Origin of the sequence: Streptomyces sp. SudanB182_2057, assembly GCF_964272715.1 — a bacterium.
GTDB lineage: Bacteria > Actinomycetota > Actinomycetes > Streptomycetales > Streptomycetaceae > Streptomyces > Streptomyces rubradiris.
This window is the reverse complement of record NZ_OZ186798.1, coordinates 5,819,659-5,931,258: the sequence shown is the minus strand read 5'-3', so window position 1 is coordinate 5,931,258 and position 111,600 is coordinate 5,819,659. Positions and strand designations below refer to the sequence as shown.

Here is a 111,600-nt window from a genome sequence, read left to right as displayed (position 1 = left end):
TCCGCGGTGACGTGGTGCACGGCGGGCAGTGCCGCCCGGGTGAAGAACACCCGCGCGGACTCCTGGTCGTTCAGGTCCCGCTCCTGCTCCAGATAGGGGTTGATGGCCTCCTCCACGGCCCGCACCTCGGGCTGCCGGGCGACGTGGCGCAGCGCCGCGAGGAGGTCGCCGCGCACCTCGATGGCCCGCACCACCCGGTTGCCGTGCATGAACAGGGAGGTCCGGCACAGCCGGGTGGTCTCGTCGACCCGGGCCCGGGGCGAGGCGTAGTCCGCCAGGATCCGCCGCACCTCCGCCTCGCTGCCGGGCCGCACCGTGAAGGTGAGCGCGTGCCGGATCACCCCGTCACCGATCCGGGGGGACGCCTGGAGCCGGCGGCGCTCGGCGGAGTCGGCGGCCGGTCCGCCGGTCTCGCGGACGACGTGGAAGCGCAGCGACCGGGTGTCCCGCACGCAGCTGTGCAGCGGCTCCACCATCCGCACGTGCTCCTCGCTGTTCACCCAGGTGAGGAATGGCGGGGCGCTCTCCCACTCGCTGGTGATGAGCCATTGGGAGGGGTTCTCGATGGACTGGCACAGCTGGTCGCTGACGTGACCGGGGACCTGCGCCACCTGGTTGCACAGCTGTTCGTAGGCCTCCAGGAACTGCTGCTGGGCGCCGTCGTGGACGTCCACGAGGAGGACGACCCGCAGGCGGGAGCCGTCGAACACCGACTGGGAGACCCGCTTCGACACCTGGTGCGTCGAGGGGGCCGAGGGCTTTTCCGACAAGGTGGTCATGCTGCGCACATCTCCTTCACGGGGGCAGAGGCAACGCCGGCCGCCGAATGACGCGACGTCAGCGCTTCTTGATCCTGTGCCGCTCGTGCCGGGTCGCGCGACTCGCGTGAACCACGCGGGTGATTGAGCACGCGAAAGCCGTCCCAGAGGGCACACAAACACCCATGCGCCCCGCATCCCGAACCTTCGCCCCTGGAGCCCTGATGCAGCAGAAAGCCGATCACCGGGTGCCCGTCCTCATCGTGGGCGGCTCCCTGGTGGGCCTGTCCCTCTCCCTGTTCCTGGGCCGTCTCGGCGTACCGCACATGCTCGTCGAGCGGCACTCCGGGACCTCGATCCACCCGCGTGGCCGCGGCAACAACCTGCGCACGATGGAGCTGTTCCGGGTGGCCGGCATCGAGCCGGACATCAAGGCGGCGGCCTCGCTGCTCGCGGACAACCACGGCATCCTCCAGACGCCCACCCTCGTGGGTGACGCCGGGGAATGGCTGTTCCGGCACATCGACCCGGGCGGCGGGCTCGCGAAGTTCAGCCCCACCACCTGGTGCCTGTGCAGCCAGAACGATCTGGAGCCGGTGCTGCTGAAGGGGGCCCGGGCGCTCGGCGGCGACCTGCGCTACTACCACGAGCTGGAGTCCTTCTCCCAGGACCCCGAAGGAGTGACGGCGTACGTCCGGGACCGCGACAGCGACGAGCTGTACACGGTCCGTGCCGACTACCTGGCGGCCTGCGACGGCCCGCGCAGCCCCGTGCGGCGCCGGCTCGGCATCGGGCAGAGCGGCCCCGGCGACCTGTTCGCCAACGTCAGCGTCACCTTCCGGTCCAAGCTGCTCGCCGAGACCGTCGGCGACCGGCACTTCATCTGCTGCTACCTCACCAACCCGGAGGCCGACGGCGCGCTGCTGCCGGTCGACAACAAGGAGCACTGGGTCTTCCACGCGCCCTGGCACCCGGAGCACGGCGAGCGGCTGGAGGAGTTCACCGAGGAGCGGCTCCAGCGGCACATCCGGCTGGCCGTCGGGGTGCCGGACCTCGACATCGAGGTCACCGGGAAGGCGTCCTGGCGCGCGGCGGAACGGGTCGCCGAGCGGTACACGGCCGGCCGGGTGCTGCTCGCCGGGGACTCGGCCCACGAGATGTCACCGACCGGCGCGTTCGGCTCCAACACCGGCATCCAGGACGCGCACAACCTGGCCTGGAAGCTGGCCGCCGTGCTCGACGGCTGGGCCGGGCCCGAGCTGCTGGAGACCTACGACACCGAGCGCCGGCCGGTCGCCCTGGCCACCAGCGCCCGCGCCTCGGCGCGCTCCGTGGAGCACAGCCACCCCGGCTTCGCCCCGACCCCGGGCGTCGGCGGCGGCCCGCGCAGCGGCATCCTGCCGGTGGTGCTCGCCTACCGCTATCTGGAGGGCGCCGTCCTGGACGCCGACCCGGCCCAGCCGGTCGTGCCCGACGGGGTGCGGCTGACCGCGGACCCCGGCAGCCGGGCCCCGCACCTGTGGCTGCGCCGGGCGGGCGAACGGCTCTCCACGATCGACCTCTACGAGCGCTCGCTGGTCCTCCTCAGCGACGCCGGCTCGGCGGCGGGCGCGGCCTGGCGGAGCGCGGCGCGCCGGGTCGCGGACACGGACGGGGTACGGCTTGAGGCGTACCGCGTCGGCACCGGCCCGGACGCCGACCTCGCCTACGACGGCGAGGGGCCCGGCGGCGGCACCGACTGGGCGGCCCTGCACGGCACGACGGCCGACGGCGCGGTGCTGGTCCGCCCGGACGGCTTCGTGGCCTGGCGGGCGCCCGGCGCCGTGGCGGACCCGGAGGCCGAGCTGCGGCGGGTGGTGAGGGCGGTGCTGCGCAGGGGGTAGTCGGCGGCACGGCACGCCGGAAGGATCACCCGTACCGGTGGTGCGGGTGATCCTTCCGGCGCATCCGCCGGAGCGCTGTCAGATGCGGACCTCGACGGTCTTGGCGAGGCGGTCGTGCAGGCCGCGGCCGTCGCGGTCCCAGACCAGCGCGGGGATCGCCAGGCACAGCAGCACCGTGCGCAGCAGGGCGCGGCCCGGGCTGACCGTGCCGGTGCTCAGCGCGACCACCCGGATGCCGAAGAGCCGCTTGCCGGGGGTGCAGCCGACCGTGCCGACGGTGAGCGCGCTCAGCACGAAGAACACGCCCAGTGCCCAGTTGCTCGTGAGCGCTCCATTGCCGTGCGTGATCAGGCCGTATGCGATCAGGACGCACAGCGCCCAGTCCACGGCGAGCGCGCCGAGCCGCCGTCCGGGCCGTGCGATCGAGTTCGGCCCGTGCTCCGGGAGCCCGAGCTGCTCGCCCCGGTAGCCGAAGTCGGCGCCCGCCTCTTCCATGGCCGCGCGGGGGCCGGAGAGCCACGATCCGATTGCCTGCCTGTTGTCCACGCGTCCACGGTACTGTGCCCGGTTTCGGACACTACGCGCAGGGGTGTACGGGGGCTACGGTGGACACGTGGCCGGTTAACGTCTGCGAAACAAACGGGTCACGCCCGAGAAATCACCCGTCCCTAGGGTCGAGACCACCGTGTGCCACCGCACTGGCCGCACGAACGATCTACCACCCCGGCGAGGACGGTCGGGAGTAGGAGGAGCTGGATGTTCCAGAACGCCGACGAGGCCAAGAAGTTCATCGCGGACGAGGACGTCAAGTTCGTCGACGTCCGCTTCTGCGACCTGCCGGGCGTCATGCAGCACTTCACGGTGCCCGTCGAGGCGTTCGACCCGGACGAGGAGCTGGCCTTCGACGGATCGTCGATCCGCGGTTTCCAGGCCATCCACGAGTCCGACATGGCGCTGCGTGCCGACCTGTCCACGGCCCGTGTCGACCCGTTCCGCCGGGACAAGACCCTCAACATCAACTTCTTCATCCACGACCCGATCACGGGCGAGCAGTACTCCCGTGACCCGCGCAACGTGGCGAAGAAGGCCGAGGCGTACCTGGCGTCGACGGGCATCGCCGACACCGCGTACTTCGGTCCCGAGGCCGAGTTCTACGTCTTCGACAGCGTGCGTTTCGCCACCTCGGCGAACGAGTCCTTCTACCACATCGACTCCGAGGCGGGTGCCTGGAACACCGGCGCCCTGGAGAACAACCGCGGCTACAAGGTCCGCTACAAGGGCGGCTACTTCCCGGTCCCGCCGGTCGACCACTTCGCCGACCTGCGCGCCGAGATCTCCCTGGAGCTGGACAAGCAGGGCCTGAAGGTCGAGCGCCAGCACCACGAGGTGGGCACCGCCGGCCAGGCGGAGATCAACTACAAGTTCAACACGCTGCTGGCCGCCGCCGACGACCTCCAGCTCTTCAAGTACATCGTGAAGAACGTGGCCTGGCGCAACGGCAAGACCGCGACCTTCATGCCGAAGCCGATCTTCGGTGACAACGGCTCGGGCATGCACGTGCACCAGTCGCTGTGGAGCAACGGCGACCCGCTGTTCTACGACGAGGCCGGGTACGCGGGCCTGTCGGACATGGCCCGCTACTACATCGGCGGCATCCTCAAGCACGCCCCGTCGCTGCTGGCCTTCACCAACCCGACGGTGAACTCGTACCACCGCCTGGTGCCGGGCTTCGAGGCGCCGATCAACCTGGTGTACTCGCAGCGCAACCGCTCGGCCGCGATGCGCATCCCGATCACGGGCTCCAACCCGAAGGCCAAGCGCGTCGAGTTCCGCGCGCCGGACTCCTCCGGCAACCCCTACCTCGCCTTCTCGGCGCTGCTCCTCGCGGGCCTGGACGGCATCAAGAACAAGATCGAGCCGGCCGAGCCGATCGACAAGGACCTGTACGAGCTGGCTCCCGAGGAGCACGCGAACGTCGCCCAGGTCCCGACCTCGCTGAACGCCGTCCTCGACGCGCTGGAGGCCGACCACGAGTTCCTCCTCCAGGGCGACGTGTTCACGTCCGACCTGATCGAGACGTGGATCGACTTCAAGCGCACCAACGAGATCGCCCCCCTCCAGCTCCGCCCGCACCCGCACGAGTTCGAGCTGTACTTCGACGTGTGACAGCCCCCGCACCACACCCGAGGCCCCGCCACTCCCCGCGAGTGCCGGGGCCTCGGCCTTTTTCATGACCGTGCAACCTTTCCCGGGTCTCAGGCTTCCTATTGTCGGAGGATCATGACTCCGCGGTGCCGGACGAGAGAGGTTGCACGGGGATGGCGGAACAGGACGACTGGGAGCGGGAGTTCGATCACGCGTGGGTGAACTCGGCGGAGCACAAGGAGCCGTCCGCGCGGGCCCGGATGCTCGCCGCGCGGTGGAAGGAGAACCCGCCGGAGCCGGCGCCCTTCCGTGCCGACCCGGACCGGGTGGGGCCGCGCCGGTCCTCCTGGGTGTCGACGGCCGTGGTGCTCGGCTGCGTGGCCGCGGTGATCGTGCTGCTGGGGTACGCGCAGCTGCGGTCCGGCTACTGATCCCCTCGGCCCGCGGAAGCCAAGGGGGCACACCGGACAGCGGGTCGTCCGGTGTGCCCCGCTCGATCACCGTCGCTCGTTCAGCTCGTCTTCTCCCGCTCCTGCCGACGGGCCTCGAAAGGACGCTCGCGGCGGTAGCGGCGCTCCCAGCGGGCCTGGCGGTCGCGGCGGTCGCGGTACGCCCGGTAACTGTCGGGGTGGGTGCCGGGGGCGGGCGGGGTCGTGCGGGGGGAGCCGCGGCCGTGTGTCGCGTACAGGTACAGCAGCGCCACCGCGGCGAGCCACCAGAGATGGTTTCCGATTCCGAGGATCACCAGGACCACGGTCCCGGTCGCGAGAATGCCACGCATGACGGACCTCCGTGGGGTGAGTTGGGGGGAAGCGGAGCGTGTCTGTTTCGTCTCCGTACGTACAGCGTAGGGAGGGCGCGATCACCGGCGCATCCCGTTTTCCGCACGCCCCTGAGAGGGTTTTCCGGGGTCTCCCCCGGTCGGCCAGGGCGCCGTGAGTGAATGGCCCGTATGGACCAACTCTCCACCTTCACGCACGCGTACGACGGTGAGCGGCTCAGCGTGGCCGGCGCCGGGCCGGCCGGCCGGGCCACGGCGCTGCTGCTCCACGGCGCGGGCAACGGCAGCAAGGAGCGGTCCCTGCCGTTCCTCGACGACTTCGCCGGCCACGGCTGCCGCGCCCTCGCCTTCGACTTCTCCGGGCACGGTGAAAGCACGGGCGAACTCGCGGAGTTGAGCCTGCGCCGCCGGTACGAGCAGGCGGTCTCGGTGCTCGACGCGCACGCCCCGGCGGACGATCCGCTGATCATCGTCGGCTTCAGCATGAGCGGGCAGACGGTCGCGGATCTCATGCGGCACTACGGGCGCCGGGTCGCGGCCGTGGGACTGTGCGCGCCCGCCGTCTACGGCCAGGATGCCTGGGACGTGCCGTTCGGCAACGGCGACAGCCGCTTCTCGGAGCTGATCCGCACGCCGGACAGCTGGCGGGGCTCCCCCGCCCTTGAGGTGTTCCGCGCGTACGCGGGCCGGGCGGTGCTGGCGGTGCCGGGGCACGACACGATCATCCCGGCGGCGGTCACCGAGGCCGTACAGGAGGCGCTGTCGGAGCGGGCCCGGTTCTCCCGCTTCGACCTCCCGGACGCCGAGCACATGCTGGGCCTGTGGTTCCGCGACCATGCCGAGGACCGGCGGGAGTTCGTGACGCGGCTGCTGGCGGGCCCGGACGGGCACTCGGAGGCGCCCCGCCGGTGACGGTGCCGGGTGCCCTCACCCCTGCGCGAGGGCACCCGGCACACGGCTCACCGCGAGTAACGCATCAGCGTCCGCACCATGTGACACGTGGTGTCGGAGGGCGGCCGCATGCCGATCCGCTCGGCCGTCCCGCGGATCGTCTCGTCGTGCGCCTGCTCCGGCAGGTAGACCCCGGAGTCGAGCAGGGCTATGGCGAGGCGCATGGCCTTCAGGCGCCGGTTGTGCGTGACGTACCACTGGCGCGGCCGTCCGGCCGGCAGCGGTCGCTTCACCTCGGGCTGGTAGGGCGAGTCGAACAGCACGGGGTGCTGGACGGTGGACTGGGTCGGCAACGGCTTCGGCTTGAGGGCGGCAGCGGGCACAGGCATCCTCCTGTCGCGGTCAGACCGGTCCCCGGCGGTCCGGCGCCCGGTCTCGAACACTGCTTCCAGTCTACCGGCGGCCACTGACAATCGGCCGGTCACGGAAGCGAGTGAATCCCCAGCTCACGCGGGAAATTGGCGTTCCGTCACCGGTGGTGGGGATGGGGCTGCCGGGGCGTCATGAATTCGAACAAGGCCGGTACCGCGTACCGTGTCGCGCATGGAGATCTGGATCAATCCCGCCTGCTCGAAGTGCCGTAGCGCGCTGACCCTGCTCGACGCCGAGGGGGCCGACTACACCGTGCGGCGGTACCTGGAGGACGTGCCGGGCGAGGACGAGATCAGGGCCGTACTGGACCGGCTGGGTCTGGAACCGTGGGACATCACCCGCACCCAGGAGGCGGCGGCCAAGGAGCTGGGGCTGAAGGAGTGGCCGCGCGACGCGGGCTCCCGGGACCGCTGGATCGCCGCGCTCGCCGGGCACCCCAAGCTCATCCAGCGGCCGATCATCACCGCGGACGACGGGACGGCGCTGGTGGCCCGCAGCGAGGAGGCCGTGCGGGAGGCCCTGGCCCGCAGCAGCGAGCGCTGACCCCTGCCGTCGCGCGGGGAGCCCCGGTCGTACGCGATCCGCACGGCCGGGACCGCTCCCTCTCACCGCGTGACCTCACGACGTGAGCCTCGGCACACAGCCGTCAGGTAACACGGCGTTCACATTCGGGCAATGGCCGGGAAACCGCCTGTTGACAGGCTGCCCGCAGTTCGAGCGGCGCCCCAGTGCCGCAGCGCCGCGGCAACCGCCCAGGCGGATGCGCCCGACCCACCCCGAAGGATGTGGCCCCCGTGACCTTCAAGGCCGAGTACATCTGGATCGACGGCACCTCGCCGACGGCCAAGCTCCGTTCCAAGACGAAGGTCATCACGGGTGCCCCGGCCGGTCTCGACGCGCTGCCGCTGTGGGGCTTCGACGGCTCCTCCACCAACCAGGCCGCGGGCAACTCCTCGGACTGCGTGCTCAAGCCGGTCTTCACCTGCCCGGACCCGATCCGCGGCGGCGACGACATCCTGGTGCTGTGCGAGGTGCTGGACACCGACCTGACCCCGCACCCGACCAACACCCGGGCCGCGCTGGCCGAGGTGGCCGAGCGGTTCGCCGCGCAGGAGCCGATCTTCGGCATCGAGCAGGAGTACACCTTCTTCGCCGGCTCCCGCCCGCTCGGCTTCCCCGAGGGCGGCTTCCCGGCCCCGCAGGGCGGCTACTACTGCGGTGTCGGCGCCGACGAGATCTTCGGCCGGGACGTCGTCGAGGCCCACCTCGACAACTGCCTGAAGGCGGGCCTCGGCATCTCCGGCATCAACGCCGAGGTCATGCCCGGCCAGTGGGAGTTCCAGGTCGGCCCGCTGTCCCCGCTGGTGGTCTCCGACCAGCTGTGGGTGGCCCGCTGGCTGCTGTACCGCACCGCCGAGGACTTCGGTGTCTCCGCGACCCTGGACCCCAAGCCGGTCAAGGGCGACTGGAACGGCGCGGGCGCGCACACCAACTTCTCCACCAAGGCCATGCGCGAGGGCTACGACGCCATCATCACCGCCTGCGAGTCGCTCGGCGAGGGCTCGAAGCCGCTGGACCACGTGAAGAACTACGGCGCCGGCATCGACGAGCGCCTGACCGGCCTGCACGAGACGGCCCCGTGGGACAAGTTCTCCTACGGCGTCTCCGACCGGGGCGCCTCGGTGCGCATCCCGTGGCAGGTCGAGAAGGACGGCAAGGGCTACATCGAGGACCGCCGCCCGAACGCGAACGTCGACCCGTACGTGGTGACCCGCCTGCTGGTGGACACCTGCTGCACCGCGCTGGAGAAGGCCGGCCAGGTCTGATCCGTCCCGCGCCCTCCGGGGGCGTCCGCCGTGACGGCGGGCGCCCCCGTCGCGTATCCGGAAGCCGCCCCGGGGGGCGGCCGCTGACTCCCCGCCATGTGCCCGGCCCTCCACGCTGTCCGGAATGTGAGACGGCCTCCCGGACTCCCCCGGCCCGCTCCAGGCCGCTGAACAGGGCCGGAATTCCGGGCCCGGCGCGTTTGTCACGTCAATGACACACCGGGGAAGCGTCCAAGCAGTGAGAGGAGACTCCTGCCCGCCGCACGGCTCTGCTTCAATGGGAGCATGGCCGGCATCCAGCAGAGCACCGCGACGGGTCGCTACGACCTCCAGCCGTTCTGGCCTTCCCGTCAGCACCACGACTTCGACCGTGTGTGTCGCCCCGCGATGAACGCGCGGGCCCTCTAAAGCCGTACCCCGGCCTTCGGCCAGCGCGAAACGACGTACGTCCGCCGGCGACGCCCGACCACGAATCGGGGCCGCCGCACCTCCCGTCGAACTCCTCGCGCGAAAGAGCTGACCTGTCATGGCGACCACCCGATCCCTCTCCACCGCCACCCTGCCCGCCCCCGCCCCGAACGGCTCCCGGCACCGGCTGCGCGCCGTAGACCGGGACGAGGCGGTCCACGTGGCGGACTTCCTGCCGCCGGGCGCCACCTGGCTGCCCGCGCCGCAGCACACCCTGCCCACCCTGCCGGGCCAGCCGCCGATGGTCGGCTACCTGGTGCTGGTCCCCGCCGACCAGCGGCCCCCGTTCCTTCCGGTCGCCGTCCCCGACCAGCCCGAGGCCAAGGCCGGGTACGCCGAGCCGGAGACCGGCCCCGAACCGCTGGTGCGGATCGACCCGGTGCGGCGCACCGCCAGCGTAGAGGGCCGCGAACTCGACCTGACCTACCTGGAGTTCGAGCTGCTGGCCCACCTGGTGGCGCACCCGCACCGGGTGCACACCCGCGACCAGCTGGTCACCACGGTATGGGGCTACGGACACGTGGGCGACGGCCGCACCGTGGACGTGCACATCGCCCGGCTGCGCCGCAAGCTGGGCGACCGGCACCGCCAGTCGATCCAGACCGTGCGCCGGGTCGGCTACAAGTACACCCCGCCGATCGCCCGTTGACCGTTCTGCCCTCGGCAGAGCCCCGCGCGCCCACGGCCCCGCACCGGGCAGGATCACCGGTATGAGACTTCTCGTGCTGGGCGGTACGGAGTTCGTGGGGCGCGCCGTCGTGCGGGCCGCGCTCGGGCGGGGCTGGGAGGTGACCGTCTTCCACCGGGGACGGCACGAACCCCCGCCCGGCGCGCGGTCGTTGCACGGCGACCGCACCGCGCCCGACGGCCTCGCCGCGCTCGCCGCGCAGCGGGCCGGCTGGGACGCCGTGGTGGACACCTGGTCGGCCGCCCCGCGCGCCGTGCACGAGGCGGCCCGGCTGCTGCGCGACCGGGCCGGGCGGTACGCGTACGTCTCCAGCCGGTCGGTGTACGCGTGGCCGTGGCCGCCCGGCGCCGCGGAGGACGCCCCGCTGGTGGAGGGCGCCGCCGACGCCGGGGCCACGGACTACGCGGCCGACAAGCGCGGCGGGGAACTGGCCGCCGTCGGCGCCTTCGGCGTGGCGGACGCGCTGCTGGTGCGGGCCGGGCTGATCCTCGGCCCGTACGAGAACGTGGGCCGGCTGCCCTGGTGGCTGACCCGGATCGCGCGCGGCGGCCCGGTCCTGGCGCCCGGCCCGCGCGAACTGCCCCTGCAGTACGTCGACGCCCGGGACCTCGCCGACTGGCTGCTCGGCGCCCTGGAACGCGGCCTGGGCGGGCCGTACAACCTGGTGAGCCCGCCCGGCCACACCACCATGGGCGAGCTGCTCGCCGCCTGTGTGCGGGCCACCGGCGCGGACGCGGAGCTGCGCTGGACCGCTCCGGAGACGATCCTGGCCGCCGGGATCGAGCCGTGGACCGAGCTGCCGGTGTGGATGCCGCCGGGCGGCGAGACGCACGGCGCCGTGCACGGCGCGGACGTCTCACGGGCGGTGGCGACCGGGCTGGTGTGCCGCCCGGTGACGGAGACGGTCGAGGACACCTGGCGCTGGCTGAGCGGGCTCGGCGGCACCGGCCCGCTGCGCCCGGACCGCTCCCGTCCGGGCCTGGACCCCGAGGTGGAGGCGAAGGTGCTGGCCCTGGCCCAGGGTGTACCTGGCACCACCCCCTGACGTGGGGTTCCGCCCCGTGACCGGGCCCGGCGGACCGGCCAGACTGGCGCCATGAACACCGACGTCCAGCGGGACGACTTCCGCGCCCGCGCCCGGCAGGCGGTGCTGGCCGCCGTGCGGGGCCTGGTCCTGGCCCTGGCGATGCCGCCGGTGACGGTGCTGTGCTTCGCCTTCACCGTCATGTCCCTCGAACTCCTCCCGCTCGGCCTCGGCCTGTTCCTGGTGCCCCCGGTGCTCGGCGCGGTCCGCAGGTACACGGCGGCCCGGCGGGAGCTGGCCGCCGAGTGGGGCGGGGTGGCGATACCGGTGGTGTACCGGCCGGTGCCGCCGGGGGCGGGCCCGTGGAGGCGCACGGTCACCCTGCTCCGGGACCCGCAGACCTGGCGGGACCTGCTGTGGCTGCTGACCGACCTGACCGCGGGCACGGTCACCGCGCTGCTCCCGGCTGTGCTGCTGCTCTTCCCCGTCCAGGGGTTCCTGGTGGCGGCCGGGCTGTGGCGGGCGTACGTGCGGGAGCCGGGCGACACCTACTGGTACGCGTTCGTGCCGGTCACCGGGCAGGCGACCGCGCTGCTCGCCGCCGTCCTCGCCGCCCTGGTGCTGGTGATCGCCCACCGCTTCACCTCGTCACTGCTCACCGCGCACTTCCGGCTCACCCGGGCCGTGCTCGGCGGCGGCCGGGGCGACCTCACCGAGCGGGTGCGGGTGCTGACCGAGACCCGGCGGGACGCGGTGGACACCTCGGCCGCCGAACTGCGCCGGATCGAACGGGACCTGCACGACGGCGCGCAGGCCCGGCTGGTCGCCATGGGCATGGACCTCGGCACCATCGAGATGCTGGTCGAACGGGATCCGGCCGCGGCGAAGAAGCTGATCGCGCAGGCCCGCCGGAACTCCGCCGAGGCCCTGGAGGAGCTGCGCGACCTGGTGCGCGGCATCCATCCGCCGGTCCTCGCCGAGCGCGGACTCGGCGACGCGGTACGGGCGCTGGCGCTGCGGCTGCCGCTGCCCGCCGAGGTGAGCGTGGAACTGTCCGGCCGCGCGGAGGCGCCGGTGGAGTCGGCCGCCTACTTCGCGGTCAACGAGGTGCTGACCAACGCCGTCAAGCACTCCGACGCCGACCGGGTCTGGATCGACGTGCACCACACCGACGGCCGGCTGCGGCTCACCGTCACCGACAACGGCCGGGGCGGCGCGGCGGTGGGGACCGGCTCGGGGCTCGCGGGGGTGGAGCGCCGGCTCGGTACATTCGACGGCGTCCTGGCCGTCAGCAGCCCCGCCGGCGGCCCCACCATGGTGACCATGGAGATCCCGTGCGTGTTGTCCTAGCCGAAGACCTCTTCCTGCTGCGCGACGGGCTGGTGCGGATGCTGACGGCCTACGGCTTCGAGATCGCCGCGGCCGTCGAGTCCGGTCCGGAACTGGCCAGGGCGCTGGAGGAGTCGGCACCGGACGTGGCCGTGGTGGACGTACGGCTGCCGCCCACGCACACCGACGAGGGCCTGCAGTGCGCGCTCGCCGCCCGCCGGGCGCGGCCCGGGCTGCCGGTGCTGGTGCTCTCCCAGCACGTGGAGCAGCTGTACGCGCGCGAACTGCTCGCCGACGGCGCCGGGGCGATCGGCTATCTGCTCAAGGACCGGGTGTTCGACGCGGAGCAGTTCGTGGACGCCGTACGACGGGTGGCGGCGGGCGGTACGGCCATGGACCCGCAGGTGATCCAGCAGTTGCTGTCCCGGCGGTCGGCCGACGACCGGCCGCTGGCCCGGCTGACCCCGCGGGAGCGGGAGGTGCTGGAGCTGATGGCCCAGGGCCGGTCCAACGCGGGCATCGCGGCCCAGCTCGTGGTGACGGAACGGGCGGTCGCCAAACACACCTCCAACATCTTCGCCAAGCTGGGCCTGGAGGTCTCGGACGACGACAACCGGCGCGTCCTGGCGGTGCTCGCCTATCTGGACCAGGACCGTTGACCGCCAACTCCACTGATTCACGGGGGAATTCCCGGGACCGGTGAACACCTCTGGGGCGGCGTCCGTATGGAAGGGCGCCGCTTCACTCCTGCCGGGCGCCTCGGTGCCGCCCCACAAGGACGTCAGAGGAGTTCCATGGGACGCAACACACGAAAACGCCGTACGCCGCCGGCCGCCAGGGCCCTCGCCGCGGTGGCGGCCCTGGCGCTCGGCGGGGGCGGACTGGTCTGGGCGAACTTCCACGCCTCGGCGCACGAACCGGACCGGCGGGCCTCGGGCGACAGCCGGACCAAGGCCGCCACCGCCCGGGTCGCCACCGTCTCCTGCCCGGACGTCGGCCAGCGGCTGACGAACGTGCCGGAACCGGCCCGGCAGGGCGTGGCCCGCGAACTGGCCGCTCTGGACCGGCAGATCACCGAGGCGTACGCCCGGCTCGCCGCCACCGGGGACGCGCAGGCGAGGGACCCCGGCTTCGTGCGGACCGCGATCGTCGGCCCCCTCGGCGAGAAGCGGGCGGCGACGATCGACCGGATCCGGCTCGGCGTCCAGCGGGCCGGCGGATCCTTCGACACCGCGCTGGAACGGCTCGCCCCCTGCACGACCCGGAGCGCGAACCGGACCGAAGCGGGCGGCGGGCCGCAAGACGGCGGGCAGCGGGGAGGCATCGGCGGGCAGGCCGGCAACGGCCCCGTCGCGGCGGACTTCGTGGACATCACCAAGGTCGCGCCGAACGTCCGGGGCGGGCCGCGCCGGACCGGCGACGCCTCGACCGGCACGTTCACCACCCGCTGCGGGGTGAACGCCAACAAGAACCACAACACCGACAACGTGATCGTGGCGCCCGGTGTCACCAACGGCGCGCACCACCTGCACGACTACGTCGGCAACCAGAGGGTCGACGCCTTCGCGAGCGATCGGACGCTGCTGCGGGGCGGCACCAGTTGCCGCGACCGCGGCGACCTGTCGTCGTACTACTGGCCGGTGCTCCGCGTCCAGGACGGCACCCGGGACTTCGACCAGAACGCCGACGGCGGCGGCAGGGAGGGCAACGCCGGCCGGATCCTGACCCCGGTCCAGGCGGAGATCACGTACGTCGGCAGCCCGGTGGGCAAGGTCGTCGCGATGCCGCGGTTCCTGCGCGTCATCACCGGTGACGCCAAGGCCACCACCAACGGCCCGGCCAACGCCAACGCGCACTGGAGCTGCACCGGCTTCGAGGACAGGGTGCAGCTCACCGACCGGTACCCGATCTGTCCCCGGGGCAGCGAGGTGGTGCGCTCCTTCGCCTTCCAGAGCTGCTGGGACGGGCGGAACACCGACAGCGCCAACCACCGTACACACGTGGCCTACGCCGACCCGGCCAGTGGCGCCTGCCCGGAGGGGTTCACGGCGATCCCGCGGCTGACCATGCGGCTCGTCTACGCCGTTCCCCCGCCGGTGATCGGGAACGGGCAGGTGCGGAACGCCTACGCGGTGGACGGCTTCCCCGAGCAGCTGCACAAGCCGGCCACGGACCACGACGACTTCATCAGCGTCACCAGGAACGGACTGGCCGACAGGATCGCCGACTGCCTCAACCGCGGTCTCAGCTGCGCGTGACCCCCACCACGGGCAGCTGACCGAAGGCCGGTGACGTCCCCCTCGTCACCGGCCTTCACCCTGCCCCGGCCGGTTCAGCCGCCGTGCGCGTGGTGGTCGGCGCCCGTCTCCAGCTCGCCGCCCAGCGTGCCGCGCAGCGCCCGGACCACCCCTTCGTCGCCGACGGCGACCCACTTGCGGCCGACCAGGAAGTGTCCGCCGTAGTCCTTGGCCTCCTCCGTCCACTCGCGCCGGCCCCGGTCGGTGGCGAAGGTGGCGAGGACGAACCGCCCCCGGGCCGTACGGCAGACGGCCTGGCGGATCTCGTCCGCGTCGGTCTGCACGTCCGGCTCGCACCCCACCTCGGCGGCCAGTTCCTCCAGGCCGCCGGTCGCGGCGGGCGGCACCCGGTCGGTGTCCTCGCCCGAGCCGCAGCCCGCCAGCGCCAGCAGTACGGCCGCGACGGGCGCGAGTCGCGTCACCCTCATCTGTCCCTCCGGTCCCGATGTGCCGGGCGGGCCCCGGCCCCCACGGGTACGGCTCCCGGGCCCGGCGCGCTCAAACCCGGTGACCGGACACGCACGCGTGTGCGAGGCTGGCGCGGTGAACCAAGACTGGGAAGACCGCGTGGCCGCCGCCTGGGCCACGCTCGACGACTATCCGCAGGAGCGGGCGCACGAGTTCCGCGCGCTGATCGACGCCCTCGTCGCCGAACTGCCCGCCGGCAGCCCGCTCGGCCCGTTCGAACGGGCCAGCGCCTTCGACTCAACTGGGCACTCCGACAAGGCGGTACCGCTGTACCGGGAGGCGCTGGCCCTCGGCCTCACCGGCTACAAGGGCCGCCGGGCGAAGATCCAACTGTCCAGCTCGCTGCGGAACATCGGGCAGCCGGAGGAGGGCGTCAAGCTGCTCACCCCCGAACTCGACGCTCCGTCCGACGAGTTGGACGACGCGATCCGGGCGGCCCTCGCCCTGTGCCTGTCCAGCCTCGGCCGCGACCGCGAGGGCCTTTCCCTGGTGCTCGGCGCACTCGCCCCGCATCTGCCGCGCTACCAGCGGTCGATGGCCAACTACGCGCGCGCCCTGGTCGATCCGGAGTCCTGAACCGGCCGCGCGGCGGTGACCGTCCACCGGCTCGCTCGTTCTTCCGGGCGTGCAGTCACAGGATCTCTCCCAGCGCCACGCACCCTCCGCCGGACCCGGCCCGGTCGACGCCGAGCAGGCCGAGGCCGTGCTCGCCGAGCACTACCCCCGGCTGGTCCGGCTCGCCTACCTCGTGCTGCCCCCGGGCCTCGGCCGCGGCCGCCGCGTGCTGACCGCACACGCCCTCGCCCAGCGGGCCCTGCCCCGGGGCCGCACGCAGCCGGCCCCGATCCCGGCCCAGGGCGGCGGCCGGGCGGACGACCCGGGGTACGCCTATCTGCGCGAGCGGGTGCTGCGCATGGCCCTGGCGGCGGCCCGCCCCCGCCGGGGCCTGCCCCGCCTCGCCCAGCTGCCGCCGCCGCTGCCGCGGGTGTGGGGGCTCAGGCTGTTCCCGCGCTCCGGCGGCGCCGACGAACTCGCCCTGGACCAGCGGCTGTCCACCCTCTCCGGCCCGGCCCGCGCCGCCTATGTGCTGCGCGGCCTGGAGCAGTTGCCCGACGCGGACATCCGCAAGCTGCTGAAGGCGGCCGGGGTGTCCGACCCGGGGGGCGCGCTGGCCTCGGCGAACGGTGTGCCCGCGCACCCGGGGCTGCTCTCCTCCCCCGAGTTCGACCCGTGCACGCTCCAGGCCCGGCCCACCGATCTGATGCGCCGCCGCCAGCACACCAAGGCCGCCCTCGCCGCCGCCGCGGCGCTCGCGGTCTGCGGCGCGCTGGTGGCCCTGCCGGGCGGCGGCTGGGGCCCGGACGGCGCCGCCGCGCCCGTGTACGCCGGGAACCCCGCCGCCGAGGCCGCCCTCGACCCGGGCAGGCTGACCCGGGCCGCCCCCGACGCCTGGCGGACGGCGGACCGTACCGACTTCTCCGTGTGGCCCGCGCGCGGCCCGCTCACCGATGACCAGGCCCTGCTGCGCCGCGCCCTGGCCGTGTGGGCCCGCCCCGGCAGGACCGTCCGGGTGTCGGCGACCCCCGGCACCCCGACCGGCGGCCCGGCCGGCCCGCCGCAGCTGCTGTACGCGGGCGAGGTCGACGCCGCCCGCGTGGTGCTCCTCCACGACGGCCTGCGCATCGCCCGTTACGCCGAGCCGAAGGACGGCACGCAGGGCGCGGCCCTGGACTTCGCCCGGGTCGACGGCGCGACGGGGGCCGGGGCGAGCGCGCTGGTGCTGGGCCGCTCCGACGCCAACGTCCGCTATCTGACGGCTCCTTGGGTGACGAAGGCGGCCCAGCGGGACCTGACGAAGCCGGACTCGGCCGCCGTCCCGCTCCCCCTCGCCGACGGCGTGACCGGGCCGCTGGCCGGCCCCGCCCTCCAGTCCGGCGGCTGCGCCTCGTGGACCGTGCTCCAGCTGACCGACGCCTCCGGCACCCACCTGGGCACCGACCTCGGCGAACTGGTGCCGGCCCGGCTGACGGCCGGGCGGCCCGACGCGGCCAAGGACGCCTCCGGTCCGCGGGGGCTGCGCACCTGGGCGCCGTTCGCCTGCTCGCTGGCGGCCATGCGCTCGGCGGGCGTGCGCAGCGTCAACGCCTGGGCGTTCGCCGAGCAGCCGCTGCCCGGCGCGAGCGAAGCGAGATGGGGGTCCCCCCGCCCGGAGGGTGCGGGAGGGTCCGGCACCTGGGTGTGCACCCGGGCGGAGACCTGGCGCGGGGACGGCACGACCACGCTGGCCCAGTTCCGGGCGCCGGGCGGGGCGGCAGGGGCGGTCGTCGCCAAGGGCGCGGACGTGCCGGCCTGCGGGCCGCGCGACCCCCGGGTGCTGGCCGGGGTGCTGTGGAAGTCGGCGGCCGGGAACTGGTACCTGCTGGCGGCGGGCAGCAAGGACACGGTGTCGATCGAGGCCACGGGCGGGGTCACCGCGTCCGGTCCGGGACCGCTGCTGGTGGCGCGGGCCGAGCAGGGGGCGCGGGCCGAGCTGAAGGGCGTGTCGGCGGACGGCCGGGAGATCAGCGGCCTGCGGTAGCGCTCCGGCGCCGACAAGGTGGGCGCGGGGGCTCGGCCGCGAAGGGAGGGACGCGGGGGTTCCCGGCCGCGAAGGTGGGGCGCGGGGGGTTCTCAGCCGCGCTACCCGTCAGTACATTGACGCCATGTCTAATACGCAGGCCCGGGTGCCGCTCAAGGCACGCCAGGTGTCCTTCTCCTGGGACGGCACGCCGCTGCACTGGGTGCCGGGCGATCCCCTCACCACGCACACCATCAATGTGCTGCACCTGCTGCTGCCCGCCGGGGAGCGCTGGTTCGTGCGGGTGTACCAGCAGGCGCTGCCGCTGATCCGGGACGACCGGCTCCGCGAGGACGTCATCGGCTTCATCGGGCAGGAGGCCGTGCACTCCCAGGCGCACGACGAGGTGCTGCCCCGCCTGAAGGAGCTGGGGCTCGACCCGACGCCGTACACCGCGCAGGTCGACTGGTTCTTCGAGAAGCTGCTCGGCGACCGGACCCTGCCGCCGGGCAGGCCGCGCAGGTGGTGGCTGCTGGAGCGGGTCGCGCTGATCGCGGCCATCGAGCACTACACGGCGTTCCTCGGGAACTGGGTGCTGAACGCCGGGGAGCTGGACCGGCGCGGCGCCGACCCGGTCATGCTGGACCTGCTGCGCTGGCACGGCGCGGAGGAGGTCGAGCACCGCTCGGTCGCCTTCGAGCTGTTCACGCACCTCGACGGAAGCTACCGCCGGCGGGTGCGGACCTGGGCCACCGCCTTCACGGCACTGGTGTTCCTGTGGCAGCGCGGGGTGCGGTTCTTCATGGCGAACGACCCGGCCCTCACCGACGGCAGGGCCTCGCTCAAGGACTTCCACGACCGGGGCAGGCAGGGTCTGCTGCCGGGCACCGGGGACATGCTGCGGTCCATACCCCGCTATCTGAGCCGCGCCTACCACCCCTCCCAGGAGGGCGACACCGAGCAGGCCCTCGCCTATCTGGCCGTCTCCCCCGCGGCCACGGCGGCGGAACGGAGGGCCGCGTGATGCCGAAGCCGCGCACCGCCGCGCTCGCCCTGGGCGCCACGGCCGCCGCCCTGCTCACCCGGCGGGCCCTGCGCCGCCGGGTGAGCGCCTCGCCGCTGTGGCCGCTGCCCGCCCTGGACCCGCCGGTCTCCGGCCAGGCCCGCCCCCGGCCCCTGCGGCTGCTGCTCACCGCGCACGAGACCGTCGCCGACGGGGTCGTACGGCTGCGTCTGGAGGGCCGCGGGCTGCCGCGCTGGGAGCCGGGGGCGCATGTCGACCTGGTGCTGCCCTCCGGCCTCGTGCGGCAGTACTCCCTGTGCGGGGACCCGTCGGACACCTCCGCCTACACCCTCGCCACCCGGCTGGTGCCGGACGGCCGGGGCGGCTCCCGCGAGGTGCACGAGCAACTCACCGAGGGCATGGAGCTGGAGGTGCGCGGACCACGGAATCGTTTCCCCCTGGTCGCGGCGCCCGCCTACGTCTTCGTCGCCGGCGGCATCGGCATCACCCCCGTCCTGCCGATGCTGCGGGCCCTGCCGGACGGCGCCGAGTGGCGGCTGCTGTACGGCGGGCGGACGCGGGCCTCGATGCCGTTCCTCGACGAGGTGGCACAGCTCGCGGGCGACCGGCTGACGGTCGTCGCCGAGGACGAGGACGGGCGGCCGGACCTGGCCGCGCTGTTCGCGGGGACGGCCGGGGGCACGGCGGTGTACTGCTGCGGGCCCGAGGGGCTGATGGCGGCCGTGGAGCGGGCCCTGCCGGAAGGGGCCACGCTGCACCTGGAGCGGTTCGCGCCGCGTACGGCGGCCGGCCCGGACGCCGCCTTCGAGGTGGAACTGCGCCGCAGCGGGCGCACGGTGACGGTCCCGGCCGGCTCCAGCGTGCTGGCCGCCGTACGCCGGGAGCTGCCCGGCACCGCCTACTCCTGCGAGCAGGGCTTCTGCGGCACCTGTCAGCAGCGGGTGTTGGAGGGCGAGGTCGAGCACCGGGACGAGCTGCTGACGGACGCCGAGCGGCACGACTCGATGCTGATCTGCGTGTCCCGGGCCCGCGGCGACCGGCTGGTGCTCGACATGTGATCACCGGCGGCCGAATCCGCTCGGTAAGGTGTTCGTATGAGGACCGGGGTTCGCCGCAGGATGGGCGTCGAGGAGCGTCGGCAGCAGCTGATCGGCGTCGCCCTGGAGCTGTTCAGCCAACGCTCGCCCGACGAGGTCTCGATCGACGAGATAGCCTCGGCGGCGGGCATCTCGCGCCCGCTGGTGTACCACTACTTCCCGGGCAAACTCAGCCTGTACGAGGCGGCGTTGAAGCGGGCGGCGGAGGATCTGGCGAGCCGTTTCGACGAGCCGCGCGAGGGGCCGCTCGGCGCCCGGCTGCTGCGGGTGATGGGCCGCTACTTCGACTTCGTCGACCAGCACGGCCCCGGCTTCTCGGCGCTGCTGCGCGGCGGCCCGGCGGTCGGCTCGTCGGCGACCAACGCGCTCATCGACTCCGTACGGCAGGCCGCCTACGACCAGATCCTGTCGCACCTGGGCGTGACCGAGGCGTCCCCGCGGCTGGAACTGGTGGTCCGCTCCTGGATCTCGCTCGCCGAGTCCACGGCCCTGATCTGGCTGGAGGGCCGACGGGTGCCGCGCGCCGAGCTGGAGGCGCAGCTCGTGCACGACTTCGCCGCGCTGGCCGCCGTCAGCGCCACCCACGACGAGGGCATGGCCGAGCTGGTGCGCACGCTGATGAAGGACGAGCCGGCCGACGGCCCCTTCGCGGAGCTGGCCGGCCGGCTCGTCGCCCTCGGTTCCTGAGCGGGCGCCCTACGCGTCGGACTTGCGGTACGACGGATCGAGGTCGCGGATCTCCGCGGAGGCGTGCAGGGCGAACGCCCCGCCCGTCACGTGCTCCCGCAGCAGCTCCACGGCCCGCCGCGTCAGCCGTGCCTTCGTCTCGTCGGGGCGCCCGGCGAGCAGCCCGATGGTCACGTGGGCGACGGCGTGCCCGCGCGCCCCGGGGTCCTCGTACCCGAACGCCGTGAGCGCGCTCGGCCGGAACTGCGACTTGCAGGCCTCCGGCTTCGCCGCCGCTATCTCCACGACGGCCTCGTGCAGCGCCCGCGCGAACCCCTCGCGGTCGAAGGCGTCCTCCATGAGGCCGGAGTAGTCGATGGTGATCTGCGGCATGCGCACTCCTGTTCTGGGCAACGGCCTCACCCTAGTCCCCCGCCCGGGTGAACACCGCGACGGTCCGCGCCGGGACGGTGAACGTGCCCGAACCGGCCGCGTAGGACGAGGACTTCACGGTGTCGTCCGCGCCGGTGGCCTGCACGGGGTGGAGGGTGTAGGGGGTGCCGGCGAGGGCGCCGACGCGCTGGTCCTGCCGTTCGGGGGTGGCGTTGAAGACCACGACCAGGTTGCCGAGCTTCATCGTGATCACACCCGGGGTCTCGTCGCCGCCGGACAGCGGGAAGGAGAGCCGGCCTTGGACCTCGGCGGTGGTGGCCAGGGAGAAGGCCCGCTCGGTGGTCCGGATCCGCAGCAGGTCCCGGTAGGCGGCCGAGGCCCCGGTGATCTCCGGGCAGCCGACCCGGACGGTGCGGAGCAGCGGCCTGGCGTAGTCCCACTTGGACCGGTTGTCGGCCGCCGGGGGCAGCCCGCGGCCGAAGCCGTTGCCGTCGGCGCAGTCCCAGTGGATGGCGTTGAACCAGTCGCCGCTGTCGAAGGAGTTGCGGTCCAGGGACTTCGAGCGCAGCAGGTCGCTGCCCGCCTGCGACAGCGCCGGCCCCTGGGAGAGGGCGGCCGTGGCCATGGCCAGGACCTGCATCCGGGCCCGGTCACCGGCGGACGTGCCCTGGGGCAGCTTGTAGGCCAGCGCGTCGAACAGCGACTCGTTGTCGTGCGCGTCCGCGTAGGCCAGGGCGTCCCCGGGGGCGTCGGCGTATCCGGCGGGTGAGCCGTTGTAGTCCACCTGCGCGCCGGTCACCTGCCGGCCCGCGGTGTCCGTGAAGCGGAACCCGGCGAGATTCCCGGTGAGCCCGACCTTGATCAGGTCCTGGTAGTGCAGCAGCCGGGCCCGCTGTTCCTCCTTCGTGCCGTTGGCGGCGGAGGTGTTGGGGTCGGTGTACAGCCCCGAGGCGAAGCCCTGTACGCCGGGGTCGGCGTCGAAGGGGCCGCCGCCGCGCACCGCGTCCCGGGCCCGGTCGGAGAAGGTGGCGATGCCGGTTCCGGCCATGTTCTCCTGCGTGGCCTGTACGAACCGGGCGTCGTCGGCGACCTCGCCGAAGTTCCACCCCTCCCCGTACAGGATGATCTTCTTGCCGTCCACGCCGTCCTTGGCGGGGGTCAGCGCGTCCAGGGCCTCGCGGACGGCCAGGATGTTGGCCTTGGGGTGGTGGCCCATAAGGTCGAAGCGGAACCCGTCGACCTTGTACTGCCTGGCCCAGGTGACGACCGAGTCCACCACCAGCTTGCCCATCATGGCGTTCTCCGGCGCGGTGTTGGCGCAACAGGTGCTGTTCGCCACCGACCCGTCCGCCAGCAGACGCTGGTAGTAGCCCGGCACGATCCGGTCCAGCACGGAGGTGTCCGCCTGCCCGCTCGCCGCCGTGTGGTTGTACACCACGTCCAGCACCACCCGCAGCCCGTCCTCGTTCAGTGCCCGCACCATCCGGCGGAACTCCACCGTCCGGGCCGTACCGTCGGGATCGGTGGCGTAGGAGCCCTCGGGGACGGTGTAGTGGTACGGGTCGTACCCCCAGTTGTACGCGTCCTTCGCGGCGACCTCGCCCACGCACTCCTGCTGCCGCTCGGAGTCCGCCGGGAAGGCGGTCAAGTCGCAGTCCGGGACCGCCTGATCCGTCTTCCGCTCGGGGATCGTGGCGATGTCGAAGGCGGGCAGCAGGTGCACGTACGACGTCCCCGACTCGGCCAGCTTCCTCAGGTGCCGGGAGCCGTCGCTGTCCTTGTCGGTGAACGCCAGATAGGTGCCCGGGTGCCTGGCGGTGCGGTCCTCGACGGAGAAGTCCCGGATGTGCAGCTCCTGGATCCGCGCGTCCCGCGGCGGCACGGCCTTCGGCTTGCGCAGGTCCGACCAGCCCGCCGGGGCCAGGGACTTGTCGTCCAGGTCCACGACCAGGCTGCGCTCGGAGTCCGCGGTGAGCGCGAGCGAGTACGGGTCGGTGACCTTGTTGGTGACCACCTTGCCCGCGCTGGGCGCCCAGACCTTCACCACGTACCGGTACGGCTTGCCCTTCCAGGACGCCGGCCCCGTGACGGACCACACGCCCGTGGAGTCGTCCCGGCGCATCTTCCTGACCGTGCCGTCCAGCTCCAGCGACACGCTCCGCGCTGTCGGGGCCCACACGGACAGCGTGGGTTTCCCGTCGCGGAACACCGGCCCGAGGCGCGCCTTGGTGGCGCCGGGGTGGAGGTCGTCCAGCACGCCGGCGATCTGTACACCGGTCGCGGCCAGCACGGCCCCGTTCTCCGCCCGCTGCGAGACGACCAGCTGACCCTTGACCGCTTCACGCACCCGGTCCCGGTCGCGCGGGTCGACGGACCAGGCGGTGTAGTCCCTCAGGTGCGGGAACCTCGCCTTCTGGGCGTCGGTCAGGGCCGTCTTCGCCAGCCTGATCCAGCGCTCGTCGTCGCCGCTCAGGGTCCCGTCCCGGACGGTCAGGGAGCCGTCGAGGGAGTACAGCAGCTGGGTGGAGGCGGCGCCCGCCACGCCGTTCCAGGCGACGGTGTCCCGGTCGATCCAGACGGCCTCGGCGGTGGTGAGGTCGAGCGCGGCGGCGGTGCCGGCCGGCTGCGGCAGCAGGTGCTTCTCCTGGCCGTTCACCAGCCACACCTCGTGGCCGTCGGCCTTGAGGTCCAGGCTCCGGTCGGCCGGGAGGTCCTTCTCGTCGCCCTTGTGGATGATGTAGCCGAGACTGGTGGCACCCTGGGTGAGGGGCACCTCGAAGACCGCGCCATAGGCATCAGTCTTCACCGGCTCCAGCGGCCGCGACCAGTCGGTGGGGTGCGCGGCGCCCGTCCAGACGTGCAGGCCCCAGCCGTCGTAGTCCCCGTCGGCGCGGTGGTAGTGCAGGACGGCCTTGGCCGTGTCCTGGGCGGGGTACTCCGGCCGCTCGGTGCGCACGTCGGCCCTGCCCTGCTCGATCCACACCTCGCCGGTGCGGGTGACGTCGATGGACCGGTCGGCGGACACGTCCTTGTTCCCGTCCTTGTCGACGACCAGGAACCCGACGTTCGAGGCGCCCGGCCGGAGCTTGACGTAGGCGAAGGCGCCGTAGGCGTCCCGGCCGATGAAGGGGTGGCCGGCCGGCCAGGTGGTGGCCTCGCCGTCGGCCAGGTCGCCCCAGGCGTACAGGCCCCAGCCGTCGTAGTCGCCGTCGGCGCGCTTGTAGTGGACGATCGCGTGGTCCCGGGAGGAGGCCCTGGGGACCTCGGGCGCGGGCGGGGTGCCGGTGGTGCTGCTCGCCGTGGCGCTCGCGGTGTGCCCGGTCGAGTCGATGACGACGGCCTTGTAGCGCAGCGCGGTCCCGGCGGGCACCTCGGTGGCGAGGGTCTGGGTCACCTTGTAGGGGGCGTGGTCGGCGGAGCCGAGCGTCTGCCACTTCCCGTTGCCGACCTGGGCGGCGAAGACGACCCGGTTGAGCTGTCCGCCGTCGACGTCGGCCTGGACTTCGACCGTCCCCGTGGCTCCGGCGGCCGGGGCGGTCAGGGTGATCGTCGGCTCGGCGGTGGGCCCGGCGAGCTTTCCGGCCGCCTTGAGGACGACGGCGGACCCGGCCGGGACGGTGACGGTGAGCCGCCGGTCGCCGTCGGAGCGCACCGAGCCGGTGGCGCCGTGGATCCCCCGGTACGTCATGTCCGCCGACCCGGTCGCGAAGGTCGCCGTCCGCTCCGAGCCGGCGTTGTTGAAGGCGACGACGTACTCCTGGCCTGACGCGGCGTCGGTGCGGGTGAAGGCGTAGATCCCGGGGCCGTCGGCCGCGTACCGCTCGGTCTGCACGCCGTCCGTCAGGGCCGGTTCGGCCTTGCGGAGCCGGGACAGGTCCGCGATCCGCCGGTACAGCGGGGCGCCGGTGTCGTAGGCGGCGCTCGCGTGGGTGCGGTCGGTGCCGATCTCGTCGTCGTCCAGGTAGTCGGCGACCTTGGAGGCGAACATGGTCTGGCGGGCGTCTTTGTCGCCGCCGGAGCCGGTGAAGCCCTGTTCGTCGCCGTAGTAGACGACGGGGTTGCCCCGGCTGAGGAACATCAGCTCGTTGGCGAGCCGGTCCTTGGCCAGGATCTCGGCGTCGGTCGCGTGCGGGTTGTCCTGCTTCAGGAAGGTTCCGATGCGGCCCATGTCGTGGTTGCCGAGGAAGGTGACCTGTTCGTAGGCGTTGGCCTTGTCGGTCGTGTACTTGTGGTCGGCGCCGAAGACGGCCGCCAGCTTCCGGGCGCTGCCGCCCTGGGAGGCGTAGGCGCGGGCCGCGTCCTGGAAGGGGAAGTCGAGGGTGGCGTCGAGCCGGCCCCGGGTGACGTACGGGGCGGTGACGGCGGGGTCGGCGGAGTAGACCTCGCCGAACATGAAGAAGTCCTTCCGGCCGCGCTCGGCCGCGTAGCGGTCCAGCGCGGTGGCCCACTGGGTCCAGAACTCCATGTTCACGTGCTTGACGGTGTCGATCCGGAAGCCGTCGACGGCGAAGTCCCGCACCCAGCGCTGGTAGATCCGCTCCATGCCGCGGACGACCTCGGGGCGCTCGGTCCACAGGTCGTCCAGGCCGGAGAAGTCGCCGTAGGTGGTGGACTCGCCGGTGTACGTCGAGTCGCCCCGGTTGTGGTACATCGCCGGGTCGTTGAGCCAGGCCGGGATCTTGGCCTGGCTGGTCGCCCTCGGGGTGTAGGGGAAGGAGCCGGTGCCGACGGGCGGGAACGCCTTCGTGCCGTCGGCGTGGCCGGCGTCGTCGAAGGGCCGGCCGTCCTCGGTCAGGTAGGGGAAGGCGCCCTTGGAGAGGTAGTCGTAGGACTTCTCGTCGTAGTCGACGAGGTCGGCGGTGTGGTTGGTGATGACGTCGAAGAAGACCTTCATGCCCTTGGCGTGCGCCTTGGAGATGAGGTCCTTCAGGTCCTGGTCGGTGCCGAAGTGCGGGTCGACCTGGGTGAAGTCGGTGATCCAGTACCCGTGGTAGCCCGCGGAAGCGTTGCCGCCGGTGCCCTGTACGGGGCGGTTCTTGAAGATCGGCGCCAGCCAGATGGCGGTGGTGCCGAGTCCCTTGATGTAGTCCAGCTTCCCGGTCAGGCCCTTGAGGTCGCCGCCCTGGTAGAAGCCCTTGTCGGCGGGGTCGTAGCCGGTGTTCAGCCGGGAACCGGTCAGGCCGCCCCGGTCGTTGGACGGGTCGCCGTTGGCGAAGCGGTCCGGCAGGACGAAGTAGAACTGCTCGCGGGTGGCGTCGTGCCGGGCGGGCGCGGCGGCCAGCCGGGCGTCCGAGGGTGGCGCGGGCGGGCCGGCCGCGTGGGCCGCCAGGGGCGGGAGCAGCGTGGCGGCGAGGGCCGCGGCGGTGACGGCCGCCGCTCTCGCGCGGCGCCTGGGCGGCGCCTGCCGTCTTGGTGTCACTGGGGTGGCTCCTCAGCAGTTCGGCTTGCCGGTGTACAGCGCCAGGGCGGTGTCGGGGGCCAGGGTGGCGGTGAACTGGCCGGCGGCGTTCACGGTCACCGGCCTGTTGCCCTGCACGTCGCAGTAGGTCCCGGCGGGCAGGGAGGTCTGGTAGGTGCGGGTCGTGCTGCCCGGCTCGTGGTTGATGGCCACGTACCCCTTGGTGCCCCGGCCGAAGGCGATCCAGTTGCCCCCGTTGTCCCACCAGTTGGTGACCGCCTGGCCCCGGGTCGCGTTGCGGAAGGCGACCATGGACTTGATCTCCGGCCAGGCGTGCTGGCACTTCCAGCCGTTCTGCCAGCAGGCGTCCACCCGGCCGCCGTTCGGCGGGCCGGCGTCGGCGTCCGACCACTCGTAGCCGGAGTTGACGTCGGGGGCGCCGTACGGCCAGGCCAGCATGAAGACGTTGGCCAGGGTGTAGTTCGCGCCGTTCTTGTAGCTGAGCGTGCTGCCGTTGCGCTCGGTGTCGTGGTTGTCCACGAAGACGCCCGCGGCCGAGCCGCTCAGGTAGCCCCAGCCCTCGCCGTAGTTCTTCAGGTACGCGAGCTTCTCGGCGGTGAAGACCCGCTTGAGGTCGTAGGCGTAGCGGAACTCCTGGACGTCTCCGTTGCCGGTGTACTCGGAGGGCTGGACGGCCTCGCCCGCGCCGTGGATGACCTCCTGCTTCCAGTGGACCGACGGGTTGGTCAGCCGGCTCTTGATGTTCGCCAGGTCCGCGGCCGGTATGTGCTTGGCGCCGTCGATCCGGAAGCCGTCCACGCCCAGGCTCAGCAGGTCGTTCAGATAACCGGCGATCGTCTTGCGGACGTACTCCTCGCCGGTGTCCAGGTCGGCCAGGCCGAGGAGTTCGCAGTGCTGGACGTTCCAGCGGTCGGAGTAGTTCGAGATCTGGGCGGTGCAGTCGTCGAAGTCGTAGGACGAGTACAGGCCCGGGTAGGCGTACTTGGTGTACGACGAGCCGCCGGTGCCGGTGCCGGAACCGGCCGACATGTGGTTGACGACGGTGTCGGCGACGACCTTGACCCCGGCCGCGTGGCAGGTGTCCACCATGTTCCGGAAGGCCGTGCGGTCGCCGAGCCGGCCGGCGATCTTGTACGACACCGGCTGGTACGACGTCCACCACTGGGCGCCCTGTATGTGCTCGGCGGGCGGGGAGACCTGGACGTATCCGTAGCCGGCGGGGCCGAGGGCGGTGGTGCACTCCCTGGCCACGGAGGCGTAGTTCCACTCGAAGAGGACGGCGGTGACGTCCTTGGTGCCGGGCGGGGCGGCCTCGGCGGTAGTCGGGGTCATGCCAATCAGGGCGGCGGCGGTGAGGGCGACCGCCGTGGGGAGTGCGCTGCGTGCCATGTGGGGTCCTTCGACGGTGAAGGGGGGGTGGGGGCCGCTGAAGCGGCTTGCTGAAACTTTTCAGCAAACTTGCGGTGACGCAGATGGTAAAGGCCCGCTGCCCGAAAGGCAGCGGGCCGGAGTGAAGGTGATGCGGGAAAGTTTTCCGACGGGGCGTCAGGGGGCCGCCCCAGTGCGGGCGTCAGCGCTCCGCGGACCACCAGACCGTGGTGTCGGCGGGCACCTTCGTCTCGCCGTCCGCCTCGGTGACCTCGTCGCTGGCGAGCAGCACCCGGCCGTGGGACGGCATCGTCACGGACTCGCCGGTGGTGTTGGCCACGCACACGAAGTCGCCCCGCCGGAAGGCCAGGACGCCCTCCGGCGCGCGCAGCCACTCCACCGACTCGCCCGCACCCAGGTCCGGCCGCTCCCGGCGGACCCGCAGCGCCGACCGGTACAGCTCCAGCGTGGAGCCGGGGGTCCCGGTCTGCGCCTCCACGCTCAGCTCGGCCCAGGCCGGCGGCTGGGGCAGCCAGCTGCCACCGCCGCCGAAGCCGTAGGAGGAGCCCGTACGGGTCCAGGGGATCGGCACCCGGCAGCCGTCCCGGAAGCCGTCCTGGCCCGCGCCGCGGAAGTACGCCGGGTCCTGGCGCACCTCGTCGGGCAGGTCCACGACGTCCGGCAGGCCCAGTTCCTCGCCCTGGTAGAGGTAGGCGGAGCCGGGCAGGGCGAGCATCAGCAGGGTGGCGGCGCGGGCGCGGCGCAGGCCCAGCTCGCGGTCGCCGGCCGTGCGGATCTGGGTGCCGAGGCCGGGCGGGTTGGCGAAGCGGGTGGCGTGCCGGGTGACGTCGTGGTTGGACAGCACCCAGGTGGCGGGGGCGCCGACGGGGCGCATCGCGTCCAGGGTGCGGTCGATGACCGTCCGCAGCTCCTTGGCGTCCCAGGCCGTGCCCAGGTACTGGAAGTTGAACGCCTGGTGGAGTTCGTCGGGGCGGACGTAGTTCGCGGTGCGCTCGACGGTGGGGGTCCACGCCTCGGCGACGAAGATGCGGTCTGGGGGTCCCCCCTGCACGGAGTGCTTGGGGGCATATTCTTCGAGGATGCGGCGCCACTGGCGGTAGATGTCGTGCACGCCGTCCTGGTCGAAGAACGGCATGACGTCGTTGCCCAGCAGTTTGACCTGGTCGTGGGAGCCCAGGTCGGGCAGGCCCGCGGCCTTGACCAGGCCGTGGGCGACGTCGATGCGGAAGCCGTCCACGCCCATGTCCAGCCAGAAGCGCAGGATGGAACGGAACTCGTCGCCGACGGCCGGGTGGTCCCAGTTGAAGTCGGGCTGCTCGGGGGCGAACAGATGCAGGTACCACTCGCCGGGGGTGCCGTCCGGCTCGGTCACCCGGGTCCAGGCCGGGCCGCCGAAGATGGACTCCCAGTCGTTGGGCGGCAGTTCGCCGTTCTCGCCCTTGCCGGGCCGGAAGTGGTAGCGCTCGCGCAGCGGGGAGCCGGGGCCCTCGGCGAGGGCGCGCTTGAACCACTCGTGCTGGTCGGAGGAGTGGTTGGGGACCAGGTCCACGATGACGCGCAGGCCGTGCGCGTGGGCGTCGCGGATCAGCGCGTCGGCGTCCAGCAGGGAGCCGAACATCGGGTCGACGGCGCGGTAGTCGGCGACGTCGTAGCCGGCGTCGGCCTGCGGGGAGGCGTAGAAGGGGCTGAGCCACACCGCGTCCACGCCGAGGTCGCGCAGGTAGGGCAGGCGGGAGCGTACGCCCTCCAGGTCGCCCATGCCGTCGCCGTCGCTGTCGGCGAAGCTGCGCGGGTAGACCTGGTAGATGACCGCGTCCCGCCACCAGTCGTGGCGGTCGGCGACGGTGACGGCGTCGGAGTGGCGGGCCGGTGCGGCGGAGTGCTGCTGGCTCATGGCGTCCTTGATACGTAACTGGTGCATGGTGGGCGGTCGTTGGTCGGCCGGAGTACGAGGCGGGCCGCGGTGGCAGCGGGGTCGGTCGGTCCACCGCGGCCCGCCCGGCCGGTGCGGGCGTCAGCCCTTGGTGCCGCCGGCGGTGAGGCCGGTGACCAGGTTCTTCTGCACGAGGTAGAAGAACACCGTCACCGGTATCGCGATCAGCACCGCGGTGGCGGCCATGTAGTTCCACTGGGCGTCGTGCTCGCTGACGAAGGTCTGCAGGCCGACGGCGAAGGTGTACTTGGAGTCGTCCAGCAGGAAGGTCGTCGCGAAGGCGACCTCGCCGACGGCGGTGATGAAGGTGTAGAACGCGGCGACGGCCAGGCCCGGGCGGGCCAGCGGCAGGATCAGCCGGAAGAAGGTGCCGAAGGGGGTGAGCCCGTCCACCCGCCCGGCCTCGTCGATCTCGAACGGGATGGTGTCGAAGTACCCCTTGAGCAGCCAGGCGCTGTACGGCACGGCGGTGGAGCAGTTGATGGCGATCAGCCCCCAGTAGGTGTCGATGAGGCCGAGCTCGCTGAAGATCTCGTACATCGGCACGATCAGGATGGCGATCGGGAAGGCCTGGGTGAGCAGCAGGACCCACATCAGCGGCTTGTAGCCGGGAAAACGCATCCGGGAGACGGCGTAGCCGGTGGTGGCGGCGACGAGGACACCGATCACGGTGGTGCCGAGGGCCACGATCAGCGTCGACTTGAACCAGTCGAGGAAGCCGGTGTGCTGGAGCACGAAGCCGTAGTTGGAGAAGGTCAGCTTGCCCGCGATGGCGCCCGGGTGGAGGTAGTCGTCCTTGTCCGGGCCGAGGGAGAGGTAGCACAGCCAGGCGACCGGGGCGAGGGCGATCAGGCTCGCCAGGGCGAGGCCGCCGTGCAGCAGGGCGGTGCCGAGCGGTCCGCGCTCGCCGCGCCGGCGGGTGCGGCGGACGGGTACGGCGGCGGGGGCCGGCGCGGTCTCGGTGGTGTCCAGGGTCGTGGTGCTCATGGCGGCGGCTCCTGCGGCGTCAGACGGCGAGCTGGTCATTGCGCTTCAGCCAGCGGAAGTAGAAGGAGGTGAAGACGGTGAGGATCGACAGCAGCAGCACCCCGTAGGCGGCGGACTGGGCGAAGTCGCGCGGCTGCTGGCCGAAGCCCAGCTGGTAGGCCCAGGTGACGAGGATCTGGGCGTCCGGGGCGGAGTTCTTGCCGAACAGCAGGAAGATGATGACGAACTGGTTGAAGGTCCAGATGACGCCGAGCAGGACCACGGTGGAGCTGACCGCGCGCAGCCCGGGCAGGGTGACGTGGCGGAAGCGCTGCCAGGCACTGGCGCCGTCCATCTCGGCGGCCTCGTAGAGCGTGGAGTCGATGGACTGCAGCCCGCCGAGCAGCGAGAGCATCATGAACGGCACACCGCACCAGGTGTTCACCATGATCGCGGCGAACCGCTGCCAGAAGGTGTCCTCCAGCCAGGCCGGCTGGGGCAGGTGCAGGGCGCCGAGGAGCTGGTTGAGCGCGCCGGAGTCGGCGAGCATGATCCGCCAGGAGAAGACGGTGACGAAGGTCGGCACGGCCCAGGGCAGGACGAGCAGCAGCCGGTAGACGGTGCGGCCGCGCAGCTTCTGGTGCAGCATGAGCGCGAGGCCGAGCCCGAGGGCGTAGTGCAGGGCGACGCAGGCGGCCGTCCAGAAGACGGTCCACAGGAAGTGCGACCAGAACCGGTCGTAGGCCGTCGGGCCGAACAGGATGTCCTGGTAGTTGTCCAGGCCGATGAACTCGTAGGTGGCGTCGATGTGGTTGACGCCGATCGTCCGCGCCGAGTTGAGGCTGTTGGCGTCGGTGAGGGTGAGGTAGAAGCCGCGTGCCAGCGGGTAGCCGACGAGGACGCCGAGCACGATGACCACCGGGGCGATCATCGCGTAGGCGTACCAGTACTTCTGGAGGCCGTTCTTGACGCGCTGCCCCAGCCCGGGACGAGGCGCGCGGTCACCGCGGCGCTCGCCGGTGGCGCGGTCGATGGCGACTGTCATGGTTCGACACCTTCAATGGATCAGGGGGGCGGGCTGGGCACTGGGCGGTGGCCGCCGGGTTCCTCCGCCGCCTGCGGCGGGAGCGGCCGGCGGCCACCCGGGCTCACTTGGCGAAGCCGTCCAGCAGGTCGGAGATGGCCAGCTCGGCGTTGTCCAGGCCCTTGTCCAGCGACTCCTTGCCGCCGGCGACCTTGGCCAGCTCGGTGTCGAGCGGGACCCACAGGGAGCTGTACTCGGGCAGTGCCGGGCGGGGCTGGGCGGCGGCCAGGACGCCCTGGTAGCCGGCGATGCCCGGGTCGGCCTTGACCTTCGCGGTGTAGGCGTCGGAGCGGGTGGGCAGGGTGGAGTTCTTCAGGGCGACGGCCTCCTGCGCCTGGGCGGAGGTCATGAAGTTCACGAACTTCAGGGCCGCCGCCTGGTGGGCCTTGTCCGAGCCGGCGTAGACCGACAGGTTGTGGCCGCCGGTGGGGGCGCCCGCCTTGCCGGTGGAGCCGGCCGGGACGGTGGCGATGCCCAGGTTCTTCTTGTCCTTGAAGGCGCTGCCCTTGTAGAAGTTCGTGATCTCCCAGGGGCCCTGGACGATCGCGGCGACCTTGCCGTTGACGAACGCGTCCTGGATGTGGGCGTAGGCGTCGGCGGTGGTGTCGGCCTTGTGCAGGCCCTTGCCGGAGAACAGGCTCTGCCAGGTGGCGTAGCCCTTCCGGGCGGCGGCCGAGTTCACGGTGATCTTCTTGGCGGCGGCGTCGACGGTGTCGGTGCCCTCGCCGTAGAGGAAGGGCTGGGCGTAGTAGGCCTGGGTGGAGCCCCAGTAGCCGTCGGCCCCGGTCTTGTCCTTGACCTTCGCGGCGGCGGCCTTCAGCTCGTCCCAGGTCTTGGGGGCCTCGGTGACGCCGGCCTGCTGGAACAGGGCCTTGTTGTAGACCAGCGCGAGGGTGTCGGTGACCAGCGGCACGCCGTAGGTCTTGCCCTCGTACTGGGCCTGCTTGATCAGGCTCGGCTGGAACTTCGCCTGGTCGGCGAGGGCCTCGGTGCCGTCCAGCGGCAGGAAGAAGCCCTTCTTGGCGAAGGCCGGGGTCCAGCCGACCTCGGAGCGCAGCACGTCCGGGGCGCCGGTGGCGCCGGCCGCGGTGTCGAACTTGTTCTGCGCCTGGTCGAAGGGCACGTTGACGTACTTGACCTTGATGTCCTTGTGCGCGGCCTCGAACCGCTCGACCAGGGCCCGGTAGGTCGGGGCCTCGTTGGTGGCATTGGAGGTGTCCCACCACGTGATGGTGACCGGGCCGTCCGACTTCCCGCTGTCGCTGTCGCCGCCGCACGCCGTCGCCGTCAGGGCGAGGGACGCCACCAGCGCGGAGGCCGCTATGCCACGCCGCATGAGTTCTCCTTGAGGGTTGAAGCCCGAGTGGTACAGGGGGCGGTCCCGACCGCCCCTTGCGACTTGCCGACTGCGCCGTTGCCGCGGCCGGGCGACAGGGAACGTAACAGCGATGTAAGCGCTGCGAAAGACCTTGCAGAAAAAAAGTGCAAGGGAACACGATGGTTACCCGGTCGTAACCGTGCAACGGCCGCTGGACACTTGTGCAAGACTCTGCAAGCTCTTGCCATCATGATTCGAGGGAGCCGCGATGAGGCAGCAACCCCCTGCGGGCCGCCCGGCCGTCCGCGCCCGGCGTCCGGCCGGTGTGCAAGGGCGGAGCCGACCGGTACAGTCCAGTGGCGTGACCACACGGCTTGCCGACATCGCTGCGCAGGCGGGGGTGAGCGAAGCGACCGTCAGCCGGGTCCTCAACGGAAAGCCGGGCGTCGCCGCCACCACCCGCCAGTCCGTGCTCGCCGCCCTGGACGTCCTGGGCTACGAGCGCCCGGTACGGCTGCGGCAGCGCAGCGAGGGTCTGGTCGGGCTGATCACGCCCGAGCTGGAGAACCCGATATTCCCGGCCCTGGCGCAGGTCATCGGCCAGGCGCTGACCCGCCAGGGCTACACCCCGGTGCTCGCCACGCAGACCCCCGGCGGGTCGACCGAGGACGAGCTGACCGAAATGCTGGTGGACCGCGGGGTCGCCGGGATCATCTACGTCTCCGGGCTGCACGCCGACACCACCGCCGACATGCAGCGCTACGAGCGGCTCCGGGCGCAGGGCGTGCCGTTCGTGCTGGTGGACGGGTTCTCCCCGCATGTGCAGGCGCCGTTCATCTCCCCCGACGACCGGGCGGCGATGACGCTCGCGGTGACACACCTGGTGTCCCTCGGGCACACCCGGATCGGGCTCGCCCTCGGGCCCAAGCGGTTCGTGCCGGTGCAGCGCAAGATCGAGGGCTTCGTACGGGCCGTCCAGGACCAGCTGGGGCTTGCCGCGCAGACCGTGGAGAGCGAGCTGATCCAGCACTCGCTGTACACGCTGGAGGGCGGCCAGGCCGCCGCGGCGGCGCTGATCGAGCGGGGCTGTACGGCGGTGGTCTGCGCCAGCGACATGATGGCGCTGGGCGCGATACGCACGGCCCGGCAGCGTGGCCTGGAGGTGCCCCGGGACGTGTCGGTGGTCGGCTTCGACGACTCCCCGCTGATCGCCTTCACCGATCCGCCGCTGACCACCGTCCGCAAGCCGGTCCCGGCGATGGGGCAGGCGGCGGTGCGCACGCTGCTGGAGGAGATCGGCGGCACCCCGGCACCGCACAGCGAGTTCGTGTTCATGCCGGAGCTGGTGGTGCGCGGCTCGACCGCCTCGGCTCCGCACGGCTCGCGCGCGACGTAGGCCGCGGGGCCGCCGAGCCGTACCCGGCCATGGGGCCGGCGTCCGGTCCAGAAGGTGCGCGGCGGAGCCGGGCTTGGGATGATCGGCCGGGAAACAACCTTTTCTGGCAGACTCTGTGACCATGAGTGACTCGACCGTGACAGAGCCGGACGGTCGCGAGGAGGTGGCCGCTCCGCGGGCCGTCACGGGCGAGGACAGACCGGACCGGCCGCGGCGCCCGCGCCCGCGCCGCCCCCGGCTGTGGTTCGAGATCCTTCTGGTCGCGGTGAGTTACTGGACGTACTCGCTGGTGCGCAACGCCGTGCCGGAGCAGCGAACCGCCGCGCTGCGCAACGCGGACTGGATCTGGCGGTTCGAGCACGCGATCGGCGTCGGCGTGGAGCAGACGGTCAACCACGCCGCCAACTCGGTGTCTTGGCTCATCATCGGGATGAACTACTACTACGCCACACTGCACTTCGTCATCACGCTCGGGGTGCTGGTGTGGCTGTACCGGTGGCATCCCGGCCGGTACGCGGCGACCCGGCTGGTGCTGTTCGCGACCACCGGCGCGGCCCTGCTCGGTTACTACCTGTTCCCGCTCGCGCCGCCCCGGTTGATGCGCGGCGGGCACTTCGTGGACACCGTGATGGTGCACCACACGTGGGGTTCGATGGCCTCCGGCGACCTCAAGCACGTGTCCAACCAGTACGCGGCGATGCCGTCGATGCACATCGGCTGGTCGCTGTGGTGCGGGCTGACGGTGTGCGCGCTGGCGTCGGTGCCGTGGGCGCGGGTGCTGGGGCTGCTGTATCCGGCGCTCACCCTCGTGGTGATCGTCGCCACGGCCAACCACTTCTGGCTGGACGCGGTGGGCGGGGTCGTCTGCCTCGCCTTCGGCTTCGCGGCGGCCCGCCTCTGGTACGGCAGCGTGCCGTACGCGCTGCCGCGGCTGGTCCCCCGGCCCGCGGGGCGGGCGTGGGGGTCGGCGCCGACCGTGTAGAGCGCGGGGGGGGGGGGCGCCGTCCGTGCGGAGCGCGGGGGGGCGCCGTCCGTGCGGAGCGCGGGGGGGCGCCGTCCGTGCGGAGCGCGGGGGGGCGCCGTCCGTGCGGAGCGCGGGGGGGCGCCGTCCGTGCGGAGCGCGGGGGGGCGCCGTCCGTGCGGAGCGCGGGGGGGCGCCGTCCGTGCGGAGCGCGGGGGCGCCGGTCTTCCGTCAGTCCCCGTAGAACAGGTCCTCCACCACCGTGCGGGCCCGGCGGGTGGTGCGGCGGTAGGCGTCCAGCATGTCTCCGGCGTGGCCGGCGCCGTAGCCGAGGTAGCGGCCCACCGCGGCCAGCTCGCGCGGCTCGGTGGGGAAGGTGTCCCCGGCCCGGCCGCGCACCAGCATCACCGCGTTGCGCACCCGGCTCGCCAGCACCCACGCCTCGTCCAGGATCTCCGCCTCCTCGGCGGACAGCAGCCCGGCCGCGCGGGCGGCGGCCAGCGCCTCGCGGGTGCGGGTGGTGCGCAGGCCCGGCTCGTGGTGGGCGTGGCGGAGCTGGAGCAGCTGGACCGTCCACTCCACGTCGGACAGGCCGCCGGGGCCCAGCTTGGTGTGCAGCTTCGGGTCGGCGCCGCGCGGCAGCCGCTCGGACTCCATGCGGGCCTTCAGCCGGCGGATCTCGCGCACCGCGTCCTCGGTGAGGCCCTTGGCCGGGTAGCGCAGCGGGTCGATCAGCTCGACGAAGCGCCGGCCCAGGTCGCCGTCGCCGGCCACCGGCTCGGCCCGCAGCAGCGCCTGCGACTCCCAGACCAGGGACCAACGGCGGTAGTACGCCTCGTACGACTTCAGGGTGCGCACCAGCGGCCCGGACTTGCCCTCCGGGCGCAGGTCGGCGTCGATGAGCAGCGGCGGGTCGGCGCTGGGCAGCTGGAGCAGCCGGCGCATCTCGGCGACGACCCGGTTGGCGGCGGCCGCCGCCTCCTGCTCGGCCACGCCCTCCCTCGGCTCGTGCACGAACAGCACGTCGGCGTCGGAGCCGTAGCCCAGCTCGTGCCCGCCGAAGCGGCCCATGCCGATGACCGCGAACCGGGTGGGCAGGGTGTCGCCCCAGCCCTCCCGGACCACCGCGCGCAGGGTCCCGGCCAGGGTGGCCTTGGTGAGGTCGGAGACGGCCGCGCCGACCCGGTCCACCAGGGCGCCCTGGTCCGCCTCGGCGGGGCTGGTCTCGGTGCCGTAGGAGCCGACGATGTCGGCGGCGGCGGTGCGGAACAGCTCGCGGCGGCGCACGCCGCGGGCCGCCGTGACGCCCTGTGCGGCGTTCTCGGCGCGGCCCACGGCCGCCATGATCTCCTGCTCCAGCGCGGCGCGCTGCCGGGGCGCGAGGCCGCCGCCGACGCCGTCGCCGAGCAGGGCCACCGCCTCCGGGGCGCGCATCAGCAGGTCGGGGGCGAGGCGGCCCGCCGACAGCACGCGGGCCAGGTTCTCCGCCGCGGCGCCCTCGTCGCGCAGCAGCCGCAGGTACCAGGGGGTCTTGCCGAGCGCGTCGGAGACCTTGCGGAAGTTCAGCAGGCCGGCGTCCGGGTCGGCGGAGTCGGCGAACCAGCCGAGCAGCACGGGCAGCAGGGTGCGCTGGATGGCCGCCTTGCGGGTCACGCCGGAGGCCAGGGCCTCCAGGTGGCGCAGGGCGGCGGCCGGGTCGGCGTAGCCGAGGGCGATGAGGCGTTCCCGGGCCGCCTCCGCGCTCAACCTGGCTTCGCCCGGCGCGAGTTGGGCGACCGCGTCGAGCAGCGGGCGGTAGAACAGCTTCTCGTGCAGGCGGCGTACGACCGTGCTGTGCCGCTTCCACTCGCGGGTCAGCCCGCCCACCGGGTCGGTGCGCAGGCCCAGCGAACGGCCGAGGCGGCGCAGGTCGGCCTCCGCCTCGGGGACGAGGTGGGTGCGGCGCAGGCGGTAGAGCTGGATGCGGTGCTCCATGGAGCGCAGGAAGCGGTACGCCTCGTCCAGCCGGGCCGCGTCCTCGCGGCCCACGTAGCCGCCGGCGGCCAGGGCCTTGAGGGCGTCCAGGGTGGTGCCGCTGCGCAGGGCGGGGTCGGTGCGGCCGTGCACCAGCTGGAGGAGCTGGACGGCGAACTCCACGTCGCGCAGGCCGCCCGGGCCGAGTTTGAGTTCCCGGTCGATCTCGGCCGCGGGGATGTTCTCCACCACGCGGCGGCGCATCTTCTGCACGTCCGGTACGAAGTTCTCCCGCTCGGCCGCCTTCCAGACGAGGGGGTGCAGCGCGTCCAGGTACGCCTGGCCGAGCGCCGGGTCTCCGGCCACCGGGCGGGCCTTGAGGAGGGCCTGGAACTCCCAGGTCTTGGCCCAGCGCTGGTAGTAGGCGACGTGGCTGCTGAGGGTGCGCACGAGGGGGCCGTTGCGGCCCTCGGGGCGGAGGTTGGCGTCCACCGGCCAGATGGAGCCCTCCACGGTCGTCTCGGAGCAGATCCGCATCAGGTGGGAGGCGAGTTTCGTGGCGGACCGCAGGGCCTGTTGCTCCGGGGTGCTCTCCGTCGGTTCCGCCACGAAGATCACGTCGACGTCGGAGACGTAGTTCAGTTCGTGGCCGCCGCACTTGCCCATCGCGATCACCGCGAGGCGGCAGGCGGCGGCGTCCTCGGGGGCGGCGGCGGCCGCGAGGGCCAGGGCCGTGCGGAGGGTGGCGGTGGCCAGGTCGGCGAGTTCGCCGGCGGTCTCGGCGACGTCCGTGGTGCCGCAGACGTCGCGGGCGGCGAGGGAGAGCAGGCAGCGGCGGTAGGCGACGCGGAGGGAGACCGGGTCGGTGGCCTCGGCCAGGCCGCGTTCGAACTCCGTGACGCCCGGGTGGAGGTCGTGCGGTTCGTAGGTGACCAGGGCGTGCCAGTCGGTGGGGTGGCGGGTGAGGTGGTCGGCGAGGGCGGTGGAGGCGCCGAGGACGCCGAGGAGGCGGTCGCGGAGGGGTTTGGCCGCGACGAGGGTGTCCAGCAGTTCGCGGTGGGCGGTGGGGGTGGGCTGGGCCTCCAGGAGGCGGACCAGGCCGTGCAGGGCGAGGTCGGGGTCGGCGGTGGCGCCGAGGGCCTCCAGGAGGACCGGGTCGTCGCGGACGGTGGCCAGTTCGGGGCCGTCCAGGAGGCGTTCGGCTGCGGAGGGGTCGGTGAAGCCGTGTCGGAGCAGACGGGTGAAGGTGCTGCTTCTGCGCCCCGGCGTCATGTCCGTGGTCTCCTCTGGTGTGGTGCGGCGTCCTGGCCCGAGCGTAACCGGCGGGGGGCGGGGGGCTCGGGTTGTGGGGCTGTGCTTCGTCGGGTGCGGGTGCGTGGGTCTTGTGCCTGCGGCGGCCCGTGCGGGCTCGTCGTGGTCGCGGTCGCGCCCACTGGCGTGTGGGAGTCGGGGCCGCGGCGGGCAGTGTCCGTCCTCGGTCCGGCGCCCTGTCTCTCGTGCGTCGCCGGACTTCTCGCCGGCCGCTGCGGGCGGACACAACCCGCCACGTCCCCTTCCCGCCGTGTGCGGGTGCGGGGCCGTGGTGCTTCCTCTACGGGCCCGTCGGCGTTTCCTCCGGTGCTGTCCTCTGGTGCGGGATTCCCCTGCTGCTCAGTAGGTCTCGCATCGTCTCGGCCGCCCTCGGGGCCGCGTCTCCGCAGCAGTTGTTGAAGAGGAGGTGGATCTCGGTGGCGGTCGTCGCCGCGGTGTGGATGTGGGGGAGCCACTCTTCGAGTTCTTGCTCGGTGTAGGTGTGGCGGAAGCGGTCTTCCTTGGTGCCGGTGCGCCAGTGGGGGCTGCGGCCGTGGAAGCGGACGAGGGTGAGGTGGGGGGTGGTGACGGGGACGGGGTGCCGGGGGTCGGGGGTGTCCGTGGCCACCGCCGTGGCGTCCAGGTCCTCGAGGAAGGAGGTCGTGCGGGAGGCGTTCGCCGGGTGCCACCAGGCGGGGTCGCGGAACTCCACGGCGAACGGCCAGCCGTGGGCGCGTTCGCGGGCGGTGCGGATGAAGGTCTCGGCCTCGGGGCCGGGGTGGAGGGAGGCCGGGTACTGGAAGAGGAGGGTGCCGAGGCGGCCGGAGTGGAGGAGGGGGGTCAGGGCTTCGGCGTAGCGGGTCCAGACCTCCGTGCGCAGGGCCTCGTTCCGGGGGTGGGTGCGCAGGTCCGGGGGGAGGGCCGCGGGGCGGGTGGGGTGGCCGGTGAGGAGGGAGAACGCCTTGACGTCGAAGCGGAAGCCGGGGGGTGTGCGCTCCGCCCAGTGGGTGGTGGTGCGGGGGGTGGGCAGGGCGTAGTACGGGGAGTCCGCCTCCACCAGGGGGAAGCGGGTGGCGTAGTGGCGCAGGCGTTTCTCGGGGGTGCCGGTGCCGGGTGGGTACCAGTCGCTCTTGAGCAGGTTCGGGTCGGTCCAGCCGCAGGTGCCGATGAGGATGTCCGCCATGGGGGCGGGGGTACCCGGCGTTCATCCGGTCTTCACCCGTGGGGTTGGCTCGCGTGAGGCGCGGGAATTTTGGCGTGTGCATGCTCTGTCCGCACCGCCAGCCGTCCACCCATTTCCGGAGGTTGAAGTGTCCGGCAGTTCCGTGTACCGCCGCGCCCGGGCCCTCGTGGCCGGTACGGCGGCCCTCGCCGCGGCCGCGGTCGGGCTGTGGACCGGGCTCGGCCAGGAGTCCGCGCACGCCGCGGGCACCGTGCCCCGCCCGGACCACGTGGTCGTCGTGGTCTTCGAGAACCACGCGTACAGCCAGGTCATCGGGTCGTCCAGCGCGCCGTACCTCAACTCGCTGAAGGCGGGAGGCGCCAACCTGACCCAGTCGTACGCCGAGACCCATCCGAGCCAGCCGAACTACTTCGCGATGTTCTCCGGCTCCACGCAGGGGATCACCGACGACAGCTGCTACACCCCGGGCTTCTCCTCGGCGCCCAATCTGGCGTCCGAGATGATCGCCGCCGGGCGCAGCTGGGCCAGCTACAACGAGACCCTGCCTAGCCAGGGGTCCACGACGTGCAGCAGCGGCAAGTACGCGCGCAAGCACAACCCCTGGTTCGGGTTCAGCAATGTGCCCACGTCCAGCGCCAAGACGTTCGCGCAGTTCCCCACCGACTACTCGACGCTGCCCCAGCTGTCGTTCGTGGTGCCCAACCTGTGCAGCGACATGCACGACTGCTCGGTGTCCACCGGTGACACCTGGCTGAAGAACAACCTGGGCGCCTACGCCACCTGGGCCAAGACCCACAACAGCCTGCTCGTCGTCACCTTCGACGAGGACAACCGGCTGAGCGGGAACCGCATCCCCACGGTGTTCTACGGGCAGCCCGTCCTCGCCGGGTCCTCTTCGAGCACCACCTACAACCACTACGACCTGCTGCGCACCCTGGAGGACACCCAGGGGCTGACCACGCACGCGGGCAACGCGGCCGCCGCCGAGGACATCACCGGGATCTGGGCGTCCTGACGTGTACGTAGCGGACAGTCGTGCCAGTACGTCCGCTCATGACGCCGTCCGGCCCCCGGCCGGGCGGCGCCGTGCGGCGGTCGCGCCGACCGTGCTCGCGCTGGGGACGGTGAGCCTGGTCACCGACGTCTCCTCGGAGATGGTGACGGCGGTGCTGCCGTTGTACCTGGTGAGCGGTCTGGGTCTGTCGCCGTTGGGGTTCGGGCTCCTGGACGGCGTCTACAACGGTTTCTCCGCGCTCGTCCGGCTGGTCGGCGGGCACTTCGCCGACCGGGGCGGCGGGCGGCACAAGTGGATCGCCGGGCTGGGCTACGGCATCTCGGCCGTGTGCAAGCCGCTGCTGCTGGTGGCGCACTCGCTGACGCCGATCGGGGTGGTGCTCGCCGCCGACCGGACCGGCAAGGGGCTGCGGACCGCGCCCAGGGACGCGCTGATCTCGCTGTCCAGCACGCCGGAGACGCGCGGCCGGGCCTTCGGCGTGCACCGGGCGATGGACACCGCCGGGGCGCTGCTCGGGCCGCTGGTGGCCTTCTGGATCCTGCGGGCCACCGTGGACGGCTACGACGCGGTGTTCACCGTCAGCTTCTGCGTCGCCGCGGCCGGCGTGCTGGTGCTGGTGCTGTTCGTGCCGGGCGGTCGGGGAGCGCCGGCGGCGGCGCAACAGCCCACGCTGCGGGCCGCTTTCGCCCTGCTGCGCCGCCGCGATCTGCGCCGGATCACCGTGTGCGCGCTGCTGCTGGGGCTGGCCACGGTCAGCGACTCCTTCGTGTACCTGTTGCTCCAGCGCCGGCTCGGGGTCCCGGACCGCTGGTTCGCGCTGCTGCCGCTCGGCACGGCCGCCGCGTTCCTGCTGCTGGCGGTGCCGCTCGGCCGGCTCGCGGACCGGGTGGGCCGCTGGACGGTCTTCCTCGCCGGTCACGGCGCCCTGCTCGCCGGGTACGGGCTGCTGCTCGGCTCCTGGCGCGGCACCGCGCTGCCCTGGCTGGTGCTCGCCCTGCACGGCTGCTTCTACGCGGCCACCGACGGGGTGCTGATGGCCGCCGCCTCCGACAGCGTGCCGGAGGGGCTGCGCTCCTCGGGGCTGGCCGTCGTGCAGACCGGGCAGGCGCTGACCCGGTTCGCCTGCTCGCTGCTGTTCGGCGCGGCCTGGACGGTGTGGGGCGACCGGGCGGCGCTGGCCGGGGCGGCGGTGGCGCTCGTGGGATGCGTGGCGTTCGCGCTGACGCTGCGTCCGAAGGGAGTGGTGGGCGCGTGAGCGTACGCAACCGGCTGGTGATCCTCGTGTCGGCCCTCGCCGTGCTCGCGGCGGTCGGGCTGGCCGCCGTCCTGCACGCCTCCGCACGGGCGGAGCGCCGTGACCACACGCAGGCGGGCGGGCCGCGCGTCACCTCCGGCGCGGTGTCGCTGCGCGGGTCCGGGCGGCTGGTGTTCCGGAACCTGGCGTGGGGGCCGCACCGGGACGAGCTGACGAGCGTCCCGGCGGACGACCCGGACGGGCCGCGCACCGCCGCCGGGCTGAAGTGCCTCAGGTTCTACGCCGCCGCGGGCACCGGAGTGTGTTTGCAGGCGGTGCGCGGGCCGGTGTCGGACACCTACCGCGCGCTGGTCCTGGACGCCTCCCTGCGCATCCGGGGCCGCTACGACGTGCCGGGCATCCCCTCCCGCGCCCGGGTCTCCCCCACCGGGCACTTCGCCGCCTGGACGGCGTTCGTGGGCGGCGACTCGTACGCGGGGACGAACTTCTCCACGCGGACGGCGGTCGTGGACACCCGCGGCGGGGAGCTGATCCCCTCCCTGGAGGCGTTCCGGATCGTCAAGGACGGGCGTCCCTACCGGTCGGCGGACGTCAACTTCTGGGGCGTGACGTTCACGGACGACGACCGTACGTTCTACGCGACGCTGGCCACGAAGGGCCGCACGTACCTGGTCCGCGGCGACCTGCGCGCGCGTACGGTCACCACCCTGCACGCCAACGTGGAGTGCCCGTCGCTGTCGCCGGACGGCACCCGGGTCGCGTACAAGAAGCGGGTCGCGGGGCTGCCGAAGGACGCGCCCTGGCGGCTGTACGTCCTCGACCTGCGGACGATGCGGGAGACCCCGCTCGCCGAGCCGCGCAGCGTGGACGACCAGGCGGTGTGGCGGGACGCGCGCACGATCGTCTACACGCTCCCCGGGGACTACGGCGCCGACCTGTACCAGGTCCCGGCGGACGGAACGGGCCGGGCACGGCGGATCAGCCCGGCCGCGGTGTCACCGGCGTACCTCGGTTAGCCGCCCTTTGCGTCAATGCGGTGGTCGGATGATGCGCTATCCGGGTGTTCTGCCGTCGCCGCCGCCCGCCCGCCCGGAGGGCCGCGCCGGACACTTTCCGCGGCGGCGGCCGGGCGGTCGCCGGGAGAGGGCAGGGCGGCGGATGAGCGAGAGCAGGATCCTGGTGGCGGTGCCGGAACACCCGCGTGCGGAGGGTGCCGGCGCCGAGCAGTTGCGGAAGATCCGGGAGGCGGTGGAGGCGGACGGCTTCGGGGTGCGCTGGGCCGTCACCGCCGAGGACGCCGACGCGGTGCTGCGCACCGAGGCGGGCCTGGCGGCGGCCCTGGTGGCGTGGGACCTGCCCGGCGGCGCCCGGGCCGGCGACGGTCCGGGGGCGGCGCTCGCCGGGCCGGCCGGCACCCTGGAGGCGGGCGCGGGCGGGGCCGCCGTACTGCGCCGGATCGGGCGGCGCTACCGGAATCTGCCGGTGTTCCTGGTCATGGCCGAGGAGGGCGTGCGGGAACTGCCGCTGTGGGTGTCGGAGACGGTCGTCGGGTACGTCTGGCCGCTGGAGGACACCCCCGGGTTCATCGCCGGCCGGATCACCAGCGCCGCCCGCAACTACCGGGAGGACGTGCTGCCGCCGTTCTTCCGGGCGCTGCGCCACTTCCACGACGCGCACGAGTACTCCTGGCACACCCCGGCCCACTCCGGCGGCGTCGCCTTCCTGAAGTCGCCCGCCGGGCGCGCCTTCCACGAGTACTTCGGCGAGCGGCTGCTCCGCTCGGACCTGTCGATCTCGGTGGAGGAGCTGGGCTCGCTGTTCGAGCACACCGGGCCCATCGGCGAGGCCGAGCGCAACGCGGCCCGGGTCTTCGGCGCCGACCTGACCTACTTCGTGCTGCACGGCGACTCCACCTGCAACCGCCTGGTGGGCCACTTCAGCGTCACCCGGGACGAGCTGGCACTGGTGGACCGCAACTGCCACAAGTCGGTGCTGCACGGCCTGGTGGTCTCCGGCGCCCGGCCGGTCTACCTCATCCCGACCCGCAACGGCTACGGCCTGGCCGGCCCGCTGCCCCCGGCCGAGCTGGCGGCGGAGTCGATCGCGGCCCGGATCGCCGCGCACCCGCTCGCCGAGGGCGCCGCCACCCGCGACCCCCAGTACGCGGTGTTCACCAACTCCACGTACGACGGCCTGAGTTACGACGCCGTACCGGCCGCGAAGGCGCTCGCGGCCAGCACTCCCCGGGTGCACTTCGACGAGGCGTGGTTCGCCTACGCCCGCTTCCACCCGCTGTACGCGGGCCGGTACGGCATGTCGGTGGACGAGGCGGCCTTCCCCGGCCCGGAGCGGCCGACGGTGTTCGCCACCCAGTCCACGCACAAGCTGCTGGCCGCGCTGTCGCAGTCGGCGATGGTGCACGTACGGCCGGCCCCCCGGGCCCCGGTGGAGCACGACCGGTTCAACGAGGCCCTGATGATGCACGGCACCACCTCCCCGCTGTACCCGATGATCGCCTCCCTGGACGTGGCGACGGCGATGATGGACGGGCCGCAGGGCGAGTGGCTGGTGGACGAGGCGGTCACCGAGGCCGTCCGGTTCCGGCAGGAGATGGTGCGGCTGGGGCGGCGGGTGGCGAGCGCCGGGGACCGGCCGCCGTGGTTCTTCGGCGTCTGGCAGCCGGAGGAGGTCACCGACCCGGCGACCGGCAAGCGGCTGGCCTTCGACGAGGCCCCGCCGGAGCTGCTGGGCCGGGAGCAGTCCTGCTGGCTGCTGGAGCCCGGCGCGGCCTGGCACGGCTTCCCAGGGCTGACCGAGGGCCACTGCATGCTGGACCCGGTCAAGGTCACGCTGACCTGCCCCGGGATCACGGCGACCGGTGAGATGGCCGAGGAGGGCATCCCGGCGCGGGTGCTGACGGCGTACCTGGCGACCCGGAGCATCGTGGTCGAGAAGACCGACAGCTACACCACGCTGATCCTGTTCTCGATGGGCATCACGAAGGGCAAGTGGGGCACGCTGCTGGACGCCCTGATGGACTTCAAGGCCCTCTACGACGGCGACGCCCCGCTGGACCGCGTCCTGCCCGAGGCGGTGGCCGCGCACCCGCGCCGGTACGCGGGAATGACCCTGCGGCAGCTGTGCCAGGAGATGCACGACCAGCTCCGCTCGGCCCGCCTGGTGGAGCTGCTGGACACCGCGTTCCAGGAGCTCCCGGAGCCGGTCCACCCGCCGCAGTACTGCTACCAGCGGCTGGTGCGCGGCGGCACGGAACGCGTCCGTATCGCCGACGCGGCGCACCGGGTGGCGGCGGCGATGGTCACGGTGACCCCGCCCGGCATCCCGGTCCTCATGCCCGGCGAGTCCACCGGCGCCCCCGACGGCCCCCTCCTGCGCTACCTGACCGCCCTGGAGACCTTCGACCGCCGCTTCCCCGGCTTCCGCAGCGAGACCCACGGCGTGACGATCGACGAGGACACGGGGGACTACGAGATCGAGTGCCTGCGGCAGGAGTGACCGCCGGTGACGGGGCGGGGGCGGGCGGCCTGCCGGCCGCCCGGCCCGCTCACGGTGCGAGGCGCCGCACCATGTTCCTGAAGGGCTCGTCGTCGCCGTCGGGAACCCATTGCACATGGTGCACGTCCGCCCCGCCCTCCCGCAGCGCGTGCAGGTGCTCCGCGCCCGTGCGGGACAGCGGGGAGTTGCTCACCAGCAGCACCGGGGAACCGGTGACCGTGTGGTATCCGGCCGCCATGTCGATCATCTGCGGTCCGACGGGGTTCCCGCTCCGGTAGTAACGCGTTTCGAGCACGAGCGCCGCGCCGGAGGGGGACTCGACCGCGAAGTCGACCCGCCGGCCGGGGCGGACGGGCTTCTCACGGATCGTGCGGTAGCCGGGGAAGTTGCTCGCCAGGAAGTGGGCCACCGCGTCCTCGTAGACCCGCTCGCTGAGGGCGTTCACGGTCCGGTCCGGCCTGCCGGGGGTGTTGACCGCCTCCAGGTCCCGCAGCACGCGCGGCGCCTGGTCCGGGGGCGAGTCGATGGCTTCGTTGACCACCGCCGCGCGTCTCCTGGCGAAGCGCAGGTTCGCCTCGCCGAAGCCCAGGCTGTGCAGGGGCGAGCCCCCGAACATCATGAGCAGGAAGATCGCACCGGCCAGGATCAGCGCCACGGTGCCGGCCTGGTTGTCGGCCACGAAGACCGCCACGCCACCGCCGCCGGTGAGAAGGACGCCGACCACCCCGGCCCCGATCTGCGCACGGCGCGACAAAGGGGCGGAGAAATCGTCCTCCGGACCGCCGTCCCCGGTACCGCCGGGTTCTTCCTGGACCACGCGCTCGACCTCCACCCTTTCGCGGACAGGGCGGGCCGCCATCGCTCCCTGCCCCGCGCGGTACGTGAGGGACCGGCGTTCCTCCCCGCCGGCCCCGGGACGTGCACAGCCTTACAACACCGGCAGGTTCTTGCGCAGCTCGAACGCCGTGACCTCGCTGCGGTACTCCTCCCACTCCTGGCGCTTGTTGCGCAGAAAGAAGTCGAAGACGTGCTCGCCGAGGGTCTCGGCGACCAGGTCGCTGCCCTCCATGAGGGTCAGGGCCTCGCCGAGGTTCTGCGGGAGGGGCTCGATGCCCATCGCGCGGCGCTCGGCGTTGGACAGGGCCCAGACGTCGTCCTCGGCGCCCGGCGGGAGCTCGTAGCCCTCCTCGATGCCCTTCAGGCCGGCGGCGAGGAGGACGGCGTAGGCCAGGTAGGGGTTCGCGCCGGAGTCCAGGGAGCGGACCTCCACGCGCGCCGAGCCGGTCTTGCCGGGCTTGTACATCGGGACGCGGACCAGGGCGCTGCGGTTGTTGTGGCCCCAGCAGATGTACGACGGGGCCTCGCCGCCGGCGCCCGCCGTGCGCTCGGAGCCGCCCCAGATGCGCTTGTAGGAGTTCACCCACTGGTTGGTGACGGCGGAGATCTCGGCGGCGTGCCTGAGCAGGCCCGCGATGAAGGAGCGGCCGACCTTGGAGAGCTGGTACTCGGCGCCGGACTCGTAGAACGCGTTGCGGTCGCCCTCGAAGAGCGACAGGTGGGTGTGCATGCCGGAGCCGGGGTGCTCGGAGAACGGCTTCGGCATGAACGTGGCGTGGACCCCCTGCTCCAGCGCCACCTGCTTCATGACCAGGCGGAAGGTCATGATGTTGTCGGCCGTGGACAGCGCGTCGGCGTAGCGCAGGTCGATCTCCTGCTGGCCGGGCGCGCCCTCGTGGTGGGAGAACTCCACCGAGATGCCCATCGACTCCAGCATGGTGATCGCCTGGCGGCGGAAGTCCATGCCGACGTTGGTCGGGGTGTGGTCGAAGTAGCCCGAGTTGTCGGCCGGGGTGGGGCGGGAGCCGTCCAGCGGGCGGTCCTTCAGCAGGAAGAACTCGATCTCGGGGTGGGTGTAGAAGGTGAAGCCCAGGTCGGAGGTGCGGGCGAGGGCCCGCTTGAGGACGTAGCGCGGGTCGGCGAAGGACGGGGAGCCGTCCGGCATGAGGATGTCGCAGAACATGCGGGCCGTGCCGGGGGTCTCCGCGCGCCACGGCAGGACCTGGAAGGTGGCCGGGTCCGGCTTGGCGATCATGTCGGACTCGTAGACCCGGGCGAAGCCCTCGATGGCGGAGCCGTCGAAGCCGATGCCCTCGTCGAAGGCCTGTTCCAGTTCGGCGGGGGCCACGGCGACGGACTTGAGGAAGCCCAGCACGTCCGTGAACCACAGGCGTACGAACCGGATGTCGCGCTCCTCCAAGGTCCGGAGCACGAACTCCTGCTGCTTGTCCATCTTCCGCTTCCCCATCCTTGCTGGTCAGGCCGCCTGCCCCGGTACTGCGGGAGGCGGTCGGGCACCTGAGCATCCCACCACAACAGCATTTCACGCGCGTTGCGGAGCGTGATCGCCCGAGCGTCCCCGCGCCGAAGGCCTGCTGTACGGCACGTGTACCGCGCTCCCGCCCATCTTGCCCGTTCGCACGGCCATCCGTAACGGGCGCCCGGGCGGCCCCGGCCGCCAGGGGGTGAGCGACTCCACGCCCGCTTAATTTGCATCTCAGATGCAACTTTTCATAGCGTGGTGGTGCCCCGACATCTCACGAGGAGTCGTGATGCTGACCGAGCAGTCCGCAGCCACCGTCCGCGCCACCCTGCCCGCCGTCGGCGCGGCCATCGGCGAGATCACCGAGCGGTTCTACGACCGCCTCTTCGCCGCCCACCCCGAACTGCTGCGAGACCTGTTCAACCGCGGCAACCAGGCCGCCGGCACCCAGCGGCAGGCCCTCGCCGGCTCCATCGCCGCCTTCGCCACGCACCTGCTGGACCACCCCGACCGGCGGCCGGACGCGATGCTCGCCCGCATCGCCCACAAGCACGCCTCCCTGGGCGTGGCGCCGGAGCAGTACCGGGTCGTCCACGAACACCTCTTCGCCGCCATCGCCGAGATCCTCGGCGAGGCCGTCACCCCCGAGGTGGCCGCCGCCTGGGACGAGGTCTACTGGCTGATGGCCAACGCGCTCATCGCGACCGAGAAGCGGCTCTACGAGGAGAGCGGCGGCCCCGGCCCGCGCCGCTGGGAAGTGGTCGAGCGGGTCGAGGAGACCCCCGACGTCGTCACCTTCCGGCTGCGCCCGGCGGACGGCGGCCCGGTCAGGGCCTTCCGCGCCGGTCAGTACGTCTCCGTCGGCGTGACCCTGCCCGACGGCGCCCGGCAGATACGGCAGTACAGCCTGACCGGGGCGCCGGCCGACTCGGTGCGCCAGTTCAGCGTCAAGCGGGTGCACGGCGGCGCCACGCCCGACGGCGAGGTCTCCACCCACCTGCACGCACACGTCAAGCCCGGTGACGTCCTGGAGCTGTCCGAGCCCTACGGCGACCTGGTCCTGGACGCCGGCGACGACACCCCGGTGCTGCTCGCCTCGGCGGGCATCGGCGTCACCCCGATGATCGCGATGCTGGCCGGCCTCGCCGCCGGCGGCCACCGCGGCCCGGTCACCGTGGTCCACGGCGACCGCTCCCCCGCCGACCACGCCCTGCGCGCCGACCACACCTCCTACGCCGGCAAGCTGTCCGACGCCGAGGTGCACTTCTTCTACGAGCGGGACGCCGGGCCGGGCACCCGCACCGGCCTGGTCGACCTGGCGGACATCACCGTACGGCCCGGCACGCGCGCGTACCTGTGCGGCCCGCTGCCGTTCATGCGCGCCGTCCGCGCCCAGCTGATCGACAAGGGCGTGGCCCCGGCCGACATCCACTACGAGGTGTTCGGCCCCGACCTGTGGCTGGCGCGGGCCTAGCGGCCCCTCAGTCCCGTTCCGCCGGCCCCCGCGAGATACCGAGCAGCAGGGGACCGGTGGGGTCGGTGACGATGTCGGTGACGGTGACCGGGTCCAGGGTGGCGAAGAACGCCTCCTGGGCCCGTCGCAACGCGCCCCGCAGCCGGCAGCCGGAGCGCAGCGGGCAGCCCGGGGTGCCCTCGCAGTCCACCACGTCGCCCTCGCCCTCGAAGGTGCGCACCACCGCGCCCACGGACGCCGTGCGGCCCTTCTCCGTCAGCGCCAGCCCGCCGCCCCGGCCCCGGCGGGCGTCGACCAGGCCGAGGTGCTGGAGCTCGGCGACCACCTTCGTGGCATGCGTGTACGGCACCTCCATGTCGGCGGCGACCTGGCGGGTCGTGGGGGTGGCGTCGGCGGCGACCGCGAGTCGCATCAGGACGCGCAGGGCCAGATCGGTGGAGCGCAGCAGCCGCATACCGCGAGCGTAGGTACTGCGCATCGTGGCGCCAAATCATCCGTACCGCTGCGAGATCCCTACGGAAGACGGCCCTTCCCGCATTACGATCAGCGAGCCCCACCGTCCCCACCCATTCCTCTCGCGAAGGACACGTCTCATGGGCTCCGGCAAGAACAGCAGCACCGCCGCGCGCAAGGCGCGCATAGACGAGATGCGGCGCGCCGAGCGTGCCCGGGACCGCCGCAACCGGGTCCTCGCCATCGCCGCGAGCGTGGTGGTCGTCGCCGGTCTCGTCGTCGGCGGCGTGGTGCTCGTGAACTCGCAGTCGGACGACAAGGACTCCACCGCGAGCGGTGACGCCAAGGGCTCCGGCGACTCCGGGAGCTTCACCACCGGCAAGGACGGGGTGCGGACCTGGTCGGGCAAGCTGGGCCGCAACCACGTGACGACCAAGGTGTCGTACCCGATGCACCCGCCGGTCGGCGGAGACCACAACCCGGTCTGGCTGAACTGCAACGGTGACGTGTACACCGCGCCGGTGCCGGAGGAGAACGCCGTGCACTCGCTGGAGCACGGCGCGGTCTGGGTGACGTACACCGCCAAGGCGCCCAAGGCGGACGTCGACGCGCTCGCGGCGAAGGTGAAGAGCACGCCGTACTCGATGATCAGCCCGTACGAGAAGCAGGACGCCCCGCTGCTGCTGTCGGCGTGGGGCCACCAGGTGGCGGTCAAGAGCGCGAAGGACCCGGAAGTGGGCAAGTTCTTCGAGACGTACGTGCAGGGCGACCAGACGCCCGAGCCGGGTGCCTCGTGCACCGGCGGGGTCACGAAGTGAGCGGGCGTTCCCTCGGCTGGGTCGCCGGGACCGCGGCGGCGGTACTCGTCGCGGCCGGCGCGATCACCTACGCGGTCGCCCAGGACGGCGGCGACCCTCCGGCGCGGACGCCGGACGCGAAGTCGGCCGACGCGGGCTTCGCGCGGGACATGGCCGTCCACCACCAGCAGGCCGTGGAGATGTCGTACATCGTGCGGGACCGCACCAAGGACGAGGAGGTGCGGCGGCTCGCGTACGACATCGCGCAGACGCAGGCCAACCAGCGCGGGATGCTGCTGGGCTGGCTGGACCTGTGGGGGCTGCCGAAGGTGTCGGCCGACCCGCCGATGACGTGGATGGGCATGCGCGGCATGCCTCCCGGCGAGGACGGCGCGCTGATGCCGGGGATGGCCACCAACACCGAGCTGAAGAAGCTCCAGTCGCTCGACGGGAAGCAGGCGGAGGTCCTCTACCTCCAGCTGATGACGGAACATCACAAGGGCGGCATCCACATGGCCGAGGGCTGTGCGGACAAGTGCGCGGTCGGGGCGGAGAAGCGGCTCGCACAGGGCATGGTGGACGCGCAGCAGTCGGAGATCGAGCTGATGGCGGGGATGCTCAAGGAGCGGGACGCACGCGCGCGTTCGTGACGCGCGGCACGAAGTCTCCCCACTTGATCGTCTCTTGACTCCCCCGTTCCCCCGGCAACACTGCGCTGCTTGGGGGCATGAGGTGCACTGCCTCACGCCCCCTTGCCGTCACAGCGCACGCCGAAGGCGTCGCAGTGGTCGAAGGCATCGGCCTGTGCGGGGGTGAGGGGCTGGTTGACCAGGAGGGTGAAGCTCCACTCGGACACGGTGGTGACGCTTTCCGCTGTTATTGGGGCTTGAGTGCGGTGATGTAGGGGGCCCAGGTGGCGCCGGGGGAGTGGCCGGCGGCTTCGGCGGGGTGCTTGCCGTTTCTGTAGGACTCGGCTGTCCGTTCGATGAGCCTCAGCGAGGTCTCGGTGTCCAGCGCCGTGGCTCTCAGCCGGCCGTAAGCCTTCGAGTACTGCTTCACGAGCAGGGGGTCATCGATCAACTGGCCGCTGTACATGTCCTCCGTGTACATGAGCGGCGGGGCGTCGGCGAAGGACATGAATCGTGCCGGACTCGTCATGAAGGGATGCGCGCCCGCGTTCCGCGGTACCAGTTGCGTGAAAGTCCGGCGCCTGCGCAGCACCTCTACGAGGTGGGCGAGCTGTTCCGCCATCTCATCGGGCGGAAGGATCGGTTCCCACAAGACGGACTCGTGCAGGATGACCCAGTTCTCGGGGGAGTCCTCGTCCTCGAAGAGCCAGGCGCGGCTTCGTCGGCCGGCTACCTTCGCCGCCAGCGACTCCTCGGATTCCGTGGGATAGGCGGCCAGGACGATGGCCCTGATGTACGGCTCCAGTTGAAGCGGTCCCGGGATCAGTCTCGGGTTCCACTCCTCGATCTCCAGCGCCTGCTCCTCCAGTTCGAGTACGTCGCTGAAGTACTCGGCGTGGCCGTCCTTCCTCGCTCTGCGCACATCCTCGCAATGCCGCTCGAAGAACCCGTCCGTACCCAGTACGCGGTCCACATGCCGGGCGAGGTCCAACGGCATCCGGCGCTGCCCACGTTCGATGTCGCTCAGCAGCGACTTGCCGTAGAAGCTGCCCTCGAGCAGCCCCTCCAGGGACAGCCCGGCCGCCTCCCGCTTCCACCGCAGTTCCTTGCCGTACAGGTTGAGGACGCCGGCCGAACCGTCGATTTCCTTACGCCGTGCCACTCCCACCCCACAACTCACGGTGCCGTTTCCACTCTTGGCGGTGCGTACCCAAGATGCCTTCCACGGTAGCGAGCACGTCGACATTCTGTACCGGACTCATCACAGAACGCACAGAAGGCTTCCGTCACCCATGCCCGACCGCTCCCCCACCGCCCACGACATCACCCTCGCCGTGGAAGAACTCCGCACCGCCCTCGCCCTGCACGGCATCACGCTGCCGTCGCTGCGGGTCGATCTGCCGAGTTTCGCGGGTACGTACAGCCCGCCCGCCGGACTCGTCACGCTCGGCAACTGCAACACGGCGACCGCGCGTACCCTCACCGCCGTACTGCGGAAGGCGGCGGCCGGGTGATGACGTCGCTGGAGTTCCATCTACCGGCGACGCCAAAGCCGCGCGGCGCGTCAGGGTCGTACCCGCATCGAGGTGACCGATCCCGATCCGCGCGCGTTGCCCGTGCTTCTCTCCGCGACGGAGTCGGAGGAGTCGGGGCGGGGTCTGGCGCTCGTGGATGCGTTGGCCGAGTGCTGGGGCGTGGTGCAGGGGACCGACTGCAAGACGGTGTGGTGTGAGCTGAGGAGTTGAAGAGGTTGCCGTGGGGCCGCCCGCTTCTTGGTCAGTGTCGTGCCTCCGCGAGGTGAGTCAAGGGCGCGTTCCGCGTCGCCTTCGGCGATGGGCCTGCGGCCCACCCTTGACACACCTCACTCCAGCACGGGGAAGAAGCGAGCGGGCAGCCCGGGGAAAGTGGCCGACTCAGGTCCTTTGACCCCTGCCGTCGGCTGCGTTCGCATCGTGGGTCGGGGATGCGCGCCCGCACCTCGCCAGCACGCCGGGCGGGCTCAGCGGCTTCCGGCCCGGTGGCGGGTGCGCGTCCTCGCCTCGCATGGACGTCGGGTCGGTTCGGCGTCTGACGGCCGGGCGTACGGGCCTCAGGGGCGCCTTCGGACTCCGTTGGCGGCCGAGGCAACCGGGGTGCCGCCCACTGCACCAGGTGGGTAGTTTTGGAATAGCTGTCCATAACCCACCCGCCCATCCCTCTCTCCGTCACGGCAGCAGCGGGGACGCCTCACCATGCAGGCCACCAAGCCGGGACCGCTCTACGATCGTGTCGCCCTCGCGCACTCGTCCGCGGCGGACCCGCCCCGTCCGACCGGCCCGCTGCGGTCGTACGGGTCTATCTCCCTGTCGGCCTCGTCCGCCCGGCGGTCCGCGCCGAAGGGCGGGGTGAAGTAGCCCGTGGGGGCGCCGCAGCCGCCGTTGGTCATGGTGTATTTGTACGAGACGATCGAGAACGTGCCCGGCTCGGTGATCACCTTGTCCGGGTCGTCCCAACTCATGACCAGCTCGCGCCGGATGATCGTGCGCACGATCTCGTCGTCGCCGCCCGCGTCCGCGCGGGTGACCGGGTAGACGAAGGTCACGTCGGCGGTCACCTGGAGCGCGCCGCGTTCGCCCTCCTGGAAAGTGAGCCGGCCCCGGGTCTTCACGACGCTGCCGACCAGACGGGCCTGGGAGGGCCTGAAGCGGCTGAAGAGGAGCAGCGGGTCGCTCTTCTCACCCGGGGTCCGGAAAGCGGTCTTCAGGAGGTCTTGGACGTCCCGCTGGTGCGGATTGATCAGCGCGATCGCCTTCTCCGGGCGCTCGCCCCGCAGCACCCCGCGGTCCAGGCTCGACGCGACGAGGAAGTCCCGGCTGCGGGTGAGGGCCCGCTCGACCTGTGCCGCGCTCATCCAGCCGACCGCCCTGGCCTTCGGCACGGTGATCCCCGCCGCCCCACTCGCCCAGCGCGCCGCCGGCGAACCGCGGAACGGCTCCTGCACGGTGGGGCGTTGGTCCGCTTCCGCCGGGGGAGCCTGGGTCGGGCGGGCGGTCTCGGCTGCCAACGGCGCCGAGTCACGGTCGTCGCCGGCGAACAGGCCCACCGTCCGCCCCGGCGCGAGCGCCACCACAAGCAGTGTCAGCAAGGCCAGCAGGCCGACCACGTACCAGCCCGTGCGCCGCTTGGGTCGCGCGGGCGTGTAGCCGCGCCAGCCCTCCGGGCCCCGGGCGGGGTCCGTGCGCAACCGTTTTGCCACGTCGCGGGCCCGCGCCGACGGCTCCTTGGGCGCGTCGGCGGTGCCCGCCACCGACTCGCGCAGAAACCGTTCCCACTCCCCGTCGGACCTGGACGAGCCGTCCGGCCCCGTACCCACGCCCATCCCCCAACCCCCTGACAATCAGCAGACCCGCGCCCACTCCCCTGGAACGCGTGCGCATCATGACACAGAGCACTGACAGCGAGTGCGGCCGATGGGTTGTTTTGGAATGACTGGTCCAGAGACAGGGTCCCTGCCCGCCACCACCCGCCGATCCCCACGGGACAGCCCCCGCCCGCCCCACTCACGGACAGCCGCCAAGCCGACCCGGCGTGCAGGCGAGGCGAGGACGCGCGCACCCGCCACCGGGCCGGTAGCCGCCAAGCCTGCCCGGCGTGCTGGCGAGGCGCGAGCGCGTGACCCTGCCGACGGGGCGTCGTAGCCCGCCCATGGGTCCGGTACCGGGCTGGGCCACTGTTCCTTCGGGCCGCTCGCTCGCTTCTACCCCAGGCTGGAGCGAGGTGTGTCAAGGGTGGCCCGAAGGGCCATCGCCGAAGGCGACGCGCAGCGCCCTTGACTCACCTCGCGGAAGCCCGACACTGGCCAAGAAGCGAGCGGCCCCACGGCCACTTCGTCCCCAGGGGACACAGACCAAGCCCACGGCCCAGGTCAGTCCCGTAGCTCCTCAAGACGTTCGAGGTCGTCGCGTACCGACTCGCGCTCCCCCGCCGTCAGGCGGACCGCGGCAGCCCTGGCGCACGCGGACGTCGCCGTCTCCTCGTCGCCGAGGCGCCCGGCGACATCCGCGCGCAGCACGAGAAGACGGAGCAACTGCACGGGAGTGGGTCGCTCGTCCTCGATGCGCAGCACCCGGTCGATGACCTTCGCCGCGCCCTCCGGGTCGTCCCTGGAGTCCGCGAGGAGGGCGGCATGATGCAGGGCGCGGAGGAAGGTCTCCTTCGGCGCGGGCCGGTGGTGGGGGTCCTGGCTCGTCCGCTGCCCGATCCGCAGGCAGTTGCCGCCCGGATCGGTCATGAGGAACTGCCGCACACCGTGCGACGTGTCCTTCAGCGCCCCTAAGCGCGGCAGCCCGCGCGTCGGGACTCTGCCGTACGCCGCCTTGAGGCCGGCCCGGAAGGTCTCGTGCAGGCCGTCCACGTCATCGGTCTCGATGTAGCACGTGCTGTACGACTCCGCCGGCTCGTACCCCTTCATCCCGAAGAAGTGGAGCTGGATGCCCCCGCGCCCCACGACCGCGTACGGGTTGGGGCTCTTCTGCTGGAAGGTGACCTCGAAGCCGAGGGCGCCGTAGAAGTCGAGGACGGGCTGGATGGTGCGGCACGGCAGGATCGGAACGGTCTTTTCACCCATGCCCGCAGCCTAATCAAATTTGAATAGCCGGAGGAGGGGCGAATCCCGCGGATCACTATCCGTTGCGCGCCCCGGTCGTCTCCGTGGTCGACGGCACGTGCGCCGCCACCACCCGCCCCGCGTGTGCCACGGCGCGCCGGCGGTCCACCCCGTACGACACGCCCGCCACGCCCAGCCCCAGCACGGCCAGCAGCGCGCCCGCCAGCGCGGGGGACGTCGTACCGAAGCCCGCCGAGAGGGCCAGGCCGCCGAGCCACGCGCCGCCGGCGTTGGCCAGGTTGAACGCCGCCTGGTTGGCCGAGGAGGCGAGGGAGGGGGCCGCCGACGCCTTCTCCATCACCATCAGCTGGAGCGGGGAGCCCGTGATGAACGCCGCCATGCCCAGCAGGGCGACCGCCAGGGCCGCGCTCCACTCCGCCCGCATCATCAGGGGGAACAGGAGCAGGACCAGTATCAGGGAGGCAAGACCGCCGAACAGGGTGGCCCGCAGGGAGTGGTCCGCCAGGCGTCCGCCCAGCAGGTTGCCCGCCGTCGCGCCGACGCCGAACAGGGCCAGCAGCAGGGTCACGCTCGTCTCCGCGTAGCCCGCCGTGTCCGTCAGCATCGGGGTGACGTAGCTGTACGCCGCGAACAGCGCGCCGAAGCCCGCCACCGTCGTACCGAGGGCCAGCCAGACCGGCAGCGAGCGCAGTGCCGCCAGTTCGCCGCGCAGGCCCGTCGCGGGAGCGGGGGCGTGGTCGCGGGGGATCAGCAGCGCCAGGGCCGCTATCGCGGCCACGCCGATCGCGCTCACCGCGAGGAACGTCGCCCGCCAGCCCAGGTGCTGGCCCATGAGCGTCGCGGCGGGGACGCCCGCGATGTTGGCGACGGTCAGGCCGAGGAACATCAGGGAGACCGAGCGGGCCTTGCGCTCCGGCGGGACCATCGCCGTGGCGACCACCGCGCCCACCCCGAAGAAGGCGCCGTGCGGCAGGCCGCTGAGGAAGCGGGCCGCGAGCAGCGAGGCGTTGCCGGGCGCGAACGCCGACAGCGCGTTGCCCGCCACGAACAGGGCCATCAGCGCGATCAGCACCGTACGGCGGGACATGCGGGCCGTGAGCGCGGCCAGCAGCGGGGCGCCGATGACGACGCCCAGCGCGTACGCCGAGACCAGGTGCCCGGCGGAGGGGATCGAGATGTGCAGGTCGTCCGCGACGTCGGGCAGCAGGCCCATCATCACGAACTCGGTCGTACCGATGCCGAAGGCGCCCACGGCTAGGGCGAGCAGGGCCAGGGGCATGAGGGACCTTTCAGAGCGGAGGAGGGGGACGGAAAGTCTCGCAGTATGTTCCCGTGCCGAACAAACGCTCTCAGGGTCGGTATTCCAGCAGGTTACGAGCCTGTGTCCAGCTTCACACGGGCCGCCACCGGCAAGTGGTCGCTGTCGGTGCGCGGCAGCGTCCAGCTGCTCTCCGGCTCCGCGCCCCGGACCATGATCTGGTCGATGCGGGCCATCGGGAACGATGCCGGCCAGCTGAACCCGAAGCCGCTGCCCGCCGCGCCCTGCGTGGAGCGCAGCTGGGAGGTGACGGCGTTCAGCGAGCGGTCGTTCATGGTGCCGTTGAGGTCGCCCAGCAGCACCACCCGGCGCAGGGGCTCGTCGGCGATGGCCTCGCCGAGCGCGTCGGCGCTCTTGTCCCGCTGTCGCGCGGTGAACCCGGCCTCGATCTTCACCCGGACGGACGGCAGGTGGGCGACGTAGACCGCGACCGGGCCCTCGGGGGTCGCCACGGTGGCGCGCATCGCCCGCTTCCAGCCGAGTTTGATGTCGACGGCGCGTACGTCGGTCATCGGGTACTTGCTCCACAGCCCGACCGTGCCCACCACCGCGTGGTGCCGGTACGCCGGCGCCAGCGCCTTCTCGTAGACGGGGACGGCGGAGGCGGGCAGCTCCTCCAGGGCCAGCACGTCGGCGCCGGACGCGGCCACGCCGGTGGCGGTGGCGGCCGGGTCGGGGTTGTCGGCGTTGACGTTGTGGGTGGCCACCGTGAGGTCGCCGCCGCTGCCCGCCTTGTCGGTCAGCAGCCCGCCGAAGAGATTCAGCCACACGATCGCCGGCAGCAGTACGGCGATGAGCGCGATCGCCGATTTGCGCACCACGCCGAGCACCAGCAGCACCGGGATGGCCAGGCCCAGCCAGGGCAGGAAGGTCTCGGTGAGGCTGCCGAGATTGCCCACCGCGTTGGGGATGTGGGCGTGCACCAGCATCACCAGGGCGAGCAGCAGGGCCAGCGCGGTGAGCACGGCGCCGCGGCGCCAGATACGCGGATCGCCCCGCCAGCCGGTGGACAGCCGGTGCGCCAGGCGTCGGAGCCGGGACCCCGGTCGCTCGGGCCCCGAGCCGCCGTCCGCCGTCTCCGTCATGTACGCCTGCTGCGCCATACCGTCTGCCTCACTGCCTGCCGTGCACACCGTTCATCCCCCGTAGTCCCCGACCCTAGGGGATGATCGGCTCCGTTCCGCCGTCCCGTGACGGCCGTACGGAAGACCAGGACGTGCGATGCGGTGGCGGGAGTTCCGGCCGGGCCCCGGGCGGGTCCGGTCTGTGACGAAACGCGCACACGAGTGCTACGAGGCTGTGGAGCTGACGGGTCGTAGGCCGGCCAGGACCGAGTCGACGATCTGTTCCGCGAGGTCCTCGCCCAGGTCGGCTTCGGGGCGCATGACGGAGCGGACCAGCATCGGCCCGACGAACAGGTCGTTCGCCAGGTTCACGTCGACGTCCGCGCGCAGCTCGCCGTTGAGCTGCCCGCGGCGCAGCACGTCCAGGACGAGCCGGCGCCGGGGCTCTATGACGTTCTCGTGGTACGCGGCCCAGATCCGCGGGTTGCTCTTCATCTGGACGTGCACGTTGTGCAGCAGGACCGAGGAGCGGCTGGCCAGTCCGCGCCGGCGCAGGTTCTCCAGCAGGACGAGGAGATCGTCGCGCATGGAGGTGCCGGGGAGTTCCGGCTCGGGCGGCTCGGCCGCGCGGACCACCTCGATGAACAGTTCCTCCTTGCCGCTCCAGCGGCGGTAGATGGTGGCCTTGCCGACCCCGGCGGTGCGGGCGATCCGCTCGATGGACAGCTCCGCGAGGGGCACGCCCTCCTCCAGGAGTCTCATCACCCCGTCCAGGATGGCGCGCTCCGCGGCTTCGCTGCGCGGGCGGCCCCGCACAGGTGCGTCCGGTCGCGGCCGGCTGCCGGCAAGGCTCACGTCGTTCCGTCCTCTCGGTGTGCTGCGGTGATTGTCCCGCAGCGGCCTCCCTCCCCCGTCGGACCACGCCCGGGTCCAGTGTCCTGCGCGGTCCCCTGCGCCGCGCCCGGGCCACGGTGTCCCGCGCGGGCCACGGCGTCCTACGCGGTCCCGTGGTTCCGTACCCGGTCCGGCTCCCCGTGGTGCCGTAGCCGGTCCGGTTCCCCCGTGGTGCCGTACTCCGGTCCGGCTCCCCGTGGTGCCGCGCCCGGGCCTCAGTCCAGCGCGGCGACCCTCTCCTGCTCCTTCTCGCCCTGCGGCGCGGCGGGTGTCCGGCCCGGCAGGAACAGGGCCGTCACCACGGCGCCGACCAGTGCCACGCCGGTGCCGCACAGCGCGGTGACGTGCATGGCGTGCAGGAACGCGTCGTTGGCCGGGGTGACCAGGGCCTCGCCCCGCGGGCCGAGCTTCTCGGCGACGCCCAGGGTGGCCTCGATGGACTCCGCGGCGGTGTCGCGCAGGTTCGGCGGCAGCGCGCCGAGCTTGCCCTCGATGCCGTTGCGGTAGGACGTGGCGAGGACCGAGCCGAGGACGGCGATGCCGAGGGCGCCGCCGACCTGGCGGAAGGTGTTGCTGAGCGCGGAGGCGGAGCCGGCCTTCTCCCGGGGCAGCGCCTGCATGATCACGACCGAGGTCGGGGTCATGATGTGCGCCATGCCGGTGCCCATCAGGAAGAAGACGACCTCCAGCAGCCAGATCGGGGTGTCGGCCTCGAAGGCGGTGAACGCGGCCAGCGTCGCGGCGATCAGCAGCAGGCCGCCGGTGGTGGTGGCCCGGTTGCCGAAGCGGTCGACGACCAGCCGGGCGCGCGGCGCGAAGAGCAGCTGGGCGACGGCGAGCGGCAGCATCAGCAGGCCGGACTCCAGCGGCGAGTAGCCGCGCACGCTCTGGGTGTAGAAGACGCCGAAGAACGTGACGCCCATCAGCGCGAAGAAGACCAGCGCGATGGCGCTCATGGCGGCCGAGAAGACCTTGTTCCGGAAGTAGGAGACGTCCAGCGAGGGGTGCGCGGTGCGCTTCTCGAAGACGACGAAGGCGGCCAGGACGACGATGCCGCCGATGATGGCCGCGAGCACCTTGGGTTCGGTGAAGTCGGCCAGCTCGCCGCCCTCGATGATGCCGTAGACCAGCAGGACGAGGCCGACGACGGACAGGACGACGCCGATGGGGTCGAGGCGGCCGGGCCGGGGGTCGCGGGAGTCGGGCACCAGCCAGGCCATCAGGACCAGCGCGATGACCACGATGGGCACGTTGATCAGGAAGACCGAGCCCCACCAGAAGTGGTCGAGCAGCGCGCCGCCGGTGATCGGGCCGATGGCGATGGCGAGGCCGACGCCGCCGGCCCAGATGCCGATGGCCTTGGGCTGCTCGTGCCGCTCGAAGACGTTCATCAGGACGGCCAGGGTGGCGGGCATCACGAAGGCGGCGCCGAGGGCCATCACCGCGCGGTAGGCGATCAGCTCGTTCGGGGTGCCGGACTCGGCGGCGAGCGCGGAGCCGATGCCGAAGACCAGGGTGCCGGCGAGCAGCACCTTCTTGCGGCCGAGCCGGTCGCCGATGAGTCCGGCGGTGAACAGCAGGCCGGCGAAGACGAGGGTGTAGGAGTTGATCGCCCACTCGATCTCGCTCTGGGTGGCGCCGAGACCGGTCGGCGCCGGGGTCGCGATGGTCTTGATGGCGACGTTGAGGATCGAGTTGTCGAGGACGACGATCAGCAGGGCGAGCATCAGCACGCCGAGGATGGCCCAGCGGCGCCGGTGCACGGCTTCCGGTATTCGGGCGGCGGGGGCGGGACTTGTCATGCGTCCGAGCCTATGATCTTTTCGATACGGAACGGTCTCGTATCTAATTTTTTTTACCAAGGTCTTACGTGCCGACGGGGTTCCAGGGATCAGCGGGCCCCCCTCTGGCCCCGGCCGGTACGAGGTGCCACCATGGAGACGGTCCGGGGACGCCGTCAGGGCGCCTCGAGATGACGTAAGGAGCCGTTGCAATGACGCAGCTTTCGGCTGCCCAGACGAAGCCTTCCGACGGCAGCAAGGCGCTGTACGGGGGGAAGGGCACCCGCCGCATCACCGTCCGCGACATCGCCCTCGCCAAGGAGCGGGGCGAGAAGTGGCCCATGCTCACCGCCTATGACGCGATGACCGCGTCCGTCTTCGACGAGGCCGGGATCCCGGTGATCCTGGTCGGCGACTCGGCGGGCAACTGCCACCTCGGGTACGACACCACCGTGCCCGTCACCCTCGACGAGATGACCATGCTGTCGGCCGCCGTGGTGCGCGGCACACGGCGCTCCCTCATCGTCGGCGACCTCCCCTTCGGCTCGTACCAGGAGGGCCCGGTGCAGGCACTGCGCTCGGCGACCCGGCTGGTGAAGGAGGCCGGGGTCGGCGCGGTCAAGCTGGAGGGCGGCGAGCGCTCGCACGAGCAGATCCGGCTGCTGGTGGAGTCCGGCATCCCGGTCATGGCGCACATCGGGCTGACCCCGCAGTCCGTGAACGCGATGGGCTACCGCGTGCAGGGCCGCGGCGAGGAGGCGGCCCAGCAGCTGCTGCGGGACGCGAAGTCCGTGCAGGACGCGGGCGCGTTCGCGGTGGTGCTGGAGCTGGTGCCGGCCGAGCTGGCGGCCGAGGTCACGCGGGTGCTGCACATCCCGACGGTCGGCATCGGCGCCGGTGCGGAGACGGACGCGCAGGTGCTGGTGTGGACCGACATGCTCGGCCTGACCTCCGGCCGGGTGCCGAAGTTCGTCAAGCGGTACGCGGATCTGCGCGAGGTGATGACCGGCGCGGCCAAGGCGTTCGCCGAGGACGTGGTCGGCGGCGCGTTCCCGGCGGAGGAGCACTCCGTCCACTAGTCCACCGCGGCACCACCGGACGGCCCGTCGATCTTCCCCCGTCGGCGGGCTGTCCCCTTTTCCGGCCGAGGCGCCGCTCCGGTCGTCCGGCCAGGGGACCACTCCGGCACTCAAGCTTTGGCCTCAACTTCCCGCCCCGGCGCGGAAGTTGTAACAGAGTTGCGTCGAAACACGCGCGGGGGCTTCCCCGCGCGTGGCTCGGTGGTGCACTTGACAGTGTGGGCCGTCTCACACTCGGGGGAGAGACAATGAGCCAGCCACCGGCCGTCTGCGCCGACTGTTCCACCGCCACCGTGCCCGGGGCGGCGTTCTGCGGCGCGTGCGGGGCCACCCTGGCCGTCGCCGGGGACGCGGACGCGGACCGGCCGGCGTCCCGCCTCGCCGTGCCGCGCTGGACCGGCGGCCGGGACCTGACCCGGTACATGTGCGCTGCCGTCTACCTGGACCGGCAGTACGCCGACTCCCTGATCAGGGACGTCGCCGCCGAACCGCACCTCGGCGTGGCACCGGCCCCGGGCTGCGACGTCCCCGTGGTCCTGCGCTACGCCTACGAGGCCAACGCGCGCCGGCACGCCAGGGACCTGCTGCTGGCCGTCGAGTTCCTGGTGCTGGTCCTCGGCCTGCTGGTGATCCACAGCGGCCTCGCCGTGTTCCTCATGCTGCTGTTCGGCTGGCTGACCACGCTGGTCTTCGCCCTCTCCACCCAGTACGGCGAGCGCCTCCAGCGGCTGCGGCCCGACCGGTTCGACCCGGCGCAGGCACCGCCGCCGCCCAACGAGTCCGCCGCCCGGCGGCTGCGCCAGATCGACGAGTACGCGCGCGGCAACCTCACCGTCTACAGCGGCTTCTCGCCATTCACCGGGTACGGCCAGGAACTGGACTCCTGGTCACTGGTGTTCGACGTGACCGCCTCCGGGCGGGAGGGCGTACAGCCGCGGGACTTCGACGTCGCGGACCTGTACGCCCATATCGCCCGGCGGGTCGGCGAGCTGTCGCTGCCCTGCCTGGAGCTGGAGGAGCGGGTGTTCGTGGAGGGCTCGGCGCTGCTGGGCGACACCCGGTTCCTGCCGGATCCGCTCGGCCGCCCGGTGGCACGGATCGGCACCGACCGGCTGGACGCGCTGAAGCGGGACCCGGAGGAAACCGCCCGCGCCTATCTGGTCACCCACTCCTCGGGCTGGGGCGGGGAGCTGGTCACCTCGGTGTTCCTGCGGCTGGTGCGCTCGGACTCCAACCTGTTCGTGGAGGCCCTGCCCACCGTGCTGTGCCCGCTGCTGGACCGCTACCGGACCATCGACTCCCTGATGCCGGCCCCCTCGCCGCGCGAGTTCCTGTCGATGGCGCTGCAGAACCTCGCCAGCACGCCCTTCGTGATGCTCGCCTCGCCGGGACGCGCGGTCACCGGCTTCTTCCCGGACTTCGGGATGCGCAAGCGGCTGAAGAAGCAGCACCGGCAGATCACCCGGCTCGGGGTGTTCGACTACGGGGCGCGCAAGAGCGTGCGGCAGCTCGCCTCCGCCACGGACCACCACCGCTACTTCCAGAAGGTCGACTCCGGGATGGTCCTCAAGACCGTCGAACGGCGGATCCTGGACGCCCTGGTGGAGTTCGCCGTGGAACACGACATCGACGCGGGCGACCTGATCAAGCGTCAGGAAACCATCATCAACAACGGCATCATCGCCACCGCGGGGGCCAAGGTCGAGTCGAGCGCGGTCGCCTCGGGCGACAAGTCCCGCATCTCGACCATCCTGAAGAAGATCCCGCGGCCCAACACCGACTGACAACCACCGCACACGCGACGGATGAACGGGGACCGGCATGCACCAGCGCAGCAACGACGGCGTCATCGCGACGGGGAACGCACAGGTCAGGAACACGGTGGTGGCGAGCGGCAGCAATGCCCGCGTCGACTTCCGGGTCACGGAGGAGGAGGCGGAGCGGGCCGGGGGCCGGCCGCTGACCCCGCGGGAGATCAGCGACCTGCTGGCCCGGTTCGTCGAGGAGCTGCGCCGCTCGGACCACCCGGAGCGGGAGGACCTGGCGGAGTTCGCCGAGGACGCGCGCGAGGAGCTGGCCGCGCCCGAGCCCCGTACGGGCAAGCTGCGCCGGGTCGCGAAGGCGCTGGTGGAGGCCGTGCCCGGGTTCGCCGGGCTGGCCTCGCTGGCGGTGACCATCGAGGAAGCCGTCCGCGGCCTGTAGCCGGAAAGCGGCCTGGAGACGGAAAGCGGGGGCCATGCATTTCTGTGTTCACTGCGGCGCGCGCGTCGAGGACGCCGCGCGGCCGGACTGCCCCGACTGCGGGGCGCCGCTCGCCGCGCCGGAGCCGCCCGCGGGCGGGTACGTGCGCGTCGGCGCCACCCGGCTGCCGGTCTGGCTGCCCTGGGCCCTGCTGGCGGTGCTGGTGGCCGGCGGGGTGACGCTCGGGGTGGCCGTCGCGGACGGCCCCGACACCCCGTCGGCGAGCGGCTGGTCCGCCACCGTGTCGCCCGGCGGGTCCTACGACGGCTGGACCTCCCCGCCGTCCCCCACCGACGGCGGGTACACCACACCGGCGGTCACACCCGACTCCGACGACAGCGGCGGATACGACGACACCCCGACTCCCGAGCCCTCGGCACAGGACCAGGACGCGAGCGCGGTCGTCACCACCTACTACGACCACCTCAACGCCGGGAACTTCCAGGCCGCCTGGTCCATGGGCGGCGGCCGGCTCTACGGCGGCTCCTACGAGGACTGGGTGGCGGGTTTCTCCTCCACCTCGCGCATCGGCGTCTCCGTCTCCGACGACGGCGGCGGGAAGGTCACCGCGGAGATCCGGGCGTTGCAGACCGACGGCACGGTGCAGGTGTTCCGGGGCACCTACACCGTGTCCGGCGGGCAGCTCGTCGGCGCCGACATCCGGCAGGTGTCGTAGCCCACCGCCCGCGCCGACAGGCCGCCGACACGGTGCCCGCACCCGGTGTCGGCGCTCTGTCGGCGGTTTGTCAGTGGGGCCTGGCACTGTCTTCCCCATGACACGCATCGACGACAACCCCGCCGGCGGACGCTCCGCCGTGACCGTACGGGGGCTGGTCAAGCACTACGGCGAGACCAAGGCGCTGGACGGTGTCGACCTGGACGTGCGCGAGGGCACCGTGATGGGTGTACTCGGGCCGAACGGCGCCGGCAAGACCACCCTCGTACGCATCCTGTCCACCCTGATCACCCCGGACTCCGGGCAGGCCACCGTGGCCGGCTACGACGTCGTACGCCAGCCCCGGCAGCTGCGCCGGGTCATCGGTCTCACCGGCCAGTACGCGTCGGTGGACGAGAAGCTCCCGGGCTGGGAGAACCTGTACCTGATCGGCCGGCTGCTGGACCTGCCCCGCAAGGAGGCCCGGGCCCGCGCCGACGAGCTGCTGGAGCGGTTCTCGCTGACCGAGGCCGCCCGGCGCCCGGCCGGCACCTACTCCGGCGGCATGCGGCGCCGGCTGGACCTGGCCGCCTCGATGATCGGCCGGCCGGCCGTGCTGTACCTGGACGAGCCGACCACCGGCCTCGACCCGCGCACCCGCAACGAGGTGTGGGACGAGGTCAAGGCGATGGTCGGCGACGGCGTCACCGTGCTGCTCACCACCCAGTACATGGAGGAGGCCGAGCAGCTCGCCTCCGAGCTGACCGTGGTGGACCGCGGCCGGGTCATCGCCAAGGGCGGCATCGAGGAGCTGAAGGCCCGCGTCGGCGGGCGCACCCTGCGGGTGCGGCCGGTCGACCCGCTCCAGCTCCGTCCGCTCGCCGGCATGCTGGACGAACTGGGCATCACCGGGCTGGCGTCCACCACCGTGGACACCGAGACCGGCACCCTGCTGGTGCCGATCCTCAGCGACGAGCAGCTGACCGCCGTGGTCGGCGCGGTCACCGCGCGCGGCATCACCCTGTCCTCCATCACCACCGAACTGCCCAGCCTGGACGAGGTGTTCCTCTCGCTCACCGGCCACCGCGCCAGTGCCCCGCAGGACGCCGAGCCGGCCCGCCAGGAGGTCGCCGTATGAGCACCGCCACCCTCTCCCCGGCCGCCGCGAAGGCCGATACGCCGATTCCGCTGCGGGCCCATCTGCGGCACACCGGCGCGCTGATCCGCCGCAATCTGCTGTGGATCCGCCAGGACCCGGAGTCGATGTTCGACGCCATCCTGTTCCCGGTCGTCTTCACCCTGCTGTTCGTGTACGTCTTCGGCGGCTCCATCGGCAAGTCGCTGGGCGGCGGCCAGGAGCAGTACGTGCAGTACGTGGTGCCCGGGCTGCTCGCCATGATGGGCATGAACATGGCCCAGGGCGTGGGCACCGGCTTCAACCAGGACTTCAACTCCGGTGTCATGGACCGCTTCCGCTCGCTGCCCATCGGGCGCGGCTCGGTGCTCTTCGCGAAGATCGCGGTGGAGCTGATGCGGATGCTGTTCGCGACGGCGGTGCTGCTGGTGGTCGCCCTGCTCGTGGGCTACGACGTGGGCAGCTGGAGCGGTCTGCTGGGCTCCGTGGCGCTGTCCGCGCTGTTCGGGTCGGCGCTGATGTGGGTGTTCCTGACCCTCGGCGTGGTGATGAAGAACGCCCAGTCGGTGCAGGCGATGGGCTTCCTGGTGCTGATGCCGCTCCAGTTCGGCTCCTCGATCTTCGCGCCGACCCAGTCGATGCCGGGCTGGCTCCAGGCGTTCACCGACTACAACCCGCTCTCCGCGCTGGCCGACTGCGCGCGCGGGCTGATGGAGGGCGGCCCGGTGGCGCACGCCCTGTGGGTGACGGTCATCTGGTCGGTCGGGCTGACCGTGGTGATGGCCCCGGTCGCGATCCACAAGTTCCGTACGAAGAGCTGACGCCGCACGACCGTCAGACCAGGGCGGTGGCCTCCGCGAGGGAGAGGCCACCGCCCTCGGCGTACGCGGCGTCGTACGACCGCTCGTCCAGCCGGGCCCGGAGCCGGGCCTCGGCCAGGTCGCGGATCCGCAGCTCCACACCGGCCACCACGTGACCGGCCGGCAGCAGCGCCTGGGCGGCACCCAGGCAGCGGGCGGCGTCGGCGGCCCGCCCGCCGCCGTCGAGGTCGGCGAGGGCCATCGCGGCGGCGGTGAGGCAGACGGAGTGCAGATGCGGGGTGAGGGCCTGGGAGAGCGGTTCGGCGCTGAGCCGCAGCGCCTTGCGGGCCAGGGTGAGGGCCGTCCCGGACCGCCGGTCCAGGGCGTCCAGCAGGGCCTCCTGGCACGTCAGCAGGGAGTCGAAGATGACGAAGCGGGCGACGGGGAGTTCGGCTCGAATCACCCGCAACTGCTCGCGCGCCTCGGCGGTGCGGTCGGTCAGGCCGAGCCAGGAGGCCAGGTGCAGCCGGGCCATCGTGGTCGCCTCGTTCTGCACGCCGTCCTGGCCGGCGATGACGTCCCGGAGCATCCGCTCGCCGCGCTCGCTCTCGCCGGACTCCAGCAGGACGCCGCCGAGCCGGGCGCGCAGCACGGCCGTCTGGGCGCGGGCGCCGAGGCGTTCGGCGTGCTCGATGGCGGCCCGGTAGTCGGCCTCCGCCCTGTCGTAGGCGGCCCTGCGCTCGTTGGCCTCACCGCGGGCGGCCAGGGCCTCGGTGGCGCCCCAGACGTCGCCGAGGCGGCGGAAGATCTCCAGCGACTCGTCGGCGTCCCGGGTGGCGTCGCCCGTCCACGCGGCCCGGTTGGACAGGAAGTTGGCGCGCAGGTGCAGCACTCCGGCCAGCTCCCATTCGAAGCCCGGGGTCTCCCGGCAGGTCCGCACGCAGGCGTCCACGATGGTGTGCAGCCGGTCGGCGCCGCCGGTCAGCAGCACGGCGAAGAACCACAGCAGGCCCGGCACCCGGCAGGTCTGCGGCAGGCCCGGTTCGTAGACCTCGGCGATGGTGCGCAGCTTGGCCTGCGCGGCGGGCGTCTGCCAGGCGTCCATCTCGGTGTCCATGCAGGCCAGATGGGCCAGATGGATCCCGCGCCGGGCCTCCACGAGGGCCTCGCCGGTGTACGGGGGCGGGGTGTCGGTACAGCGCTGCCAGACGGGGGCGGCCGGGCTCGCCGGTTCGGCGAACGGGTCGGGGCCGAGCGTCATGATCTCCCGGCACCAGTTGCGGGTCTCCACGCGCTGGTCGCGCATCTGCCAGAACCACAGCAGGGAGTGGACCAGGCACAGACCCTCCTGCTCGTCGCCGAGGGCGAGGGCGTGCCGGAAGGCGGTGCGCAGGTTCTCGTACTCCAGCTGGAACCGGCCGATGGCGGCGAGCTGTTCGGGGCCGCGCAGCAACGGCTCGGTGGTGCGGGCGAGTTCGCGGTAGTACGTCAGGTGGGCGCGCTCGGTCTCGGTGCGCCGCCCGGTCTCGGCGAGCCGTTCGGCGGCGTACTCGGCGACGGTCTCCAGCAGCCGGTAGCGCATGCCGCCGGCCGCGGGCGCGGCCACCACCAGGGACTTGTCGACCAGGGAGCCGAGGGCGTCCAGCGCGGCCGGTCCGCACACGGCCTCGGCGGCGGCCAGGTCGCAGCCGCCGGCGAAGACCGACAGCCGGGCCAGCACGTCCCGTTCGGCGGCGTCCAGCAGGTCCCAGGACCAGTCCACGACGGCCCTGAGGGTCTGCTGGCGGGGCAGCACGGTGCGGCTGCCGGAGGTGAGCAGCCGGAACCGGTCGTCCAGCCGGTCGGCTATCTGCCGGGGGGTCAGCATGCGCAGCCGGGCGGCGGCCAGCTCGATGGCGAGCGGGAGTCCGTCCAGGCGGCGGCAGATCTCGGCGCACGCCTCGGGGTCGTCGGCCACCCGGAAGCCGGGGCGGGCCGCCGCGCCGCGCTCGGCGAGCAGCCGCAGCGCGACCGGCTCGGGCAGCGGTTCCACGGGCCGCACCAACTCCCCCGGCACGCCGAGGGGTTCCCGGCTGGTGGCGAGGACGGTCAGCTCCGGGCAGCGGGCCAGCAGGGACTCGGCGAGCCGGGCGGCGGCGTCCACAACGTGCTCGCAGTTGTCGAGGACGAGCAGCATCCGGCGCCGGGCGCAGTGCTCCACGAGCCGTGCGACGGGGTCGTCGTGCCGGTCGGCGACCGCGCGCATGCCGTCCACGCCGGCGCCGTGCAGCACCGTGTCCCGGGCGCCGATGGCGGTGAGCACGGCCTGCGGTACGGCGTCCGGGTCGTCCACGGGGGCCAGTTCGGCGAGCCACACCCCGTCCCGGAGGGTGTGCCGTACCGCCTCGGCGGCCTCCTGGGACAGCCGGGTCTTCCCGGCGCCGCCGGGCCCGAGCAGGGTGACCAGGCGGGCTCCGGCGAGGTCGGCGGCGATGGCCTCCAGGTCGGCTTCGCGGCCGACGAAGGAGGTGAGCCGGGCGGGCAGGTTGCCCGGGGCGGCGGCGGGCGCGGCGGGCTCCGGTTCCGCGCGCAGCAGTTCGGCGTGCAGGGCGCGCAGCTCGGGCCCGGGGTCGGAGCCGAGCCGGTCGGCGAGCAGCCGGCGTACGTCCTCGTAGGCGGCCAGGGCCTGGGCGGGGCGGCCGGTGTCGCGCAGGGCGCGCAGCCGCAGCGCCTGGAGCGGTTCGTCCAGCGGGTGGTCGTCGCACAGCGCGGTCAGCTCGGGCAGCGCCTGCTCGGCCCGGCCGAGGGCGAGGGCGGCGGCGTGCCGGGCGCGCCGGGCGTCGAGCCGGCGGGTCTCCCAGCGGGCCGCCTCGGCGGTGCGGTCGGGCAGGTCCGGCAGGGCGGGCCCGTGCCACAGGGCGAGGGCCTCGTCGAGGACGGCGGCGGCCTTGGCGGGGTCGCCGTCGGCGAGGGCGGTCAGGCCGTCGCCGGTGAGCCGGTCGAAGCGGGCGAGGTCGATGTCGTCGGGGGTGGCGGCGAGCCGGTAGCCGCCGTCGGCGGAGGCGACGGCCTCGGCGCCGAGGGCGCGGCGGAGCCGGCCGACGAGCGCCTGGAGGGCGCCGGTGGCGTCGGCGGGCGGGTCGGCGCCCCATACCTCGTCCACGAGCACGGCCGCGGGTACGGTCCGGCCGGCCCGCAGCGCGAGCACGCTGAGCAGGGCACGCAGCCGCGCCCCGCCAACCGGGACGGCCGTGCCGTCGGGGCGGATCGCCTGGGTGGTGCCGAGCAGCCGGTAATACACGGGGTCCATTGTCTCCGGAGGGGGCGCGAACGGTGATCACCATCTGCCAGTCCTCGTAGAACACCCTCGTCCCTGCCGTCCCCCCAACCTTCCAGGAACCCGGCGGCGACCGCGAGACGTTTTCCCCGTATGCTCTCGGATCTTCCGGGAGTCCCTTCTCGTGTCCCTCGTCACCTCAGGAGCCGATGCATGACCACCGCCACCACCCGCCCCGGCGACCGGCAGGTCAGTCCCGTGTTCGTCGGCATCCTGGCCGTGACGGCGGTGACCGGCTGGGCCACCTGGACCGGGTACGCCGAGCAGCCGGGCATCGCGGTGTTCCTGTTCGTGACCGCGGCCTGGGTCGTCTCCCTGTGTCTGCACGAGTACGCGCACGCGCGCACCGCCCTGCACAGCGGGGACATCTCGGTCGGCGAGAAGGGCTACCTCACGCTGAACCCGCTGAAGTACACGCACGCGCTGCTGAGCATCGTGCTGCCGGTGATCTTCGTGATCATGGGCGGGATCGGTCTGCCCGGCGGCGCGGTGTTCATCGAGCGGAACCGGATCCGGGGCCGCTGGCGGCACAGCCTGATCTCGGCGGCGGGCCCGCTGACGAACGTGCTGTTCGCCGCGGTGTGCACGGCGCCGTTCTGGCTGGACGCGCTGGACGGCGTGCCCGCGGACTTCCGGTTCGCGCTGGCGTTCCTGGCGCTGCTCCAGGTGACGGCGGCGATCCTGAACTTCCTGCCGGTGCCGGGCCTGGACGGCTACGGCGTGCTCGAGCCGTGGCTGTCGTACAAGGTGAAGCGGCAGGTGGAGCCGTTCGCCCCGTTCGGGCTGCTCTTCGTGTTCGCGGTGCTGTGGCTGCCGTCGGTCAACGAGGCGTTCTTCGACGTGGTCGACGCGGTCATGCGGGCGCTGAACGTGGACATGTTCTCGCAGTACTGCGGCAACGCCCAATACCGCTTCTGGGAGGAGAGCCCGGCGATCTGCTCGCTCGGTTCGTGAAGAACCGTTCAGTTCGTGACGGAGGTGTCGCGGGCGGCCTCGATCCGGCCGCGCTTGACGTAGTACCAGGTCATGTTGGACGACAGCCCGGCCAGCAGCACCCAGACGATCCCCAGCCAGCTGCCCTGGACGAAGGAGACGACCGCCGCGGCCACGGCGAGGACGCAGACGACGAGGGTGTAGAGGGCGATGCGGGGCATGACGGGGGGCTCCTGTCGGGGACACTGCTCGGAACTGCTTCGCCGACCAGTGTCCCCCATGGGCTCCGGTGGCTCACACGTCGGTCACGCGCAGCCCGGCGTGCGCCTTGTACCGGCGGTTGACGGAGATCAGGTTGGCTACCAGCGACTCCACCTGGTGGGCGTTGCGCAGCCGGCCCGCGAAGATCCCGCGCATACCGGGGATGCGGCCGGCCAGGGCCTGCACGATCTCCACGTCCGCGCGCTGCTCGCCGAGGACCATGACGTCGGTGTCGATGCTCTCGATCTCCGGGTCCTGGAGCAGGACGGCCGACAGGTGGTGGAAGGCGGCGGTGACCCGGGACTCCGGCAGCAGCGCGGCGGCCTGCTCGGCGGCGCTGCCCTCCTCGGGCTTGAGGGCGTAGGCGCCCTTCTTGTCGAAGCCGAGCGGGTTGACGCAGTCCACGACGAGCTTGCCGGCCAGTTCCGCGCGCAGCGCCTTCAGGGTGTCGCCGTGGCCGTCCCACGGTACGGCGACGACCACGATGTCGCTGCGGCGCGCGGCCTCGGCGTTGTCGGCGCCCTCGATGCCGTGTCCGAGTTCGGCGGCGGCCGCCTCGGCGCGGTCGGCGGCGCGGGAACCGATGATCACCTTCTGCCCGGCCCGGGCCAGCCGGTAGGCGAGGCCCTTGCCCTGCGGTCCGGTGCCGCCGAGCACGCCGACGGTGTACCCGGAGACGTCGGGCAGGTCCCAGGGGTCCTTGGCGGGGGCCTTCTGTGCGCTGTCGGTAGAGGTCATGGCCCGACTCTACGTCCGGGCCGGCCGGGGCACCGGCTCAGGTCAGCCGCCGTACCGGCACCCGGCGGAAGGTGATCGTCTCATAGGCGCCGAAGTCGCCCGTCTCGTACAGCAGTCCCACCGTGCGCGGGTCGACGCGGACCAGGTCGGAGTAGGCGGCGGGCAGTCCGTCGGCGGTGTACGCCGGGCGCCAGGTGGTGCCGCCGTCGCGGGAGACGCGGATCGTCATCAGGGCGCGGGCGTTGCCGGGGTCGGCGGGGGCGGAGAACAGCAGCAGGTCGGGGTCGCGGAGCTGGAGGACGGCGGCCTGGCAGACGGGTGCGGTCAGGCCGGCCTGCGGGCGGAAGGGCTTGACGAGCGTCCTGCCGCCGTCCGGGGAGTGGGCGTCGGCGCGGTTGCCGGGTGAGGGCGAGTCGTTGCGGGCGTTGAGGTAGACGCGGCCGTCGGGGAGTTCGGCGGCGGTGGTCTCGTTGACGTTGACGTAGCCGTCGGTGTTGTCGTCCAGGTAGCCGAGGTACCAGTTCTCGCCGCGGTCGTCGCTGAGCAGGCAGTGCCCGCCGTTGTACTTGGCCTCGGCGCCGGTGTCGGTGCCGGTGGGCGGCGCGGTGTGGTTGGCCGGGACCAGGACCCGGCCGGAGGTCAGCTGGAGGGCGTGGCCCGGGGTGGTGGCGTACCAGCGCCAGCCCGGCGTCTTCACCTGCCCGGTGATCTCCCTGGGCGCGGACCACGTCACCCCGTCGTCGTCGCTGTGCTGCACCCACACCCGCCGGCCGTCGGCGTCCGGGACCTGCCCGCGCACGATGGCGGCCTCGGTGGCCCAGCCGGCGGCGCGGACGTGGACGAGCAGGACGCGGCCGGTGTCGAGGACGACGGGGGCGGGGTTGCCGGCGAGGTCGGTGCCGTTGCTCGCGGCGACCTGGAGCGGTCCCCAGGTCCGGCCGCCGTCCGTGGACCGCTTCAGCACGATGTCGATGTGCCCGTGGTCGGCGGCGGAGCCGGCCCGGCCCTCGCAGAAGGCGAGCAGGGTGCCGGCCCGGGTGGCGACGACGGCGGGTATGCGGAAGCTCGCGTACCCCTCGCGGCCCGCGCGGAAGGGGACGGTCACGTCGGTCGGGGAAACGGTCGGGTCGGTCACGGAGCGGCTCCTCGGTCGCGGACGGTCACGGTGGGGCGTACGGGGAATGCGGGGGCGCGGGTGGATCCGGGTGGAGCCTGGTGGATCCGGGTCGAGCCTGGTGGGTCCGACGGGGGGCGCGTGACGGGCCGGTACGCGCCGCGCACGGGTCTCCCGGGAGCCGCGCACGCGTCTCCCGCGGTTCCCGTATGGGGCGCCTTTTCCCCGAGTCGGGCGAATTCCCGGTGAACTCCGGGTCACGAGTGGCCCGTTGCGGCAGGATTCGGCCACATGGACGCCGTACGGGTCGCGTTGCTGCGGGAAGTGCTCGCCGGGACGGAGTGGCTGGGGGCCACCCGGAGATTCGCGGGCGTGCTGCGCGGGTCGGTGGTGGCGCACGGGGGCGGACTGCTGCTGGTGGGCACGCCGGAGTACGAGCCCTGGCACCTGGCCGCGCACCTGGTGGACGAGGCGGCCTGGTCGGGCACGCCCGAGCTGGCGCCGACCCTGGTACGGCAGCACGCGCGACCGTCCGATCCCGCGCACCTGGCGGTCGGACCGGGCCGGATCTCGGCGGCGCGGCGCGGGGAGACCCTGCTGGTGGTGGCGCCGGAGGAACCGGCACCCCTGCTGGAGCGGGTGCACGACGCCCGGCGGGCCGGGGTGACGGTGCTGGCGCTGGGCGGCACGGGCGGGGGCGAGCTGGCCGCGATGGCCCACGACACGCTGGCCGTGCCGGAGGGCGCGGAGCTGGACCTGGACAGCGTGCAGCACCTGGTGAGCGCGGCGGCCGGCGAGAACGCGGGACCGCCGGGAGGCCGGCGGGGCTTCCGCGACCGCCTGTCCCGCCTCACGGAAGCCCTGACGGCACCCCCGCCGGCCCCCTGGTGACGCGCCCGCCGCAGTACGGATGCGGGAGCGGCGCGCCGCCGTCGCCTGGTCCGGCCCGCTCAGTCCTCGTCGGCCCGCTCGCCGGACGGCGCGTCGTGCCAGCGCGGGTCGTTCTCCCACCGGAGGTTGCGCTCGGCGGCGGTCCGCATCGCGTGCCCGGCCTCCTCGGGGGAGGCGTACGGCCCGAAACGGTCCTTGCCGGGGCAGTCGGGGCCCTCCTCGACCGTCCCGTGTTCCAGGCAGTAGTACCACTCGCCCGGTTTGCCGGCCGTGCGCTTCTTGAACAGGGCCATGGACAGCTCCTCTCGCCACCGACATGTTCCCCCATGTCCGCTGGTTAGACTCGCTGGCATGTCTGGCCAGTCGCTGCTCGTACCAGGGGAGCTGTCCCCCATCCGTTCGGTCCCCGGAAACATCCGCCGCCCCGAGTACGTCGGCAAGCCCGCGCCGGCGCCGTACACCGGGCCGGAGGTGCAGACCCCCGAGACCATCGAGGCGATGCGGACCGCCGGCCGCATCGCCGCGCGGGCGATGGAGGAGGCCGCGAAGATCATCGCGCCGGGGGTGACCACGGACCAGCTGGACAAGGTCGCCCACGAGTACATGTGCGACCACGGGGCCTACCCGTCCACGCTCGGCTACCGCGGTTTCCCGAAGTCGCTGTGCACGTCCGTCAACGAGGTCATCTGCCACGGCATCCCCGACTCGACCGTCCTCAGGGACGGCGACATCGTCAACCTGGACGTGACGGCGTACATCGGCGGGGTGCACGGCGACAACAACGCCACGTATCTGGTCGGTGACGTGGACGAGGAGTCGCGGCTGCTGGTGGAGCGCACCCGGGAGTCGCTCAACCGGGCGATCAAGGCGGTGCGGCCGGGCCGGCAGATCAATGTCATCGGCCGGGTCATCGAGTCGTACGCCAAGCGCTTCGGCTACGGCGTCGTGCGGGACTTCACCGGGCACGGCATCAACTCGTCGTTCCACTCCGGGCTGATCGTCCCGCACTACGACAGCCCGCACGCGACGACGGTGATGCGGCCGGGGATGACGTTCACGATCGAGCCGATGCTGACGTTGGGTACCCACGAGTACGACATGTGGGACGACGGCTGGACGGTCGTGACGAAGGACCGCAAGCGCACCGCCCAGTTCGAGCACACCCTGGTGGTCACGGACACCGGCGCGGACATCCTGACCCTGCCCTGAGGCCGGGTCCCCCTGCCCGGGTGCGGGAGAGGGACCCGGGCCGCGTCAGAACAGGGTGTCGGTGCAGTGGCTGCCGGCCCAGGTGATGCGGTTGTAGAACGAGGACAGCGAGCCCGCGTACGGGCTGCAGACCGGCTTGTCGTTCTCCTCGACCGCATGGGTGCCGGCGGCGGCCGCCGTCGACGCGCCGGCGCCGGCCAGGGCGACGGCGAGGACGGTCGCGGCCAGGACGGATCTGATGCGCATGGTGCTCCTCTCGGGGGGGCGGAGTGGTCACGCCCAGAGGTCCCCGTTCGCCCTCGCGCGCACACGCGGTTCCACCCGGACGGCGCGCGGCCGGTCACCCGGACGCTCGTGGCCGTCAGCGCTCCAGGCGGACCCGGCCGCCGATCTCGGTCCAGCCGTGCGGCTGGGGCGCGGTCAGGATCTGCGAGCCGCGGCCCTGGGTGATGTTCAGGGCCCGGCCCAGCCGCTCGGTGAGCAGCAGCGCCGCCGCGCCGGTGCCCTCGTCCTCGTCAATGCCGTCACCGCGGCCGGGGAAGGCACGGGCGCGGATCCGCCCGGCGGCCTCGTCCTCCCAGGCCCAGGCATAGATCCACTCCCCTGCCGGCGGCACGTCGAGCGCGTCCACCTCGGCGGCGCTCGGGTACTGGCGCAGGGTGCGCGGCGGCGCCCACTCCGCGCGGGCCTCGATCCAGCTGAACTCGCCGTCCTGCCGGGCCCCGGCCACACCGGCGGGGGTCACGAGCTCGGGCACGTCGAGCAGCCAGGCGGTGCCCACGCAGGGGTGCCCGGCGAAGGGCAGGCGCAGGGTGGGCGTATAGATGTCGATCACTCCGCGCTCGGGGTCGTCCACGAACACGGTCTCGCTGAAGCCGAGCTTGCCGGCCAGCGCCTGCCGGTCGTCGCGTCCGGGCAGTAGCGAGCCGTCGCGGACGACACCCAGTTCGTTGCCGTAGCCGCCGTCGGGCCCGCAGAAGACGCGGAGTACGTCGTAGTCGGTCACCCGGGCATTGAAGCACCGCGGCGCCCGCCGGGGGCCGCACCGGGCGTTTTGACCCTCCCTTTGCCGTGGCATGATGTCCGCTTTGCGACACCGCAACCAAGTCGTGTCTGTGAGCTTGCTGTGAGAGCCGAATCACCACAGCACGGGTACGGGCCGGATAAGCCTCGGGTAAGTTAGGGCAGCCTCACCATACGAATGCCCTTGGAGCCTGCATGCGAGCCGTCCGACTGACCGTCACCGCCGCCGTGACCGCGGCCGCTCTGACCGCCCTTTCGGCGTGCACCTCGAAGAGCGACGCCAAGGACGGTGACGCCATCCAGGTCACCGCCGCCGACTCCACGTGCGACACCTCCAGCAAGTCCGTGCCGGCCGGCCAGGTCACGCTGAGGATCGAGAACAAGGGCTCGCGGGCCACCGAGGTCGAGATCCTCTTCCCGGACGACCGGATCGTCTCCGAGAAGGAGAACATCGGGCCGGGCACCAAGTACACCCTCACCGCCGAGGTGAAGGCCGGCTCCTACGAGATCGCCTGCCGGCCCGGCATGAAGGGCCACGGCGTCCGGCAGAAGCTCACCGTGACCGGCGGCGGCGCCACCGCCCAGCGCGACCCGAAGCTGGACGCGGCCGTCGCCCAATACCGCACCTACGCCCAGGACCAGGCCGACGAGACGCTGCCGAAGGCCGAGGCGTTCGCGAAGGCCGTCCAGGACGGCGACCTGGACGCGGCGAAGAAGGCCTACGGTCTGTCCCGCCTCGGCTGGGAGCGCACCGAGCCGGTCGCCGAGTCCTTCGGTGACATCGACCCGAAGGTGGACGTCCGCGAGGACGGCCTGGAGCCCGGCCAGAAGTGGACCGGCTGGCACCGCCTGGAGAAGGCCCTCTGGCACGACAAGAAGATCGGCGCCGAGGAGAAGGCCCTCGCCGGGCAGCTGGTGACGGACCTCAAGGACTGGCAGAAGCGGGTCGGCAAGGCCGAGATCACCCCGACCTCCATGGCCAACGGCGCCAAGGAACTGCTGGACGAGGTCGCCACCGGCAAGGTCACCGGCGAGGAGGACCGTTACGCCCACACCGACCTCGTCGACTTCAAGGGCAACGTCGAGGGCGCGCGGAAGGCCTACGAGCTGCTGAAGCCGGTCGCCGCGAAGAACGACCCGGCGCTGACGAAGGAGCTGGACAAGCAGTTCGCCGCGCTGGACGCCCTGCTCGACAAGTACCGCGCGGACAAGACCTCGTACGACTTCGTCTCCTACGACAAGGTCGGCAAGGACCAGCGCAAGGAACTGTCGGACGCGGTGAACGCGCTCGCCGAGCCGCTGTCCAAGCTCGCCGCCGCGGTCGTGAAGTAGGCGGAGGGAAGGGCGATGACCGAGACCCAGGAGAGCCGTCCGTCGCGCCGGGCGCTGATCGGCTGGGGCGGCGCCGGGCTCGCGCTCGGGGCCGCCGTGGCCGGCGGGGCCGTGGCCGCGGCCCAGTCGGGCGGGGACGCGGACCCGGCGGCCGGCGAGGCGGGCGGCGCGGTGGACTTCCACGGCGCCCACCAGGCCGGCATCGCCACCCCGGTGCAGGACCGGCTGCACTTCGCCGCGTTCGACGTGAAGACCGACGACCGCGAGGCGTTCGTCCGGCTGCTCAAGGACTGGACCGAGGCAGCCCGCCGGATGACCGCCGGCCGGCCGGTCGGCGAGGGCGCCTACGGCGGGCTCCCCGAGGCCCCGCCGGACGACACCGGCGAGGCGCTCGGCCTCGATCCGTCCCGGCTGACGCTGACGATCGGCTTCGGGCCGTCGCTGTTCGACAGGTTCGGAATCGAGAACCAGCGGCCCGCGGCCCTGGTCGACCTGCCCAGGTTCCCCGGTGACAACCTGGAGCGCTCCCGCACCGGCGGCGACCTGTGCGTCCAGGCGTGCGCCGACGACCCGCAGGTGGCCGTGCACGCCATCCGCAACCTCGCCCGCATCGGCTTCGGCAAGGTGGCCGTGCGCTGGTCCCAGCTCGGCTTCGGCAAGACCTCCTCGACCACCCCGGGCGCGCAGACCCCGCGCAACCTCTTCGGCTTCAAGGACGGCACCCGCAACATCGCGGGCACCGAGACCGAACGGCTGGACCAGCACGTGTGGGTCGGCGCCGGGGACGGCCCGGCGTGGATGACCGGAGGGTCGTACCTGGTCGCCCGGCGGATCCGGATGAACATCGAGACCTGGGACCGCACCTCGCTCCAGGAGCAGGAGGACGTCTTCGGCCGGGACAAGCGCGAGGGCGCCCCGGTCGGCAAGGCGAAGGAGCACGACGAGCCGTTCCTGAAGGCGATGAAGCCGGACGCGCACGTCCGGCTCTCGCACCCGGACTCCAACGGCGGGATCACCATCCTGCGCCGGGGCTACTCCTTCACCGACGGCACCGACGGCCTCGGCCGGCTCGACGCCGGTCTGTTCTTCCTGGCCTACCAGCGGGACGTGCGCAAGGGCTTCATCCCGCTCCAGCGCAAGCTGGCGGCGCACGACGCGCTCAACGAGTACATCCAGCACGTGGGTTCGGCGGTCTTCGCGATCCCGCCCGGCGTCCGGGACTCCGGCGACTGGTGGGGCCGGACGCTGTTCTCGAAGGAGGCGTAGCCCGTGTTCTCCAACTACCTGATCGGCCTGCGCGAGGGACTGGAGGCGTCGCTCGTCGTCTGCATCCTGATCGCCTACCTGGTCAAGACCGGCCGCCGGGACGCCCTCAAGCCCCTCTGGGCCGGCATCGGTGTCGCCGTCGCCATCGCCATGGGCTTCGGCTGCGCCCTGGAGTTCGGCTCGCAGGAGCTGACCTTCCAGGCGCAGGAGGCGCTCGGCGGTTCCCTGTCGATCATCGCCGTCGGCCTGGTGACCTGGATGGTGTTCTGGATGCGGCGCACCGCCCGGCACCTGAGGTCCGAGCTGCACGGCAAGCTGGACGCCGCCCTCAAGCTCGGCACCGGCGCGCTGGTCGCCACCGCGTTCCTCGCCGTGGGCCGGGAGGGGCTGGAGACCGCGCTGTTCGTGTGGGCGTCGGTGCACGCCGCCTCCGACGGCACCCCGCGCCCGCTGGCCGGGGTCGCCCTCGGTCTGGCCACGGCGGTCCTCCTGGGCTGGCTGTTCTACCGGGGCGCGCTGAAGATCAACCTGGCGAAGTTCTTCACCTGGACCGGCGGCATGCTGGTCGTGGTCGCGGCGGGCGTGCTGGCGTACGGCGTCCACGACCTCCAGGAGGCCGACTGGGTGCCGGGCCTGAACGACCTGGCGTTCGACATCAGCGGTGCCGTCCCGCCGGACAGCTGGTACGGCACGCTGCTGAAGGGCGTGTTCAACTTCCAGCCGGACCCGACGGTCGTCCAGATCACGGTGTGGGCGCTGTATCTGGTCCCGGTGCTCGCGCTGTTCCTCTCCCCGGTAGGGTTCGCCTCCGGAAAGGGGAAGGTGAAGGAGCCCGATGAGCAGGGAACGCAGCCCTCGGCGGCCTCGCAGGCGTGACCGGAACGCACTCATAGCGGCCGCGCTGACCGCTTTGTCGCTGACGGCGAGCGGATGCGTGGTGGTGCACGGGGAGCGCGAGGTGCTCCCCGCCGCCACCCGCGCCGAGGCCGCCAAGGCCGTCGCCGCGTTCACGGACGCGTACAACAAGGCCGACAAGGCCTACGACAGCTCCGTGGACGCCCCCTATGTCACCGGCGCCCTCGCCGACATCGACTCCGCCCGGCTGAAGGCGGGGCACGTCAACAACCCCTCCGGCAACCCGGCCCACACCCCGCTGACCCTGACGGACGTGAAGATCACGATCGTCAAGAAGGCCGGCTGGCCCCGCTGGTTCGTCGCCGACGCCCGGGGCAACAAGGGCGGCGACGTCCGCTGGGTGCTCGTGTTCACCCGCGGCGACCTCGGCGAGCGGTGGCGGGTGGCCTATCTGACCCTCATGGCGCCCGGCTCCGTACCGGAGTTCGAGAAGGACGCGGACGGCTGGGCCGAGGCCGTGCCCGCCGACACCACCCGACTGGCCGTCCGCCCCGACGAGTTGAGCAAGGCGTACGCGTCCTATCTGAAGAACGGCGGGACGGCCTTCGCGGACGGCCGCGACACCAGCGGGCTGCGCGCGGCCCGGAAGAAAGAGGCCCAGAAGCCGGGACTGGTACGGCAGTTCATCGACGAACCGCTCACCCACGGCGCCTACGCGCCGCTCGCGCTGCGCACGGCGGACGGCGGGGCGCTGGTGTTCTTCACCACGCACCACTACGAGAAGCGGACCGCCTACACCGGCGCCACCGTGCCGATCCCGAACAAGGACGTGCGGGCGCTGATCAAGGGCGAGGTGAAGCAGTCCCTGACGATGGAGTCCATCGCCAACGAGGCCGTGCTCGACCCGGCCGGCGACGGCCCGGTACGGATGCTGGCGCGGGTGCAGGGACTGACGTCCGCGCAGGGCGGCTGAACCCGGCGACCCGGGCGACGGACGACCGGGGCCGCGGTCTACGGCGACAGCAGGCGGCGACAGCCGTGAGTCAGTTGGCGGAGACCCCCAGGGGGCCGGTCGGTCAAGACGGCCGGGAGGTCTCAGTGGCGCAGGGGCCAGGCCGCGCCCGGGTGGTCGGCCTCGGCGCCGTGCCGGGCGCAGGCGTCGGTGAGCGCCTCCAGCAGGCTCAGCGGATCGGGCAGCGCGTGCTCCGGGCCGCGTACCCAGCGCACCCGCTGGTCGTCGCCGGGCAGCCGGGCGGGCGGTACGAGGACGTACGATCCCCGGCAGTGCCAGCGCAGGCCGGGATGCTCGTCCATCGTCTCCGGATGGCAGTCCAGCTCGCAGGGCCACCACTCGTCCTCGTCCTCCGGAGTGCCCCGGGTGAGGGTGAAGAACAGCATGCGGCCGTCGTCGCTCTCGGCGACCGGACCGACCTCGATCCCGGCGCCGAGCAGCCGCTGAAGGGCCTCCCGGCCGGCCTCCAGGGGCACGTCGAGGACGTCGTGCACCATGCCGGTGGCGGTGATGAAGTTGGCCTGCGGCTGGTGCCGGGCCCAGCGCTCGATCTGCGCGCGGTCGGTGGTGGACTGCGTCTGCCAGGCGAACGACACCGGGTGCCGGGCCGGGGTGGGACAGCCGACGCGGTCGCAGGAACAGCGGTAGCCGGGCGCGGGGTGCGCGGCGGGGGCGAGCGGCAGACCCGCGCCGGCGGCTGCGAGCAGCAGGGTCTCGCGGCCACCGTCGTCGGCGGCGCCCTCCTTCGGGCGGCGTCCGCGCAGCCACTGGGAGAGTTTACCCTGCCGGCCGGACCGGTCGCCGAACGTCCCGCTCATCTATCCCCTCGCCTCGCTGGTGTAGCGGACAGCATGCCTTATCGTCCCATCTTCGCGTGGACCGGGGGGTCGCCGCAGGCGAGTGGCCGACTGTCACCGGCAGGGGTACGGGCGGTCAACGCGGCGCCAGGCCGAACAGGGCGTAGTCGACCAGGGTGTCCGTGTAGTCGTAGGTGATCGGGCCGGTGTGCTGGAGCCAGCGCTGGGCGAGCGGCGAGACGAACAGTTCCAGGGCGATCCGGGGGTCCACCTCGCGCCGTACCTGGCCGGCGTCCTGCGCCGAGCACAGCCGGGCGACGTACAGCTGGAGCTGCGGTTCCAGGAGCCGGGACACGAAGACACGGCCGAGTTGCTCGTTGACGACGCCCTCCGCGGTCAGCGCGCGCGCCGGGGCGTCGAAGCGGGGGTCGAGCAGCTCGTCCACCGTGGCGCGCAGCACCGCCTTGAGGTCGGCGGCCAGGTCCCCGGTGTCCGGGATGCCGGCGGTCTCGTCCCCGGCGGTCTCGTCCCCGGCCGTGTCGTGTCCGGCCTCGCGGGCCGTCTGTTCGGCGAGGTCCAGGAACGCCTCCAGCAGGACGTCCGCCTTGGAGGACCACCAGCGGTAGATGGTCTGCTTGCCGACCCCGGCGCGGGCGGCGATGCCCTCCACCGTGGTCTTCGGGTAGCCGACCTCCGCGACCAGGGTGAGGGCGGCCGCGTAGATCGCCCGGCGGGACTTCTCGCTGCGGCGGGTGGCGTCGGGGGCGGGCTTGCTGACCATGGGACCGAAAGTAACAAGCCGGGGCGGCGGCTACGACACGGAGTCGTACGGCGGCCAGGCGTCGCCCCAGTCGGCGTCCCGGGCGGCCTTGTACAGGTCGCCGTGGCGCTTGGTGACCGTGCTGCGGCGCAGCCGCTCGTCCGCCTCGCACAGGTCGAGCAGCACCTGTCCCTTGCGGATCTGCGGGCGCCGGACCACCCGGGCGGGGGCCGGTTCGGCGGGCAGCCGGGTCGCGGCGACGTAGGAGAACTTCTCGTCCTCGTACGCCAGGGAGCCGCCCTTGACCTGGCGGTGCAGGGAGGAGCGGCCGACCCGGGCGGAGAAGTGGCACCAGTCGGTGCCGGGCGCGATGGGGCAGGCGGCGCTGTGCGGGCAGGGCGCGGCGATCCGGAAACCGGCCCGGATCAGCCGGTCGCGGGCCTCGATGACGCGGGCGTAGCCGGCCGGGGTGCCGGCCTCGACGATCACGACGGTACGGGCGGCGCGGGCGGCGGCGTCGACGAGGGCGGCGCGGTCGGGCTCGGTCAGCTCGTTGAGCACGTACGACACCGTGACCAGGTCGGTGTCGTCCAGGGTGAGGTCCGCGCCGATCCGGGCGCGCTGCCAGCGGGCGTCCTGCAGCGCCGGGTGGGTGGCGGCGAGGCGGCGGCCGACGGCGAGGGCGGGTTCGGCCCAGTCCAGCACGGTGACGCCGCGCTCGCCGGGCCAGGTCGTCTGGACGGCCCAGGTGGCGGCGCCCGTGCCGCCGCCGACGTCGGTGTGGCCGGCGGGGGTCCAGCCGGGGAGGGCGTCGGCGAGGGCGGCGAGGGCGGAGCGGACCGCCTCGAAGGTGGCGGGCATGCGGTAGGCGGCGTACGCGGCGACGTCCGCCCGGTCGCGGAGGATCGGCGCGTGGGTGGGGGTGTCGCCGCGGTAGTTGGCGATCAGCCGGTCGACGGCGGCGGCGACCTCCTTGGGGGGCAGGCCGTCCAGCAGTTCGGCCAGGGCCGTGCGGAGGGGGTCGTTCACCCGGCGATTCTATGGCGCCCGGCACCACCCTGTTTCCCACCCACCCGTCTCGGCCAGCCGGGAAGGCACCGCCGGGCAGTCACGGCTCGGTCGGCCCGGAAGGCGCCCACTGCCGGTCGGCGGTCCGTAGGACGGACGTGCGAAGGAGGTCGGTCAGATCACCGCTCTCGCCAGTCTCGTCGCCAAGGTCGCTCTCGGGGTGTTGTCGGGTGGGCGGCGGCGGGGGTGGACCGTGTTGGCCAGGAGGATCAGGAAGGTGTCGGTGGCCGGGTCCAGGACCAGGGACGTGCCGGTGAAGCCGGTGTGGCCCGCCGCGCCGCGGCCCGCCAGTTCGCCCATGAACCACGGCTGGTCCAGCAGGAACCCCAGGCCGGGCGGGGTGAACAGCAGCTCCACGTAGTCGGGGCCGAGGATGCGCGCGGGACCGTAGGAGCCGCCGGCGAGCAGGGCCCGGCAGAAGACGGCCAGGTCGGGCGCGGTGGAGAACAGGCCCGCGTGTCCGGCGACCCCGCCGAGCGCCCAGGCGTTCTCGTCGTGCACCACGCCCCGCAGCATCCCCCGCTCGGCCTTGGCCCACGGCCGCCGCTGGTCCTCGGTGGCCGCGGCGCCGGGGCAGGGCCCGAAGCCGGTGGCGGTCATGCCGAGCGGCCGGGTGATGCCGTCCCGCACCAGGACGTCCAGGGTGCGGCCGGTGATCCGCTCCAGGACGGTCTGGAGCAGCAGCATGTTCAGGTCGGAGTACCGGTACCCGCCCGGCCGGACCGTCGGTGCCTCGGCGCGCAGCAGGGCCAGCCGGGACGCGCCGTCCGGGCAGTCGTACAGCGGCAGTTCCGGGCGCAGCCCGGAGGTGTGCGTGAGCAACTGCCGTACCGTGATGCCGTGTTCGGCGGCGGCGTGGAAGTCGGGCAGGTAGTCGCCGACCCGGGCGTCGATGCCGAGGGTGCCCCGCTCGATCTGCTGCACGGCCGCGACCGACGTGAACAGCTTGGTCAGGGAGGCCAGGTCGAAGCGGGTGTCGAGGGCGGCCGGGACCCGGGCGGAGAGCGGCAGTTCGACGCCGGTGCCGGTCTCGGGGTCGTGGGCGGCGTAGCGGACCGCCCAGCCGGCGGCCTCGGCGACGGCGATCACGGGCCCGCGCCCGGCCAGCACGACGGCGCCGGCCGCCCAGGGGCGCTCACCGGCGGTGAGGGCGTGCACCTCGGCGACCAGGTGCCCGAGCTCGACGGGGTCGAGCCCGGCTCGTTCCGGTGTGCCGGCGCGCAGTCTCGGTGCGCTCAGCTCGCGTCTCCCTCCGCGTGCGCACGGGTGGTCTCCCGTGTGGTCCAGGGACGGCACATTCCCATGAAGCAGGCCGCCGCGACCAGTGCTCCGGCCAGCTGGACCACGGCCATGGGCACGGCGGTGTGCTCTCCGGCGACGCCGACGAGCGGGGAGGCCACCGCGCCGACGAGGAAGGAGGAGGTGCCGAGCAGCGCGGAGGCGGAGCCGGCGGCGTGCCGGACGCGCAGCAGGGCGAGGGACTGGGCGTTGGGCAGGGTGACGCCCATCGCGGACATCAGGACGAACAGGGCGGCGGCGACGGGAACCAGTCCGGTGTCGCCGAAGACGCCGGTGGCCATCAGCAGCAGGGCGGTCGCGGCGAGCACGACCACCGCCAGGCCGGCCGCGAACACCTTGTCCAGGCCGACCCGGCCGACCAGCAGCTTGCCGTTGATCTGCCCGGCGGCCACCAGGCCGACCGAGTTCAGGCCGAACAGCAGGCTGAAGGTCTGCGGGGAGGCGCCGTAGATCTCCTGGACGACGAACGGGGAGGCCGATATGTAGGCGAACAGGGCGGCGAAGGTGAAGCCGCCGGCGAGCATGTAGCCGGTGAAGGGCAGGTCGGCGAGGAGGCCGCGCATGGCGCGCAGGGTCTCGCCGACGCCGCCGCGGTGCCGCTCCGCCGGGGGCAGGGTCTCCGGCAGCCGCAGCCAGACCAGGACGGTGAGCAGCGCGCCGATGACCGTGAGCACCACGAACACGCCCCGCCAGTCCGTGACCCGCAGGATCTGCCCGCCGACGAGCGGCGCCACGATGGGCGCGGCCCCGGAGATCAGCATCAGGGTGGAGAAGAAGCGGGCCATGGCGACACCGTCGTACAGGTCGCGTACGACGGCCCGGGCGATGACCACCCCGGCCGCGCCGGCCAGGCCCTGCACCAGGCGGAACGCGATCAGCGTCTCGGCGGTGGGCGCGAGGGCGCACAGGGCGGTGGCGGCGAGGTAGACGACGAGCCCGGCGCGCAGCGGGCGGCGGCGCCCCCAGCGGTCGCTGAGCGGGCCGACGATCAGCTGGCCCAGCGCGAGTCCGGCCATGCAGGCGGTCAGGGTGAGCTGCACGGTGACGGCGGGGGCGTCCAGGGAGCGGGTGACCTGCGGCAGCGCGGGCAGGTACATGTCCATCGCGAGCGGGGTGGTCGCGGTGAGGGCGCCGAGGAGGAGGGTGACGAGGGGGCCGGTGCGGCCCATGGCACCGGCCGCCGGTGGCGCGGCCTCGAAGTGGCGGTCCTGGTCCCGGTCCGTGCCCCGTTCCTGGTCCTGTTCCGGCGTAGGTGTCGCCGCGTGCTCCGGCATCTGCCCCTCCCTGTCCGTGCTGTGGGCCCCTCTGCCATCGGTGTCGCTGACACGGGTGTCGCCGGCATCGGGTGTCGCGACATCGGTGTCACCGGTCCGACCGGCACCTATGCTCTCAGCTCGGACAGACTGCCGAGGCACACACGAGCGAGGGCGGGGCGGAGATGGCGGAACAGAGCGTGCGGTGGGGGATCCTGGCGACCGGCGGGATCGCGGCGGCGTTCGCGGCGGACCTGGTCGATCTGCCGGACGCGGAGATCGCGGCGGTGGCCTCGCGCCGGCCGGAGTCGGCCGAGGCGTTCGCCGAGCGGTTCGGGGCACGGCGGGCGTACGGCGACTGGGAGTCGCTGGCCGCCGACGAGGACGTGGACGTGGTCTACGTCGCCACCCCGCACGCGGCGCACCGGGCGGCGGCCGGGCTCTGCCTGCGGGCGGGCCGGAACGTGCTGTGCGAGAAGCCGTTCACGCTGAACCTGCGCGAGGCGGAGGAACTCGTCGCGCTGGCCCGGGAGCACGGCCGCTTCCTGATGGAGGCGATGTGGATGTACTGCAATCCGCTGGTCCGGCGGCTGAAGGAACTGGTGGCGGACGGCGCGATCGGCGAAGTGCGCACCGTGCAGGCGGACTTCGGGATCTCCGGGCCCTTCCCCGCGACGCACCGGCTGCGGGACCCGGCGCTGGGCGGCGGGGCGCTGCTGGACCTGGGGGTGTACCCGGTGGCGTTCGCGCAGTTGCTGCTCGGCGAGCCGGACGGGATCGCCGCGAGCGCGGTGCTCTCGCCCGAGGGCGTCGACCTCCAGACGGGGGCCGTGCTGTCCTGGGACAGCGGCGCGCTGGCCGCGCTGCACTGCTCGATCACCGGCGGTACGGCGAACACCGCGTCGGTCACCGGCACGCGCGGCCGGATCGACGTGCCGTCCGGGTTCTTCCACCCGGACCGGTTCGTGCTGCACCGCGAGGGCCGGGACCCGCAGGAGTTCGCCGCCGACCCGGCCGACGGCCCGCGCACCAGCATGCGGCACGAGGCGCGGGAGGTCATGCGGGCGCTGCGGGCGGGCGAGAAGGAGTCACCGCTGGTGCCGCTGGAGGGCACGCTCGCGGTGATGCGCACGATGGACGCGGTGCGGGAGCGGGTCGGGGTGCGCTACCCGGGGGACGCGGCGCCGGTGGCCGTCTAGCCGCGCGCCGGGCACCCCGCCGCCGGTCGCGCGCCGGGACCCTGCCCACGCCTGGCAACCGTATGGCGGACAGTCGATTCCGTATGACGGACTCTCCGCCTACGCTGCGGAGTCATGACTGACAGGAACTCGAAGATCGCGGTGGTGACCGGGGCCGGGTCCGGCATCGGGCGGGCCGTCGCCGTGGAGCTGCTGCGCGCCGGCTGGTCCGTGGCGCTGGCCGGCCGGCGCGCCGAGCCGCTGGCGGAGACGGCGGCACTGGTGCCGGGGACGGCCTCGCTCGCCGTCCCCGCCGACGTGTCCCGGCCTGAGGACGTCGACGCGCTGTTCGCGGCGGCCGTGGAGCGGTTCGGCCGGGTGGACCTGCTGTTCAACAACGCGGGGACCTTCGGGCCCGGCGGGGTCCCGGTCGAGGAGCTGTCGTACGACGCCTGGCGGCACGTGGTGGACACGAACCTCAACGGGGCGTTCCTGTGCGCGCAGGCGGCCTACCGGCGGATGAAGGAGCAGGATCCGCGGGGCGGACGGATCATCAACAACGGTTCCGTCTCGGCGCACACGCCCCGCCCGCACTCGGTCGCCTACACCGCGACCAAGCACGCGCTGACCGGCCTGACCAAGTCGCTGTCCCTGGACGGGCGGCCGTACGGCATCGCGGTCGGCCAGATCGACATCGGCAACGCGGCGACCGACATGACGGCCCGGATGCGGACGGGCGCGCTCCAGGCGAACGGGGAGGTCGCCCCGGAACCGGTGATGGACGTGGCCGACGTGGCGCGCACGGTACGGCACATGGCGGAGCTGCCGTTGGAGGCGAACGTGCAGTTCACGACGGTATTGGCGACGACGATGCCGTACATCGGCCGGGGCTGAGCCGCGCCCGGGACCGCATCGGCGGCGGAGCCGGTACGTCCGCGGTATTGCGGCCCGTTGTTGACCTGTGCTCAACTTTTCTCCACCGGAGCTTCACAGTTGGAGCACGACGGTTCCGCGGCCATTCCGAGGGGGGAGGCGGCGGCCGTTCCACCGGACCGGAACAGGGGGGTACACCTCGCGCCACCGCGAGGCCGGACCGGTCACGGGAACGGCCGCCGCGCAAGCATGCGGACGGGCGGACGGGCGAGCGGGCGGGCGGGCGCCGGGTACGTACGGCGACCCGGCGCCGCTCGCCGGCCACCGGGTACGACACTCGGTACCGCTCGCCGGCCCGTCGGGTACGAAGCTCAGTTCCGCTCGCCGGTCGTCGGTTCCGGTCCCCCGCCCTCCGGTGTCACCGTCCGGGTGCGGCGGCGGCGCAGGGCCCAGGCGCCCGCTCCCAGCAGGGCGAGCGCCCCGGCGCCGGCCGTCAGCGCGACCGGGCCGGTGGAGCCGCCGCCCGCGGTCACCACACCGGGGGCACCGGCCGCCGCGCGCACCGTCTGCCGCCCGGACGCCGGGCCCTCGCTCGCCCCGCCCTCGCTGAGCGGGGTGACCAGCATGCCCACGGGCCGGGCCGAACGCCCGGGGCCGAAGCCCCAGTCGAGCAGCGCGGCGGTCTCCTCGTACACGGCGTTGCCGCCGGACTCGGGATGCATCACGGTCACCAGCAGGGTGCGCCCGCCACGGGTGGCCGCGCCGGTGAACGTGTTGCCGGCATGGCTGGTGTAGCCGTTCTTGACACCGATCAGGCCTTCATATGTCTTCAGACCCCATGCCCCGGTCAGCAGACGGTCGGTGTTCTGGATCTGGAACGTCTTCTTGCCGCCCGCCGGGAAGTCGGCCGTCCTCGTGCCGCAGTAGCCGCGGAAGTCGGCGTCCTTCAACCCGTGACGGGCGATGAGCGTGAGGTCGTAGGCCGAGGAGAGCTGTCCCTCGTGGTCGTAGCCGTCGGGGCTGACCACATGGGTGTCCAGGGCCTGCAGGTCCTTCGCCTTGGCCCGCATCTCGGCGACGGTCGCGGCGAGGCCGCCGTTCATGCGGGACAGCACGTGCACGGCGTCGTTGCCGGACCGCAGGAACACGCCCTGCCACAACTGCTCGACGGTGTAGGTGATGCCTGGCTTGATGCCGACGAGGCTGGAACCCTCCGGGACGTCGGCGAGGTCGGCGTCGGTCACCTTGTACCGCCGGGCGCGGTCGAACTTCTTCAGCACGGTGTCCGCGAACAGCATCTTCAGCGTGGACGCGGGCGCGAGCCGCCGGTGCGCGTCCAGCGAGGCGAGCACCTCCCCGCTCGCGCAGTCGGCGACCAGCCAGGCGCGGGCGGTGAGCTTCGCGGGCGGTCCCGAGGCGCCGCGCACCTGGACGCCGGTACGGGCCAGTCGCTCGCCCCCGACGACCGTGGTGGCCGCGGCGGCGTCGGTGACCGTGGACAAGGGCAGGGCGGCGGCCGTCAGGCCGAGGACGGCACGCCGGCTGAGCCGGGAACATTCACGCACCCGGGGACCGTACACCGCGTCGGGCGGACGTTCCGCGCCCGGAGGGACGTACGGCCCGGATCATGCCGCGTACTCGTGCGACCGGCCAAGTCGGCCCGCCGCACCGGGTCTTGGGGCGCTCATCTGCCGAGCAGACGGTCGATCTCGGCCACCTGGCCGACGGTGAGCGGTCCCTTCTCGATCGCCCCGGCGTTCTCCTCGGCCTGGGCGACGGTCCGGAAGCCGGGGATCGGCACGGTGCGCGGGCTGCGGGCCCACAGCCAGGCGAGGGCACCCTGGGCGAGGGTGCGGCCGTCGCTGGTGAGGACGTCCCGGACGGCGTCGATCCGGGCCAGCCACCGCGGATCGGCGCCGGAGCCGTCGGTCGCGTACCCCGGGAGCCAGGCCGGCGGCCGGCTGCGGATGTCCCCCGCCTCCAGTGTCCCGCCGCGCCGCCCCGCCAGCAGTCCCATGGCCAGCGGGCTGCGGTTGACGCTCGCCAGGTCCAGCCGCTCGCACAGCGCCAGCGTCCGGGGCGCGTCCTGGAGCACGTTGAGGCCGTGCTGCACGGCGGCGCAGTGCGGGCCCTCGGCGAAGACGGCGGCCCGTTCGGGGTCGTCGGTGCTCCATCCGTAGGCGCGCACCAGCCCTTCCCGCACGAACTCCTCGCAGGTGTCGCGGAGTTCGGCGGCACGGTCCGGGTCGGCGTCGGAGATGTGCAGCTGGTACAGGTCGACGTGGTCGGTGCCGAGCCGGCGCAGGGAGGCGGTGAGGGCCCGCCGGGCGTACTGGGGGGTGTCGTCGGTGCCGGTCAGGGTGCGGGTGTCCGGGTCGAAGACGTTGCCCCACTTGGTGGCGAGGACCACGTCGTCCCGCCGCTTGCCGAGGGCCCTGCCCAGGATCTCCTCGCTGTGCCCGGTTCCGTAGGAGTCGGCCGTGTCGAAGAAGGTGACGCCGAGGTCGAGCGCGCGCCGGACGGCCCGTACGGACTCGTCGTCGTCCACCTTCCCCCAGCCGACGGGCTGCCCGTCGGCCATCCGGTGCTCACCGCCGATGGCCCAGCACCCGAAACCGAGCGCGCTCACCGCCATGCCGCTGCGTCCCAGCGTCCGTGTCGTCGTCATGGGGCGGACGCTAGGAGTTGGAGCGCACGCGAGGGCAAGGGCATGTACGGGGTCCCCCGCACACCGTCGTACCGGCCCGCCACCCGAACGGCGGCCACGAGGGGCCGGGCGGGGCCATGGGTGCGAAGGTGGACGGAAGGTGGGGGAGCCCGTCCGCCTGTCTGCTGGGAGTCACCGTGACCTGTTACGACCGACGTGATCTGGGCCTGCTGCTGCTCCGGCTGGGCGCCGGAGGGGTGCTGGCGGCGCACGGCACGCAGAAGCTGTTCGGCTGGTTCGGCGGACACGGACTGGAGGGCACGGGCCAATTCATGGAGTCCGTCGGCTACCTGCCCGGCAAGCTGAGCGCGCTGGCGGCGGGCCTGGCGGAGACCGGCGGCGGCACGCTGCTGGCGCTCGGCCTCGCGACTCCGGCGGCCGGTGCGGCGGCGGCCGGCGGGATGGCCGGGGCGGCGGCGGTGCACGTGCCCAACGGTTTCTTCGCCCAGGAGGGCGGCTACGAGCACGCGGCGTTCCTGGGCCTGACCGCGGCCGGCCTGGCCGTCACCGGCCCCGGCCGCCTCTCCGTCGACCACGCCCTCGGGCACGTCCTCGACCGCGGCTGGATGGTCCCGGCCGCCCTCGGCGCGACGGCGGCGGCGACGGCCGCGGTGGTGGGCGCGCGCAACCGCCGGCTGCGGCGCAAGGCGCGGGGCGAGCAGGAGACGCTGTTCGAGGAGTGAGCGGTGTCCGTACGGCGTCGGGGCGAACACCGTAGACGCGCACGGACAGTTGCGAACGCGCACGGACAGCCGTGCACGCGCACGGGCGACCTGGACGAGGACTTCTGATCCCTCCTGCCGTCCCGGGCCTTCTGGGTGGCGTCGGGCCCGGTTCCCGCGGGAGCACGACCGGCGAGGAACCACCGGCACCTGACGGGGCGGGGGGCTTGACGCGCGGTGGGAAGCCGGACGCGCGGTGGGCCCGTCACCGCTCCAGCAGTCCCCGTTCCAAGGCCACGACGACGGCGCGGGTGCGGTCGCTGACGTCCAGCTTGGCGAAGACGCGCAGGAGGTGGGTCTTCACCGTGGCCTCGCCGATCACCAGGCGGCGGCCGATCTCGGCGTTGGACAGGCCGTCGGCGACCGCGCGCAGCACCTCGCGTTCGCGGGCGGTGAGGGCGACGGGTTCGGGGCGGCGCATGCGGGCCACGAGGCGTTCGGCGACCTTGGGCGCGAGGACCGTCTCGCCGCGCGCCGCCGAGCGGATGGCGTCGGCGAGCTGTTCGCGGGTGGTGTCCTTGAGCAGGTAGCCGACGGCGCCGGCCTCCACGGCCCGTTCGATCTCGGCGTCCGTGTCGTACGTGGTGAGGATCAGCACCCGGGTCGCGACGGGCAGGGCGACGATCTCGGCGGTGGCGGCCGCCCCGTCGAGCACCGGCATGCGCAGGTCGAGGAGGGCCACGTCGGGGGCGAGCCGCTGGACCAGGCCGACGCCCTCGCGGCCGTCGCTCGCCTCGCCGACGATCTCGATGGCGGGCTCGCCGGTCAGCAGGGCCACGACCCCGGCGCGCATCACGGCGTGGTCGTCGACCACGACGACCCGGATCCGGTCGGTGACGGGGTCGGTGTCGGTCATCTGGTTCCTTCGGGGTGGGCGTGGCCGGGGCTCTCAGTCCTGGGCGGGTGCGGGCAGGGTGACGAGGACGCGGGTGCCGTCCCCGAGGGAGCTGGTGACGGTGAGTTCCCCGTCGAGTTCGGCGAGGCGCCGGCGCATGCCGTCGAGTCCGAAGCCGCGGGACTCCGCGACGACGAAGCCCTTGCCGTCGTCGGTGATCTCCAGCTCGACGCCGCCGGGGACTTCGCCGAGGACGACGCCGACGGTGGAGGCTCCGGCGTGTTTGCGCACGTTGGCGAGGGATTCCTGGGTGCAGCGCAGCAGGGCGACGCGGGTGCGCTGGTCCAGGTCGATGTCGGGCAGCTCGGCGGTGACGGTGAGGCCGGTGTCCTGGGCGAAGCGGTCCAGGGTGCGGCGCAGGGTGGTGGCGACCGAGCCGGCCGCGACGCCGCTCGCCGGGACGGAGCCGACGAGCACCCGGGCCTCGGTGAGGTTCTCGCGGGCGGTCTGCTCGATGGAGGCGAGCTGCCGGGCGCCGCGTTCGGGGTCGGTGGTGAGCGCGGCGCGGGCGGCTTCGGCGAGTACGACGATGGAGGCGAAGCCCTGGGCGAGGGTGTCGTGGATCTCCCGGGCCATCCGCTCGCGTTCCTCGGCGGCGCCCTGGCGCTGGTGGGCGAGGGCCAGTTCCTCCTGGGTGAGGGCGAGTTCGGCGGTCAGCCGCTCCTGTCGTTCGTTGCTCTGGCCGACGAAGCGGTGGATCCACAGGCCGAGGCCGGTCGCGACGGCGTAGGCGGCGAGGGTGAACACGGTGTTGCCGGTGAGGAGGTGGGGGCTCCAGCCCTGGCCGAGCGTGCCGCCGAACACGGTGAGGGCGGCGGCGCCGCCGCTGAGGGCGACCGCCTCGCGGGGGGTGCGGGTGTAGAGCCAGAACTGCGTCAGGGACACGACGTAGAAGGCGGCTCCGCCGTCGAGGAGGTACGAGCTGCCGCCGAGGGCGAGGGCGAGGAGGCCCAGGTAGGTACGGCGGTCCAGGAGGCGGGTGTGCGGCCGGATGAGGGTGAGGGCGTGGCAGAGCGCGATCAGGGCGAGCAGGCCGAACATCCAGCCCTTCCGGGCCGGCGACCGGTCGAGCACGCCGCCGGCCGTCGGCAGCAGGCCGAACACGACCCAGACCGCCGCGTTCCACAGGCGGATCCGGTCCGGGGTGAGCCGGTCGCTCGGCTCCTGCCGCCCGTGGGCCACGCTGACTCACCTCATCCGTAAGGGTGTTCGGAATCCTATCGGCGGGGGTGGTCAGTTCACCGGCTCCAGGGGGCGGGCCGTGGGTCCGGCGGTGGCGCGGGCGCGGCGCACACCGCGGGAGGGCCACCAGTTGGCCTCGCCGAGCAGCAGCATCAGGGCGGGCAGGACCAGCATGCGGATGACGAAGGCGTCGAGCAGGACGGCGACGGCGAGGCTGAAGCCGATCTGCTTCATCTCGATCAGGTGCAGGGCGGCGAAGCTGGCGAAGACGGTGACCATCACGACGGCGGCGCTGGTGACCACGCCGGCCGAGCTGCCGATGCCGTCGATGACGGCCTTGCGGGTGGGGACTCCGCGCAGCGCGGCCTCCCGGATGCGGCTGATCACGAAGACCTGGTAGTCCATGGACAGGCCGAACAGGATCACGAAGAGGAACAGCGGGACGCGCGAGCCGATCGATCCGGTGGACGTGAAGCCGATCAGTCGCTCGGCCCAGGTGTGCTGGAAGACCAGGACCATGATGCCGAGCGAGGCGGCGGCGGACAGCAGGTTGAGGACGATGCCGACCAGACCGAGGACGACGGAGCGGAACGCCCGGACGGTCATGGCGAAGGTGACCAGGAGGAGGGCGCCGATGATGAGCGGCAGCTTCTGTGCCTGGTGGGTCGGGTAGTCGGCGTAGCGGGCGACGTCTCCGGTCACGGCGGTCTCGGCACTCGTGACCCTGCCGACGGTCTCGGGGATGTGGCGCTCGCGGATGTCCTCCAGCGAGGTCTGGGCCTCCTCCGTGCTGACGTGGTGCGGGACTTGGAGCTGGAGCATGCTGATCCGCCGGTCGGGCGAGGTGGTCAGGGTGGAGGTGCCGCTCAGGCGCGGGTCGTCCTCGACGTCGGCGGCGAGGGCGCGCAGGGCGGAGGTGACCTCGGCGGAGCGGCCGGCGTCGGCGCGGACGACGACCTGGTGCATGGACTTCAGCTCGGGGAAGGCCGTGTTGAGCCGGTCGTAGACCCGCATGGCGGCGATGGAGCGGGAGTGGGTCTCGCGGCCCATGTCGGTGAGTTTCAGGCCGAGGACCGGGGTGGCCAGAGCGAGCAGCGCGAGGACCGTGACCAGGAGGGCGGCGGCGGGCCGCTGGGCGACCGGCCGCAGCACGGCGGCGGTGAGCCGCCCGGGCCCGGTCCGGTGCGTCCGCTGCTTCTTCGGCGCGAGCCCGCGGGCGGCCCGCCGCTCGGCGCGGCGCTCCGCGCGCCTGCCCATCTGGGCGAGCAGCGCGGGCAGGACGGTCAGGGAGCTGACGACGGCGACGAGGGTGACGACGATCGCGCCGGTGGCGATGGAGGAGAAGATGACGTCGTCGGCGAGGTAGAGGGTGGCGCTGGAGACGGCGACCGCGAGCCCGGAGAGGACGACGGCACGGCCGGAGGTGGCGGCGGCGATCTCCACGGTGGCCCGCGGGCTGAGCCGGCCGCCGCCGCGGGCGCGTTCCTCCCGTTCCCGCTTGAGGTAGAAGAGGGTGTAGTCGACGCCGACGGCGAGGCCGATGAGCAGGATGACGTTGGTGCCGATGCCCGCGTCGGGGAAGACGTGCGAGGCCGCCATCGACAGCCCCACGGCCGCCACGATCGAGGACAGGGCGAGCAGCAGCGGTACGAGGGCCATGGCGATGGAGCTGAAGACGAGCAGCAGGGTGATCAGGGTGACCGGCAGGGCGATGACCTCGGTGCGCGAGAGGTCGTCGCCGCGCAGTTTCTCGACGCCCTTGCTGATGGAAGGCGAGCCGGTCTCCTCGATCCGCAGCCCGGGGTGGGCCCGCTGCACGGCCGCGGTCCGCGCGAGCAGCGGCTCGACGTGCTTCTTGCCCTCCAGCTCGGGGCCGTTGAGGGTGACGGTGACCCGTAGGGCGGTGTGCCGGGCGTCGTACACCGGTTTCGCTACGGAGCGGACCTCGGGGAGCCCGCGCATCAGGGAGGTGACGTCGGCGGCGGCCGCGTCGGCGTCACGGGCGTCGAGCCGCCCGCCGCCGGGCTTGGCCGTGATCAGCACGTGTTCCACGGGCCGCTGCTGCAACCCACCCTCGGCGGCGATCGCCTCACCGCGCCCGGCCTCGCCGATCCGGAAGTCCTCGCTGGTCGCCGCGTTGGTGCCGACGGCCATGCCGGCCCCGAGACACAACACGACGAACACCAGCCAGCCGACGATCCCCCGCCAAGGGTGCGCGGCACTCCAGCCGGCCATGCGCACAGTCAGATTCTTCATGCCGCCCATGCTCTTGGCGGGGGGTACGCCACCGACAGCGGCGACCGGTTGAACCTGGGGTCCACCGGGTGGTGGACGGGGTACGGCGACATCGCAGCCGTCCCTATGCTTGACACGACATTCAACTGATGAGGACCAACTGATGTACACGATGGAGCAGGCCGAGCTGCTGGCGGCGGAGGCTCTGCGCCAGAAGTTCGGCGAGTGGAGCGATCAGGTAGCACTGTTCGGCAACGGAGAATTCGCTACAAAAAAGGGAGACTTCTTCTATTTCGGTTTCCAGTCCGTGAAGTACATCGAGACGCGGGACGAGAAGTACTTCGACTACGGCCCCAACTGCATCTCGGTACACAGCGAAACCGGCGAGTGCCGCTTCCTCGACATCCACGAGGTCCTGACCTTGAATCCCTTCAAGACGGACTGAACCAAGTCACTGGCTGGTCATCCACCGCGATCCACATCAGAGCGCACCCGGTCTGGGCCCCCAGGGGTGTGACAATTCGGTGCTACCTCGTTGGCTACGTAATGAATGGCCCCAGCCCCAGTACCGTCCGGACGGCACCCGCCCCCAGCTTGGTGACGGACGCTCTTGTGATGGGTAGGTCAGACCGGCAGGTTCCAGGAAGGACCGTCGGGTGTTCCGAGCCACACGCGTTGGGTGCCGTCCAAGTCCACGGTCAGGCCGAGGTCCGAGTGTGGGGCTGAGCCCGCGTCCTGCCAGATGGTGAGAGCGTCTTCCACCTGATCCCAGAGGCGAAGAGGGCCGTGCTGGTGCACGGTCCAGCCGTCTCCGGCCGGTTCGGTCCACGCCTGTGACCCGGTGGCGACGTCCACGAGGATCACGCCCGTGCCGGTGGTCATGAGTTCGGCGGACGGAGCGGCGAGCTGAGCGAGGAACTGCCCGGTCCAGTCTTCCAGGAGTGCGGGGTTCACGCGGGTGGCGCGGGTGTGACCGGGATGCTGCTGGAAGGTGGGTCGGGGCGGGCGTTCGTGGGGACGGGCGAGCATGTAGCCGATCTGGTCGGGTTCGAAACGACCGGTGGCGGTGGCGTCGTCCTGGACGGTGAGGCGGACGAGTCCGGAGGCGAGCATCCATCCGCTGATGGTCGTGGTGATGGTTCCGCCGGCGCGTACTTGGTACAGCCAGGCTGGGGGGATGTGGCGGACGGCGCAGGTGGCCACGATGTGGTCGTATTCGGCGTCGTCCTTGTGTCCGGCGAGGCCGTCGCCGGTGATCAGGGTGGGGTGGTATCCGGCGGCGTGGATGTGGTCGGCCGCCGCGGCGGCCAGGCCCGGGTCGTACTCGATGGAGTACACGTTTTTGTCGCCGAGGCGGCTGCACAGGATGGCGGTGGAATAGCCGGTGCCGGTGCCGATCTCCAGCACCTTGTGACCCTCGCTGATCCCGGCGACATCGAGCATGCGCACGATCAGGGAGGGCAGCGTGCTGGACGAGGTGGGGCGGCCGGTGACGGGTCCGGTGGCGTCGACGGCGGTGGTGCCGTCGACCTGGGTGACCCAGGTGGTGTCCTGGTAGACGAGCCCCAGCCACTTTCCGGGATCGGTCCGGTCGCGGTGCACGGGGGTCCACTGGCGTCCGTCGAACTGGAACAGGCCGTTACCCAGGAAGAGTTCGCGGGGCACTGTTTCGAGAGCTGTGCGCCATGCCGGATCGTCCACTGTGACGGCGGCGGCGAGTTGGCGGCGCAGGTCGGCGGGATCGGTCATGCGGGGGCTCCATGCTGTAGGCGGTCGGCGATGGCGTGCTTGATGGGAGCAGTGATGTGGTCGGGGAACCAGGCCCATTGACCGTTGGGGTTGCACTCATACCAGTGCCAGACGCCACCACGGTCTAAGCCGAAGTCGAAGGCGCCGAAGGTGAGTCCGAAAGCGTCGAGGTAGGCGCGTACGCCTTTGACGATGGCCGGGGGGACGGGCACGGGGGTGTAGGCAAGCCGGTCGTAGTGGCGGCGCCAGTCCACGCCAGGTGAACCGTCGATACGGACGGCGGTGAGGTGGTCGCCGACGGCAGTGAGGCGGATGTCGGCGGACTTGCTGACGCGCTGCTGAAACAGGTGTGCGGTGTGCCGTAGCTGGCTGTCGATCTGGCATGGGGTGACGTCCTCGATCCACACGGTCAGCGCGCGGCCGGTGTCGTCGGTGTACTCGGTTTCCCTGAGCGGCTTGTAGATGACCGGCCCATGTTCGGCGACGAAGGTGCGGGCCCGGTCGGGGTCGTTGGTGATGAGCGTGGGTGGCACGGAGAAGCCGCAGGCGGCAGCCGTGGCCAGTTGTGCCGGCTTGTACTCGGCGTCCCGGTTGCGCCATGGGTGGTTCAGGTAGTGCGCACCGGGGAGAGCGGCGAGAATGCCGCCAAGCCCGTAGCGGGCTTCTTCGACGGCCCATCGGCCGGTCTGCTCGTCCATGGCGAGGTCGGCGGCGTAGGGGGTGGGCCGCCGCCAGTACACCGAGCGGACGTTCCCCAGGTCGACGCTCCGGGACGCGGTGGCGAGAATGCCACCGGTCCCGATGCCGGCGAAGGTGCCGGACAGGGTCACCTCGCGGGGGAAATCGCCGGGGTCCAGGCGGACCACGGGCACGCGACGCTGGTTCAGTTCGGTGATCACTTCGTCCGCAGTCGCGTCGTCCAGGCGCGTGACGACAAGGACGGGCGGCCCACCCACAGCCATCAGTCAGAGTCCCCGTTCTGGTCGCTGCCCTGGTCCGGGGTGCCGTCCAGGCTGGTCTTCGTGCTCGTCTCCTGCGACGTCTCCGACCGCTTGTGCTTGGCCTCCGCCGTCAGCGGTGCGCCATCGGGGCCGACCCATGCGGGGACCTGCGTGTGCGGGTCGAGGACGGGCCGGGCGGCAGAAAGGACGGCCGCAGGCGGGTAGGGCCGCAGGCGGCCGAGTCCCCAGGGCTTGACCTGATCCGGTGACGTCAAGGGCTGCTGCATGAGTCTCCTCATCTCGTAGGTGATCCGGTAGTGGCAGCCGCCCGGGGCTTCCGGACGGCGAGAGGGGCACAGCGGGGGCAGCTGGTGGGCCGGGGTTGTTGGGCCATCGGTTCCAGCGGATCGGGTCGGCGGCCGTTTCTCGCTTGGGGATGAGGGGTCGGCCCGCACTCCGCGTCAGCCGACGGATAGGTGCGCTCGGGGACGTGTCGGCGACCGAGTACATACCGGCCGGTCACGGGACGTCGACCTTGATCGCGATCTCACTCGCGAGGGTGGTGCTCTGGCGCGGGTATTGCCCTGGTCTCACTCGCTCGTTGGTCATGGTCATCGTCACGCCTTGGTCTGGGCGGCTGAGGGAAGGTCCCGCCCACGTGCCTCCTGGGAGAAGCCTGCGAACGGGGCGGTGCCGAGGTCCGTCCACGGATGCGCTCGCGGCGGGTGAAGCCAGTCAACGCGTAGAGGAGAGGATGGGGAGACTCCAGAAGGTGACTCCAACGTGGAGTCGGGTGAACCGCGTTGGCCTTAGCATCGGTCCCGGTCGCCAACCGGGGAGTTGCAGATGGACCGACTGTCACCGGACCCGCGTGAAGTCGTCGCCGGTCTGCTCGGGGATGAGCGCCTGCTCCACGCGTGCGCCGAGCGGGACATGGGGGCGGTGTTCCGGATGCTCAATGCGCGCGGTGTCAGTACGCGGCGCATCGCTGCCGCCGTCGACATCACGCAGGGGCGGCTTTACGACTACATGAACGGCAAGAGCCGGGTGGAGAAGCTGACCCTGTTCGAGCAGATCGCCGACGCCTTCCACATCCCCGGCCATCTGCTGGGGCTGGCTCGACGCTCGTGGGAACCCGCGCCGGCGACCGCCGAGCACGAGCGGACGGACCGGCCGCCGCCGGACGGTGACGACCTGGTGGCGATGGAACATTTCCGCAGCGCTGACCGGCAGACCGGCGGCGGCAGGTTGTACGGGGCTGTTATCCGACACCTGTCGGACCGGGTGGCGCCCCGGCTGGTCGACATCGGCAGCGGTCCGCAGGTGTTCGCCGCCGCAGCCGCGCTGACCGAGATGGCGGGCTGGATGGCTCACGACTCCGGTCATGACGACCGCGCGGCCCGGCACTTCGCCCGCGCTCTCCCTCTGGCCCACACCTCTGGTGACCTCCCGTTGGCCGCACACGTCGCTGCGAGCAGCAGCCACCTTGCCCTTGAGACCAGGGATGCGGCCAGGGCGGTCGGCTGGGCGCGGACCGGGCTCGAACTGGCCGCGCAGGGACCTGGGATTCCCGCGCTGACAGCGCGGCTGCACACCATGCAGGCGCGTGCGCTGGCGGTCGCGTCTCAGCGCACCCCGGCCGCCCACGCGCTGGAGGCCGCGCACCGCGACCTGGAGGCTTCACCTGCTGCTGATCACCCGTGGCTGAGCCCGTTCGACACCGCCGCGCTGGCCAGCGAGTCAGCTCTGATCCTGCGTGACCTGGAGCAGTACGACGAGGCGCTGTCGCACGCCGAACAAGCTGTTGCGCTGCGCGAGGCGGGGCGGGCGCGGTCCCTGGCTCTCAGCCGGATCAGCCTGGTGGACATCCACGTGCGGCGGGGTGACCTGGACGCCGCAGTGAGCGTCGGCCACGACCTGCTCAGTACGAGCCCGACCCTCGGTTCGGTCCGGGTGGTGCGGCAGCTTGACGGGCTGCGCCGGCGGCTGGAGCCACACCGGGGGTATCGGCCGGTCCGGGAGTACCTGGCGCGGTTCGATGATGCGCACCGCGCCAGAATGCTTCTGCTGGCTGATCTGATTCCGCCGCCCCCGGGAGGCACCACCGTATGAGGCCCATTGCACCCGATCCCGCCGACACCGACGCGTGGAACGCGTACCTCGCGGAGGGCAACGCCAAGCAGGCCCGCAAGCGCGTGGCGGCCGATGTGCTGCTGCGGGACCCGCACGGCCGTGTGCTTCTGGTGAACCCCACCTACAAACCGGGCTGGGATCTGCCCGGCGGGATGGCGGAGGCCAATGAGCCGCCCGAGGACACTGCACGCCGTGAGCTGATGGAGGAACTCGGTATACGCCTCACGCCGCTCGGGCTGCTGGTGGTGGACTGGGTGGCCCCGCACGGCCCCTGGGATGACCAACTCGCGTTCATCTTCGACGGCGGCACCCTGGACGAGGACCAGGCCGACCGGCTACGGCCACGGGACGACGAGCTGTCCGAAGCCGCCTTCGTCACGGCCACCGAAGCCGCCGACCGCCTCCGGGACCGCACCCGACGCCGGTTCGAGCACGCTCTGCAGGCACTGGACGCGGGACGGCCGCTCTACCTCCGCGACGGCGCGCCCTTGCTGTGACGTTCGTGTCGCCCAGTCCCGCCAGGGGAAAGCGGCAGACGAGTCGGGCTGTACGCCGGGTTCTGTTCCCCGGTTGCCTCGCGGCGGCCGGGGCGACGGCCATCCATCTAGGGCCGGCGTTGCCGTCGGCCTCGTGCGGTCTACCCGCGGACTCGGGCGGGCAGCCCTCGATCGTCCGCGCAGGGACACCGAGGTGTCCCCTCTTGACCTTGCTCCGGGTGGGGTTTACCTAGCTGCCCAGGTCACCCTGGGCACTGGTGGTCTCTTACACCACCGTTTCACCCTTACCAGGGACCGGAGTCCCTGGCGGTTTGCTTTCTGTGGCACTGTCCCGCGGGTCACCCCGGGTGGCCGTTAGCCACCACCCTGCCCTGTGGAGCCCGGACGTTCCTCGGGAAGCCCCCTGAGGGACTCCACGCGGCCGCCCGCCCGGCTCGTCTGCCGTAAGGACCATGGTACCGGGCAGCCGGCCCGGCCCGGACCGCGCCCGGGCTCCCCTACGTCCCCAACGCCCCGAGCCCCCGCTTCCACGCCGCCTCCAGGTCCGCGTCGGCCGGGAAGCGGCCGTGGATCTCAAGGGTGACCATGCCGTGGGCGAAGGCCCAGAAGGCGCGGGCCAGGTCCAGGTCGCCGGCGCAGGCGCGCAGCAGGGGCAGGGCGGCCCGGTCCTCCAGGCCGGCGGGCAGTTCGGCGCGGGGCAGGGGCTGCTCGGTGCCCAGGCAGTACAGGTGGGGGTGGGCGAGGGCGTAGCTCCGGTACGCCGAGGCCAGCGCCTCCAGCGAGCCGGGGGCGCCGGCCTCGGCGGCCTCCAGCGCCTCCGCCGTCTCCGTCAGCATCTGCGCCACCAGTTCGACCTCTACGGCGTGCTTGTCGGGGAAGTGCTTGTAGAGGGACGGGGCCTTGATGCCGAGACGGTCGGCGAGGGTGCGCATGGTCAGTTGCGCGGGTCCGGACTCCTCCAGGAGGTCCCGGGCCGCCGCCACGATCTCCCGTGCCCGGGGGGTGAGCCGGTCAGCCACGCTGGAAGCCCTCCTTTGTGCGCAGGCCGTAGCCGAAGACGCGATCGTACGAGATGTGGGCGAGCCAGCCGCACAGCGCGGCGAAGGCGGGCGGCCAGTCCAGCGGGAGAGCGGTGTAGGCGGCGGCCAGGGTGAGCGGGACCAAGGCGCGGTGCATCGCGTTGTAGTACGGCACCGCGCGGGGCGGCAGCTGTCCCTTCGCCATGCGGGGTGCCTCGTCGAGCGCCACCAGGAAGGTGAGGTCCGGCAGTACGAGGAAAGCCAGGGCGAGCACCGCGGCCGGCCAGCCGTGGCGCACGCATTCCACCACCGCGAAGGCCGACCAGACCAGGGCGAACGCCAGCCAGCCCGCGCGCCGTAGGGCCGGGTTACCGATGCGCCGGGTGACGGTCGTCGTCGTGTCGGCTGTCGCGGTCATGGGTGCCCTCCCGGTCGTCATCACGGCGCGCCGAACTCGGCTAACACCGTTAGCCAGACCGTACGGCTAACGCTGTTAGCCGTCAAGGTCCACCACCGCCATCCGCCCCAGCGCGTCGAACGCCACCTCCAACCGCTTCCTGTGATCCCGGGCCACCTCCGCCACCGGATCTCCCGCGAGCAGCCGGCGTACGGAGGTGATGAACACCGTCCGGTACGCGGCCATGGTCAGCGCCGCCCACAGTTCCGGGGCCGCCATGCCCGCCTCGCCGAACGCCTCGGTCAGCGCCTCCTCGACCTCCTCCACGCCCTCCCGGGCCCGGGCGCGCAGCGCGGGCGAGTCGGCGACGATCCGCCAGAAGTCGGCGAAGGTGTCCCCGACCCCGCCCAGCGGATGCCGCTCCTCCAGGAGCTGGAGCGCGAGGCGGCGCAGGGCGGTGAGCGGGGGCTCGTCGGGGGCGCGGTCCCGGACGGCCGCCGCGAAGAGGGCCGCCGCCTCCGGGATGCGGTCCAGGAAGAGGTCCTCCTTGCGCGGGAAGTAGTTGAAGACCGTCATCGGGGAGACACCCGCCGCGCGGGCGATCTCGGCGACCGTCACCGCGTCGAAGCCGCGCTCCCCGATCAGACCCGTCGCGATGTCCGAGATCCGCTGCCGGGTCTCCCGCTTCTTCCGCTCCCGCAAGGAGAGCTCCCGATCGTGCCTGGAGTCCATGGGGAGACTCTATCCCAGAAATTTATAGCCACTCGAAAGTTTTAGTGACTACAGTTACCCGCCATGACGACGAGCGAGTACGACTACGACGTGGTGGTGGCCGGCGCCGGCCCCGTGGGCCTCTTCCTCGCCTGTGAGCTGCGGCTGGGCGGCGCGCGGGTGCTGGTCCTGGAGCGGCGGACCGAGGTGGACGAGACGGTCAAGGCGGGCTCCATCAACATCGCGACCGCCATCGCCCTGTACCGCCGCGGCCTGCTGCCCGAGCTGGCGGCGGCCGGGGAAGCGTCCCTGGCCCGGCTGCGCGACTTCCGCGGGAACGGCCGGCCCCGGCCGAAGTTCGCCGGGCACTTCGCCGGGATCATGCTCGACCCGGACCTGTTCGACGGCTCCGACCCAGCCTGGGCGGACGCGGGCCCCGCCGCCGGTGTCGGCCTCGCCATACCCCAGGCCGAGCTGGAGCGGATCCTCGGCCGGTGGGCGGGGCGACTGGGCGTCGAGATACGCCGCGGCGTCGAACTGACCGGTTTCGACACCGACACCGACGGGGTGACCATGCACCTCAGCCCCGACACCGACACCGACGCCGACACCGACACCGACACCGACACCGACGGGGTGACCGTGCGCATGCGTACCGACGGCACGCGCAGCGGCCCGCGCACTCTCCGGGCCGGACGGCTGGTCGGGTGCGACGGCGGGCGCAGTACCGTCCGCAAGCTGGCCGGCTTCGACTTCCCGGGCACGGCGCCGGAGATCACCGGCTACCAGGCGGTCGTACGGCTTTCCGGGGCCGAGCGGCTGGGCACCGGCTGGCAGACCACCGACGCGGGGACGTACGTCCACGGGCCGTTCCCCGGTCGCGTGCTCACCGTGGAGTTCGACGGTCCGCCGGCCGACCGGTCCGCGCCGGTCACCGCCGGGGAACTGGAGGCGAGCCTGCGCCGGGTCTCGGGCGTGCCCGAGGTGAGCGTCACGGAGGTGGTCACGGCGACCCGGTTCACGGACAACGCCCGCCAGGTGACCGACTACCGCAGGGGCCGGGTGCTGCTCGCGGGCGACGCGGCGCACGTGCACGCGCCGTTCGGCGGGCAGGGCCTCAACCTCGGCATCGGGGACGCGCTGAACCTGGGCTGGAAACTGGCCGCCGTCGCCCGCGGCCGGGCCCCCGAGTCGCTGCTGGACACCTACACCGCCGAACGGCACCCGGTGGGCGCCCGGGTGCTGGACTGGACCCGGGCCCAGATCGCGCTGATGCGCCCCGACCGGCATGCCCGGGCCCTGCGCCGGGTGGTCACCGACCTGGCGCTGACCACCTCCGGCACGACCTACCTGGCCACGCGGATCTCCGGCGTCCGGCAGCGCTACGACCTGCCCGGCGACCACCCGCTGACCGGCGTCTGCGCGCCCGACCTGCGGCTCGCCGACGGCACCCGGCTCGGCGAGCGGCTGCACACCGGCCGCGCCCTGCTCCTGGACCCGGCCGACGACGCCGGGCTGCGGGCCCGGGCCGGGGGCTACGGCGACCGGCTGGACGTGGTCACGGCCGCCTGCCCGGACCGGCCCGGGCTGCGGGGGCTGTTCGTACGGCCGGACGGTTTCGTGGCGTGGGCCTCCGACACGGCGGGCGGCGAGGGACTGCCCGAGTCCCTGGAACGCTGGCTCGGCGCACCCCGGGCAGCCGCCGCATGACCGACGTCAGCACCGACCCCCAGCGCCTCCTGTCCACCCCTTGACCCCGCCGTGACGTCAACGTCTGTACTGATCCCATGCGAATCGGAGAACTCGCCGCAGCCGTCGGCGTCACGACGCGCACCGTGCGGCACTACCACCACCTGGGCCTGCTGCCCGAACCCGCGCGGCGGGCCAACGGCTACCGGCACTACGCGCTGCGGCACGCCGTCGTCCTCGCCCGGATCCGGCGGCTGACCGAGCTGGGGCTGGGGCTGACCGAGGTGCGGGACGTACTCGCCGACGACGCGGGCAGGGACCTCGTCGAGGTGCTGGCCGAACTCGACGAGGACCTGGCCCGGCAGGAGGCGGCGGTCCGGGAGCGCCGACGGCGGCTGCGGGCGCTGCTGGACGCCGGCGAGCCGCCCGCCGACGGGCCCGTCTCGCCCGAACTGGCCGCCGTGCTCGACGCGTTGCCCGCCGACGACTCCCCCATGGCCGTCAGGGACCGGGAGATCCTCGCCCTGGTCGACACGGGGGCGTCGCCGGAGGACCGGGAACGGCTGTCGGCCGCGTTGCGCGCCGTCCTGGACGACCCGGACGCGGTGGCCCGCACCCGCGAGGCGTACGCGCTGCTCGACGCGCTGGCCGACGTGGATCCCGGTGATCCGCGCGTGGAGCGGACCGCGCGCACGCTCGCCGCATGCGTACCGCGCGGACTGCCGACGGAGGGTCAACCCGACCTGGACAACGCGGTGTTGGGGGCCGTGTACGCCGACTTCGCACCTGCCCAGGCGCAGGCGGTGCGCCGTATGCTGGAGATCGTCCTGGGGGTGGAGCGATGACGACGATGTACCTGATGGCCCGGCACGAGATGCGGCTCTTCGTCAGCCTGGCGCTGTGGCTGGCCCGGCGTACCCAGGGCACCGCCGACGGGCGGGCGTTCGGGTACGCGCGCGGGCAGGGCGCGACGCTGCTGGGGCTGGCCTTCGTCTGCGTCGTCGAGACGGTCGGCGTGTCCTTCATGCTGCGGGACATGCCGCTCGCGCACGACGTGCTGCTGGCGGTGGACGTCTACAGCGTGCTGTTCGTGATCGGCCTGCACGCGGCCGGCGTGGTCCGCCCGCACGTGCTGACCGGCGACGCGCTGCGGGTGCGCCACGGCGCCCATGTCGACCTGCGGATCCCGCTGTCCTCCATCGCCGCCGTACGCCGCGAGACCCGGACCACGCACAAGCCGGAGCCGGACGCCCTGGACCTGATCGTCGGCTCGCAGACCACGGTGACCCTCGAGCTCACCGAGCCCGTCGTGCACACGTCCCTGCTGGGCCGGCGCAGGGCGGTGCGCGTGGTCCGGCTGTACGCCGACGACGCGGGTGCCCTGGTCCAGGCCCTCGCCGCACGCTGACTCCCGCGGTCCAGGCCCTCGACCGCGCGCTGAACCCCGCGGTCGAGGAGGTACGCGGGACCGCCGTACCCTGGCGCGGAGGTCTACGTAAGGAGTACGTGTTGCTGGTCCTGCTGCCGCCCTCCGAAGGCAAGGCGAACTCGGGCGACGGCGCCCCGCTGGAGCTGGGCTCGCTGTCCCTGCCGGGGCTGACCGCCGCGCGGGAGGCCGTGCTCGGCGAGCTGGTCGGGCTGTGCTCCGGCGACCCGGAGAAGGCCCGCGAGGTGCTGGGGCTCAGCGAGGGGCTGCGCGGGGAGGTCGCGAAGAACGCCGGGCTGCGCACGGCCGGCGCGCGCCCCGCCGGGGAGATCTACACCGGTGTCCTCTACGACGCCCTCGGCCTGGCCACGCTGGACACGGACGCCCGGCGGCGCGCCGCGGCCTCGCTGCTGGTGTTCTCCGGGCTGTGGGGCGCGGTACGGGTGACGGACCGGATCCCCTCCTACCGCTGCTCGATGGGCGTGAAGCTGCCGGGCCTCGGCGCGCTGGCCGGGCACTGGCGGGCGCCGATGGCCGAGGTACTGCCGACGGCGGCCGGCCAGGGCCTGGTGCTGGACCTGCGCTCCTCGGCCTACGCGAGCGCCTGGAAGCCGAAGGGCGAGGTGGCCGGGCGCACGGCGACGGTACGGGTGCTGCACGCGCCCACCCGGAAGGTGGTCAGCCACTTCAACAAGGCGACGAAGGGCCGGATCGTGCGCGCCCTGCTCACGTCCGGGGCCGCCCCGGAGAACCCGGCCGAGCTGGTGGAGGCGCTGCGGGAGCTGGGCTACACCGTGGAGGCGGCGGCACCCGGCAAGGCGGGCAAGGCGTGGGCGCTGGACGTGCTGGTGGACGAGATCCACTGACCGGCAGGCCACACCGACCGGTGCGTTGCAATATGCGCAACGCTCATTGCGAGTAGTGCGGCTGATGGGCACGATGGGGGCATGACCTCGCCGCTGCCCCGCTCCGCCGACCCCTCCGGCCCGGATGCCGACCCCTCCGTACTGGACCTCGCGCCCGTCCTGCCCGTTGTGGTGCTCTCCGACGCCGCCGACGCCGTACCGCTGGCCCGGGCGCTGGTGGCCGGCGGACTGCCCGCGATCGAGGTGACCCTCCGGACCCCGGCGGCACTGGAGGCGATCCGCGCCGTCGCCCGCGAGGTGCCCGAGGCGGTGGTCGGCGCGGGCACGGTGGTGACCTCGGAGCAGGTGGCCGCGGTGACGGCGGCCGGGGCGCGGTTCCTGGTCAGCCCCGGCTGGACGGAGTCGCTGCTGACGGCGATGCGCGCGTCCGGGGTGCCGTACCTGCCCGGGGTGTCGACCGCCTCGGAGGTGGTCGCGCTGCTGGAGCGCGGGGTGCGGGAGATGAAGTTCTTCCCGGCGCAGGCGGCGGGCGGTACGGCCTATCTGCGCTCGCTGGCCGGGCCGTTGCCGCAGGCCCGGTTCTGCCCGACCGGCGGCATCGGGCCGGCGACCGCGCCGGAGTACCTGTCCCTGCCCAACGTCGGCTGCGTCGGCGGCAGCTGGATGGTCCCGGCGGAGGCGGTGGCCGCCCGCGACTGGGACCGGATCGAGGAGCTGGCGCGGGCGGCGGCCGGGCTCAGGGACGCAGGTGGGACGTGTCGTTGAACAGTCGGACGCTGGCGTTGCCGTCCGCGTAGTACGCCACCGCCGACAGCGAGGCCGCCGACAGCTCCATCCGGAACAGCGACTCGGGCGGGGCGCCGAGGGCGAGGCGGATCAGCGTCTTGATCGGGGTGACGTGGGTGACCAGCAGGACCGTGCGGCCCCGGTACGCCGCGACCAGCTCGTCCCGGGTGGCGGCCAGCCGTACGGCGGTCTCGGCGAAGCTCTCGCCGCCGCCGGTGGGGTGCGCCTCCGGGTCACCCAGCCAGGCGTTCAGGTCGTCCGGGTAGCGCTCGCGGACCTCGCCGAAGGTCAGGCCCTCCCAGGCACCGAAGTCCGTCTCGCGCAGGCCGTCCTCGATCGTGACGTCCAGGCCCAGCCGGGCGGCGACAATGCCGGCGGTCTCCCGGGTACGGGCCAGGGGGGAGGCCACGATCGCCTGGATGGTGCCGCGCCTGGCCAGGGCGTCGGCGACGCGGTGCGCCTGCTCGCGGCCGGCGGCGGAGAGGGCGGGGTCGCTGCCGCCGCTGCCGGAGAAGCGTTTCTGGGGGGTCAGCGGGGTCTCGCCGTGCCGCAGCAGCACGAGGGTGGCCGGCGCCCCGAGATCGGGGGCGGCGCTCCAGCCGGGCGCCGAGGGCTGCGCCTGACCTCCGGTCACCGGCCGCTGCCCACCGTCGGCCGCCGGACGCTGCCCGCTGCCGGCCACCGCCGCGGCCGGGGCGGCCCCCGCCCCGACGGCACGACCGCCCGCAGCGGATCCGGACGCCGCGTCAGCCGCCCGGCTGACCGCGGCGGCGGAAGACGGCGACTCCCCGGCGGAAGACGGTGCCTCCCCAGCGGAGGACGACTGCTCCCCGACGGAGGACGACGGCGCCCCGGCGGAAGACGACGGCTCCCCGGCGGATGCCGTCCCGGCCGTGCGGCCGGCCCCGGCGACGGCCGGCGTCGGCTGGGCGGGCGGCGCCCCGGCCATCGGCTCCCCGGTTGCCGCCTCGGCCGTGCGGCCGGCCGCGGCTGATGCCGACGCCACCTCGGCCGCCCCACGGCCCACCCCTGCCGAGGACTGCGGCTCCCCGGCGGTCACCGCCCCGGCCGTGCGGCCGGCCCCGGCGGCGGCCGGCGTCGGCTCGGCGGCCGGCGTCGGCTCGGCGGGCGGTGCCCCGGCCGTCGGCGCGGTCGCCGGCTCGGCCGTGCGGCTAGCCGCGGCTGATTCGGACGCCACCTCGGCCGCCCCGCGGCCCGCCCCCGCCGAGGACCGCGGTTCACCGGCGGTCGCCGGCTCAGCCGTGCGGTCAGCCCCCGCTTCGGCGGTGGCCGGTGCCGTCCCGGCCGTCGTCGTCAGGTCGGCGCGGGAGAGCGACGGGGACCACTGTTCGCCCTTCGCGCCCGCGTCCATCGCCTCGTTGGCCAGGCGGTCCGCCTGTTTGTTCCGCTCGCGCGGGATCCACTCGTACGTCACCTGGTCCGGCGGATAGACCGAGCGCGCCTCCATGGCCAGGGGCTTCATGTCGGGGTGCTTGATCTTCCAGCGGCCCGACATCTGCTCCACGACGAGCTTGGAGTCCATGCGGACGCGGACCCGCGCGCCGGGATCGAGGGCGTGCGCGGCGCGCAGGCCGGCCAGGAGGCCGCGGTACTCGGCGACGTTGTTCGTGGCGGTGCCGAGGTACTCCGCCGCCTCGGCCAGCGTCTGCCCCGTCACCGCGTCGCGCACCACGGCCCCGTAGCCCGCGGGCCCCGGGTTGCCCCGTGACCCGCCGTCGGCCTCGACGATGAACTCCCGCACGCCCGCGCCCCCGGGTTCCTCAGATTCCCGACTCGGCCGTACGCACCAGGATGCGCCCGCAGTTCTCGCAGCGGACCACCTTGTCCCGGGCCGCCGAGCGGATCTCGTTCAGCTCGGTGATGGCCAGCTCCTGCCGGCAGCCCTGGCAGGTCCGGGCGTACAGCTTGGCCGCGCCGATGCCGCCCTGCTGGGCGCGCAGCTTGTCGTACAGCTTCATCAGGTCCTCGGGCACGGACGCGGCGACGACCTCGCGCTCCTTCGTCACCGAGGCGGCCTCGCCGTCGATCCCCTCGAACGCCGCGTCCCGGCGCCGGGTGGCATCGTCGATCTTCGCCTGCACGGAGGCGACCCGCTCGGTCAGCTCGTTCACCCGCTCCTGCGCGGCCTCGCGGCGCTCCATGACCTCAAGGACCACCTCCTCCAGGTCGCCCTGCCGCTTGGCGAGGGAGACGATCTCGTGCTGGAGGTTGGACAGGTCCTTCGGCGAGGTGACCGCGCCGGAGTCCAGCCGCTGCTGGTCGCGCGTGGCGCGCTGGCGCACCTGGTCGACGTCCTGCTCGGCCTTGGTCTGCTCGCGGGCGCAGTCGCTCTCCTCGGTCTGCGCGGCCACGAGCAGGTCGCGCAGCTGCGTGAGGTCCTTCGTCAGCGAGTCGATCTCGGCGTGCTCGGGCAGCGACTTCCGCTTGTGCGCGAGCTGCTGGAGGCGGACGTCGAGGTCCTGGACGTCGAGGAGTCGGATCTGGTCGGCGGGCGCGGCGTTCAGTTGGGGGCTCCCGTGGGCTAGAGGGTTGTCGTGGACGCCGCGTGGGCGGTCCAGGGGTCGGTGACCGTCTTGGAGACGTGGACCCGCAGGTCCCAGCCGTTGCGGTCGGAGATCTCGTCGAGCTGGCTCGCGGCCAGCTCGCACCAGGGCCACTCGGTGGCCCAGTGCGCCGCGTCGAGCAGCGCGAGGGGGCTCGTGGCCACCGCCTCGGAGGCCGGGTGGTGGCGCAGGTCCGCGGTCAGGAAGGCGTCGACGCCGGCCGCGCGGACCTGGTCGAAGAGGCTGTCGCCGGAGCCGCCGCTGACGGCGACCGTGCGGACGACGGCCTCGGGGTCGCCGGCCACCCGGATGCCCTGCGCGGTGGCGGGCAGCCGCTCGGCGGCGCGGGCGGCCAGTTCCCGGACGGTGAGCGGGTGGTCCAGCTCGCAGACCCGGCCGAGGCCCCGGCGCCCGTGCGGGTCGGTGGGGTCGGGCACGAGGGGCCGTACGACCCGCAGGTCCAGGGCGCCGGCGAGGGCGTCGGAGACACCCGGGTCGGCGGTGTCGGCGTTGGTGTGGGCGACGTGCAGCGCGATGTCGTTCTTGATCAGCGTGTGCACGACCCGGCCTTTGAAGTGGGTGGCCGCGACCGTGGTCGTACCCCGCAGGTAGAGCGGGTGGTGGGTGACCAGCAGGTCGGCGCCGAGCCGCACCGCCTCGTCGACGGTCTCCTGGACGGGGTCGACGGCGAACAGCACCCGGGTGATCTCCTGGCCGGGGTCGCCCACCACCGTGCCGACCGCGTCCCAGGACTCGGCCCGCTCGGCGGGCCACAGGTTCTCCAGCGCGGCGATGACTTCAGACAGACGGGGCACGGGCCAAGGCTACCTGGCTGTTCGGCGGGGGTGTACCGCATGCGCCCGGTCCGGCCCGGCTCAGCACACCCGTCCCGGTTTCCTCGGGTGAATCGCTTCTGCGCCACCCGTATGTGTGAAGCGGTCCTCGGCGCCCGCGCGCGCCGGAGCGCGCCGAAACTAGCGTCGTCGCCGGAGGTGACCGAACGATGACGGCCTGTGCTATCGAACCCCCGGCCACGAGCGGGGCCGACGGCGTGCCGGAGGCGGGGTGCGTGATCACGGCGGACGGCGCGTACGCGGCCCGGCTCGCGCCCGCCGGTGACTGCTGGTTCGCGGAGCGCTGGACCCTGGACGGCCCGGAGCCCTACGCGGTGCCGCTGCCCGGCACCCAGCCCGAGGAGCCGGGCACCGGGGTGCAGCCGATGGGGGACGGCCGGGTGCTGGTCCACCGGCCG

At 72.8% G+C, this 111,600-nt stretch carries 100 protein-coding genes, 1 other RNA gene and 2 pseudogenes (2 of these 103 cut by a window edge); 52 read left to right on the top strand and 51 right to left on the bottom strand.

All coding sequences use genetic code 11. The annotated features are described in order from the left end of the window. Positions 1-779: the 5' portion of a SchA/CurD-like domain-containing protein gene (locus ACSURM_RS26240; RefSeq protein WP_436958212.1), read on the bottom strand. 304 nt of this gene lie to the left of the window's left edge; 779 of the gene's 1,083 nt are visible here — the first part of the coding sequence; the start codon lies at positions 777-779; its stop codon lies off the left edge, out of view. Positions 780-982: 203 nt separating this feature from the next. On the opposite strand from ACSURM_RS26240, the gene ACSURM_RS26235 reads away from it, so the two are divergent. After that, a complete protein-coding gene (locus ACSURM_RS26235; protein ID WP_436958211.1) occupies positions 983-2,641 on the top strand; it encodes an FAD-dependent oxidoreductase in 1,659 nt (552 codons plus the stop codon). A gap of 78 nt (positions 2,642-2,719) precedes the next feature. On the opposite strand, the gene ACSURM_RS26230 is transcribed toward ACSURM_RS26235, so the two are convergent. Beyond that, the gene (locus tag ACSURM_RS26230) at positions 2,720-3,187 is read right to left on the bottom strand and encodes an RDD family protein (RefSeq protein WP_391337433.1); all 468 of its coding nucleotides are present in this window, start codon (positions 3,185-3,187) and stop codon (positions 2,720-2,722) included. Positions 3,188-3,397: 210 nt separating this feature from the next. On the opposite strand from ACSURM_RS26230, the gene glnA (ACSURM_RS26225) reads away from it, so the two are divergent. Beyond that, a complete protein-coding gene (glnA, locus tag ACSURM_RS26225; protein WP_189752547.1) occupies positions 3,398-4,807 on the top strand; it encodes a type I glutamate--ammonia ligase in 1,410 nt (469 codons plus the stop codon). Between the two features lie 152 nt (positions 4,808-4,959). Next, positions 4,960-5,217, top strand: coding sequence for a hypothetical protein (locus ACSURM_RS26220; RefSeq protein WP_436958210.1), 258 nt, complete (start codon positions 4,960-4,962; stop codon positions 5,215-5,217). Between the two features lie 80 nt (positions 5,218-5,297). Here the strand turns inward: ACSURM_RS26220 and ACSURM_RS26215 are convergent, their stop codons facing one another. After that, positions 5,298-5,567 (bottom strand): hypothetical protein, encoded by a 270-nt coding sequence (locus ACSURM_RS26215; protein WP_436958209.1) that lies wholly within the window; start codon positions 5,565-5,567, stop codon positions 5,298-5,300. A 171-nt stretch (positions 5,568-5,738) separates the two neighbouring features. Here ACSURM_RS26215 and ACSURM_RS26210 point away from each other — a divergent pair, with 171 nt between their 5' ends. Continuing rightward, positions 5,739-6,479: an alpha/beta hydrolase gene (locus ACSURM_RS26210; protein ID WP_436958208.1), complete on the top strand. Its 741-nt coding sequence runs from the start codon at positions 5,739-5,741 to the stop codon at positions 6,477-6,479. Between the two features lie 47 nt (positions 6,480-6,526). Here the strand turns inward: ACSURM_RS26210 and ACSURM_RS26205 are convergent, their stop codons facing one another. After that, entirely contained in the window at positions 6,527-6,841 is a 315-nt protein-coding gene (locus ACSURM_RS26205) for a hypothetical protein (RefSeq protein ID WP_436958207.1), read from the bottom strand. Positions 6,842-7,061: 220 nt separating this feature from the next. Between ACSURM_RS26205 and ACSURM_RS26200 the strand changes: the two genes are divergently transcribed. The 7 genes from ACSURM_RS26200 to ACSURM_RS26170 all read left to right on the top strand — a co-directional run bounded on the left by ACSURM_RS26200 (position 7,062) and on the right by ACSURM_RS26170 (position 14,483). Further along, the gene (locus ACSURM_RS26200; protein WP_436958206.1) at positions 7,062-7,433 is read left to right on the top strand and encodes an arsenate reductase family protein; all 372 of its coding nucleotides are present in this window, start codon (positions 7,062-7,064) and stop codon (positions 7,431-7,433) included. A 251-nt stretch (positions 7,434-7,684) separates the two neighbouring features. Further along, positions 7,685-8,716, top strand: coding sequence for a glutamine synthetase (gene glnII / locus ACSURM_RS26195; RefSeq protein WP_359042641.1), 1,032 nt, complete (start codon positions 7,685-7,687; stop codon positions 8,714-8,716). Positions 8,717-9,242: 526 nt separating this feature from the next. Beyond that, the gene (locus ACSURM_RS26190) at positions 9,243-9,833 is read left to right on the top strand and encodes a winged helix-turn-helix domain-containing protein (RefSeq protein ID WP_436958205.1); all 591 of its coding nucleotides are present in this window, start codon (positions 9,243-9,245) and stop codon (positions 9,831-9,833) included. A gap of 61 nt (positions 9,834-9,894) precedes the next feature. Beyond that, entirely contained in the window at positions 9,895-10,917 is a 1,023-nt protein-coding gene (locus tag ACSURM_RS26185) for an NAD-dependent epimerase/dehydratase family protein (RefSeq protein WP_436958204.1), read from the top strand. Positions 10,918-10,968: 51 nt separating this feature from the next. Further along, positions 10,969-12,246, top strand: coding sequence for a sensor domain-containing protein (locus ACSURM_RS26180; RefSeq protein ID WP_436958203.1), 1,278 nt, complete (start codon positions 10,969-10,971; stop codon positions 12,244-12,246). After that, positions 12,231-12,884 carry a LuxR C-terminal-related transcriptional regulator gene (locus ACSURM_RS26175; protein WP_436958202.1) on the top strand — a complete coding sequence of 218 codons (654 nt, stop codon included), beginning with the start codon at positions 12,231-12,233 and terminating at the stop codon, positions 12,882-12,884. The genes ACSURM_RS26180 and ACSURM_RS26175 overlap by 16 nt, the downstream gene beginning before the upstream one ends. 135 nt (positions 12,885-13,019) lie before the next feature. Then, complete coding sequence (locus ACSURM_RS26170) at positions 13,020-14,483, top strand: DUF1996 domain-containing protein (RefSeq protein WP_436958201.1); 1,464 nt, start codon at positions 13,020-13,022, stop codon at positions 14,481-14,483. Positions 14,484-14,557: 74 nt separating this feature from the next. Here the strand turns inward: ACSURM_RS26170 and ACSURM_RS26165 are convergent, their stop codons facing one another. Next, the gene (locus ACSURM_RS26165) at positions 14,558-14,950 is read right to left on the bottom strand and encodes a hypothetical protein (RefSeq protein ID WP_436958200.1); all 393 of its coding nucleotides are present in this window, start codon (positions 14,948-14,950) and stop codon (positions 14,558-14,560) included. Positions 14,951-15,047: 97 nt separating this feature from the next. Here ACSURM_RS26165 and ACSURM_RS26160 point away from each other — a divergent pair, with 97 nt between their 5' ends. The 5 genes from ACSURM_RS26160 (at position 15,048) to ACSURM_RS26140 (ending at position 20,355) form a co-directional block, all read left to right on the top strand. Continuing rightward, positions 15,048-15,566, top strand: a complete 519-nt coding sequence (locus tag ACSURM_RS26160; protein ID WP_436958199.1) for a tetratricopeptide repeat protein — start codon at positions 15,048-15,050, stop codon at positions 15,564-15,566. Between the two features lie 49 nt (positions 15,567-15,615). After that, complete coding sequence (locus ACSURM_RS26155) at positions 15,616-17,568, top strand: hypothetical protein (protein ID WP_436958198.1); 1,953 nt, start codon at positions 15,616-15,618, stop codon at positions 17,566-17,568. 124 nt (positions 17,569-17,692) lie between these two features. Then, entirely contained in the window at positions 17,693-18,571 is an 879-nt protein-coding gene (locus ACSURM_RS26150; protein ID WP_436958197.1) for a metal-dependent hydrolase, read from the top strand. Next, positions 18,571-19,629, top strand: coding sequence for a PDR/VanB family oxidoreductase (locus tag ACSURM_RS26145; protein ID WP_436958196.1), 1,059 nt, complete (start codon positions 18,571-18,573; stop codon positions 19,627-19,629). Before ACSURM_RS26150 ends, ACSURM_RS26145 begins: the two co-directional genes overlap by 1 nt. Positions 19,630-19,665: 36 nt before the next feature. After that, the gene (locus tag ACSURM_RS26140; protein ID WP_436958195.1) at positions 19,666-20,355 is read left to right on the top strand and encodes a TetR/AcrR family transcriptional regulator; all 690 of its coding nucleotides are present in this window, start codon (positions 19,666-19,668) and stop codon (positions 20,353-20,355) included. A 9-nt stretch (positions 20,356-20,364) separates the two neighbouring features. Here the strand turns inward: ACSURM_RS26140 and ACSURM_RS26135 are convergent, their stop codons facing one another. The 7 genes from ACSURM_RS26135 to ACSURM_RS26105 form a co-directional block, all read right to left on the bottom strand. Then, the gene (locus tag ACSURM_RS26135) at positions 20,365-20,727 is read right to left on the bottom strand and encodes a 5-carboxymethyl-2-hydroxymuconate Delta-isomerase (RefSeq protein ID WP_436958194.1); all 363 of its coding nucleotides are present in this window, start codon (positions 20,725-20,727) and stop codon (positions 20,365-20,367) included. Positions 20,728-20,758: 31 nt separating this feature from the next. Beyond that, the gene (gene pulA / locus ACSURM_RS26130; RefSeq protein WP_436958193.1) at positions 20,759-26,146 is read right to left on the bottom strand and encodes a pullulanase-type alpha-1,6-glucosidase; all 5,388 of its coding nucleotides are present in this window, start codon (positions 26,144-26,146) and stop codon (positions 20,759-20,761) included. Positions 26,147-26,158: 12 nt separating this feature from the next. Next, positions 26,159-27,535, bottom strand: a complete 1,377-nt coding sequence (locus ACSURM_RS26125; RefSeq protein ID WP_436958192.1) for an alpha-amylase — start codon at positions 27,533-27,535, stop codon at positions 26,159-26,161. Between the two features lie 181 nt (positions 27,536-27,716). Next, entirely contained in the window at positions 27,717-29,429 is a 1,713-nt protein-coding gene (locus ACSURM_RS26120) for a glycoside hydrolase family 13 protein (RefSeq protein ID WP_436961186.1), read from the bottom strand. A 120-nt stretch (positions 29,430-29,549) separates the two neighbouring features. Continuing rightward, the gene (locus ACSURM_RS26115) at positions 29,550-30,455 is read right to left on the bottom strand and encodes a sugar ABC transporter permease (protein ID WP_436958191.1); all 906 of its coding nucleotides are present in this window, start codon (positions 30,453-30,455) and stop codon (positions 29,550-29,552) included. A gap of 19 nt (positions 30,456-30,474) precedes the next feature. After that, positions 30,475-31,479 carry a carbohydrate ABC transporter permease gene (locus tag ACSURM_RS26110; RefSeq protein WP_436958190.1) on the bottom strand — a complete coding sequence of 335 codons (1,005 nt, stop codon included), beginning with the start codon at positions 31,477-31,479 and terminating at the stop codon, positions 30,475-30,477. 103 nt (positions 31,480-31,582) lie between these two features. Further along, the gene (locus tag ACSURM_RS26105) at positions 31,583-32,854 is read right to left on the bottom strand and encodes an extracellular solute-binding protein (RefSeq protein WP_436958189.1); all 1,272 of its coding nucleotides are present in this window, start codon (positions 32,852-32,854) and stop codon (positions 31,583-31,585) included. 343 nt (positions 32,855-33,197) lie between these two features. On the opposite strand from ACSURM_RS26105, the gene ACSURM_RS26100 reads away from it, so the two are divergent. Then, complete coding sequence (locus ACSURM_RS26100) at positions 33,198-34,232, top strand: LacI family DNA-binding transcriptional regulator (protein ID WP_436958188.1); 1,035 nt, start codon at positions 33,198-33,200, stop codon at positions 34,230-34,232. A 121-nt stretch (positions 34,233-34,353) separates the two neighbouring features. Beyond that, positions 34,354-35,214, top strand: a complete 861-nt coding sequence (locus ACSURM_RS26095; RefSeq protein ID WP_436958187.1) for a phosphatase PAP2 family protein — start codon at positions 34,354-34,356, stop codon at positions 35,212-35,214. A 210-nt stretch (positions 35,215-35,424) separates the two neighbouring features. Here the strand turns inward: ACSURM_RS26095 and ACSURM_RS26090 are convergent, their stop codons facing one another. Continuing rightward, positions 35,425-38,418 (bottom strand): bifunctional [glutamine synthetase] adenylyltransferase/[glutamine synthetase]-adenylyl-L-tyrosine phosphorylase, encoded by a 2,994-nt coding sequence (locus tag ACSURM_RS26090; protein ID WP_436958186.1) that lies wholly within the window; start codon positions 38,416-38,418, stop codon positions 35,425-35,427. Between the two features lie 319 nt (positions 38,419-38,737). Then, positions 38,738-39,619 (bottom strand): DUF72 domain-containing protein, encoded by an 882-nt coding sequence (locus ACSURM_RS26085; protein ID WP_436958185.1) that lies wholly within the window; start codon positions 39,617-39,619, stop codon positions 38,738-38,740. A gap of 127 nt (positions 39,620-39,746) precedes the next feature. Between ACSURM_RS26085 and ACSURM_RS26080 the strand changes: the two genes are divergently transcribed. The 4 genes from ACSURM_RS26080 to ACSURM_RS26065 all read left to right on the top strand — a co-directional run bounded on the left by ACSURM_RS26080 (position 39,747) and on the right by ACSURM_RS26065 (position 45,405). Next, entirely contained in the window at positions 39,747-40,634 is an 888-nt protein-coding gene (locus ACSURM_RS26080) for an alkaline phosphatase family protein (protein ID WP_436958184.1), read from the top strand. Position 40,635: 1 nt separating this feature from the next. Continuing rightward, positions 40,636-41,889: an MFS transporter gene (locus tag ACSURM_RS26075; protein WP_436958183.1), complete on the top strand. Its 1,254-nt coding sequence runs from the start codon at positions 40,636-40,638 to the stop codon at positions 41,887-41,889. Continuing rightward, on the top strand, positions 41,886-42,905 hold the full coding sequence (locus ACSURM_RS26070) for a TolB family protein (RefSeq protein WP_436958182.1): 1,020 nt from the start codon (positions 41,886-41,888) through the stop codon (positions 42,903-42,905). The genes ACSURM_RS26075 and ACSURM_RS26070 overlap by 4 nt, the downstream gene beginning before the upstream one ends. 142 nt (positions 42,906-43,047) lie before the next feature. Then, a complete protein-coding gene (locus ACSURM_RS26065) occupies positions 43,048-45,405 on the top strand; it encodes an Orn/Lys/Arg decarboxylase N-terminal domain-containing protein (protein WP_436958181.1) in 2,358 nt (785 codons plus the stop codon). Positions 45,406-45,454: 49 nt separating this feature from the next. On the opposite strand, the gene ACSURM_RS26060 is transcribed toward ACSURM_RS26065, so the two are convergent. Further along, positions 45,455-46,264, bottom strand: coding sequence for a hypothetical protein (locus ACSURM_RS26060; protein ID WP_436958180.1), 810 nt, complete (start codon positions 46,262-46,264; stop codon positions 45,455-45,457). Positions 46,265-46,333: 69 nt separating this feature from the next. After that, positions 46,334-47,695 carry a type I glutamate--ammonia ligase gene (glnA, locus tag ACSURM_RS26055; protein WP_030791417.1) on the bottom strand — a complete coding sequence of 454 codons (1,362 nt, stop codon included), beginning with the start codon at positions 47,693-47,695 and terminating at the stop codon, positions 46,334-46,336. 319 nt (positions 47,696-48,014) lie between these two features. Between glnA (ACSURM_RS26055) and ACSURM_RS26050 the strand changes: the two genes are divergently transcribed. After that, the gene (locus tag ACSURM_RS26050; RefSeq protein ID WP_436958179.1) at positions 48,015-49,199 is read left to right on the top strand and encodes a globin domain-containing protein; all 1,185 of its coding nucleotides are present in this window, start codon (positions 48,015-48,017) and stop codon (positions 49,197-49,199) included. Between the two features lie 7 nt (positions 49,200-49,206). On the opposite strand, the gene ACSURM_RS26045 is transcribed toward ACSURM_RS26050, so the two are convergent. Next, a complete protein-coding gene (locus tag ACSURM_RS26045) occupies positions 49,207-49,653 on the bottom strand; it encodes an RrF2 family transcriptional regulator (protein WP_436958178.1) in 447 nt (148 codons plus the stop codon). A gap of 139 nt (positions 49,654-49,792) precedes the next feature. Between ACSURM_RS26045 and ACSURM_RS26040 the strand changes: the two genes are divergently transcribed. After that, a complete protein-coding gene (locus ACSURM_RS26040) occupies positions 49,793-50,470 on the top strand; it encodes a DUF3105 domain-containing protein (protein WP_436958177.1) in 678 nt (225 codons plus the stop codon). After that, the gene (locus ACSURM_RS26035; RefSeq protein ID WP_436958176.1) at positions 50,467-51,099 is read left to right on the top strand and encodes a DUF305 domain-containing protein; all 633 of its coding nucleotides are present in this window, start codon (positions 50,467-50,469) and stop codon (positions 51,097-51,099) included. Before ACSURM_RS26040 ends, ACSURM_RS26035 begins: the two co-directional genes overlap by 4 nt. 226 nt (positions 51,100-51,325) lie before the next feature. Here ACSURM_RS26035 and ACSURM_RS26030 read toward each other — a convergent pair whose 3' ends face one another. Continuing rightward, positions 51,326-52,240 carry a helix-turn-helix domain-containing protein gene (locus ACSURM_RS26030; RefSeq protein WP_436958175.1) on the bottom strand — a complete coding sequence of 305 codons (915 nt, stop codon included), beginning with the start codon at positions 52,238-52,240 and terminating at the stop codon, positions 51,326-51,328. A gap of 130 nt (positions 52,241-52,370) precedes the next feature. On the opposite strand from ACSURM_RS26030, the gene ACSURM_RS26025 reads away from it, so the two are divergent. Both ACSURM_RS26025 and ACSURM_RS26020 read left to right on the top strand, forming a co-directional pair. Beyond that, positions 52,371-52,592 (top strand): hypothetical protein, encoded by a 222-nt coding sequence (locus ACSURM_RS26025; protein ID WP_436958174.1) that lies wholly within the window; start codon positions 52,371-52,373, stop codon positions 52,590-52,592. Between the two features lie 54 nt (positions 52,593-52,646). Next, a pseudogene (locus tag ACSURM_RS26020) lies at positions 52,647-52,823 on the top strand (ATP-binding protein); the annotation flags it as partial. Positions 52,824-53,335: 512 nt separating this feature from the next. On the opposite strand, the gene ACSURM_RS26015 reads toward ACSURM_RS26020, so the two are convergent. The 6 genes from ACSURM_RS26015 to ACSURM_RS25990 form a co-directional block, all read right to left on the bottom strand. Continuing rightward, a complete protein-coding gene (locus ACSURM_RS26015) occupies positions 53,336-54,436 on the bottom strand; it encodes a hypothetical protein (RefSeq protein ID WP_436958173.1) in 1,101 nt (366 codons plus the stop codon). A gap of 546 nt (positions 54,437-54,982) precedes the next feature. Beyond that, positions 54,983-55,684: a bleomycin resistance protein gene (locus ACSURM_RS26010; protein WP_436958172.1), complete on the bottom strand. Its 702-nt coding sequence runs from the start codon at positions 55,682-55,684 to the stop codon at positions 54,983-54,985. Between the two features lie 55 nt (positions 55,685-55,739). Then, positions 55,740-56,963 carry an MFS transporter gene (locus ACSURM_RS26005; protein WP_436958171.1) on the bottom strand — a complete coding sequence of 408 codons (1,224 nt, stop codon included), beginning with the start codon at positions 56,961-56,963 and terminating at the stop codon, positions 55,740-55,742. Positions 56,964-57,055: 92 nt separating this feature from the next. After that, positions 57,056-58,105, bottom strand: a complete 1,050-nt coding sequence (locus ACSURM_RS26000) for an endonuclease/exonuclease/phosphatase family protein (RefSeq protein ID WP_436958170.1) — start codon at positions 58,103-58,105, stop codon at positions 57,056-57,058. A gap of 186 nt (positions 58,106-58,291) precedes the next feature. Further along, on the bottom strand, positions 58,292-58,921 hold the full coding sequence (locus tag ACSURM_RS25995) for a TetR/AcrR family transcriptional regulator (RefSeq protein WP_436958169.1): 630 nt from the start codon (positions 58,919-58,921) through the stop codon (positions 58,292-58,294). A gap of 254 nt (positions 58,922-59,175) precedes the next feature. Continuing rightward, positions 59,176-60,762 carry an MFS transporter gene (locus tag ACSURM_RS25990; protein ID WP_436958168.1) on the bottom strand — a complete coding sequence of 529 codons (1,587 nt, stop codon included), beginning with the start codon at positions 60,760-60,762 and terminating at the stop codon, positions 59,176-59,178. A gap of 191 nt (positions 60,763-60,953) precedes the next feature. On the opposite strand from ACSURM_RS25990, the gene panB reads away from it, so the two are divergent. From panB to ACSURM_RS25960, 6 genes are all read left to right on the top strand, one after another. Continuing rightward, the gene (gene panB, locus ACSURM_RS25985) at positions 60,954-61,820 is read left to right on the top strand and encodes a 3-methyl-2-oxobutanoate hydroxymethyltransferase (RefSeq protein ID WP_359049074.1); all 867 of its coding nucleotides are present in this window, start codon (positions 60,954-60,956) and stop codon (positions 61,818-61,820) included. 248 nt (positions 61,821-62,068) lie between these two features. Then, the gene (locus tag ACSURM_RS25980; protein ID WP_436958167.1) at positions 62,069-63,604 is read left to right on the top strand and encodes a zinc ribbon domain-containing protein; all 1,536 of its coding nucleotides are present in this window, start codon (positions 62,069-62,071) and stop codon (positions 63,602-63,604) included. Between the two features lie 37 nt (positions 63,605-63,641). Next, a complete protein-coding gene (locus ACSURM_RS25975) occupies positions 63,642-64,022 on the top strand; it encodes a hypothetical protein (RefSeq protein ID WP_436958166.1) in 381 nt (126 codons plus the stop codon). A gap of 34 nt (positions 64,023-64,056) precedes the next feature. Beyond that, positions 64,057-64,737, top strand: a complete 681-nt coding sequence (locus ACSURM_RS25970) for a hypothetical protein (RefSeq protein ID WP_436958165.1) — start codon at positions 64,057-64,059, stop codon at positions 64,735-64,737. 97 nt (positions 64,738-64,834) lie between these two features. Next, positions 64,835-65,854, top strand: coding sequence for an ATP-binding cassette domain-containing protein (locus ACSURM_RS25965; RefSeq protein ID WP_436958164.1), 1,020 nt, complete (start codon positions 64,835-64,837; stop codon positions 65,852-65,854). Then, entirely contained in the window at positions 65,851-66,672 is an 822-nt protein-coding gene (locus ACSURM_RS25960; RefSeq protein ID WP_030614057.1) for an ABC transporter permease, read from the top strand. Before ACSURM_RS25965 ends, ACSURM_RS25960 begins: the two co-directional genes overlap by 4 nt. 13 nt (positions 66,673-66,685) lie before the next feature. On the opposite strand, the gene ACSURM_RS25955 is transcribed toward ACSURM_RS25960, so the two are convergent. Then, a complete protein-coding gene (locus ACSURM_RS25955; protein ID WP_436958163.1) occupies positions 66,686-69,940 on the bottom strand; it encodes a BTAD domain-containing putative transcriptional regulator in 3,255 nt (1,084 codons plus the stop codon). A 180-nt stretch (positions 69,941-70,120) separates the two neighbouring features. Between ACSURM_RS25955 and ACSURM_RS25950 the strand changes: the two genes are divergently transcribed. Further along, a complete protein-coding gene (locus tag ACSURM_RS25950; protein ID WP_436958162.1) occupies positions 70,121-70,921 on the top strand; it encodes a site-2 protease family protein in 801 nt (266 codons plus the stop codon). A gap of 8 nt (positions 70,922-70,929) precedes the next feature. On the opposite strand, the gene ACSURM_RS25945 is transcribed toward ACSURM_RS25950, so the two are convergent. The 3 genes from ACSURM_RS25945 to ACSURM_RS25935 are packed head-to-tail and all read right to left on the bottom strand — an operon-like array spanning position 70,930 to position 73,034. After that, positions 70,930-71,181: a hypothetical protein gene (locus ACSURM_RS25945; protein WP_289970740.1), complete on the bottom strand. Its 252-nt coding sequence runs from the start codon at positions 71,179-71,181 to the stop codon at positions 70,930-70,932. 13 nt (positions 71,182-71,194) lie between these two features. Continuing rightward, the gene (npdG, locus tag ACSURM_RS25940) at positions 71,195-71,899 is read right to left on the bottom strand and encodes an NADPH-dependent F420 reductase (RefSeq protein ID WP_436958161.1); all 705 of its coding nucleotides are present in this window, start codon (positions 71,897-71,899) and stop codon (positions 71,195-71,197) included. Between the two features lie 37 nt (positions 71,900-71,936). Next, complete coding sequence (locus tag ACSURM_RS25935) at positions 71,937-73,034, bottom strand: sialidase family protein (RefSeq protein ID WP_436958160.1); 1,098 nt, start codon at positions 73,032-73,034, stop codon at positions 71,937-71,939. A gap of 270 nt (positions 73,035-73,304) precedes the next feature. Here ACSURM_RS25935 and ACSURM_RS25930 point away from each other — a divergent pair, with 270 nt between their 5' ends. Further along, positions 73,305-73,904 (top strand): hypothetical protein, encoded by a 600-nt coding sequence (locus ACSURM_RS25930; RefSeq protein WP_436958159.1) that lies wholly within the window; start codon positions 73,305-73,307, stop codon positions 73,902-73,904. Positions 73,905-73,963: 59 nt separating this feature from the next. On the opposite strand, the gene ACSURM_RS25925 is transcribed toward ACSURM_RS25930, so the two are convergent. Further along, complete coding sequence (locus tag ACSURM_RS25925) at positions 73,964-74,197, bottom strand: hypothetical protein (protein WP_436958158.1); 234 nt, start codon at positions 74,195-74,197, stop codon at positions 73,964-73,966. 58 nt (positions 74,198-74,255) lie between these two features. Between ACSURM_RS25925 and map the strand changes: the two genes are divergently transcribed. Next, entirely contained in the window at positions 74,256-75,113 is an 858-nt protein-coding gene (gene map, locus ACSURM_RS25920; protein ID WP_436958157.1) for a type I methionyl aminopeptidase, read from the top strand. Positions 75,114-75,158: 45 nt separating this feature from the next. Here the strand turns inward: map and ACSURM_RS25915 are convergent. Further along, positions 75,159-75,368: pseudogene (locus ACSURM_RS25915) on the bottom strand (hypothetical protein); the annotation flags it as partial. Positions 75,369-75,474: 106 nt separating this feature from the next. Next, positions 75,475-76,119 (bottom strand): PhzF family phenazine biosynthesis protein, encoded by a 645-nt coding sequence (locus ACSURM_RS25910; RefSeq protein WP_436958156.1) that lies wholly within the window; start codon positions 76,117-76,119, stop codon positions 75,475-75,477. A gap of 212 nt (positions 76,120-76,331) precedes the next feature. Here ACSURM_RS25910 and efeO point away from each other — a divergent pair, with 212 nt between their 5' ends. The 4 genes from efeO to ACSURM_RS25890 are packed head-to-tail and all read left to right on the top strand — an operon-like array spanning position 76,332 to position 80,562. Further along, the gene (efeO, locus tag ACSURM_RS25905; protein ID WP_436958155.1) at positions 76,332-77,468 is read left to right on the top strand and encodes an iron uptake system protein EfeO; all 1,137 of its coding nucleotides are present in this window, start codon (positions 76,332-76,334) and stop codon (positions 77,466-77,468) included. 15 nt (positions 77,469-77,483) lie between these two features. Continuing rightward, positions 77,484-78,734 carry an iron uptake transporter deferrochelatase/peroxidase subunit gene (efeB, locus tag ACSURM_RS25900; protein ID WP_436958154.1) on the top strand — a complete coding sequence of 417 codons (1,251 nt, stop codon included), beginning with the start codon at positions 77,484-77,486 and terminating at the stop codon, positions 78,732-78,734. 3 nt (positions 78,735-78,737) lie between these two features. Further along, positions 78,738-79,610 (top strand): iron uptake transporter permease EfeU, encoded by an 873-nt coding sequence (gene efeU / locus ACSURM_RS25895; RefSeq protein WP_436958153.1) that lies wholly within the window; start codon positions 78,738-78,740, stop codon positions 79,608-79,610. After that, entirely contained in the window at positions 79,570-80,562 is a 993-nt protein-coding gene (locus ACSURM_RS25890) for a hypothetical protein (RefSeq protein ID WP_436958152.1), read from the top strand. Before efeU ends, ACSURM_RS25890 begins: the two co-directional genes overlap by 41 nt. Positions 80,563-80,684: 122 nt before the next feature. Here ACSURM_RS25890 and ACSURM_RS25885 read toward each other — a convergent pair whose 3' ends face one another. The 5 genes from ACSURM_RS25885 to ACSURM_RS25865 form a co-directional block, all read right to left on the bottom strand. After that, positions 80,685-81,419 (bottom strand): bifunctional DNA primase/polymerase, encoded by a 735-nt coding sequence (locus ACSURM_RS25885; protein WP_436958151.1) that lies wholly within the window; start codon positions 81,417-81,419, stop codon positions 80,685-80,687. A 115-nt stretch (positions 81,420-81,534) separates the two neighbouring features. After that, entirely contained in the window at positions 81,535-82,179 is a 645-nt protein-coding gene (locus ACSURM_RS25880; protein ID WP_436958150.1) for a TetR/AcrR family transcriptional regulator, read from the bottom strand. A gap of 30 nt (positions 82,180-82,209) precedes the next feature. Then, on the bottom strand, positions 82,210-83,187 hold the full coding sequence (locus ACSURM_RS25875; protein WP_436958149.1) for a small ribosomal subunit Rsm22 family protein: 978 nt from the start codon (positions 83,185-83,187) through the stop codon (positions 82,210-82,212). 153 nt (positions 83,188-83,340) lie between these two features. Beyond that, entirely contained in the window at positions 83,341-84,522 is a 1,182-nt protein-coding gene (locus tag ACSURM_RS25870; protein WP_436958148.1) for a serine hydrolase domain-containing protein, read from the bottom strand. Beyond that, positions 84,462-85,799, bottom strand: a complete 1,338-nt coding sequence (locus ACSURM_RS25865) for a multidrug effflux MFS transporter (protein ID WP_436958147.1) — start codon at positions 85,797-85,799, stop codon at positions 84,462-84,464. The genes ACSURM_RS25870 and ACSURM_RS25865 overlap by 61 nt, the downstream gene beginning before the upstream one ends. Before the next feature lie 164 nt (positions 85,800-85,963). On the opposite strand from ACSURM_RS25865, the gene ACSURM_RS25860 reads away from it, so the two are divergent. Together ACSURM_RS25860 and ACSURM_RS25855 are read left to right on the top strand one after the other, a co-directional pair. Further along, positions 85,964-86,977: a Gfo/Idh/MocA family protein gene (locus ACSURM_RS25860; protein ID WP_436958146.1), complete on the top strand. Its 1,014-nt coding sequence runs from the start codon at positions 85,964-85,966 to the stop codon at positions 86,975-86,977. A 114-nt stretch (positions 86,978-87,091) separates the two neighbouring features. Further along, entirely contained in the window at positions 87,092-87,850 is a 759-nt protein-coding gene (locus tag ACSURM_RS25855; protein WP_436958145.1) for an SDR family oxidoreductase, read from the top strand. A gap of 350 nt (positions 87,851-88,200) precedes the next feature. Here ACSURM_RS25855 and ACSURM_RS25850 read toward each other — a convergent pair whose 3' ends face one another. Then, positions 88,201-89,394 (bottom strand): D-alanyl-D-alanine carboxypeptidase family protein, encoded by a 1,194-nt coding sequence (locus tag ACSURM_RS25850; protein ID WP_436958144.1) that lies wholly within the window; start codon positions 89,392-89,394, stop codon positions 88,201-88,203. Positions 89,395-89,513: 119 nt separating this feature from the next. Then, complete coding sequence (locus tag ACSURM_RS25845) at positions 89,514-90,497, bottom strand: aldo/keto reductase (RefSeq protein WP_436958143.1); 984 nt, start codon at positions 90,495-90,497, stop codon at positions 89,514-89,516. A gap of 176 nt (positions 90,498-90,673) precedes the next feature. Here ACSURM_RS25845 and ACSURM_RS25840 point away from each other — a divergent pair, with 176 nt between their 5' ends. After that, positions 90,674-91,219, top strand: a complete 546-nt coding sequence (locus ACSURM_RS25840; RefSeq protein WP_436958142.1) for a DoxX family protein — start codon at positions 90,674-90,676, stop codon at positions 91,217-91,219. 244 nt (positions 91,220-91,463) lie between these two features. Here the strand turns inward: ACSURM_RS25840 and ACSURM_RS25835 are convergent, their stop codons facing one another. From ACSURM_RS25835 to ACSURM_RS25825, 3 genes are read right to left on the bottom strand one after another with little or no spacing between them, the layout of a single operon-like run. Then, entirely contained in the window at positions 91,464-92,114 is a 651-nt protein-coding gene (locus tag ACSURM_RS25835; RefSeq protein WP_436958141.1) for a response regulator, read from the bottom strand. 33 nt (positions 92,115-92,147) lie between these two features. Beyond that, on the bottom strand, positions 92,148-93,335 hold the full coding sequence (locus ACSURM_RS25830) for a sensor histidine kinase (protein ID WP_436958140.1): 1,188 nt from the start codon (positions 93,333-93,335) through the stop codon (positions 92,148-92,150). A 51-nt stretch (positions 93,336-93,386) separates the two neighbouring features. Beyond that, positions 93,387-95,591 (bottom strand): MMPL family transporter, encoded by a 2,205-nt coding sequence (locus tag ACSURM_RS25825; RefSeq protein ID WP_436958139.1) that lies wholly within the window; start codon positions 95,589-95,591, stop codon positions 93,387-93,389. 142 nt (positions 95,592-95,733) lie between these two features. Between ACSURM_RS25825 and ACSURM_RS25820 the strand changes: the two genes are divergently transcribed. Further along, positions 95,734-96,015 carry a hypothetical protein gene (locus tag ACSURM_RS25820; protein WP_436958138.1) on the top strand — a complete coding sequence of 94 codons (282 nt, stop codon included), beginning with the start codon at positions 95,734-95,736 and terminating at the stop codon, positions 96,013-96,015. Positions 96,016-96,194: 179 nt separating this feature from the next. Here ACSURM_RS25820 and tgmC read toward each other — a convergent pair whose 3' ends face one another. From tgmC to tgmA, 3 genes are read right to left on the bottom strand one after another with little or no spacing between them, the layout of a single operon-like run. Further along, on the bottom strand, positions 96,195-97,319 hold the full coding sequence (gene tgmC, locus ACSURM_RS25815; protein WP_436958137.1) for an ATP-grasp peptide maturase system methyltransferase: 1,125 nt from the start codon (positions 97,317-97,319) through the stop codon (positions 96,195-96,197). Then, positions 97,316-98,281 carry an ATP-grasp ribosomal peptide maturase gene (gene tgmB / locus ACSURM_RS25810; RefSeq protein WP_436958136.1) on the bottom strand — a complete coding sequence of 322 codons (966 nt, stop codon included), beginning with the start codon at positions 98,279-98,281 and terminating at the stop codon, positions 97,316-97,318. The genes tgmC and tgmB overlap by 4 nt, the downstream gene beginning before the upstream one ends. Further along, positions 98,281-98,547: a putative ATP-grasp-modified RiPP gene (gene tgmA, locus ACSURM_RS25805; RefSeq protein WP_436958135.1), complete on the bottom strand. Its 267-nt coding sequence runs from the start codon at positions 98,545-98,547 to the stop codon at positions 98,281-98,283. Before tgmA ends, tgmB begins: the two co-directional genes overlap by 1 nt. A gap of 559 nt (positions 98,548-99,106) precedes the next feature. Between tgmA and ACSURM_RS25800 the strand changes: the two genes are divergently transcribed. Both ACSURM_RS25800 and ACSURM_RS25795 read left to right on the top strand, forming a co-directional pair. Further along, positions 99,107-100,372 (top strand): tetratricopeptide repeat protein, encoded by a 1,266-nt coding sequence (locus ACSURM_RS25800; protein WP_436958134.1) that lies wholly within the window; start codon positions 99,107-99,109, stop codon positions 100,370-100,372. After that, positions 100,369-100,890 (top strand): NUDIX domain-containing protein, encoded by a 522-nt coding sequence (locus ACSURM_RS25795; protein ID WP_436958133.1) that lies wholly within the window; start codon positions 100,369-100,371, stop codon positions 100,888-100,890. The genes ACSURM_RS25800 and ACSURM_RS25795 overlap by 4 nt, the downstream gene beginning before the upstream one ends. A gap of 35 nt (positions 100,891-100,925) precedes the next feature. Here ACSURM_RS25795 and rnpB read toward each other — a convergent pair. From rnpB to ACSURM_RS25775, 4 genes are all read right to left on the bottom strand, one after another. Beyond that, an RNA gene (gene rnpB, locus ACSURM_RS25790) (RNase P RNA component class A) lies at positions 100,926-101,327 on the bottom strand. Between the two features lie 60 nt (positions 101,328-101,387). Continuing rightward, a complete protein-coding gene (locus tag ACSURM_RS25785) occupies positions 101,388-101,909 on the bottom strand; it encodes a TetR/AcrR family transcriptional regulator (RefSeq protein ID WP_436958132.1) in 522 nt (173 codons plus the stop codon). After that, positions 101,902-102,327, bottom strand: coding sequence for a DUF4260 family protein (locus ACSURM_RS25780; protein ID WP_436958131.1), 426 nt, complete (start codon positions 102,325-102,327; stop codon positions 101,902-101,904). The genes ACSURM_RS25785 and ACSURM_RS25780 overlap by 8 nt, the downstream gene beginning before the upstream one ends. Positions 102,328-102,402: 75 nt before the next feature. Further along, positions 102,403-103,038 carry a TetR/AcrR family transcriptional regulator gene (locus ACSURM_RS25775; RefSeq protein ID WP_436958130.1) on the bottom strand — a complete coding sequence of 212 codons (636 nt, stop codon included), beginning with the start codon at positions 103,036-103,038 and terminating at the stop codon, positions 102,403-102,405. 63 nt (positions 103,039-103,101) lie between these two features. Here ACSURM_RS25775 and ACSURM_RS25770 point away from each other — a divergent pair, with 63 nt between their 5' ends. The 5 genes from ACSURM_RS25770 to ACSURM_RS25750 all read left to right on the top strand — a co-directional run bounded on the left by ACSURM_RS25770 (position 103,102) and on the right by ACSURM_RS25750 (position 107,763). After that, positions 103,102-104,727: an FAD-dependent monooxygenase gene (locus ACSURM_RS25770; RefSeq protein WP_436958129.1), complete on the top strand. Its 1,626-nt coding sequence runs from the start codon at positions 103,102-103,104 to the stop codon at positions 104,725-104,727. Between the two features lie 77 nt (positions 104,728-104,804). Next, the gene (locus ACSURM_RS25765) at positions 104,805-105,551 is read left to right on the top strand and encodes a MerR family transcriptional regulator (RefSeq protein ID WP_436958128.1); all 747 of its coding nucleotides are present in this window, start codon (positions 104,805-104,807) and stop codon (positions 105,549-105,551) included. Next, positions 105,548-106,114 carry a hypothetical protein gene (locus ACSURM_RS25760; protein ID WP_436958127.1) on the top strand — a complete coding sequence of 189 codons (567 nt, stop codon included), beginning with the start codon at positions 105,548-105,550 and terminating at the stop codon, positions 106,112-106,114. Before ACSURM_RS25765 ends, ACSURM_RS25760 begins: the two co-directional genes overlap by 4 nt. A gap of 101 nt (positions 106,115-106,215) precedes the next feature. Beyond that, positions 106,216-106,998, top strand: a complete 783-nt coding sequence (gene yaaA, locus ACSURM_RS25755; RefSeq protein ID WP_436958126.1) for a peroxide stress protein YaaA — start codon at positions 106,216-106,218, stop codon at positions 106,996-106,998. An 81-nt stretch (positions 106,999-107,079) separates the two neighbouring features. Then, complete coding sequence (locus ACSURM_RS25750) at positions 107,080-107,763, top strand: bifunctional 4-hydroxy-2-oxoglutarate aldolase/2-dehydro-3-deoxy-phosphogluconate aldolase (RefSeq protein ID WP_436958125.1); 684 nt, start codon at positions 107,080-107,082, stop codon at positions 107,761-107,763. Here ACSURM_RS25750 and ACSURM_RS25745 read toward each other — a convergent pair. Genes ACSURM_RS25745 through ACSURM_RS25735 form a run of 3 tightly spaced genes read right to left on the bottom strand, consistent with a single transcriptional unit; the run spans position 107,735 to position 111,163 of the window. Further along, positions 107,735-109,546 (bottom strand): bifunctional RNase H/acid phosphatase, encoded by a 1,812-nt coding sequence (locus ACSURM_RS25745; RefSeq protein ID WP_436958124.1) that lies wholly within the window; start codon positions 109,544-109,546, stop codon positions 107,735-107,737. The genes ACSURM_RS25750 and ACSURM_RS25745 overlap by 29 nt on opposite strands. 19 nt (positions 109,547-109,565) lie before the next feature. After that, the gene (locus ACSURM_RS25740; protein WP_436961185.1) at positions 109,566-110,309 is read right to left on the bottom strand and encodes a zinc ribbon domain-containing protein; all 744 of its coding nucleotides are present in this window, start codon (positions 110,307-110,309) and stop codon (positions 109,566-109,568) included. 17 nt (positions 110,310-110,326) lie between these two features. Further along, the gene (locus ACSURM_RS25735) at positions 110,327-111,163 is read right to left on the bottom strand and encodes a Nif3-like dinuclear metal center hexameric protein (protein WP_436958123.1); all 837 of its coding nucleotides are present in this window, start codon (positions 111,161-111,163) and stop codon (positions 110,327-110,329) included. A gap of 188 nt (positions 111,164-111,351) precedes the next feature. Between ACSURM_RS25735 and ACSURM_RS25730 the strand changes: the two genes are divergently transcribed. Beyond that, positions 111,352-111,600, top strand: partial view of a hypothetical protein gene (locus ACSURM_RS25730; RefSeq protein WP_436958122.1) — the 5' portion only. The gene runs 1,074 nt beyond the window's last position; the window shows 249 of its 1,323 coding nt (coding positions 1-249); its start codon is at positions 111,352-111,354; its stop codon lies beyond the right edge, outside the window.

Bases quoted from the DNA above. Each gene is read 5' to 3' on its own strand.
- ACSURM_RS26090 (WP_436958186.1), bottom strand. From the start codon at position 38,418: ATGACGCCGGGGCGCAGAAGCAGCACCTTCACCCGTCTGCTCCGACAC.
- ACSURM_RS26105 (WP_436958189.1), bottom strand. From the start codon at position 32,854: ATGCGGCGTGGCATAGCGGCCTCCGCGCTGGTGGCGTCCCTCGCCCTG.
- ACSURM_RS25960 (WP_030614057.1), top strand. From the start codon at position 65,851: ATGAGCACCGCCACCCTCTCCCCGGCCGCCGCGAAGGCCGATACGCCG.
- ACSURM_RS25775 (WP_436958130.1), bottom strand. From the start codon at position 103,038: ATGGACTCCAGGCACGATCGGGAGCTCTCCTTGCGGGAGCGGAAGAAG.
- ACSURM_RS26235 (WP_436958211.1), top strand. From the start codon at position 983: ATGCAGCAGAAAGCCGATCACCGGGTGCCCGTCCTCATCGTGGGCGGC.
- tgmB (WP_436958136.1), bottom strand. From the start codon at position 98,281: ATGGCTGTGGGTGGGCCGCCCGTCCTTGTCGTCACGCGCCTGGACGAC.
- ACSURM_RS26185 (WP_436958204.1), top strand. From the start codon at position 9,895: ATGAGACTTCTCGTGCTGGGCGGTACGGAGTTCGTGGGGCGCGCCGTC.
- ACSURM_RS25820 (WP_436958138.1), top strand. From the start codon at position 95,734: ATGTACACGATGGAGCAGGCCGAGCTGCTGGCGGCGGAGGCTCTGCGC.
- ACSURM_RS26085 (WP_436958185.1), bottom strand. From the start codon at position 39,619: ATGGCGGACATCCTCATCGGCACCTGCGGCTGGACCGACCCGAACCTG.
- ACSURM_RS26145 (WP_436958196.1), top strand. From the start codon at position 18,571: ATGCCGAAGCCGCGCACCGCCGCGCTCGCCCTGGGCGCCACGGCCGCC.
- ACSURM_RS26125 (WP_436958192.1), bottom strand. From the start codon at position 27,535: ATGGCACGCAGCGCACTCCCCACGGCGGTCGCCCTCACCGCCGCCGCC.
- ACSURM_RS26180 (WP_436958203.1), top strand. From the start codon at position 10,969: ATGAACACCGACGTCCAGCGGGACGACTTCCGCGCCCGCGCCCGGCAG.
- ACSURM_RS25890 (WP_436958152.1), top strand. From the start codon at position 79,570: ATGAGCAGGGAACGCAGCCCTCGGCGGCCTCGCAGGCGTGACCGGAAC.
- ACSURM_RS25825 (WP_436958139.1), bottom strand. From the start codon at position 95,591: ATGAAGAATCTGACTGTGCGCATGGCCGGCTGGAGTGCCGCGCACCCT.
- ACSURM_RS26045 (WP_436958178.1), bottom strand. From the start codon at position 49,653: ATGCGGCTGCTGCGCTCCACCGATCTGGCCCTGCGCGTCCTGATGCGA.
- ACSURM_RS25980 (WP_436958167.1), top strand. From the start codon at position 62,069: ATGAGCCAGCCACCGGCCGTCTGCGCCGACTGTTCCACCGCCACCGTG.
- ACSURM_RS25845 (WP_436958143.1), bottom strand. From the start codon at position 90,497: ATGACGACGACACGGACGCTGGGACGCAGCGGCATGGCGGTGAGCGCG.
- ACSURM_RS25880 (WP_436958150.1), bottom strand. From the start codon at position 82,179: ATGGTCAGCAAGCCCGCCCCCGACGCCACCCGCCGCAGCGAGAAGTCC.
- glnA (WP_030791417.1), bottom strand. From the start codon at position 47,695: ATGGACAAGCAGCAGGAGTTCGTGCTCCGGACCTTGGAGGAGCGCGAC.
- ACSURM_RS25885 (WP_436958151.1), bottom strand. From the start codon at position 81,419: ATGAGCGGGACGTTCGGCGACCGGTCCGGCCGGCAGGGTAAACTCTCC.
- ACSURM_RS26190 (WP_436958205.1), top strand. From the start codon at position 9,243: ATGGCGACCACCCGATCCCTCTCCACCGCCACCCTGCCCGCCCCCGCC.
- ACSURM_RS26010 (WP_436958172.1), bottom strand. From the start codon at position 55,684: ATGGGTGAAAAGACCGTTCCGATCCTGCCGTGCCGCACCATCCAGCCC.
- efeO (WP_436958155.1), top strand. From the start codon at position 76,332: ATGCGAGCCGTCCGACTGACCGTCACCGCCGCCGTGACCGCGGCCGCT.
- ACSURM_RS26115 (WP_436958191.1), bottom strand. From the start codon at position 30,455: ATGAGCACCACGACCCTGGACACCACCGAGACCGCGCCGGCCCCCGCC.
- ACSURM_RS25955 (WP_436958163.1), bottom strand. From the start codon at position 69,940: ATGGACCCCGTGTATTACCGGCTGCTCGGCACCACCCAGGCGATCCGC.
- ACSURM_RS26210 (WP_436958208.1), top strand. From the start codon at position 5,739: ATGGACCAACTCTCCACCTTCACGCACGCGTACGACGGTGAGCGGCTC.
- ACSURM_RS25925 (WP_436958158.1), bottom strand. From the start codon at position 74,197: ATGGCCCTGTTCAAGAAGCGCACGGCCGGCAAACCGGGCGAGTGGTAC.
- ACSURM_RS26095 (WP_436958187.1), top strand. From the start codon at position 34,354: ATGAGTGACTCGACCGTGACAGAGCCGGACGGTCGCGAGGAGGTGGCC.
- ACSURM_RS26150 (WP_436958197.1), top strand. From the start codon at position 17,693: ATGTCTAATACGCAGGCCCGGGTGCCGCTCAAGGCACGCCAGGTGTCC.
- tgmC (WP_436958137.1), bottom strand. From the start codon at position 97,319: ATGACCGATCCCGCCGACCTGCGCCGCCAACTCGCCGCCGCCGTCACA.
- ACSURM_RS25750 (WP_436958125.1), top strand. From the start codon at position 107,080: ATGACCTCGCCGCTGCCCCGCTCCGCCGACCCCTCCGGCCCGGATGCC.
- ACSURM_RS25965 (WP_436958164.1), top strand. From the start codon at position 64,835: ATGACACGCATCGACGACAACCCCGCCGGCGGACGCTCCGCCGTGACC.
- ACSURM_RS26050 (WP_436958179.1), top strand. From the start codon at position 48,015: ATGCTGACCGAGCAGTCCGCAGCCACCGTCCGCGCCACCCTGCCCGCC.
- ACSURM_RS26200 (WP_436958206.1), top strand. From the start codon at position 7,062: ATGGAGATCTGGATCAATCCCGCCTGCTCGAAGTGCCGTAGCGCGCTG.
- ACSURM_RS25855 (WP_436958145.1), top strand. From the start codon at position 87,092: ATGACTGACAGGAACTCGAAGATCGCGGTGGTGACCGGGGCCGGGTCC.
- map (WP_436958157.1), top strand. From the start codon at position 74,256: ATGTCTGGCCAGTCGCTGCTCGTACCAGGGGAGCTGTCCCCCATCCGT.
- ACSURM_RS25780 (WP_436958131.1), bottom strand. From the start codon at position 102,327: ATGACCGCGACAGCCGACACGACGACGACCGTCACCCGGCGCATCGGT.
- ACSURM_RS25800 (WP_436958134.1), top strand. From the start codon at position 99,107: ATGGACCGACTGTCACCGGACCCGCGTGAAGTCGTCGCCGGTCTGCTC.
- ACSURM_RS26040 (WP_436958177.1), top strand. From the start codon at position 49,793: ATGGGCTCCGGCAAGAACAGCAGCACCGCCGCGCGCAAGGCGCGCATA.
- ACSURM_RS26025 (WP_436958174.1), top strand. From the start codon at position 52,371: ATGCCCGACCGCTCCCCCACCGCCCACGACATCACCCTCGCCGTGGAA.
- ACSURM_RS25770 (WP_436958129.1), top strand. From the start codon at position 103,102: ATGACGACGAGCGAGTACGACTACGACGTGGTGGTGGCCGGCGCCGGC.
- efeB (WP_436958154.1), top strand. From the start codon at position 77,484: ATGACCGAGACCCAGGAGAGCCGTCCGTCGCGCCGGGCGCTGATCGGC.
- ACSURM_RS25765 (WP_436958128.1), top strand. From the start codon at position 104,805: ATGCGAATCGGAGAACTCGCCGCAGCCGTCGGCGTCACGACGCGCACC.
- ACSURM_RS25990 (WP_436958168.1), bottom strand. From the start codon at position 60,762: ATGACAAGTCCCGCCCCCGCCGCCCGAATACCGGAAGCCGTGCACCGG.
- ACSURM_RS26005 (WP_436958171.1), bottom strand. From the start codon at position 56,963: ATGCCCCTGGCCCTGCTCGCCCTAGCCGTGGGCGCCTTCGGCATCGGT.
- ACSURM_RS25970 (WP_436958165.1), top strand. From the start codon at position 64,057: ATGCATTTCTGTGTTCACTGCGGCGCGCGCGTCGAGGACGCCGCGCGG.
- ACSURM_RS25795 (WP_436958133.1), top strand. From the start codon at position 100,369: ATGAGGCCCATTGCACCCGATCCCGCCGACACCGACGCGTGGAACGCG.
- ACSURM_RS26170 (WP_436958201.1), top strand. From the start codon at position 13,020: ATGGGACGCAACACACGAAAACGCCGTACGCCGCCGGCCGCCAGGGCC.
- ACSURM_RS25835 (WP_436958141.1), bottom strand. From the start codon at position 92,114: ATGACCGACACCGACCCCGTCACCGACCGGATCCGGGTCGTCGTGGTC.
- ACSURM_RS25950 (WP_436958162.1), top strand. From the start codon at position 70,121: ATGACCACCGCCACCACCCGCCCCGGCGACCGGCAGGTCAGTCCCGTG.
- ACSURM_RS26165 (WP_436958200.1), bottom strand. From the start codon at position 14,950: ATGAGGGTGACGCGACTCGCGCCCGTCGCGGCCGTACTGCTGGCGCTG.
- glnA (WP_189752547.1), top strand. From the start codon at position 3,398: ATGTTCCAGAACGCCGACGAGGCCAAGAAGTTCATCGCGGACGAGGAC.
- ACSURM_RS25945 (WP_289970740.1), bottom strand. From the start codon at position 71,181: ATGGGGGACACTGGTCGGCGAAGCAGTTCCGAGCAGTGTCCCCGACAG.
- ACSURM_RS26215 (WP_436958209.1), bottom strand. From the start codon at position 5,567: ATGCGTGGCATTCTCGCGACCGGGACCGTGGTCCTGGTGATCCTCGGA.
- ACSURM_RS26000 (WP_436958170.1), bottom strand. From the start codon at position 58,105: ATGGCGCAGCAGGCGTACATGACGGAGACGGCGGACGGCGGCTCGGGG.
- ACSURM_RS26060 (WP_436958180.1), bottom strand. From the start codon at position 46,264: ATGGCGGCCCGCCCTGTCCGCGAAAGGGTGGAGGTCGAGCGCGTGGTC.
- ACSURM_RS26140 (WP_436958195.1), top strand. From the start codon at position 19,666: ATGAGGACCGGGGTTCGCCGCAGGATGGGCGTCGAGGAGCGTCGGCAG.
- npdG (WP_436958161.1), bottom strand. From the start codon at position 71,899: ATGACCTCTACCGACAGCGCACAGAAGGCCCCCGCCAAGGACCCCTGG.
- ACSURM_RS25860 (WP_436958146.1), top strand. From the start codon at position 85,964: ATGGCGGAACAGAGCGTGCGGTGGGGGATCCTGGCGACCGGCGGGATC.
- ACSURM_RS26120 (WP_436961186.1), bottom strand. From the start codon at position 29,429: ATGAGCCAGCAGCACTCCGCCGCACCGGCCCGCCACTCCGACGCCGTC.
- tgmA (WP_436958135.1), bottom strand. From the start codon at position 98,547: ATGCAGCAGCCCTTGACGTCACCGGATCAGGTCAAGCCCTGGGGACTC.
- ACSURM_RS25760 (WP_436958127.1), top strand. From the start codon at position 105,548: ATGACGACGATGTACCTGATGGCCCGGCACGAGATGCGGCTCTTCGTC.
- ACSURM_RS26110 (WP_436958190.1), bottom strand. From the start codon at position 31,479: ATGACAGTCGCCATCGACCGCGCCACCGGCGAGCGCCGCGGTGACCGC.
- ACSURM_RS25975 (WP_436958166.1), top strand. From the start codon at position 63,642: ATGCACCAGCGCAGCAACGACGGCGTCATCGCGACGGGGAACGCACAG.
- ACSURM_RS25930 (WP_436958159.1), top strand. From the start codon at position 73,305: ATGGACGCCGTACGGGTCGCGTTGCTGCGGGAAGTGCTCGCCGGGACG.
- panB (WP_359049074.1), top strand. From the start codon at position 60,954: ATGACGCAGCTTTCGGCTGCCCAGACGAAGCCTTCCGACGGCAGCAAG.
- ACSURM_RS26015 (WP_436958173.1), bottom strand. From the start codon at position 54,436: ATGGGCGTGGGTACGGGGCCGGACGGCTCGTCCAGGTCCGACGGGGAG.
- ACSURM_RS26135 (WP_436958194.1), bottom strand. From the start codon at position 20,727: ATGCCGCAGATCACCATCGACTACTCCGGCCTCATGGAGGACGCCTTC.
- ACSURM_RS26220 (WP_436958210.1), top strand. From the start codon at position 4,960: ATGGCGGAACAGGACGACTGGGAGCGGGAGTTCGATCACGCGTGGGTG.
- ACSURM_RS25865 (WP_436958147.1), bottom strand. From the start codon at position 85,799: ATGCCGGAGCACGCGGCGACACCTACGCCGGAACAGGACCAGGAACGG.
- ACSURM_RS26065 (WP_436958181.1), top strand. From the start codon at position 43,048: ATGAGCGAGAGCAGGATCCTGGTGGCGGTGCCGGAACACCCGCGTGCG.